92 protein-coding genes, 1 tRNA gene and 2 riboswitches (1 of these 95 running past the window's edge) are annotated in these 115,343 nt (G+C 62.9%); of the genes, 29 read left to right on the top strand and 64 right to left on the bottom strand.

Annotation, left to right across the window (positions count from 1 at the left end; genetic code table 11):
* Positions 1-466 carry the start of a putative bifunctional diguanylate cyclase/phosphodiesterase gene (locus tag AWB65_RS09320; RefSeq protein ID WP_087666893.1) on the bottom strand. Its footprint begins 1,610 nt before the window's first position, so 466 of the gene's 2,076 nt are visible here — the first part of the coding sequence; the start codon lies at positions 464-466; the stop codon falls past the left edge of the window.
* Between the two features lie 162 nt (positions 467-628).
* Between AWB65_RS09320 and AWB65_RS09315 the strand changes: the two genes are divergently transcribed.
* Together AWB65_RS09315 and AWB65_RS09310 are read left to right on the top strand one after the other, a co-directional pair.
* Positions 629-1,564, top strand: coding sequence for a 2-hydroxyacid dehydrogenase (locus AWB65_RS09315; RefSeq protein WP_087666892.1), 936 nt, complete (start codon positions 629-631; stop codon positions 1,562-1,564).
* A 371-nt stretch (positions 1,565-1,935) separates the two neighbouring features.
* Positions 1,936-3,300: an MFS transporter gene (locus AWB65_RS09310; RefSeq protein ID WP_087666985.1), complete on the top strand. Its 1,365-nt coding sequence runs from the start codon at positions 1,936-1,938 to the stop codon at positions 3,298-3,300.
* 3 nt (positions 3,301-3,303) lie between these two features.
* On the opposite strand, the gene AWB65_RS09305 is transcribed toward AWB65_RS09310, so the two are convergent.
* The 3 genes from AWB65_RS09305 to AWB65_RS09295 form a co-directional block, all read right to left on the bottom strand.
* A complete protein-coding gene (locus AWB65_RS09305; protein ID WP_087666891.1) occupies positions 3,304-5,055 on the bottom strand; it encodes a tetratricopeptide repeat protein in 1,752 nt (583 codons plus the stop codon).
* 104 nt (positions 5,056-5,159) lie between these two features.
* Positions 5,160-6,542 carry an ATP-dependent RNA helicase DbpA gene (dbpA, locus tag AWB65_RS09300; RefSeq protein ID WP_087666890.1) on the bottom strand — a complete coding sequence of 461 codons (1,383 nt, stop codon included), beginning with the start codon at positions 6,540-6,542 and terminating at the stop codon, positions 5,160-5,162.
* Positions 6,543-6,556: 14 nt separating this feature from the next.
* Positions 6,557-6,751, bottom strand: a complete 195-nt coding sequence (locus AWB65_RS09295) for a hypothetical protein (RefSeq protein ID WP_087666889.1) — start codon at positions 6,749-6,751, stop codon at positions 6,557-6,559.
* 173 nt (positions 6,752-6,924) lie between these two features.
* On the opposite strand from AWB65_RS09295, the gene AWB65_RS09290 reads away from it, so the two are divergent.
* A complete protein-coding gene (locus AWB65_RS09290) occupies positions 6,925-7,809 on the top strand; it encodes an AraC family transcriptional regulator (protein ID WP_087666888.1) in 885 nt (294 codons plus the stop codon).
* Between the two features lie 368 nt (positions 7,810-8,177).
* Positions 8,178-9,119: a LysR substrate-binding domain-containing protein gene (locus tag AWB65_RS09285; RefSeq protein WP_087666984.1), complete on the top strand. Its 942-nt coding sequence runs from the start codon at positions 8,178-8,180 to the stop codon at positions 9,117-9,119.
* 8 nt (positions 9,120-9,127) lie between these two features.
* On the opposite strand, the gene AWB65_RS09280 is transcribed toward AWB65_RS09285, so the two are convergent.
* The 4 genes from AWB65_RS09280 to aldA form a co-directional block, all read right to left on the bottom strand.
* On the bottom strand, positions 9,128-10,783 hold the full coding sequence (locus tag AWB65_RS09280) for a GMC family oxidoreductase (RefSeq protein ID WP_087666887.1): 1,656 nt from the start codon (positions 10,781-10,783) through the stop codon (positions 9,128-9,130).
* Between the two features lie 22 nt (positions 10,784-10,805).
* Positions 10,806-12,023 carry a mandelate racemase/muconate lactonizing enzyme family protein gene (locus AWB65_RS09275; RefSeq protein WP_087666886.1) on the bottom strand — a complete coding sequence of 406 codons (1,218 nt, stop codon included), beginning with the start codon at positions 12,021-12,023 and terminating at the stop codon, positions 10,806-10,808.
* A complete protein-coding gene (locus AWB65_RS09270) occupies positions 12,020-13,348 on the bottom strand; it encodes an MFS transporter (protein WP_087666885.1) in 1,329 nt (442 codons plus the stop codon). Before AWB65_RS09270 ends, AWB65_RS09275 begins: the two co-directional genes overlap by 4 nt.
* A gap of 92 nt (positions 13,349-13,440) precedes the next feature.
* A complete protein-coding gene (aldA, locus tag AWB65_RS09265; protein ID WP_087666983.1) occupies positions 13,441-14,865 on the bottom strand; it encodes an aldehyde dehydrogenase in 1,425 nt (474 codons plus the stop codon).
* A 257-nt stretch (positions 14,866-15,122) separates the two neighbouring features.
* On the opposite strand from aldA, the gene AWB65_RS09260 reads away from it, so the two are divergent.
* Complete coding sequence (locus AWB65_RS09260; protein ID WP_087666884.1) at positions 15,123-16,268, top strand: porin; 1,146 nt, start codon at positions 15,123-15,125, stop codon at positions 16,266-16,268.
* Between the two features lie 78 nt (positions 16,269-16,346).
* Here the strand turns inward: AWB65_RS09260 and gyrB are convergent, their stop codons facing one another.
* From gyrB to dnaA, 3 genes are all read right to left on the bottom strand, one after another.
* On the bottom strand, positions 16,347-18,818 hold the full coding sequence (gene gyrB, locus AWB65_RS09255; RefSeq protein WP_087666883.1) for a DNA topoisomerase (ATP-hydrolyzing) subunit B: 2,472 nt from the start codon (positions 18,816-18,818) through the stop codon (positions 16,347-16,349).
* A gap of 112 nt (positions 18,819-18,930) precedes the next feature.
* Entirely contained in the window at positions 18,931-20,034 is a 1,104-nt protein-coding gene (gene dnaN, locus AWB65_RS09250) for a DNA polymerase III subunit beta (protein ID WP_087666882.1), read from the bottom strand.
* Between the two features lie 258 nt (positions 20,035-20,292).
* The gene (dnaA, locus tag AWB65_RS09245) at positions 20,293-21,858 is read right to left on the bottom strand and encodes a chromosomal replication initiator protein DnaA (protein ID WP_087666881.1); all 1,566 of its coding nucleotides are present in this window, start codon (positions 21,856-21,858) and stop codon (positions 20,293-20,295) included.
* A 395-nt stretch (positions 21,859-22,253) separates the two neighbouring features.
* Between dnaA and rpmH the strand changes: the two genes are divergently transcribed.
* From rpmH to yidC, 4 genes are read left to right on the top strand one after another with little or no spacing between them, the layout of a single operon-like run.
* Positions 22,254-22,388 (top strand): 50S ribosomal protein L34, encoded by a 135-nt coding sequence (gene rpmH, locus AWB65_RS09240; protein WP_006998755.1) that lies wholly within the window; start codon positions 22,254-22,256, stop codon positions 22,386-22,388.
* A gap of 54 nt (positions 22,389-22,442) precedes the next feature.
* Positions 22,443-22,949, top strand: a complete 507-nt coding sequence (rnpA, locus tag AWB65_RS09235) for a ribonuclease P protein component (RefSeq protein ID WP_087666880.1) — start codon at positions 22,443-22,445, stop codon at positions 22,947-22,949.
* A 59-nt stretch (positions 22,950-23,008) separates the two neighbouring features.
* The gene (gene yidD / locus AWB65_RS09230) at positions 23,009-23,305 is read left to right on the top strand and encodes a membrane protein insertion efficiency factor YidD (protein ID WP_087666879.1); all 297 of its coding nucleotides are present in this window, start codon (positions 23,009-23,011) and stop codon (positions 23,303-23,305) included.
* A gap of 29 nt (positions 23,306-23,334) precedes the next feature.
* A complete protein-coding gene (gene yidC, locus AWB65_RS09225) occupies positions 23,335-25,008 on the top strand; it encodes a membrane protein insertase YidC (protein ID WP_087666878.1) in 1,674 nt (557 codons plus the stop codon).
* Positions 25,009-25,044: 36 nt separating this feature from the next.
* On the opposite strand, the gene AWB65_RS35515 is transcribed toward yidC, so the two are convergent.
* Positions 25,045-25,527, bottom strand: a complete 483-nt coding sequence (locus AWB65_RS35515; RefSeq protein WP_125474100.1) for a hypothetical protein — start codon at positions 25,525-25,527, stop codon at positions 25,045-25,047.
* A 190-nt stretch (positions 25,528-25,717) separates the two neighbouring features.
* Positions 25,718-26,134 carry a transcriptional regulator gene (locus AWB65_RS09215; RefSeq protein WP_087657689.1) on the bottom strand — a complete coding sequence of 139 codons (417 nt, stop codon included), beginning with the start codon at positions 26,132-26,134 and terminating at the stop codon, positions 25,718-25,720.
* 310 nt (positions 26,135-26,444) lie between these two features.
* On the opposite strand from AWB65_RS09215, the gene mnmE reads away from it, so the two are divergent.
* Entirely contained in the window at positions 26,445-27,836 is a 1,392-nt protein-coding gene (gene mnmE / locus AWB65_RS09210; RefSeq protein WP_087666876.1) for a tRNA uridine-5-carboxymethylaminomethyl(34) synthesis GTPase MnmE, read from the top strand.
* A gap of 21 nt (positions 27,837-27,857) precedes the next feature.
* Here mnmE and AWB65_RS09205 read toward each other — a convergent pair whose 3' ends face one another.
* Both AWB65_RS09205 and AWB65_RS09200 read right to left on the bottom strand, forming a co-directional pair.
* A complete protein-coding gene (locus AWB65_RS09205) occupies positions 27,858-28,328 on the bottom strand; it encodes an SgcJ/EcaC family oxidoreductase (protein ID WP_087666875.1) in 471 nt (156 codons plus the stop codon).
* Positions 28,325-28,954 carry a LysE family translocator gene (locus AWB65_RS09200; RefSeq protein ID WP_087666874.1) on the bottom strand — a complete coding sequence of 210 codons (630 nt, stop codon included), beginning with the start codon at positions 28,952-28,954 and terminating at the stop codon, positions 28,325-28,327. The genes AWB65_RS09205 and AWB65_RS09200 overlap by 4 nt, the downstream gene beginning before the upstream one ends.
* A gap of 394 nt (positions 28,955-29,348) precedes the next feature.
* Here AWB65_RS09200 and sap1 point away from each other — a divergent pair, with 394 nt between their 5' ends.
* Entirely contained in the window at positions 29,349-29,690 is a 342-nt protein-coding gene (gene sap1, locus AWB65_RS36885) for a surface attachment protein Sap1 (RefSeq protein WP_087666873.1), read from the top strand.
* Positions 29,691-29,772: 82 nt separating this feature from the next.
* On the opposite strand, the gene AWB65_RS09190 is transcribed toward sap1, so the two are convergent.
* Together AWB65_RS09190 and AWB65_RS09185 are read right to left on the bottom strand one after the other, a co-directional pair.
* Positions 29,773-31,500, bottom strand: a complete 1,728-nt coding sequence (locus tag AWB65_RS09190; protein ID WP_087666872.1) for an IlvD/Edd family dehydratase — start codon at positions 31,498-31,500, stop codon at positions 29,773-29,775.
* A gap of 98 nt (positions 31,501-31,598) precedes the next feature.
* Complete coding sequence (locus tag AWB65_RS09185) at positions 31,599-33,053, bottom strand: aldehyde dehydrogenase family protein (RefSeq protein ID WP_087666871.1); 1,455 nt, start codon at positions 33,051-33,053, stop codon at positions 31,599-31,601.
* A 142-nt stretch (positions 33,054-33,195) separates the two neighbouring features.
* Between AWB65_RS09185 and AWB65_RS09180 the strand changes: the two genes are divergently transcribed.
* A complete protein-coding gene (locus tag AWB65_RS09180) occupies positions 33,196-34,170 on the top strand; it encodes a LysR family transcriptional regulator (protein ID WP_087666870.1) in 975 nt (324 codons plus the stop codon).
* 45 nt (positions 34,171-34,215) lie between these two features.
* Positions 34,216-34,767, top strand: a complete 552-nt coding sequence (locus AWB65_RS09175; RefSeq protein WP_087666869.1) for a YaeQ family protein — start codon at positions 34,216-34,218, stop codon at positions 34,765-34,767.
* A gap of 11 nt (positions 34,768-34,778) precedes the next feature.
* Here the strand turns inward: AWB65_RS09175 and AWB65_RS09170 are convergent, their stop codons facing one another.
* Positions 34,779-35,186, bottom strand: a complete 408-nt coding sequence (locus AWB65_RS09170; protein ID WP_087666868.1) for a VOC family protein — start codon at positions 35,184-35,186, stop codon at positions 34,779-34,781.
* 328 nt (positions 35,187-35,514) lie between these two features.
* Between AWB65_RS09170 and ada the strand changes: the two genes are divergently transcribed.
* The 4 genes from ada to AWB65_RS09150 all read left to right on the top strand — a co-directional run bounded on the left by ada (position 35,515) and on the right by AWB65_RS09150 (position 40,265).
* Entirely contained in the window at positions 35,515-36,624 is a 1,110-nt protein-coding gene (ada, locus tag AWB65_RS09165) for a bifunctional DNA-binding transcriptional regulator/O6-methylguanine-DNA methyltransferase Ada (protein WP_087666867.1), read from the top strand.
* Between the two features lie 248 nt (positions 36,625-36,872).
* Positions 36,873-37,781 carry a DNA-3-methyladenine glycosylase family protein gene (locus AWB65_RS09160; protein ID WP_200821697.1) on the top strand — a complete coding sequence of 303 codons (909 nt, stop codon included), beginning with the start codon at positions 36,873-36,875 and terminating at the stop codon, positions 37,779-37,781.
* A gap of 180 nt (positions 37,782-37,961) precedes the next feature.
* Positions 37,962-39,581: a glutamate--cysteine ligase gene (gene gshA / locus AWB65_RS09155; RefSeq protein WP_087666865.1), complete on the top strand. Its 1,620-nt coding sequence runs from the start codon at positions 37,962-37,964 to the stop codon at positions 39,579-39,581.
* 144 nt (positions 39,582-39,725) lie between these two features.
* Positions 39,726-40,265 carry a hypothetical protein gene (locus AWB65_RS09150; protein WP_087666864.1) on the top strand — a complete coding sequence of 180 codons (540 nt, stop codon included), beginning with the start codon at positions 39,726-39,728 and terminating at the stop codon, positions 40,263-40,265.
* A 30-nt stretch (positions 40,266-40,295) separates the two neighbouring features.
* Here AWB65_RS09150 and AWB65_RS09145 read toward each other — a convergent pair whose 3' ends face one another.
* Together AWB65_RS09145 and AWB65_RS09140 are read right to left on the bottom strand one after the other, a co-directional pair.
* Complete coding sequence (locus AWB65_RS09145) at positions 40,296-41,852, bottom strand: DHA2 family efflux MFS transporter permease subunit (protein WP_087666863.1); 1,557 nt, start codon at positions 41,850-41,852, stop codon at positions 40,296-40,298.
* Between the two features lie 72 nt (positions 41,853-41,924).
* Entirely contained in the window at positions 41,925-42,419 is a 495-nt protein-coding gene (locus tag AWB65_RS09140) for a MarR family winged helix-turn-helix transcriptional regulator (protein ID WP_087666862.1), read from the bottom strand.
* 239 nt (positions 42,420-42,658) lie between these two features.
* Between AWB65_RS09140 and AWB65_RS09135 the strand changes: the two genes are divergently transcribed.
* The 4 genes from AWB65_RS09135 to flhA all read left to right on the top strand — a co-directional run bounded on the left by AWB65_RS09135 (position 42,659) and on the right by flhA (position 48,183).
* A complete protein-coding gene (locus tag AWB65_RS09135; protein ID WP_087658036.1) occupies positions 42,659-42,931 on the top strand; it encodes a hypothetical protein in 273 nt (90 codons plus the stop codon).
* A 181-nt stretch (positions 42,932-43,112) separates the two neighbouring features.
* Positions 43,113-44,618: an efflux transporter outer membrane subunit gene (locus tag AWB65_RS09130; protein ID WP_087666861.1), complete on the top strand. Its 1,506-nt coding sequence runs from the start codon at positions 43,113-43,115 to the stop codon at positions 44,616-44,618.
* Between the two features lie 257 nt (positions 44,619-44,875).
* On the top strand, positions 44,876-46,084 hold the full coding sequence (flhB, locus tag AWB65_RS09125; protein ID WP_087666860.1) for a flagellar biosynthesis protein FlhB: 1,209 nt from the start codon (positions 44,876-44,878) through the stop codon (positions 46,082-46,084).
* Entirely contained in the window at positions 46,081-48,183 is a 2,103-nt protein-coding gene (flhA, locus tag AWB65_RS09120) for a flagellar biosynthesis protein FlhA (protein WP_087666859.1), read from the top strand. Before flhB ends, flhA begins: the two co-directional genes overlap by 4 nt.
* 69 nt (positions 48,184-48,252) lie before the next feature.
* Here the strand turns inward: flhA and AWB65_RS09115 are convergent, their stop codons facing one another.
* From AWB65_RS09115 to AWB65_RS09090, 6 genes are all read right to left on the bottom strand, one after another.
* Entirely contained in the window at positions 48,253-49,641 is a 1,389-nt protein-coding gene (locus AWB65_RS09115) for an L-serine ammonia-lyase (RefSeq protein WP_087666858.1), read from the bottom strand.
* Positions 49,642-49,665: 24 nt separating this feature from the next.
* Positions 49,666-50,751, bottom strand: coding sequence for an alginate lyase family protein (locus AWB65_RS09110; protein WP_087666982.1), 1,086 nt, complete (start codon positions 50,749-50,751; stop codon positions 49,666-49,668).
* Positions 50,752-50,901: 150 nt separating this feature from the next.
* The gene (gene gcvP / locus AWB65_RS09105; RefSeq protein ID WP_087666857.1) at positions 50,902-53,829 is read right to left on the bottom strand and encodes an aminomethyl-transferring glycine dehydrogenase; all 2,928 of its coding nucleotides are present in this window, start codon (positions 53,827-53,829) and stop codon (positions 50,902-50,904) included.
* Between the two features lie 64 nt (positions 53,830-53,893).
* Positions 53,894-54,274, bottom strand: a complete 381-nt coding sequence (gcvH, locus tag AWB65_RS09100) for a glycine cleavage system protein GcvH (protein ID WP_087658043.1) — start codon at positions 54,272-54,274, stop codon at positions 53,894-53,896.
* 64 nt (positions 54,275-54,338) lie between these two features.
* Entirely contained in the window at positions 54,339-55,460 is a 1,122-nt protein-coding gene (gene gcvT / locus AWB65_RS09095) for a glycine cleavage system aminomethyltransferase GcvT (RefSeq protein ID WP_087666856.1), read from the bottom strand.
* A 125-nt stretch (positions 55,461-55,585) separates the two neighbouring features.
* A riboswitch (glycine riboswitch) is annotated at positions 55,586-55,719 on the bottom strand.
* Between the two features lie 23 nt (positions 55,720-55,742).
* A riboswitch (glycine riboswitch) is annotated at positions 55,743-55,843 on the bottom strand.
* Between the two features lie 63 nt (positions 55,844-55,906).
* Positions 55,907-56,953, bottom strand: coding sequence for an oxidoreductase (locus AWB65_RS09090; protein ID WP_087666855.1), 1,047 nt, complete (start codon positions 56,951-56,953; stop codon positions 55,907-55,909).
* A 370-nt stretch (positions 56,954-57,323) separates the two neighbouring features.
* Here AWB65_RS09090 and AWB65_RS09085 point away from each other — a divergent pair, with 370 nt between their 5' ends.
* The gene (locus AWB65_RS09085) at positions 57,324-59,408 is read left to right on the top strand and encodes a UvrD-helicase domain-containing protein (protein WP_087666854.1); all 2,085 of its coding nucleotides are present in this window, start codon (positions 57,324-57,326) and stop codon (positions 59,406-59,408) included.
* A gap of 70 nt (positions 59,409-59,478) precedes the next feature.
* Here AWB65_RS09085 and AWB65_RS09080 read toward each other — a convergent pair whose 3' ends face one another.
* Positions 59,479-60,369 carry a c-type cytochrome gene (locus tag AWB65_RS09080; protein ID WP_087666853.1) on the bottom strand — a complete coding sequence of 297 codons (891 nt, stop codon included), beginning with the start codon at positions 60,367-60,369 and terminating at the stop codon, positions 59,479-59,481.
* A 293-nt stretch (positions 60,370-60,662) separates the two neighbouring features.
* Here AWB65_RS09080 and AWB65_RS09075 point away from each other — a divergent pair.
* A tRNA-Arg gene (locus AWB65_RS09075) sits at positions 60,663-60,738 on the top strand.
* Positions 60,739-61,201: 463 nt separating this feature from the next.
* On the opposite strand, the gene AWB65_RS09070 is transcribed toward AWB65_RS09075, so the two are convergent.
* The 3 genes from AWB65_RS09070 to AWB65_RS09060 form a co-directional block, all read right to left on the bottom strand.
* Positions 61,202-63,676 carry an SIR2 family protein gene (locus AWB65_RS09070; protein ID WP_159907584.1) on the bottom strand — a complete coding sequence of 825 codons (2,475 nt, stop codon included), beginning with the start codon at positions 63,674-63,676 and terminating at the stop codon, positions 61,202-61,204.
* 441 nt (positions 63,677-64,117) lie between these two features.
* Entirely contained in the window at positions 64,118-64,759 is a 642-nt protein-coding gene (locus AWB65_RS09065) for an HK97 family phage prohead protease (RefSeq protein ID WP_125474098.1), read from the bottom strand.
* 148 nt (positions 64,760-64,907) lie between these two features.
* Entirely contained in the window at positions 64,908-65,897 is a 990-nt protein-coding gene (locus AWB65_RS09060; protein WP_087666850.1) for an aromatic ring-hydroxylating dioxygenase subunit alpha, read from the bottom strand.
* A 201-nt stretch (positions 65,898-66,098) separates the two neighbouring features.
* On the opposite strand from AWB65_RS09060, the gene AWB65_RS09055 reads away from it, so the two are divergent.
* Positions 66,099-67,193, top strand: a complete 1,095-nt coding sequence (locus AWB65_RS09055; RefSeq protein ID WP_087666849.1) for a GGDEF domain-containing protein — start codon at positions 66,099-66,101, stop codon at positions 67,191-67,193.
* Positions 67,194-67,335: 142 nt separating this feature from the next.
* Here the strand turns inward: AWB65_RS09055 and AWB65_RS09050 are convergent, their stop codons facing one another.
* The 3 genes from AWB65_RS09050 to flhF are packed head-to-tail and all read right to left on the bottom strand — an operon-like array spanning position 67,336 to position 70,742.
* Positions 67,336-68,067: an RNA polymerase sigma factor FliA gene (locus tag AWB65_RS09050; RefSeq protein WP_087666848.1), complete on the bottom strand. Its 732-nt coding sequence runs from the start codon at positions 68,065-68,067 to the stop codon at positions 67,336-67,338.
* Between the two features lie 19 nt (positions 68,068-68,086).
* A complete protein-coding gene (locus tag AWB65_RS09045; protein ID WP_235007564.1) occupies positions 68,087-69,013 on the bottom strand; it encodes a MinD/ParA family ATP-binding protein in 927 nt (308 codons plus the stop codon).
* Entirely contained in the window at positions 69,006-70,742 is a 1,737-nt protein-coding gene (gene flhF, locus AWB65_RS09040) for a flagellar biosynthesis GTPase FlhF (protein WP_087666847.1), read from the bottom strand. Before flhF ends, AWB65_RS09045 begins: the two co-directional genes overlap by 8 nt.
* A gap of 473 nt (positions 70,743-71,215) precedes the next feature.
* Here flhF and AWB65_RS09035 point away from each other — a divergent pair, with 473 nt between their 5' ends.
* The 3 genes from AWB65_RS09035 (at position 71,216) to AWB65_RS09025 (ending at position 73,829) form a co-directional block, all read left to right on the top strand.
* Positions 71,216-72,916 carry a thiamine pyrophosphate-binding protein gene (locus AWB65_RS09035; RefSeq protein ID WP_087666846.1) on the top strand — a complete coding sequence of 567 codons (1,701 nt, stop codon included), beginning with the start codon at positions 71,216-71,218 and terminating at the stop codon, positions 72,914-72,916.
* 78 nt (positions 72,917-72,994) lie between these two features.
* A complete protein-coding gene (locus tag AWB65_RS09030; protein ID WP_087666845.1) occupies positions 72,995-73,258 on the top strand; it encodes a PepSY domain-containing protein in 264 nt (87 codons plus the stop codon).
* Between the two features lie 13 nt (positions 73,259-73,271).
* Positions 73,272-73,829, top strand: a complete 558-nt coding sequence (locus tag AWB65_RS09025; protein ID WP_087666844.1) for a cytochrome b/b6 domain-containing protein — start codon at positions 73,272-73,274, stop codon at positions 73,827-73,829.
* 18 nt (positions 73,830-73,847) lie between these two features.
* Here the strand turns inward: AWB65_RS09025 and AWB65_RS09020 are convergent, their stop codons facing one another.
* Positions 73,848-74,996 (bottom strand): branched-chain amino acid ABC transporter substrate-binding protein, encoded by a 1,149-nt coding sequence (locus AWB65_RS09020; protein ID WP_087666843.1) that lies wholly within the window; start codon positions 74,994-74,996, stop codon positions 73,848-73,850.
* A gap of 89 nt (positions 74,997-75,085) precedes the next feature.
* A complete protein-coding gene (gene putA / locus AWB65_RS09015) occupies positions 75,086-79,021 on the bottom strand; it encodes a trifunctional transcriptional regulator/proline dehydrogenase/L-glutamate gamma-semialdehyde dehydrogenase (protein WP_087666842.1) in 3,936 nt (1,311 codons plus the stop codon).
* 295 nt (positions 79,022-79,316) lie between these two features.
* On the opposite strand from putA, the gene AWB65_RS36300 reads away from it, so the two are divergent.
* Positions 79,317-79,484, top strand: a complete 168-nt coding sequence (locus AWB65_RS36300; protein ID WP_159907581.1) for a hypothetical protein — start codon at positions 79,317-79,319, stop codon at positions 79,482-79,484.
* Positions 79,485-79,496: 12 nt separating this feature from the next.
* On the opposite strand, the gene AWB65_RS09010 is transcribed toward AWB65_RS36300, so the two are convergent.
* Both AWB65_RS09010 and hemE read right to left on the bottom strand, forming a co-directional pair.
* Positions 79,497-81,734 (bottom strand): primosomal protein N', encoded by a 2,238-nt coding sequence (locus AWB65_RS09010; RefSeq protein ID WP_087666841.1) that lies wholly within the window; start codon positions 81,732-81,734, stop codon positions 79,497-79,499.
* Between the two features lie 453 nt (positions 81,735-82,187).
* A complete protein-coding gene (gene hemE, locus AWB65_RS09005) occupies positions 82,188-83,282 on the bottom strand; it encodes a uroporphyrinogen decarboxylase (RefSeq protein ID WP_327357648.1) in 1,095 nt (364 codons plus the stop codon).
* Between the two features lie 196 nt (positions 83,283-83,478).
* Here hemE and AWB65_RS09000 point away from each other — a divergent pair, with 196 nt between their 5' ends.
* On the top strand, positions 83,479-84,291 hold the full coding sequence (locus tag AWB65_RS09000) for a transporter substrate-binding domain-containing protein (RefSeq protein WP_087666839.1): 813 nt from the start codon (positions 83,479-83,481) through the stop codon (positions 84,289-84,291).
* 7 nt (positions 84,292-84,298) lie between these two features.
* On the opposite strand, the gene AWB65_RS08995 is transcribed toward AWB65_RS09000, so the two are convergent.
* The 27 genes from AWB65_RS08995 to AWB65_RS08865 all read right to left on the bottom strand — a co-directional run bounded on the left by AWB65_RS08995 (position 84,299) and on the right by AWB65_RS08865 (position 115,232).
* On the bottom strand, positions 84,299-85,237 hold the full coding sequence (locus tag AWB65_RS08995) for an alpha/beta hydrolase (RefSeq protein WP_087666838.1): 939 nt from the start codon (positions 85,235-85,237) through the stop codon (positions 84,299-84,301).
* Positions 85,238-85,869: 632 nt separating this feature from the next.
* Positions 85,870-87,600 (bottom strand): AMP-binding protein, encoded by a 1,731-nt coding sequence (locus AWB65_RS08990; RefSeq protein WP_087666981.1) that lies wholly within the window; start codon positions 87,598-87,600, stop codon positions 85,870-85,872.
* 247 nt (positions 87,601-87,847) lie between these two features.
* Positions 87,848-88,273: a F0F1 ATP synthase subunit epsilon gene (locus AWB65_RS08985; protein WP_087658060.1), complete on the bottom strand. Its 426-nt coding sequence runs from the start codon at positions 88,271-88,273 to the stop codon at positions 87,848-87,850.
* A gap of 137 nt (positions 88,274-88,410) precedes the next feature.
* A complete protein-coding gene (gene atpD, locus AWB65_RS08980; RefSeq protein ID WP_087666837.1) occupies positions 88,411-89,805 on the bottom strand; it encodes a F0F1 ATP synthase subunit beta in 1,395 nt (464 codons plus the stop codon).
* Between the two features lie 42 nt (positions 89,806-89,847).
* Positions 89,848-90,741, bottom strand: a complete 894-nt coding sequence (atpG, locus tag AWB65_RS08975) for a F0F1 ATP synthase subunit gamma (RefSeq protein WP_087666836.1) — start codon at positions 90,739-90,741, stop codon at positions 89,848-89,850.
* Positions 90,742-90,837: 96 nt separating this feature from the next.
* Positions 90,838-92,379, bottom strand: a complete 1,542-nt coding sequence (gene atpA, locus AWB65_RS08970; RefSeq protein ID WP_087666835.1) for a F0F1 ATP synthase subunit alpha — start codon at positions 92,377-92,379, stop codon at positions 90,838-90,840.
* Positions 92,380-92,425: 46 nt separating this feature from the next.
* Entirely contained in the window at positions 92,426-92,965 is a 540-nt protein-coding gene (locus tag AWB65_RS08965; protein ID WP_087666834.1) for a F0F1 ATP synthase subunit delta, read from the bottom strand.
* A gap of 2 nt (positions 92,966-92,967) precedes the next feature.
* Positions 92,968-93,438 (bottom strand): F0F1 ATP synthase subunit B, encoded by a 471-nt coding sequence (locus tag AWB65_RS08960; protein ID WP_087658065.1) that lies wholly within the window; start codon positions 93,436-93,438, stop codon positions 92,968-92,970.
* A 139-nt stretch (positions 93,439-93,577) separates the two neighbouring features.
* Positions 93,578-93,847: a F0F1 ATP synthase subunit C gene (gene atpE, locus AWB65_RS08955; RefSeq protein WP_007180033.1), complete on the bottom strand. Its 270-nt coding sequence runs from the start codon at positions 93,845-93,847 to the stop codon at positions 93,578-93,580.
* Between the two features lie 90 nt (positions 93,848-93,937).
* Positions 93,938-94,789 carry a F0F1 ATP synthase subunit A gene (atpB, locus tag AWB65_RS08950; protein WP_087666833.1) on the bottom strand — a complete coding sequence of 284 codons (852 nt, stop codon included), beginning with the start codon at positions 94,787-94,789 and terminating at the stop codon, positions 93,938-93,940.
* Positions 94,790-94,967: 178 nt separating this feature from the next.
* Positions 94,968-95,522 (bottom strand): ATP synthase subunit I, encoded by a 555-nt coding sequence (locus AWB65_RS08945; RefSeq protein ID WP_087666832.1) that lies wholly within the window; start codon positions 95,520-95,522, stop codon positions 94,968-94,970.
* A 245-nt stretch (positions 95,523-95,767) separates the two neighbouring features.
* Positions 95,768-96,907: an SLC13 family permease gene (locus AWB65_RS08940; protein WP_087666831.1), complete on the bottom strand. Its 1,140-nt coding sequence runs from the start codon at positions 96,905-96,907 to the stop codon at positions 95,768-95,770.
* 5 nt (positions 96,908-96,912) lie between these two features.
* Entirely contained in the window at positions 96,913-97,809 is an 897-nt protein-coding gene (locus tag AWB65_RS08935; protein ID WP_087666830.1) for a ParB/RepB/Spo0J family partition protein, read from the bottom strand.
* Positions 97,810-97,854: 45 nt separating this feature from the next.
* A complete protein-coding gene (locus AWB65_RS08930; RefSeq protein ID WP_087666829.1) occupies positions 97,855-98,625 on the bottom strand; it encodes a ParA family protein in 771 nt (256 codons plus the stop codon).
* 87 nt (positions 98,626-98,712) lie between these two features.
* Positions 98,713-99,396, bottom strand: a complete 684-nt coding sequence (gene rsmG, locus AWB65_RS08925; protein ID WP_087666828.1) for a 16S rRNA (guanine(527)-N(7))-methyltransferase RsmG — start codon at positions 99,394-99,396, stop codon at positions 98,713-98,715.
* Complete coding sequence (gene mnmG / locus AWB65_RS08920; protein ID WP_087666827.1) at positions 99,393-101,354, bottom strand: tRNA uridine-5-carboxymethylaminomethyl(34) synthesis enzyme MnmG; 1,962 nt, start codon at positions 101,352-101,354, stop codon at positions 99,393-99,395. The genes rsmG and mnmG overlap by 4 nt, the downstream gene beginning before the upstream one ends.
* Before the next feature lie 154 nt (positions 101,355-101,508).
* A complete protein-coding gene (locus AWB65_RS08915) occupies positions 101,509-102,273 on the bottom strand; it encodes an ABC transporter ATP-binding protein (protein ID WP_087666826.1) in 765 nt (254 codons plus the stop codon).
* 1 nt (position 102,274) lies between these two features.
* Positions 102,275-104,059, bottom strand: coding sequence for a branched-chain amino acid ABC transporter ATP-binding protein/permease (locus AWB65_RS08910; protein WP_087666825.1), 1,785 nt, complete (start codon positions 104,057-104,059; stop codon positions 102,275-102,277).
* A gap of 4 nt (positions 104,060-104,063) precedes the next feature.
* Positions 104,064-105,119, bottom strand: coding sequence for a branched-chain amino acid ABC transporter permease (locus AWB65_RS08905; RefSeq protein WP_087666824.1), 1,056 nt, complete (start codon positions 105,117-105,119; stop codon positions 104,064-104,066).
* A gap of 131 nt (positions 105,120-105,250) precedes the next feature.
* The gene (locus AWB65_RS08900) at positions 105,251-106,423 is read right to left on the bottom strand and encodes an ABC transporter substrate-binding protein (RefSeq protein ID WP_087666823.1); all 1,173 of its coding nucleotides are present in this window, start codon (positions 106,421-106,423) and stop codon (positions 105,251-105,253) included.
* Positions 106,424-106,683: 260 nt separating this feature from the next.
* The gene (locus AWB65_RS08895; protein ID WP_087666822.1) at positions 106,684-107,838 is read right to left on the bottom strand and encodes an ABC transporter substrate-binding protein; all 1,155 of its coding nucleotides are present in this window, start codon (positions 107,836-107,838) and stop codon (positions 106,684-106,686) included.
* Positions 107,839-108,331: 493 nt separating this feature from the next.
* Positions 108,332-109,303: a branched-chain amino acid ABC transporter permease gene (locus tag AWB65_RS08890; protein ID WP_200821695.1), complete on the bottom strand. Its 972-nt coding sequence runs from the start codon at positions 109,301-109,303 to the stop codon at positions 108,332-108,334.
* Positions 109,303-110,187 carry a branched-chain amino acid ABC transporter permease gene (locus tag AWB65_RS08885; RefSeq protein WP_087666820.1) on the bottom strand — a complete coding sequence of 295 codons (885 nt, stop codon included), beginning with the start codon at positions 110,185-110,187 and terminating at the stop codon, positions 109,303-109,305. Before AWB65_RS08885 ends, AWB65_RS08890 begins: the two co-directional genes overlap by 1 nt.
* A gap of 141 nt (positions 110,188-110,328) precedes the next feature.
* Entirely contained in the window at positions 110,329-111,549 is a 1,221-nt protein-coding gene (locus AWB65_RS08880) for an ABC transporter substrate-binding protein (RefSeq protein WP_087666819.1), read from the bottom strand.
* A gap of 89 nt (positions 111,550-111,638) precedes the next feature.
* Positions 111,639-112,400, bottom strand: a complete 762-nt coding sequence (locus AWB65_RS08875; protein ID WP_087666818.1) for an ABC transporter ATP-binding protein — start codon at positions 112,398-112,400, stop codon at positions 111,639-111,641.
* A complete protein-coding gene (locus AWB65_RS08870; RefSeq protein WP_087666817.1) occupies positions 112,397-113,176 on the bottom strand; it encodes an ABC transporter ATP-binding protein in 780 nt (259 codons plus the stop codon). The genes AWB65_RS08875 and AWB65_RS08870 overlap by 4 nt, the downstream gene beginning before the upstream one ends.
* A 379-nt stretch (positions 113,177-113,555) precedes the next feature.
* On the bottom strand, positions 113,556-115,232 hold the full coding sequence (locus tag AWB65_RS08865; RefSeq protein ID WP_087666816.1) for a GMC family oxidoreductase: 1,677 nt from the start codon (positions 115,230-115,232) through the stop codon (positions 113,556-113,558).
* Between the last annotated feature and the right edge of the window lie 111 nt (positions 115,233-115,343).

The raw sequence follows: 115,343 nt of genomic DNA, 5'->3' as shown, positions 1-115,343 counted from the left end.
CCGCGCCGCCCGCGACCACCGCGATCACCACCGACGCGCCCACGATCCTCAAGTCGTAGACGATGCCCGGCGTCATCTTCATCGCGGCCATGCCGGTGTAGTGCATCGCCGCGATGCCGCCGCCCAGCAACAACGCGCCCGCCGCGAGCCGCCTCAAGGGCAGTTCGGGCCGGCTGCCGAGCCAGAGCGCGAACGTCGAGCAGGCGATCGCGATCAGGAGCGACGCGGCTGTCAGCGCGACGTCGTAACCGAGGGCGATCGGCAGGTCGAACGCGAGCATGCCGATGAAATGCATCGACCAGACGCCGAGCCCGAGCGCCAGCGCGCCGCCGCCGAGCCACCAGCGCGCGGGAACCCGTCGCGCGGCGCTGATGCGGCCGACGAGGTCGAGCGCGGTATAGGACGCGAGCACCGCGACCAAAAAAGAAAACAGCACCAGTAGACTGTTGTAACTCCCGACCAGCATTTGTAGGCCCTCCAGAACCGCGCGCTTCTCGCCGAGCAAAAAGGCGCTCGCGTATTCGCTTATCGTCGCGAGGCTTACGAATCTGAAGGGCTGGACCGCTTTATTTGCACGATTTCCTGGATTTTCTTCACTGTCTGGTTAACGTCCAACACTTTTCGAACCATGCCCACGCCCACTCTTCTCGTTCTGATTCCCCTCACCAGCGAAAACCGCGCGTTGATCGGCGCATTTTTCGGCATCGTTGATGCCTCGGATTCGTCCTCGCGCGACGAAGCTATCGCCGCGCACGGCGAAAACGTTCGCGCGGTGCTGACGAACGGCACGATCGGTATTTCCGCCACCGATATCGGCCGCCTGCCGCATCTGGAGCTGATCGGCGCGCTCGGTGCGGGTTACGAGAACATCGCGCGCGACGCGGCGAAGGCGCGCGGCATCGTCGTGGTGAACGGCGCGGGCACGAACGACGATTGCGTCGCCGATCACGCCTTCGCGCTGCTGCTCGCGGCCGTGCGCGCCATTCCCAATCTCGACGGAGCATGCCGCGCGGGCCGCTGGCGCGACGATTTGCCGATGCAGCCGAACTTCTCGGGCAAGCGGCTGGGCGTCGTGGGGCTGGGGACCATCGGACGCAAGGTGGCGCGGCGCGCGCTCGGCTTCGATCTCGAAATCGGCTATCACAACCGGCGTGAGCAGCCGGAAACGCCCTACGCGTACTTCGATTCGCTGATGGCGCTCGCGGGCTGGGCCGACTATCTCGTCGTCACGACGCCGGGCGGCGCGGCGACGCATCATCTGATCGGCGCGGACGTGCTCGAAGCGCTCGGGCCGCGTGGGTATCTGGTGAACGTGTCGCGGGGCAGTGTCGTCGACACGGCCGCGCTCGCCGATGCCCTCGCGCACGGTGCGATCGCGGGCGCGGGGCTCGATGTGTACGAGGGCGAGCCCGCGCCGCCCGCGCTGTTAACCGGCTCGGAGCGCGTCGTGCTGACGCCGCACGTCGGCGGGCGGTCGCCGGAGGCGCTGGCGGCATCGGCGGCGCTTTTCGTCGAAAACGCGACGCGGTATTTTGCAGGGCAGGCGGTGTTGACGCCGGTTTGACATCGAGTCGACGTCGATTCGATGCGAGTTCGCCAACGAATTGTGGCCAAAAGAACGAAAGTTTGATGCAGGCGGGCGTCGGGCCGCCGGTTCGACGTCGGTTGCACGAGCTAGTGCTCGCCGGTTGAACCGGTCGGCGGTTCCGCGGCTTCGCTTCTTGGCCGTTTGGCGCAGAATCGACGCCATTTGGCCACTGTTACCCCCGACCCGACAACCATTTGAAAGCCTGTGCAGCCTGCCCCTGCGCGATTCCGCGTGATCCCGTATCGTGACGGACTCAACAGCCGCTTAACGTCAGCAAATCCCTCACAATCGTGACCACCGAGAAAAACAACGCCTTCAAGACCCCGCCGCGCGATCCCGACGCGCCGATGACGCCGCTCGAGCGCCGCGGCATGGCGGCCATCCTGCTGGCCGTCGCGCTCGCCACGCTCGACACCGCCATCGCCAACACGGCGCTCCCCGCAATCGGCGCCGATCTGCACGCGACGCCCGCCGCGTCGATCTGGATCATCAATGCCTATCAGCTCGCGATGGTCGCGACGCTCCTGCCTTTCGCTGCGCTCGGCGGGATCGTCGGGCAGCGGCGCATCTACATCGGCGGGCTGGTGGTGTTCACGGTGGCGTCGGCGGTGTGCGCGCTGTCTTGGTCGCTGCCCACGCTCGTCGCGGCCCGCCTGCTACAGGGGCTCGGCGCGAGCGCGATCATGAGCGTCAACACGGCGCTGATCAGCGCGATCTTTCCGCCGCACCGGCTCGGGCGCGGCGTGGGGCTGAACGCGCTCGTCGTCGGCGTGGCGTTCGCCGTCGGGCCGACGGTCGCGTCGATCGTGCTCTCGCTCGGGACGTGGCCGTGGCTGTTCGCGGTGAACCTGCCGGTCGGGGCGCTTGCGCTTTTCATCGCGTGGCCCGCGCTCCCGCAGACGCCGAAGAGCACGCACGGCTTCGATCGCGTCGCGGCGGCGCTGAACGTCGTCACGTTCGCTACGCTGATTTTCGCGCTCGGCGAGGCGGCGCAGCGCTCGCCGTCGCACGTCGTGCTGACGGCGCTGGCGATTGCGTTCGTCGCGGGCGCCTTGCTGTTGCGGCGCGAGCGCGGCCATCCGGCACCGATGCTCCCGGTCGATCTCTTCAAGCGCCCGATGTTCGCCCTCTCGACGATGACCGCCGTCTGCTCGTTCGCCGCGCAAGGGCTGGCGTTCGTGTCGCTGCCGTTTTATTTCGAGGGCGTGCTCGGGCGCACGCAGGTGGAGACGGGCTTCCTGATGACGCCGTGGTCAGTACTCGTTGCGTTGATGGCGCCGATCGCCGGGCGTCTCTCCGACCGGTATCCGCCGGGGCTTTTGGGTGGCGTCGGGCTCGCGATCATGTGCGGCGGCATGATCTCCCTCGCGATGCTTCCCGCTGATCCGCATGCGTTCGAAATCTGCATCCGGATGGCGATCTGCGGTGCGGGCTTTGGATTTTTCCAGTCGCCGAACCTGAAGGCGTTCATGGCGAGCGCGCCGCGCGAACGCAGCAGCGGCGCTAGCGGCGTCGTGGCGACGGCGCGCCTGCTCGGCCAGGCGACGGGCGCAGCGCTCGTCGCGTTGTGCTTCGGGATTGCTGGGAAGCACGGGCCGGCGCTCGCGCTGTCGCTCGGGGCGGCGTTCGCGGGCGCGGCGAGTATCGCGAGCGGGTTGCGGTTGATTACGCGGGATGTGGGGGCGCCGGCTGGGCAGACAGCGAAGGAGTGAGGATCAGGCGCCGCCGAATATCAACGCCTTCCGCACCGCCTCCGTCACGTTTGTCCAATCTCCGAGCGTCGTCTGCTTGAAGAGGCGCATGGTCGGATACCACGGGCTGTCGTCGCGGTCGAGCATCCAGCGCCAGTCGTAATTCTTCGACAGCATCACCCACACCGGCTTCCCCAGCGCGCCCGCCAGATGCGCGACCGACGTATCCACCGTAATCACCAGGTCGAGCTGATCGATGAGCGCGGCGGTATCGGCGAAATCGTGAACTTGCCCGGTCAGGTCGTACAGGTTCAGCGCCGCGCCTTCCAGTTGCGCGCGCGCCGGCCCCTTCTGCAGCGAAAACCATGCGATCCCCGGCGCGTCGGCGAGCGGCGCCAGCGCGGCGAGCGGCATCGAGCGGAATCGATCGTTGGCGAACGTCGGACTGCCCGCCCACACGACGCCTACGCGCCGCCGCCCGCCAGCCAGGTCGGCAACGCGCTGCGGCCAGTCGCCGATCCGCACGCCGCTCACGCGCAGATACGGCACGTCGGCCGGCACGCCCGGCCCGACGCCCGCGACGTGATGCGGCACGCTCATCATCGGCGTCCAGAAGTCGTAGCCCTCTTGCGGCTTTTCGAGCAAGACGCGCCGCACGCCGCGCACGCCGCCGACCAGTTCCGCGATATTCGACGGCACCAGCACGTCGACGGCCGCGCCCGTCCTTTCAAGCACGGCCGCGTAACGCACGAACTGCAGCTGATCGCCGTGTCCCTGCTCGCCGACGAGCAGCAACGTGCGCCCCGCGAGCGGCTCGCCAGCCCATTCGGCGATGCCGGGAAGCTCGATCGGCGTGTACTTGCTCGCACGCCAGCGCGTTTCATAGAGCGTCCAGCCCTGCTCGAATTCGCCGCGCCGCAGGTGCAGCAACGCAAGGTTGTGCTGCGCGTCGGCGTGATTGACGTCGAGCGTGAGCGCGTGCCGATAGTGCGGCTCCTCCTCGCTGAAGCGCCCTTGCGCGCCGATCGACGCGCCGACGCACACGTGAATCTGCGGATCGTCGCGCAGTTTCAGCGCGTGGCGATACTGCGCCTCGGCTTCGACGAAACGTCCGCGCAAGCCGAGCGTCGTGCCGAGATTCACGCGAGATTCGAAGTGCGCGGGCGCCAGTTCGACGGCGCGTTGCAGACTGCGGATAGCGTCATCGAGACGGCCGAGTTCGCGCAGCGCGTTGCCTTCGCCGAAATGCGCGGTGGAATTTTGGGGATCGTAACGGAGGGCGTCGCGATAGGCGGCGAGCGCGTCTTCGTGACGCTTGAGTTTGAAAAGAGCCGAGCCGAAGTTCGTGTACGCATCGATGAAATCGGGCTGCTGGGCGAGTGCTTTCTGATAAGCGTCGACGGCTTCATCGTCGCGGCCGGTCTTTTGCAGCGCGACGCCGAGATTGTTGTACGCGTTCGCAAACGACGGATCGACGGCGAGCGCCCGCCGCTGGCACGCGACGGCAAATTCCGCATCGCCGAGCGCCGCGGCGACGAGTCCGCGATTGCTCCAGCACGCCGCGTATTCCGGCGACAGCACGAGCGCGCGATCGAGAAACGGCGCCGCTTGCGCAGATACGCCGCGCTGGTGCAACAGCACGCCGAGGTAATGCAGCGCCTCGACGTGAGCGGGATTGTCTTCGATGATGCTGCGGTAGCCCGCCTCGGCGGAGGTCAGACGCTCGGCTTGATGGTGGTCGAGCGCGAGATAGAGCGGCGTAAGCGTGTCGGGCATGGGAATCGATCGGCGGATGGGAACCGGTCGATGCTAGTGGAGACGCCCTCGGCAAACTATCGGAATCGTCCGATCAACGGGGCGCCTTTCCTGCATTAGGCGTTTCAGATCCGCCGCACTTTCACCTTCTTGCCCTTCACCTTGCCAGCGCCGAGCTTGCGCACCGCGTCATCGGCGATGCCGCGTTCGACGGCCACGTAGGTGAACATATCGGTCACGTTGATCTTGCCGATCTGCGCGCCCGTGAAGCCCGCTTCGCCCGTCAGCGCGCCGAGCACGTCGCCGGGGCGGATCTTTTCCTTGCGGCCGCCGAGGATCTGCAGCGTCGCCATCGGCGGCTTCAGGTGGCCGGGCGTCGCCGACGTCAGTTCGCCAAGCGGATGCCATTCCACTTCCTTGCCCTGCGCCTGCTCGATGCTGCCGACGCGTCCCATCTCGTCCATGCTCGCGAGCGTGAGCGCCCAGCCCTCCTCGTCCGCGCGACCCGTGCGGCCGATGCGGTGCACGTGGACCTCGGGATCGGGCGTTACGTCGACGTTGATCACCGCCTCCAGTTGCGTGATGTCGAGGCCGCGCGCGGCGACGTCGGTCGCGACGAGCACCGAGCAACTGCGGTTCGCGAACTGCACGAGCACCTGGTCGCGCTCACGCTGCTCCAGCTCGCCGTGCAGCGCCAGCGCCTCGAAACCCTGCGCGCGCAGCACGTCGAGCAGGTCGCGGCACTGCTGCTTCGTGTTGCAGAACGCGAGCGTGCTGACCGGCCGATAGTGATCGAGCAGCAGGCCGACGGCATGCAGGCGCTCGTTGTCGTCGACTTCGTAGAAGCGTTGCTTGATCTTCGAATTCGTGTGCTGCTCGGTGAGCTTGATCTCCTTCGGCTTGCGCAAGAACTGCTGGCTCAGTTTCGCGATGCCTTCCGGATACGTCGCGGAAAAAAGCAGGGTCTGGCGCTCCTTCGGACATTGCCGCGCGACCGACGCAATATCGTCGAAAAAGCCCATGTCGAGCATGCGGTCGGCTTCGTCGAGGACGAGCGTTCGCAGCGCGTCGAGCGTCAGCGTGCCGCGCTCGAGGTGATCCATGATGCGGCCCGGCGTGCCGACCGCGATATGCGCGCCGTGCTCCAGACTCGCGATTTGCGGACGCATCGGCGTGCCGCCGCAAAGCGTCAGAATCTTGATGTTGTCCTCCGCGCGCGCGAGGCGGCGGATTTCCTGCGTGACCTGATCGGCGAGTTCGCGCGTCGGGCAGAGCACGAGCGCCTGCACGGAGAAGAGCCGCGGATCGAGCTTCGCGAGCAGCGGCAGCGCGAAGGCGGCGGTCTTGCCACTGCCGGTTTTCGCCTGCGCGATCAGGTCGTGGCCGTCGAGCGCGACCGGCAGGCTCGCAGCCTGGATCGGCGTCATCGTGAGGTAGCCGAGTTGCTGCAAATTCGCCTGCATCGCGGGCGTGAGCGGCAGGCTGCCGAAGGAGGTGTCGGTGGTCATGGCGTGATTGGCGCTTATTGGGCGCTCTTCGGCGGGATCGAGTTGTCTTGCTCGTAGGTGACGGTGCCATCGGGGGCGTCATGGCGGATCACCTTGTTGCGCGCGCCGCACATCGGGCAGCGGAAGAGCAGGCCCTGGCCCTCGTTCTTGATGACGACGTCGGAGAGTTCCCACTGCGCGCCGCAGGGCTGGTTTCGACAGGTAAACATGATGTTTTCGGGTATTCGATGCGCGCGGGCGGCAGGGCCGGCGCGCTGTGTTTGCGGGTGTGATGCCGAAGTGTACGCGTGTGGGGCGGTGCCGCCGATTTTGGCAAGTCAGCAAGATTTGCTAAACGCGTGCGTGCTAACGTTGTTTCAACGCATTCGAACCGGGGCCGACGATGTCCGACACTTCGAAACAACGATTGTACGAAACGCGCCTGAGCCGTGTGATCGACTACATCCACGATCATCTCGACGACGATCTCGATCTCAACCGGCTCGCGGATATCGCGTGTGTCTCGCCGTATCACTGGCACCGGATCTATCACGCGTTTTATGGCGAGACGGCGGCCGCGACCGTGCGGCGATTGCGGCTTCATCGCGCGGCGAATGAACTCGTGCGCGGCTCGATGCCGATCGATTCCATCGCCCAACGCGCGGGTTATAGCAGCGTGCAGGCGTTTTCGCGCGCGTTTCAGGCGAGCTATCGCATGCCGCCGGCGCAATTTCGAAACGTCGGCGGGGCGGCGCAATGGCGTCCGCTGCCGTCCGACTCGACACTTGAGAGAGGTGATTCCATGCATCCCGTCGACATTCGCACGCACGAAGCGTTCACCGTTGCAGCCGTCGATCACACAGGTCCGTACATGAATATCGGGCAGGCATTCGAGACGGTCGCCCGCTGGCTCGGGTCGCGTGATCTGCTGGAAAAGGAAGCGCGCTGGCTCGGCATCTATTTCGACGACCCCGACGCCACGCCCGAGAGCGAGTTGCAATCGCAGGCGTGCATCGAGATCGCGCGGCCGGACGGGGTGGAGTTCGCGGCGCCGGTTGAGCGCGTCGATATCGCGCGGGGCGAGTTTGCAGTGCTGACGCATGTTGGACCGTATGCGCAGCTTTGCTTCGCTTATCGGTGGCTGTATGGGGAGTGGCTGCCGCAGTCGGGCCGCGAAACGGGTGAGACGCCGGTTCACGAGGTTTATCTCAATGACCCGCGCGAGACGCCGCCGACGGAGCTGGTTACGGAGATTTGGTTGCCGCTTAGACCGAACGGCGAAGGTTGACCGCGTCCTGGCCGCCGGGGCCTCAAATCCACGTACGAGCGGGTGCAGAAAACGTAGCGCATGCCGATGCGCATCAGACAGAGCGCGTGGTCCGACAGCACCTTCAGATGCCCCGGGACGATGCGCAACGCCTCCTCGCTGCGGGCTTTCGCAGGGGCGGGCTTTTTCATGACTGAGTGTCGGCTGAGGTTGGAATCGGTCGAAACACTAAGGTCTTGCGCGGCGTCGTCCGATGCAATCGTTGCGTTATTTGACGATTCGACGCGCGATTCGGACGGCGGAGGAAGTCATCGCAAATCCTGCGTCATTGCAGACGTAAAATCACCGTCTCCCCGACGCGCTTCTCCGAGACGCCCTTGAAACGCAAAATGCCCGCGCTCAACGCGCTGAAAGCCTTCGAAGTGGCCGGCCGCACCGGCAGCTTCACGCGCGCCGCCGAGCTGCTGAACGTCACGCAAAGTGCCGTCAGCCGGCAGGTCCGGCAGCTTGAAATCCAGCTCGGCGAGGCGCTTTTGCAGCGCCAGCATCATCACCTCGAACTTTCCCCCTCCGGGCGCCTGCTGCTGCGCGCGCTCCAGCAATCGTTCGACAGGATCGAGCTCACCGTGCGCAGCATCCAGGAAAAAACGCACCTGAACCGCTTGCGCCTGAACGCGCCGCCTACCTTCACGAGCCGCTGGCTGATGCCGCGTCTCGGCCGTCTTCGCGCTGCGCAGCCGCAACTCGAACTGAGCCTCTGGACCCGCCTCGACGACAACCTCGCCGAATCCGGCGCGCTCGACTGCGCGATCCGCTTCGGCAACGGCGAGTGGGAAGGCTTCGACAATCTGCTGCTCATGCAGGAGCAGCACATCGCCGTCTGCGCGCCCGCGCTGCTTGCACGGCAGGCGGGCAGCGCGACGATCGACCTGAACCAGTTCACGCTGCTGCACGTGCTCGCGGGCGACGATCAGCGCTATCTCACCTGGCAGCACTGGCTGAAGGCGGCCGGCATCGAAAACGTCGATACCGGCGGCGGCTACGAATTCGACCTGCTGGATCACGCGATCCGCGCCGCGATCGACGGGCTCGGCGTGACCATCGCCGATCGGCACATGATCACGCGCGAACTCGCCGAAGGAAAGCTCGTGCAGGTGCTCAACGTGCATGTGGATGGCCACCAGTCGTACTGGCTCGTCACGCGCGTCGAACAGGACGATCTGCCGCAGGTCGCCGTCTTTCGCGACTGGCTGAAGCAGGAAATCTGGCTGTCGGAGCGGGCGCTGGACTCGTCGATGTCGACTGCGACGCCGCTGACCGACGGCCTGTAGCAACCGCCTCAGGCTGCGGCGGGCATCCGCATCACCGGTTCGACGCTCGCCGCGCGCGCATCCTCGATGATCATCTCCGCGCCCTTCTCCGCGACCATCATCGTCGGCGCGTTGATGTTGCCGGACGTGATGTTCGGAAAGATCGACGCATCGACGATCCGCAAGCCGTCGATACCATGCACGCGCAGACGTTCATCGACGACCGACGAGCGCGGGTCCGGCCCCATCGCGCACGATCCGCAGAGGTGGTAGATCGAGCCCGACTGCTCGCGGAAATACTGCAGAAAGGCTTCACGCGACCGCACCTGCGGCCCGGGCGTTACCTCTTCGATCGTGATGTCGGCCAATGCCGGCGAAGCCATCACCTTGCGCACCAGCTCGCAACCCTGGATCACCTCGTCGATGTCCTTCTCGGTCGTCAGCGCGTTGATGCGGATTTTCGCGGCATCCTCCACCTGATTCGACGCGATTTCGATCGACCCGCGGCTCGTCGGGCGGCACGGATTGAACGCCAGAAGGAAGCCCGAATACGGCTCGGGTTGGAGGCTCGCCTTGCTGCTCTTCGGAATCCGGTACGACAGCGGATTGAAGTAGAGCTGCAGGTTCGGCAGCGTCTCGTCCGCATTGCCCTTGAAAAAACCGCCCGACTGATTGACGCTCATCGCGAGCGGTCCACGGCGCGTGAAGAGATACTGCAAGCCGAGCTTGAGCTTGCCGAGGAGCGGACGCATTTCGTCGTTGAGCGTCTTCACGCTCGACCGGTAGTAGAAGCTCACGCACAGGTGATCCTGCAGGTTCCGCCCGACCGCCGGCGACTCATGGACCAGCGCGATCCCGTGCTTCGCGAGCAGCGCCTTGTCGCCGACGCCGGAGAGTTGCAGGAGCTTCGGGGTATCGACGGCACCCGCCGACAGAATCACCTCGCGCGTCGCCATGAATTCCCGCGCGCGCCCGTCCTGCGTCACCGCCACGCCGGTCGCACGCTTGTTCGCGTCGAACAGCACGCGGCTCGCGAGGACGTTGTGCTCGACGTGCAGGTTCGCGCGCGACATCGCCGGATGCAGAAACTCGAAGCTGCTCGACGACCGCTGACCGTTGCGCGTGTTCACGTCGTAGATGCCGGCGCCTTCGAACTGCGCACCGTTGAAGTCGTCGGTGCGCTTGTAGCCCGCCTGCGCGCAGCCCTTCAGGAAGACGTGGCAGATCGGATGCGCGGCGTCCTTCATCGGCGAGATGCTGATCGGGCCGCTGGCGCCGTGGTACTGCGTATCGCCGAGCGGGTGCGTTTCCAGTCGCCGGAAGTACGGCAGCACGTCGCGGAATGCCCAGCCGCGGTTGCCGGCTTGCGCCCAGTCGTCGAAATCGCGCGGCTGGCCGCGCACGTAGATCATCGCGTTGATCGATCCCGAGCCGCCCTGCACCTTGCCGCGCGGACAATACAGCGACCGGTTGCCGAGTTCGGCTTCCGGCTCGCTGTAGTACATCCAGTTGTAGGTTTCGTTGTAGTACGTCTTCGTGAAACCGACCGGAATGCGAAACCAGAACGAGTCGTCGCGACCGCCGGCTTCGAGCAGCAAGACCGAATGCTCGCCGGACGCCGAGAGACGATTCGCCAGGATGCAACCCGCCGAACCCGCCCCGACGATGATGTAGTCATAGTTCATGCTATCTGCCACCCTTTATCTGTCATCCCTTCGCCGGGGCGAGGTCCTTGACGTCGACGGGCCTCGCGGCCATCTGCAGATGCAGCCGCTCGCCGGTGTAGGGCGTATGCGCGCGCACGACGTCCATGTTCAGCTCGACGCCGAGACCCGGCTCGCGCGACGGAATGATGTAGCCGTCCTCCCAGCGGATCGGGCTCTTCAGCACCTGCGCGTGAAAACCGTCCCACGTGCCGATGCTTTCCTGAATCAGGAAATTCGGCGTGCACGTCGCGAGCTGGATGCTCGCCGCCGCGCCGACCGGTCCGTTATAAAGATGCGGCGCGATCTGCGCGTAATACACCTCGGCGAGACTCGCGACTTTCTTCGCTTCGAGCAGCCCGCCCACGCGCGCCACATTCAATTGCAAGATCGACGCCCCGCGCGCTTCGAGCAGCTTGAAGAACTCGTACTTGGTGGTGAGCCGCTCGCCTGCCGCGATCGGAATGCTCGTGTGCGCGGCAACTTGAGCCATCGCGCCTTCCTGACCCGGCGGCACCGGCTCTTCGAACCAGAGCGGATCGTATTTTTCGAGACGCTTGGCGAGCCGGATCGCGGACGAAGGCACCATCTGCCCATGCGTGCCGAACAGCAGATCGGCCTTGCTGCCGACCGCCTCGCGGACTCTTCGGCAGAACGTCTCGCAGCGGTCGAGCACTTCCATCGAGAGTTGATGTCCCGAGTACGCCGTGTAAGGCCCCGCCGGATCGAACTTCACCGCCGTGAACCCGCGCGCGACGTTCTGCGCCGCGCATTCGGCGGCGAGATCGGGATCGTCGTAGTCGTATTCGCCGTCGCGATTCTTCGGATAGAGGTACGTGTACGAGCGCAGCCGTTCATGCACGCGGCCGCCCAGTAACTCGTAGACCGGCTTGCCCGCCGCCTTGCCGATGATGTCCCAGCACGCCATTTCGAGACCGCTGACGACGCCCATCATCGTGAGATCGGGGCGTTGCGTGAAGCCGCTCGAATACGCTTCGCGCCAGAAGCGTTCGACGTGATGCGGATCGTGCTCCAGCAGATAGCGGCCGAAGACATCGTCGATGATGTGCGTCATCGCGCTCGGGTGGAACGTCGCCGAGTAGATTTCGCCGACGCCTTCGATCCCGCAATCGGTCCGCAGCGTAACGAAGATCCAGTACATCCCGCCGATATGCGGCGGCGGCACGGCGACGATATGCGATTCCATCGAGACGATTTTCATTTGCGCACTTCCTCCCTGTTGATCCTGTTGAGCCGGTTTCGCAGCACGAGGCCTGCGCAGCCGCCGATCGCGGCCACCGCGGCCACGTAGCCGAAGTAGAGCTGATAGCCGAAGACGCCCGGGAACGTCTCCGTGAGATAGCCGTTGATGAGCGGCAGAAACACGTCGGGCGAATAGCCGAGCACTGAGATCAGCCCGATCGCGAGGCCGGTCGATTCGACGGGTACGTTGCAGCGATCGAGCAGCGACCAGTAGAGGCCGCGAATCGCGTACGTCAGGATGCCGATGAACAGCACGAGCGCGACGAGCAGCGCGTGACTCGCGATGCGCGGCGCGGCGATCAGCCCGACGAGCGACAGCGCCGCGAGAAAAAGCGCGATCACGAGTACCGAGACCTTCGAAAAACGGTCGCCGAGATAACCCCCGCCGATGCCGCCGATCGGCCGCATCCAGAGCTTGAGCGTCGTGATCGTGCCGGCCATCACGACCGACAAGCCGATCCCGCCTTCGTGCAGATAAGCCGAGAAGCTGTAGGTCGCCCAGAACACCTGGTAGCCGCAGAACACGATCGCCGCAATCAACCACAACTCGGGGATCGCCGCGAGCGTCTTGAGATCGGTGAGCACGTTGTTGCGCTTTTTCACGACTCGGTCAACCTGCGCCACCGACCGGGGATCGCGCACGAGCGCGAGCAGCACGCCGAGCCCGATGCACAGGCACGCGTACATGTAGATCACGAGCCGGAAGCCCGCTGCCGGCGTCTCCCCGCGCGTGTGCGTCATCCAGGCGAAGAGCGTGATCGCGACGGTCGCGAGGAGCGCTTCGATCAGGCCGCGGCCGCCATCGAGGAAGCCGAAGAAGCGGCCCTGTTCGTCGCTGCCGGCGATCATCGTCACGCGCTTGATGACGGCGGCCCAGAACGTGAGGCCGGTGGTCAGGCCCCATCCCGCGAAGATCATGACGAGGATCGGAAACGACGGCGCGGTCGCATAGACGAGCCCGAGCGCGCCCGTTGCAATCAGCGAAAAGCAGATCAGGAAGCGCGGCGCGATGCGATCGGCGAGCCAGCCGCTCGGCAGATAGCTCAGCAGGAAGATAAGGCCCAGCGACGAATAGAGGTAGCCGAGCTGGCTATCGGTGATGTGGAAGACTTCCAGCATCGTCGGCTGATAGACCTGCCGCAGATACAGGATCGGATAGATGGCGCCGGCGGCCAGCACGAGCAACGCGAGTTGCAGATAACGGCCGGCTTTATCGGATTGCGCGACGGCGGCGCCCGTCTCCGGGGCGAGGCCGGCAGGCGATTGAGCGGGTTGAGATGACACAGTGAGTCTCCTGACGGCACGCCGTGCGTGCGTCTTCGATTTGCTTTTATGTTGGAAAAAGCGACGGCCTCCGCACCGTCGCCGATGGCGCTTCAGTACTTCATGACGACGAGCCGCGTCTGCGTGAATTCGAGCATGCCGTGCTTGCCGTCGTCGCCGCCCAGGCCGGAGCGTTTCCAGCCGGCGTGAAAGCCCTGATAGGGATCGGCGGGCGTGCGGTTCACGTAAAGCTCGCCCGCCTCGATGCGGTTGGCGACCTTCATCGCGGTGCGATAGTTCTCGGTGTAAAGAACCGACGAGAGGCCGAACTGGTGATCGTTCGCCATCGCGAGCGCTTCATCGAGCGTCCGATATTCGACGACGGGCATGATCGGCCCGAACGTCTCCTCGCGGATGATCTCCATATCCTGGCGACAGTTCGTGAGAAGCGTCGGCGGATAGAAGAAGCCGCGGCTTTCGGGCAGCTTGCCGCCGGTTTCGAGCGTCGCGCCCTCGGCGAGCGCACGCTGCACCATCGCGTGGATCGACTGGCGCGAGGCGTCGTTGACGAGCGGCCCCATCCACGCGGGATTCACGCCGCGATCGCCGGTTTCGACGGCGCTCATGTGGCGCTTGAGCAGGGCGACGAAGCGCTCGCGCACGCTCTCGTGCACGTAGACCCGCTCGATCGCCGTGCAAAGCTGGCCGCAATGCGTCGTCTTCGATGCGACGAGATCGCGCGCGGCTTTTTCCAGATCGGCATCCGGCTCGATAATCGCGGGCGTCTTGCCGCCGAGTTCCAGCGAAGGCTTCGCGATATTCGTTTTGCAGTAGTCGAGCACCTTGCGGCCCGCGCCGACGCTACCCGTCAGCGTGATCATGCCGACTGCCGGATGCGTGCAGACCGCTTCGGCGGTCGCGTGGCTCATCGCGAGGATGTTTACGACGCCCGCTGGCAGACCCGAACGCTCGACCGCCTTCGCGATCTCGAACGCGGACATCGGTGTGTTGTTGCTCGGACGCACGATGACCGTATTGCCGGTGATCAGCGCGGGCGCGACCTTGCGCATCAGCGTGTAGACCGGGTAGTTGAACGGGATCAGGCATGCGACCACACCAATCGGCTCGCGGAACAGCAGGAGGTTTTCGTCGGGCGTATCGCTCGGAATCACTTCGCCTTCGATACGGCGCGCCCACTCGGCGTGATAGCGCGTGATCTGGCCGGCGTAGACCGCTTCGTTGGTGGCGTCGTCGACGCTCTTGCCCGACTCCAGCGCGAGCGCGGCGCCGATGGCGGGGGCGGCTTCAGTGAGCGCGTCGGCGAGTTTGTGTAGATGGACGGCGCGCTGGGCGGACGGCAACGCGCGCCAAGTTTCCTGCGCGTGCGCGGCGGCTTCGACGGCAGCGATCGCCTCGGCCGGCGATGCGCCCGAGACGTGACCAACGAGCGCTTCCGTCGCAGGGTTGTGGACGGCGATAAGTTCGTCGGTCGCAGGTTCGATAAAGCGGCCGTTGGCAAAATTCCGATCGAGTCGCATGGTTCCCTGACGGTTGGTAATGTTCGAAAAACGCATGTCCGACGACACTCAAAAGGTTGCCGACTGCGCATGAAGAGCATTCTTCTCCTCCTCCCGGTGGGCCGGCAAGCGACGATTTCGATGAACAAACATTCATAAAACGCATGTTCATCCCGAAATCAAATCCTTTGGCGATTGCGCTTCGAGCCAGCAAAATGCGTCGCGCTGAGGTCGGACATCGCCGGCCCGCGACTCGATAGAAAAACCCTGGAGACTCGATGAAACATCAAGCCATTGCGCTGACGGCGCTCGTCCTCGCTTCACCTGCATTTGCCCAGAGCAGCGTCACGCTGTACGGCGTGATCGACGAAGGACTCGACTACACGAACAACGTGGGCAGCGGCCACGTCTACGAACTTTCGAGCGGCTACGCGCAGGGAAGCCGCTGGGGCCTGCGCGGGGTCGAAGACCTGGGCGGGGGAACGAAGGCGATCCTGCAACTGGAAAACGGCTTCGATGTGAACTCGGGCCGCGCGGCCCAGGGTGGGCGCATGTTCGGACGGCAGGCTTACGTGGGAATCGAACGCGAGCGCTTCGGCACCGTGACGCTCGGTCGTCAGTACGACTCCGTGGTCGACTATCTCGCGCCGACCACGGCCAATGGCAACTGGGCGGGCTACCTGTTCGCGCACCCATACGACAACGACAACACCGACAACTCGTTCCGCGTCAGCAATGCGGTGAAATATGCGAGTCCGCAAATGGCGGGGTTCCGGTTCGGCGGCGCGTACGGTTTCAGCAACGACGCGAATTTCGCCAATAACCGGCAGTACAGCGTGGGTGGCTCGTATGCCAACGGCGGGTTGTTGATCGGCGCCGCGTACCTGCAAGCCGATGGCACGGGCACGAATGCGACCGGCGCGATCGCCGCGAACGATGCCAGCTTCATCGCGGAACGCATGCGCGTGTTCGGCGCGGGGATCAACTACACGATCGGGCTGGCGACAGTGGGCTTCGCTTATACCAATACGGCATATCGGAATCCCAGCGGCAACGGCTATATCGGCGGCGTGCCGCTCGCTGCGCCCGGCGTGGCTTTGAATGCGCTGAAGTATCAGAACTTCGAGGTCAACGGGAAGTATCAGTTCACGCCGGGCTTCTTCGTCGGCGCGCAATATGTCTACACGATGGAAACGTACGACGCGTCGACGGGGAGCGTGAAGCCCAGGATTCACTCCGTCGGTCTGATGGCGGACTACTTCCTGTCGAAACGTACTGACGTCTACGTGCAGGGCGCATACCAGAAAGTCACCGGCGATTCGACGAACTCGATCCTCGACCAGGCGTTCATTCCCGGCACGCAGGCGCCGTCATCGACGGGGAATCAGCTTGTGATGCGCGTCGCGCTGCGGCACGCGTTCTGATGAGTGCTTCGCCGGAATGAAAACGAGGCCCCAGTGGGGCCTCGTGAAGGGGGGGCACGCGGGTGAGTCTAGCTCCCCTCAAACATCGATATTACCCGCCCGCAACGCATTCGACTCAATAAACGCGCGCCGTGGCTCCACGTCGTCGCCCATGAGCGTCGTGAAGATCCCATCCGCGGCAATCGCGTCCTCGATCTGCACGCGCAGCAAGCGCCGCACGCTCGGGTCCATCGTCGTCTCCCACAACTGCGACGGGTTCATCTCGCCCAGGCCTTTATACCGCTGCTTGGTCACGTTCCGTTCTGCATCGGCAATCAGCCACTTCATCGCGCTCTTGAAGTCGTTCACCGCCATCGACCGTTCCCCGCGCTTGATCAGCGCACCCGCCCCGATCAGCCCCTTGAACGTATCCGCCGTGGAAACAAGCTGCTTGTAGTCAGCCGTAAGCTGGAAATCCTCATCGATGACAGAAACCTTTACGTTCCCGTGATGCCGCCGCTTGATATGAAGCGACCGCACTTCGCGCACCGGATCGTACGCCGGCTCGACCGTCACCTCAGGCTTGATAGGATCGGCGCGCAGCCTGGTTTCCAGTTCCTTCGCCGATGCCGCCGTCGCCTCTTCCGACGACAGATCCAGCACGATGCCATCCATCACCGCTTCGAGCGCGCTCACGTCATAAAAGCGACTGACGCGATCGACCACCGCTTGCGCCAGCAAATAAGCCCGCGCGAGTTCACCGAGCGCATCGCCTGAAATCGGCGCGGCGCCTTCGATCGGCGTCAGCTCGGAGCCTTGCAGCGCGAGCTTCAGCATGTGCTGATTGAGCTCGTGCGTGTCCTTCAGATAGCGCTCGTCCTTGCCCGCCTTCAGCTTGTAGAGCGGCGGTTGCGCGATGTAGATATACCCGCGCTCGACGATCTCCGGCATCTGCCGATAGAAGAACGTCAGCAGCAGCGTGCGGATGTGTGCGCCGTCGACGTCCGCGTCGGTCATGATGATGATGCGGTGATAGCGCAGCTTCTCGATGTTGTAATCGTCCTTGCCGAAACCGGTGCCGAGCGCCGTGATCAGCGTCACGATCTGCTCCGACGAAATCAGCTTGTCGAAGCGCGCGCGCTCCACGTTCAGCACCTTGCCGCGCAGCGGCAGGATGGCCTGGAACTTCCGGTCGCGCCCCTGTTTCGCCGACCCGCCCGCCGAGTCACCCTCGACGATATAAATCTCCGACTTCGCCGGGTCCTTCTCCTGGCAATCCGCGAGCTTGCCCGGCAAGCCGCCGCCATCGAGAATGCCCTTGCGGCGCGTCATCTCGCGCGCCTTGCGCGCGGCGTCGCGAGCGCGCGCGGCGTCGATGATCTTGCCGGTGATGATCTTCGCGTCGTTCGGTGTTTCCTGCAGATAATCCTCGAGCGCCTTCGCGACCACCTCTTCCACCGGTGCACGCACTTCCGACGACACCAGCTTGTCCTTCGTCTGCGAGCTGAATTTCGGCTCCGGCACCTTCACCGAAAGCACGCACGACAAGCCTTCGCGCATGTCGTCGCCGGTCGTCTCGATTTTCGCCTTCTTCGCGATCTCGTGATCGGTGATGTACTTGTTCATCACCCGCGTCATGGCCGCGCGCAGGCCGGTCAGGTGCGTGCCGCCGTCGCGTTGCGGAATGTTGTTCGTGAAGCACAGCACGTTTTCGTTGTAGCTGTCGTTCCACTGCATCGCCACTTCGACGGTCACGTTGTCCTTCTCGCCGACCGCGTGGAACACGGTCGGGTGCAGGACCTGCTTCGTCTTGTTGATGTAGTCGACGAAGCCCTTTACGCCGCCGATGAACGCGAAATCGTCTTCCTTGCCGGTGCGCTGGTCGGTCAGGCGAATCCTCACGCCGTTATTCAGGAACGACAATTCGCGCATGCGCTTCGCGAGAATGTCGTAGTGGAATTCGACATTGCCGAAAATCGTCACGTCGGCCATGAAATGCACTTCGGTGCCGCGATTTTCCGTATCGCCGGTGACGGGCATCGGCGAATACAGCACGCCGTTTTCCTCGACGATCTCGCGGTTCTGCACCACACCGCGACGGAATTCCATGAAGTGCTTCTTGCCATCGCGGCGCACGGTCAGGCGCAACCATTCGGAAAGCCCGTTCACGCACGACACGCCCACGCCGTGCAGCCCACCCGACACCTTGTAGCTGTTCTGGTCGAACTTGCCGCCCGCGTGCAACTCCGTCATGACGATTTCGGCGGCGCTGCGCTTCGGGTCGTGCTTGTCGTCGCGTTTGAGGCCCGTAGGCACGCCGCGGCCGTTGTCGGTGACGGAGATGGAGTTGTCGGCGTGGATCGTGACGTGGATGTCGTCGCAATAGCCCGCGAGCGCTTCGTCGATGGAGTTGTCCAGCACTTCGAAAACGAGGTGATGCAAACCGGTGCCATCCGACGTATCGCCGATATACATGCCCGGGCGCTTGCGCACGGCCTCCAGACCTTCAAGAATCTGGATGGACGATGCGCCATAGCTGTTGTCGGGTTGCGAATTGATGTTTTCAGTCATGAATTTTTCCGGTTCTGCGTCACTGCTGAGTTGCCGCTCGAGACTTTTCGAATCACCTTAAAAACGCCAAAGGGGCGCGCCGCCCCTTGGAATGTTTTTGGTATGGAACGCGTCAGATGCGCATCGGCATCACCACGTACTTGAATTCCTCGTTCTCGGGAATCGTGATCAGCGCGCTGGAATTAGCGTCGCCGAGGCTGACTTGAAGGTTGTCGATCTTCAGGTTCGCGAGCACGTCGAGCAGATACGTGACGTTGAACCCGATATCGACGCTGTCGCCCTGATAGGCGATTTCCAGTTCTTCCTGTGCTTCTTCCTGGTCGGCATTGGTCGACATGATCTTCAGCTGACCCGGTTCGACGAGGCAGCGCACGCCCTTGAACTTGTCGGACGTGAGAATCGCCGCGCGTTGCAGCGAGCGCTGCAGTTCCTCGCGACCGATCAGGAACGTGTTCTTGTGCGACTTCGGAATCACGCGCTGGAAGTCGGGGAACTTGCCTTCCACGAGCTTCGACACCAGTTCGACCTGGCCGAAGGTGAACTTCACCTGCGTCGGGGCGATGTCGATTTTCAGGTTGTCGTCGATGTCTTCCAGCAGGCGCTGCAATTCCAGGATCGTCTTGCGCGGAATGATCACTTCCTGGCGAGGAAACGCGCCCTCGATCTTCATCGACGAGAACGCGAGACGGTGGCCGTCCGTTGCGACCGCCATCAGCTGATCGCCGTCGACGACGAGCAGCATGCCGTTCAGGTAGTAACGGATGTCCTGCTGCGCCATCGCGAAATGGACCATGCCGAGCAATTGCCGGAAGGTCTTTTGCGGCACCGACAGGCTCGCGCCGAAGTCGGTAGACTGGTTGACGGTCGGGAATTCGTCGGCGGCGAGCGTTTGCAGCGCGAAGCGGCTCTTGCCGGAACGCACGGTGAGACGCTTGTCGGAGAGATCGAGCGCGACTTCGCCCGGCGGCATGGCGCGCAGGATGTCGAGCAGCTTGCGCGCGGCAACGGTGGTGGCGACCTGATCGCTGCCTACGCCGAAATCGGCATGCGTGGTGATCTGAAGCTCGAGATCGGTCGAGAGGAACGACACGTCGGCGCCATTCTTGGTAATCAGCAAATTGGCGAGGATCGGCAACGTATGACGGCGTTCGACGATACCGCTGACGGTTTGCAGCGGCCTTAGAAGATTATCTCGTTCGGTCTTGACCAGTTGCATAGAGTTCCTTCGTTGATGTGACGGCCTGCCCGACGGTCGTGCCACCGTTTTTGCCTTCGGACAGCCTCGTAACACGCGTTGCCGGCCCCCCGCCGGATTCGCGCGAAAGCATTGCGCCAGAATGCCGCCCAAGGCCCGCGGGCGGTCAAACCCGTATTGTGCCTGAAAACGAAACCGCTTCCTGAAAATGGGGGCATTTTCGTCAATAAACAGAGGCCTGACGGCGCGTTTTCGAGGCGCGTTTTCTTTATTCGGCCATCAGCCCTTGAGCGTCTGTTCGAGGACGTGCAACTCGTGGTTCAACTGCGCATCCGTGCCACGTTCGGCGGAAATCTTGCGCACCGCGTGCAGCACGGTCGTGTGGTCGCGTCCGCCGAAGAGTTCGCCGATTTCCGGCAGGCTTTTCTGCGTGAGCTCCTTCGCCAGGTACATCGCGATCTGCCGCGGCCGCGCGATATTCGCCGGACGCTTCTTCGAATACATGTCGGCAACCTTGATGTTGTAGAAGTCGGCGACCGTTTTCTGGATGTTTTCCACCGAAATCTGGCGGTTCTGCACCGTCAGCAGGTCTTTCAGCGCTTCTTTCGTCAGCTCGATCGAAATCTCGCGGCCGTGGAATTTCGAATACGCAAGGATCTTGCGCAGCGCGCCTTCGAGTTCTCGCACGTTCGAGCGAAGATGCTTCGCGACGAAAAAAGCGACATCTTCCGAGAGACTCACGCCTTCCGACTGCGCCTTGCGCATCAGGATCGCGACGCGCATTTCCAGTTCGGGCGGCTCGATCGCGACCGTGAGACCGGAGTCGAAGCGCGAGATCAGACGGTCGTCGATACCCGAGATTTCCTTTGGATACGTGTCGCTCGTGATGATCACCTGCGCCTTGTTCGCGACCAGCGCCTCGAACGCGTAGAAGAACTCTTCCTGCGTGCGCGACTTGCCGGAGAAGAACTGGATATCGTCGATCAGCAGCAGGTCGAGCGAGTGGTAGTAGCGCTTGAAGTCGTCGAACGCTTTGCGCTGGTACGCCTTCACCACGTCCGACACGTACTGCTCCGCGTGGATGTAGCGGATGCGCGCGCCGGCCTTGTCCATCAGCAACTGATTGCCGATCGCATGGATCAAATGCGTCTTGCCCAGCCCGACGCCGCCGTACAGAAAGAGCGGGTTGTACGAGATGCCGGGGTTGTCGGCGACCTGGATCGCCGCCGCGCGCGCGAGCTGGTTCGCCTTGCCGGTCACGAAGTTGTCGAACGTGAGGACGGGGTTGAGCTTCGAGCGCTCGTAGGCGGAATCGTTTTCACCCGAGGCCGCCGCATTGCCCCCCGGACGCCACGTCCGGCGCGCGACGGCGGCTTCGTTGGCGTCGAGGCTCGGGAGATCGAGGTCGGCGTGATCGTCGTGCGTGGCTTGCGCGTGCTGCGCGGCCTCGGCGGCGAGCGCGTTGATGTGCGCGCTCGCGTTCGCGTGGTTCATCGGCGCGCCGTTCGGCATGCCCGGGCGCGGTTGCTGCGCTTGTTGCTGGGCCGCGCGCGGCATCGAAGACGCCGACGATGCACCCAACGCATTGCGCGCGGTCGCTTTAGGATCGAGGACGAACTGGACGTCGACGGGCGCGTGCCAGAATTCGCGCGCCAGGTCGGCGATGCGGCCTGAAAACTGGCTCTTCACCCAGTCGAGCTTGAAGCGGTTGGGCGCGGCGATGCGCAAGGTGCTCGCATCGGCATCGAAGTCGACCGGGGCCAACGGTTTGATCCACGTGACGTACTGCTGCGGCGTGAGTTCGCGCTCCAGCAATGCGGAACAGTGTTGCCAGAAATCGTTCATCGGGTGCAGTCGTTATGGTTGCGCCGCAGCCTGACACCGTCCCTGTCACAATTTCGCAACAAGGTCCGGCACGGCCAAGCAGTTATGCTCCGGAGGCTTACGCCGCAAGGGTTTGCGGGCGGAATGCGGGCCGAAGCAGCGGGCAGATTCTTGGGATTAAGGCGAGATTCTAACGCCAAACCCGGACGGCGCGCGAGTTATCCACAGGGTCAAATCAACGCGATGATGGCCCGTAAAATGCTCGCGCGAACCCCTGGCACGCCTTGTAAGCTATTGACGGTCAAGAGGAAAAAGGTTTAAATAGCGGGTTCCGCGAAGACCGAATTCCTGAACCTCCGGCCATTGCGCTTTCTGCGGATGCCCGCGCGGTCGATTAACACCCAAGTGAGAGCACCATGAAACGTACTTACCAACCTTCCGTGACGCGCCGCAAGCGCACCCATGGCTTCCGCGTCCGTATGAAGACGGCTGGCGGCCGCAAAGTGATCAACGCACGTCGCGCGAAGGGCCGCAAGCGCCTGGCAGTTTAAGGCCGCTTGTTGACGGCACGCTCAGGCACACGCCCGCATGCGTGCGAACCCGATATGCGCAGCATCGAAGGCTCCTCACAGGACACCATTCAGTTGCGAGCGCAGGCCGCGTTCCCCAAGGCCGCAAGGCTACTGAAAACGGATGAATACTCATCCGTTTTTCGTTTGCGCCCCTGGCGACGCTCCCCGCACTTCGTCCTGTACGGCAAGCCGACCGGCAACGACGCGCGTCTCGGACTCGTCATCGGCAAGAAGCAGGCGCCGCGCGCAGTCACGCGTAATCTGATCAAGCGGCTCGCACGCGAGGCGTTCCGGTTGCGTCGCGCGGAGCTCGGCGGGTGGGATATCCTGCTCAGGCTGCACGCAAAGATCGACCGCAAGGCGATGCCGAGCGCGAAATCGCCGCCGCTCAGAACGCTGTGCCGCGACGAAATCGATATGCTGCTCGACCGGGCGGTGCGCGAAGCGGCGCGCCGCGTGGCGGCAGAGGTGGCACCGGCGGAAGCGGCAAGCGCTGCTCCGCCGAACGCAGACGATTCACCCAGGCCCTCCGGGCCATGATGCGCATGCGGTATCCGGTTCGTCCCTGTGGACCGGATCGAGACCAGGGCGCAAAGCTTATGCAAACGGCACTGATCGCTTTGTTGCGCTTTTACAAGCTTGCTGTGAGCCCCCTGCTCGGCAACCGCTGCCGCTTTTTCCCTTCCTGTTCCGACTACGCGCGCGAAGCAATCCAGTATCATGGCGCCGCGCACGGCACGTATCTCGCAGCGAAACGTCTGTGCCGCTGTCATCCGTTTTCGGCTGGCGGCATCGACCTGGTCCCGCCGTCGCCTGCTTCACGACACGATTCCGAGCCGGTCTCCCGGCCTGCTCACGAATCCGTTCCAGAAGAATTCACTACCAAACGGCGTTAAAGCGCCTTTCGATCGACACTGAGACACGCATGGATATCAAACGTACCGTCCTATGGGTCATCTTCTTCATGTCGGCTGTCATGTTGTTCGACAACTGGCAACGTGACCACGGGCGCCCGTCGATGTTCTTCCCGAACGCCGTCCCGACCAAGACGGCCGGCACTGCCGCCCCGGGAAGTTCGACGCCGGGCACGCAACCCGCCGATTTGCCCGCCGCCACCAGCGGCGCCACGGCGGCCGTCGCGCCCGGCACGGCAACGCCGCCAGCCACTGCGGCCGCGCAACTGGTCAAGTTCTCGACGGACGTCTACGCCGGCGAAATCGATACGCGCGGCGGCACGCTGTCGAAGCTCTCGCTCGTGAAGGAAGGCGACGGCAAGCAGCCCGACCTGTACATCACGCTGTTCGATCACACTCCGACGCACACGTATCTCGCGCGCACGGGCCTGCTCGGCGGCGATTTCCCGAACCACAACGACGTGTTCACGCCGGTTCCCGGCCAGACATCGCTTTCGGGCGATGCCAAGACGCTGTCGATCGCGTTCGAGTCGCCGGTGAAGGGCGGCGTGAAGGTCGTGAAGACCTACACGTTCACGCGCGGCAGCTACGTGATCAACGTCGATACGAAGATCGAGAACGTCGGCTCGGCGCCGGTCACGCCGAAGCTCTATATGGAACTCGTGCGCGACAACACGCCGGTGGAAACGCCGCGCTTCTCGCACACGTTCATCGGGCCGGCTGTCTACACCGATCAGAAACACTTCCAGAAGATCGATTTCAGCGATATCGACAAGAACAAGGCGACCTTCGAGCCGTCCGCCGACAACGGCTGGATCGCGATGGTGCAGCATTACTTCGCGTCGGCGTGGATTCCGCAGCAGGGCGCGAAGCGCGATATCTATGTACAGAAGATCGATCCGCTGCTGTATCGCGTCGGCGTGCAGCAGCCGGTGCAAACGATCGCGCCCGGACAGAGCGTCGACGTCAAGGCACGTCTTTTTGCCGGTCCCGAGGAAGAGCGCATGCTCGAAGGCGTCGCGCCGGGGCTCGAGCTCGTGAAGGACTACGGCATGGTGACGATCATCGCCAAGCCGCTTTTCTGGCTGCTCGAGAAGATTCATAGCTATGTCGGCAATTGGGGCTGGTCGATTGTTTTGCTGACGCTGTTGATCAAAGCGGTATTTTTCCCGCTGTCGGCGGCGAGCTATAAATCGATGGCGCGCATGAAGGCAATCACGCCGCGCATGCAGCAATTGCGCGAACGCTTCAAGAGCGATCCGCAAAAAATGAATGCGGCGTTGATGGAGCTTTATAAAACCGAGAAGGTGAATCCGTTTGGCGGGTGTCTGCCGGTCGTGGTTCAGATTCCAGTGTTTATTTCGCTTTATTGGGTGCTGCTGTCGTCGGTGGAAATGCGCGGCGCGCCGTGGATCGGCTGGATTCATGACTTGTCGCAGCAAGATCCGTATTTTATTCTGCCAGTGCTGATGGCTGTATCGATGTTCCTGCAGACGAAACTGAATCCGACGCCGCCGGATCCGGTTCAGGCGAAGATGATGATGTTCATGCCGCTCGCGTTCTCGGTCATGTTCTTCTTCTTCCCGTCAGGGCTCGTGCTGTATTACGTGGTGAATAACGTTCTGTCGATTGCGCAGCAGTATTACATCACCAGGATGATGGGGGCCAAAAAGAAGGCTGCTTGATAGGCGCTTCTTTGATGCTCTGACAAACGCCTGGATTTATTCCGGGCGTTTTTTGTTTACCAGGCCATCGATCAATTTATTGATTTCACGCACGATGCCCTTGATCGGCTCCTTCTCTTCTACAGGGAGCATTTCAAGCGAGGGATCGATTCGCAGCGATGTTGGTAGCTCGATGTAATTAAGCTCCGGTTGCCTGGCCTCCGTATGCGGCGATGCTGTTTTTCCCGGCTTCACCCCATGCTCCAGAAAATACCAGCGCTCGTGAAGCAACCACGCCAAATGCGCGCGATATGGCTCCGAAGGAAGATGATTTCCTTTGAGCCAATTACCTGCGGTTCGCTGTGAGAGTGGATCGCCTTTAAAGCCCTCATTGAAACAAATTATAAAATGCGCTGGCGACTCCAGATTCAGGCTCGATTTGCGCGCTTGAGCACGCGTGGCATTTATGCTCGGTGCGCGCGCTCTGATCGCGTCGATCAAGCGGCGTTTAAATCCGGGATATTTGTTTTCTGAAGTCATGCTGCGAATTCTGGATCGAAAGGCCGAGCGAATGAGGAAGCAGCGTTGGTCAAACTACTTCACCCATTTCTACTGAATCTCGAAAAAGTGCCGGAAGTACATGACTCGCGACCGAGCGCTAGAAGCGCTATCTCGTTTAAGAGAAAATTGTCCTAATCACTATCTAAGCGATTGCCGCAGAAACGACAAATCACCGCTTTCCGGTCCCATAAAACTGTTCGATCAACTGCTCGACAAGATACCGATGATGTGGCGATAACGCCTCGATCTTCGAAGCGAGTTCGATCATTTCCTCCGAAGCCGGATATTGCTCATCCCTGGCAAGCGGCTTCGGCACGGCCTGCGGATTGCCGCTCGGCGGCGGCCCGTAGTGCAACCAATGCTGATCGACCTTGAACCATTCGGCCAGGGTCTGCAATTTATCGACGGTTGGAATCGAACGCGCGGTGAGCCACTTGTGCGTCGTCTGTGGCGACACGGGCTCGCCGTGATAGCGAAGATTGAAGTGCAACGCGAGATCAGTCGCGCCCCGCATCTTCTCGGGAGCGCGGGTCATGGAGAATTTCAGGCGATCCGAGAAATCGGCCTTTTCTTGAACGGTTGGCATGGTCGCGATTGTGCGAGGCAAACGTTGACGGCTAGTCAACCATCTACGATAGATTTGGCGGCGGCCGTGTTTAATTTATCGCGCATAAGAAATTTATTAGACAATTGATGGATTTAGGCCATGTACTCCGGACGCCGCACGCATTGTTGCGCTAGCCGTCTGATTGCCTCTCAATGGATCTGAATCGGCAACTTATAGCCTATCTCAAATAAGATAAACCAAGAATAGTCCCGAATCATCTGCCGTCCGAGCCCCCAAATGCCCCGCGCTACAATGCGGGCACCTCGAACCCATCCCGAAAAGCCGCTCCATGTCGAACCACGATACCGATCCGATCGTCGCCATTGCCACTGCACCGGGGCGCGGCGGGATCGGCGTAGTGCGGCTGTCGTTCGGGCGGGCGGGCGAGGCGGCGGCCGCCCACGCGATGCACGCGCTTTGCGGTCAGCTCCTCAAGCCGCGCCACGCGAGCTATGTCCCCTTTATCGCAGCAAACGGCGACGCGCTCGATCGCGGCATCGCGCTCCATTTCCCGGCGCCGTACTCGTACACCGGTGAGTACGTGCTCGAACTGCAGGGCCACGGCGGGCCGATCGTCCTGCAGCTCGTGTTGCAGCGGGCGATCGAAATCGGCCGCGAATTCGGCTTGCGGCTCGCCGAGCCTGGCGAATTCACGCGCCGCGCGTTTCTCAACGACAAGCTCGATCTCGCGCAAGCCGAGGCCGTCGCCGATTTGATCGAGGCGAGCACGGAAGCGGCCGCGCGCTCGGCGGGCCGCTCGCTCGACGGCGCGTTTTCGCGCGAAATCCACGCGCTCGTCGAGGACGTGATCACGCTCCGGATGCTGGTCGAGGCGACGCTCGATTTTCCCGAGGAGGAGATCGACTTCCTTGAAGCGGCCGATGCCCGCGGCAAGCTCGCGCGCATCCGCGAACGCCTCGCGATGGTGCTCGCCGACGCGCGACAGGGCGCGCTGTTGCGCGAGGGGCTGTCGGTGGTGCTGGCGGGACAGCCGAACGTCGGGAAGTCGTCGTTGCTGAATGCGCTCGCGGGGGCGGAACTCGCGATCGTCACGCCGATCGCCGGCACAACCCGCGACAAGGTGACTCAGACGATTCAGATCGAAGGCATTCCGCTGCACGTGATCGATACCGCGGGCTTGCGCGAGACGGAGGACGAGGTCGAGCGGATCGGCATCGAGCGGACGTGGGGCGAGATCGAGCGCGCGGATGTCGTGCTGCATCTGCTCGACGCGCGCGTCGGCGTGACGCCCGAGGATGTGTCGATCGCGGCGCGCTTTCCGGCGGGCGTGCCGGTCGTGCGCGTGTCGAACAAAGCGGATTTGGCGGGCGTCGAGGCGTCGGTGACGCAGGCTGATGCTGGCGGCGCGCGCGAGGTGCGGCTGTCCGCGAAGACGGGGGATGGGATCGCGCTGTTGCGCGATGAATTGCTGAAAATCGCTGGGTGGCAGGCGGGTGCGGAGAGCGTGTACCTGGCGCGCGAAAGGCATCTGATCGCGTTGCGAATGGCGGCGGAACATCTCGCCGCCGCCGCCGATCACGCGGAGCAGAACTCGCAGGCGCTCGATCTTTTCGCCGAAGAACTGCGGCTCGCACAGGACTCGCTGAATTCGATCACCGGTGAATTCACGTCGGATGATCTGCTGGGGGTGATTTTCAGCCGGTTTTGTATTGGAAAGTGAAAAGCGCGCCGTTGATCGCCCTCACGCCGCCACCGGCCTCCCCACCCTCCTCAACTCCGCCGTCAACCTCTCCCCCTCCTCCGCACGCCCATGCAACGCCGCGGGGGTGTTCTGAAACATCTCGATCCGATACACCCCATCGCACAGCGAAACCACCATCGTCTGCACGGCATTGAGTTCCGGATTCAAATCCTCCGCCCCGCGCGGCCACATCCCCGCGACGCCGCGTAGCAGCAGCACCTGCCCGCCCGCCATTCGCCGCACCTCGCGTACCTTCGCCACAAAAAGCGGCGTCGGATGCTGCTCGAAAATCGGCGCGAGATGCGCTTCGATCGCCGTTCTTCCGTCGATGGCGCTTCCATCGAAGCCCACCATGCTGCCGCGCTCCGCGAAACGCGAGGCCATCGCGCGCGCGTCCTGCCGGTTCCAGTCGTCGAGCAGCGCGAAATACACGTTTCGCGCCGCCGAGGTCCAATCGTCGAGTCCGTTCATGTCGCCTTCTTCCATGCCGCCGCAAAAATACCCGCGCCCATCAAGAGCGCGCCGCCGGTGCGGTTGACGGCCCGCTGCACCGACGTCCTCCGGATCGCCCGCCTCGCTCCCGAAGCCAGCAGCGCATAAGCCAGCGAATTGGCCGCCGCGATGCCGACGAACGTCGCCTCGAAAATCGCAATCTGCGAGACGCTCGCCACATGCGGATCGATGAACTGCGGCACGAAGGCGACAAAGAAGATCATGCTCTTCGGATTGAGCGTCGTCACGGCGTACGCGTGCGCAAGAATCCGGCTGGTGCGCAGCTCGGCCGGCGGCTTCATCTCACCAGCATCGATCACGACCGGCGCGCGCCACAGCCTGACGCCCAGATACACGAGATACGCCGCGCCCGCCCACTTGAGCACCGTGAACAACTCCGCCGATGCCGCGAGCAGCACGCCCAGGCCCAGCATCGACGCGGTCATCGCGGTGAGGTCGCCGAGCGCCACGCCGACAGTCGTCGCGAGGGCATATTTGCGGCCGTGGCCGAGCGCATAGGACACGACGAGCAACACGGTCGGTCCGGGAATCGCGACGAGGATCGCGGAAGCAATCGCGAAGGGCAGCCATTGAGCGAGGGTCATCGTTGTCTCCAAGGTTTATCAGCCGATTTGTCCACGAAGACGCGACGCGTGCAAGCCCTTGGCATGTTTTCTGACGCTCGTCTGCGCGGAGCGGAACATCCACGCGGCACGTCTGCTGTATTAGAAATGCGCCATTTCGGTCGTTTTCAAACAAGCTTGGTTGCGTCGCGTCATTTTCTCTGTACAGCGTTCATAAATTCCAAAAGCTTATAGATAAAGCCCGTCCTTTTTCTCGCAAACTATTTAAAAGAGGCCTGCGACAATCTGTCGTGTTGCGAGCGCACACAAGATGTGCTTGTAACTTGCAATATCTGGTCTAGGATAAACGCTGCGGATTAGCCCTATTAAACATATAGCTAATTTCCCGAGACAAAATCCGCTTGGAGGCAAATAAATGAAGAAGCGCGCCAGTGCTGTTATTGCGATGGTCGGTTTGTTCGCCGCGATTTCGGCGGCTCACGCGGATAGCGTGGTCCAGCCCCAGCAGACATTCAAGTTCAGACCCAATTCCTACGGCTGCCTCTCCAAGAATACGTTCGATTCCGCCGATCAGCACGCGCAAGCGGGCGAGCAGCAGAAGATGCAGCAGTTCTTCGAAGGCTTCGAGTGTATTTCGACTCCGGTCGATTCGCATTTCCGGGTATTGCGCGTAGTCGGCCACGATGTCGAATTCGTGAACGCCTCAAATAGCGACACGAAGGGCATGTGGACGACAGATCGTTTTATCGATCAATAACGCGCGTCTCAACGCCGCGTTAAAAAAAACCGATGCGGTTTTTAATCGCATCGGTTAAACGCCTTCGCTCAGAAACTCCGTTTCAATGCGAATCCCGCGGCACTGGCGCGCCGCTCGATCCCACCAGAAAATCCAGGTCCGCGCCCTGATCGGCCTGTAATACGTGTTCGACATAAAGCTTGTAATAGCCGCGCTTCGGGCTTTCCGGCTTTTGCCACAGCTTGCGCCGCCGCTCCAGCTCGTCGTCCGATACCTCGAGATGCAGCCGCCGCGCCTCCACATCGAGTTCGATCATGTCGCCGGTCTGCACGAACGCGAGCGGTCCACCCGCCGCCGCTTCCGGCGAGACGTGCAGCACGACCGCGCCGTAAGCCGTGCCGCTCATGCGGCCATCTGAAATGCGGACCATGTCGGTGATGCCCTTTTGCAGCACCTTTTTCGGCAGCGGCATGTTGCCGACTTCCGCAAAGCCCGGATAACCCTTCGGCCCCGCGCCCTTGAGCACCATCACGCAGTTTTCGTCGATATCGAGCGTTTCGTCATCGACCTTCTCGTGCAGTTCCTCGATCGTCTCGAATACGACTGCGCGTCCGCGATGCTTCAGGAGGCTCGCGGTCGCCGCCGACGGCTTGATCACCGCGCCGTTCGGCGCGAGATTGCCTCTTAACACGGCGATGCCCGCCTTTGGCTTGAACGGCGCTTCGAACGTCGTGATGACCTTTTCGTCATAGTTCGGCGCATTGCTGACGTTGTCCCAGATCGTCTTGCCGTTGACCGTCAGCGCGTCCTTATGCAGCAGCCCCTGATCGCCCATCAGCTTCAAGACCGCCGGCAACCCGCCTGCGTAGTAAAAATCCTCCATCAAAAACTCACCGGACGGCTGCAAGTTCACCAGACACGGCACGTCCGAGCCCAACTCCCAGTCGTCGAGATTCAGTTCGACGCCGATCCGCTTCGCCAGCGCGATCAGATGCAGCACCGCATTCGTCGATCCGCCGATCGCCGCATTCGTGCGGATCGCGTTCTCGAAGGCCTCGCGCGTGAGGATCTTGTCCATCGTGAGATCCTCGCGAACCATGTCGACGATGCGCCGCCCCGCCATGTGCGCGAGCACCTGACGACGCGCATCGACGGCCGGAATCGCCGCGTTGTGCGGCAGACCCATGCCGAGCGATTCGACCATCGACGCCATCGTCGAAGCCGTGCCCATCGTCATGCAGTGTCCGCGCGAGCGGTTCATGCACGATTCGGCCTCGGTGAATTCTTCCTGCGTCATCGTCCCGGCGCGCACTTCCTCCGACATCTGCCACACGCCCGTGCCCGAGCCGATGTTCTTGCCACGGAACTTGCCGTTCAGCATCGGACCGCCGGAGACCGCCAGCGCCGGCAGATTGCACGACGCGGCGCCCATCAACAGCGCGGGCGTCGTCTTGTCGCAACCGACGAGCAGGATCACGCCGTCCATCGGATTGCCGCGAATCGATTCCTCGACGTCCATCGAAGCCAGATTGCGAAACAGCATCGCAGTCGGCCGCAGGTTCGTCTCGCCGAGCGACATCACCGGAAATTCGAGCGGCAAGCCGCCCGCCTCACGCACGCCGCGCTTTACGTACTCGGCGAGTTCGCGAAAGTGCGCGTTGCACGGCGTCAATTCGGACCACGTGTTGCAGATGCCGATCACCGGCCGGCCGTCGAAATTGTCGTGCGGAATGCCCTGGTTCTTCATCCACGAACGGTGCAAAAACCCGTCGCGGTCCTGCAAACCGAACCACGCCTGACTGCGCAGCGGCTTCTTGTTCGAATCAGCCATCGTTGCTCCTCCAGTTGTCTTGTCGTCCGGCTTCAGACCATGCGCTTGCTGCGGCGGAACGGGTCGAACAGCACCGCGAGCAGCGTTGCTGCCAGGTTCTAGCCCGCTACATACGCGGTCTTGATCGTCGTGTAGAAATCGGCCGCGTACGCGCCTTGCTCGCGCGCGCCGTAGCTCGACGCCTTCGTGCCGCCGAACGGAACGTGAAAATCGACGCCCGCCGTCGACAGGTTCACCATCACCATGCCGCTCTGGCTGTGGCGCTTGAAATGGCGCGCGTACTTGAGCGACTGTGTGCAGATGCCCGCGCACAGACCGAACGGCGTGTCGTTCGCGAGATGCAGCGCGTGGGCGTAGTCGTCGGCGGGGATCACCACGGCGACCGGCCCGAAAATCTCTTCCCGCGCGATGCGCATGTCCGGCGTGCCGGTGAAAAGCGCCGGCTCCATGAAATAGCCGCGCGTCGCGCGTTCCAGCACGCGGCCGCCGTGCAGCAACTGCGCGCCTTCCTTCTCGCCGATCGCGATGTAATCGAGGTTTTGCTGCAATTGACGCTCGTCGGCGACCGGACCGATGTCGGCGCCCTTTTTCAGCGCGTGATCCACGTTCAACGCAGCGAGGCGCGCGAGCATCGCATGGACGAAACGCTCGTGGATGCCCGCTTCCACTATTAGCCGCGACGAAGCCGTGCAGCGCTGTCCGGTGGAGAAATAGGCGCCGTTGATGGCGGCATCAACGGCGGTAGCAAGATCGGCGTCGTTCAATACGACGAGCGGATTCTTGCCCCCCATCTCCAGTTGAACGCGAGCGTTGCGCGCGGCGGCAGCCTGCAAAACGGCGCTACCGGTCGCCATCGATCCGGTGAAACTCACGCCCTGCACCAGTGGATTCCCGACGATGCGCGCGCCCGCCTGCCGCCCGCTGCCGAGCACGAGGTTGAACACGCCGGCGGGCAGCCCCGCGCGACTGATGATGTCGGCGAGCGCCCACGCGCAGGCGGGCACGAGTTCGGCCGGCTTGAACACCACGCAGTTGCCGTAGGCGAGCGCGGGCGCGATCTTCCACGCGGGAATCGCGAGCGGAAAATTCCACGGCGTCACGATGCCGATCACGCCGACCGGCTCGCGCGTGACATCGATATCGATATTCGAGCGCACCGAACTGCGATGCTCGCCGGGAATGCGCAACGCCTCGCCTGCGAAAAACTTGAAGATATGCCCGGCGCGCGCCGCTTCCGCGACCGCCTCGGGCAGCGTCTTGCCTTCTTCGCGCGCCAGAAGCCGTCCAAGCTCCGTCTTGCGCGCGAGAATCTCGCTGCCGATTGCATCAAGCGCTTCGGCGCGCCGCGCAACGTTCGACTGCGACCATTCGCGAAACGCGGCGCTGGCGGCGTCGATGGCGGCGTCGGCCTGACGTGCATCGGCGCGCACGTATTCACCGACCGGCTCGTCCAGGTCCGACGGATTCTGCGACAGCCCGACGGTTGCGCTCGTCTCCCAGCCACCGTTCAGGTAGTGCTTGAAAAGCGGCGGGACGTGCGATTCGCGTTTCATCGGCGTTGAAGTGGACGAGCGATACATGAGTAAGTGCTCGCAGCGTACCCAGTCGGGCGATGACTTTCCAATCAGTTTTCAGCCCGTAGCCATATCAAAGTCGGTATGTCATCATCGGGCATCTCAAAATCGAGCCGACGTCATGCCGCAGAGTTATTCGAACTGGTTCGTGCGCGCGCGGCTGAAGACGCGCCAGTTGCTGCTGCTCGCCGCGATGGAGGAAGAAGGCAATGTGCGCCGCGCCGCCGACGTCCTCGGGATGACGCAGCCGGCGGCATCGCGGCTATTGAAGGAACTGGAGGACGTGCTCGACGTGCGCCTCTTCGACCGCACGCCGCACGGGATGCACGCGACGCTCTACGGCGAAGTGATGATCCGCCACGCGCGCATGGTGCTGTCGAACCTGAGCCAGGCGCACGACGAAATCTCGGCGTTGCGCGCGGGGCTCGCCGGACAGGTGCAGATCGGGTCGATCGCGACCGCCGCCGCGACGATGGTGCCGATTGCCCTGTCGCGCGTGAAGGCGCGCTATCCGCAACTGGAAATCTGGCTGCAGGTGGAGACCTCGGACGTGATGCTGCCGCGCGTCGCGCAGGGCGAACTCGACATCATGATCGGCCGCGTACTTGAGCGGCAGGGCCAGCTCAAGGACGCCGTGCGCTACGAGCCGCTTGCCGACGAGCCGCTGTGCGTGGTCGCGCGCCCCGGCCATCCGCTGGAGAATGCGACCGGCCTCACCCTGCGGGCGATTGTGAACGCGAGCTGGGTGCTGCATCCACCGGGGAGCGTGCTGCGGCATCGCTTTGATTTGACGTTTTCGCAAATCGGGCTCAATCCGCCGCAAAATGTCGTCAATACGAACAATTTTCTGGCAATTTCGAGCCTGCTTCTGCAGAGCGACATGCTGGCGGTCGTGCCCGAGGAAGTCGCACGCCAGTACGAGCAGTTCGGCGTGCTGAAGCGCCTTGCAATCGATTTGCCTTGCCGGATGGACGCTTTCGGTATCATCACGCGGCAAACGCAACTGCTGTCACCGGCGGCGACCGTCGTGCTCAACGCGTTGCGCGACGCGGCCATCGAGGTGTACGGCACGTCTCTTGAGCCCTCGTCCGCTTGAAACTTCTTACTCAGCCTGCCCGCAGGGGCGGCTTTTCGGTGTTGCATGGCTCTCAAATCGACGATTTACAAAGCGGAACTCCAGATTGCCGACATGGATCGGCACTACTACGGCGATCATTCGCTGACGATTGCGCGCCATCCGTCGGAAACCGACGAGCGGATGATGGTGCGCGTCGCCGCGTTCGGCATGTTCGCGAGCGAGCGGCTCGAATTCTGCAAGGGCCTGTCCGACACGGACGAGCCCGACCTGTGGCAGAAGGACCTGAGGGGGCAAATCGAGACGTGGATCGACGTCGGCCAGCCGGACGAGCGGCGCATCGCGAAGGCGAGTGGGCGCGCGGACCGCGTAATCGTGATCGCGTACGCGGGACGCACCGCTGATATCTGGTGGCAGGGCGTCAGGGCCAAGGTTGAGCGGATGCAAAACGTGACGGTGTGGTCGCTTGCAGATAGCGTCGCGGAACGGCTGGGCGCGCTGGCTGAACGCACGATGCGCCTGCAAATGACCGTGCAGGACGGCGAGGTATCGCTAGGAAGCGCGACGGTCGATCCGGTGGCGATTTCTTGGAACGTATTGAAGGCGCCGGGAAAATAAGGCGCTTGCATTCAGGCTTCGGGCGGCCCTTTCAATTCGATCATATTGCCTTCCGGATCGAAGAAATAGAGCGACGGACCAAAGCCTTCCGCGCCGTATCGACGCGCTTCTTCGCCGATTCGTGCGCCATTTTCGGTTAAATGATCGCGCAACGCGACTGGATCAAACGGTTCGACGCGCAGGCACAAGTGATCCATGTTGCGTCCCACGCCGGCCGGGCCGCTCTCCGGCCGGTCGATCTTCGCGCCAATTTGCAGCAAATCGATCAGCGCGCGGCCTGCACGTAATTGCACAAGGCCCAGGTCGCGCTGCTCTTTCTCCACTGGACATCCAAGCGCGGCACCGTAAAAGCGCACCATGTTGTCGAGATCGCCGCAGCGGATCACGATGTGATCGATTTCGCGGATGGTCAACGGCATCGTCGCTCCTTGTTTCTGTGGCAACGAAACGAGTGTACCGCGCCCCGTGGAACGGCCTGTTGCAAAAGGTACAGGCGAAAAAAAGCCCGCTCGTTGCGGAGCGGGCTGAATCCATATCAGGAGGAGACATGGAGGAGACAGTTCCAATAATACATAGCGACTTGGTGCGACGCAATAGTTTTTTTAGTGCAAACCCCTATGGCGCCAATTTGTCGCATCTGAGACACACTTGCGCGTCTCGATTGGCAAATGACAGCGCAAGAACCGGCGCGTACGCTCGAAGGCGACGCTCTACAGTGGTCGCGTACCCAGAGCCATGAGGTTTGTCATGAACACCGCTTTCGAGATCCCGTCCGATACCGCTTTTTCCTCCGATGAAACCCGCTGGCAAGCCGTCGTGGAACGCGACGCCCACGCCGACGGCGCCTTCTTCTTCGCCGTCCGCACGACCGGCGTGTTCTGCCGGCCTTCGTGCGCTTCGCGGGCGCCGCGACGGGAAAACGTCGAGTTCTTTCCCACGACGAACGCCGCCGAAAATGCCGGTTATCGAGCGTGCAAGCGCTGCCAGCCGACAAGCCTGCCGCGAGAACTGGCAATCGTCGAGCGCGCGTGCAAGGCGCTCGACGCCGATCCGCAGCAGCGTCTGACGCTCGCGCAGTTGAGCGACGCTGTCCACGTCAGTCCGTTTCATTTGCAGCGGCTGTTTTCGCGGGTGGTCGGCGTGTCGCCGCGGCAGTATCAGGCCGCGCGCCGCGCCGAGGCATTGCGCGACGGCCTCCAGCGCGGTCAGAACGTCACGCGCGCGAGTCACGACGCGGGCTTCGGCTCGCCGTCGCGGATGTATGAAGCGGCGCCCGCCGAGCTCGGGATGACGCCGTCGGTCTACCGCAGGAAGGGCGCCGGGCTCACGGTGCGCTTCGCCACCGACGCGACGCCGCTTGGCACCGTGCTCGTCGCCGCGACGGACAAGGGCATCTGCAAGATCGCTTTCGGCGACGATCCGCGCGCGCTGGAGGGGGAGTTGGCGGCGGAATTGTCGGAAGCGGCGCGCGTCGAGGATCGCGAGCGGCTGGCGCCGTTTGTCGCGCAGATTCGCGCATATCTGGACGGCACGCGCGAACGCTTCGACCTGCCGCTCGACATCGGCGCGACTGCTTTCCAGCAGCGCGTCTGGGATGCGCTGCGGCGTATTCCATATGGCGAGACGCGCAGTTATACCGATATCGCCGATGCGCTTGGGTCGCCGCGTGCTGTAAGGGCGGTGGCGAACGCGTGTGCGTCGAATCCGGTGGCGCTGGCGATTCCTTGCCATCGAGTGGTGCAGAAGAGTGGCGGGCTGGCGGGGTATCGGTGGGGCGCGCCGCGCAAGTCCGCGTTGTTGAAGGCGGAGCGGTCGAGGGGCGTGGCTGGTGGCGGCGATAAGGATGAGGTCGCGTGAGCGGGGGCCGCGTTCCACGGCGCAATTCGAGCGCTGCGGCGGCGGAGACGTCCGCTGCCCGCGCGGCTGGTGCGTCTTGTACGGCTCATGCAATTGAGCCAGCGGGTGCATCTGGTGCATCTGGTGCATCTGGTGCATCTGGTGCTGCCGGCGCGGCCGGTGTGCTAGCCGCAGCGCAAGCGCCGCCCGCACCGACCAGTGGCACCGGTAGAAATGGCGCAAAAGCCGCCCCCGCATCCACCGCGACGATAAACCTTCCCTTCATCGAACCCTACGACTGGCCGCGCGTCCTGCGTTTTTTCGCCGGACGCGCGACACGCGGCGTCGAAACGATCGAGGCCGGCGCGTACCGCCGCGCGATCGAATGGCCCGATGCCCACGATTACGCCCTTGCCGCCGGCACCCTCAGCGTCACCCGTCATCCCAAAAAAGCATGTCTCGTCGCAACGCTCGATGGAGACGTCGCTCGCCACGCGAACGCAATCGGCAAGCATCTCACCCGCATGTTCGACCTGCGCGCAGACGCCCCCGCGATCGGCGCGCACCTCGCCCGCGACCCCTGGTTCGCGCCGCTCGTCGACGCCGCTCCCGGGCTGCGCGTGCCCGGCGCGTGGTCGGGCTTCGAGCTCGTCGTGCGGGCGATCGTCGGGCAGCAGGTCAGCGTAAAGGCGGCATCGACGATCATCGGGCGGATCGTCCAGCGCGCTGGCACGCAACTCGCCGATCACCCGCACGCCGACACCGCCTGGCGCTTCCCGACGCCCGCCGCGCTCGCCGCCGCCGACATGGACAAAATCGGTATGCCGGGCAAGCGCGTCGCGGCGTTGCAGGGCTTCGCGCGCGAGGTGGCGTCGGGCGCGCTGCCGCTCGACGACCCGCGCGCCGACCGCGACGAACTGCGCGCCGCCCTCCTCGCGATGCCCGGCATCGGGCCGTGGACCGTGGAGTACGTCGCGATGCGCGCGCTGCGTGACCCCGACGCGTGGCCCGGCACCGATCTGATCCTGATGCAATCGCTGGCGGCGCGCGATCCGTCGATGGCGAAGGCGAAGGAATTGCGCGCGCGGGCCGACGCATGGCGGCCGTATCGCGCATATGCCGCGCTGCATGTGTGGAACGAGATCGCGGATAAGGCGGGCGGTGCGAAGGGGGGTTGAGGCAGACGCGAAAGCCCCGCAATGACCGCCCGAACCCACCCGAACTGCCCGCCCCAAAACCCCGCAAACCCTTATCAGCATTGGCTTCAAGCACGCTCAACACCGAGATGTTAAAGTGCCCGCTATTCAAAAATCGAATCGGGCGAATCCTATTGCGCCCGGTCGCACGCGCCGCTCTAGATGCCAAACACGAATTCCGCCCACCTCGCCACCGACGCCTTCCGGCACCGCCTCTCGGCGCTCTCCGCGGGCCCGCGCGCAGCCGCGCTGCGTCAGGGTCTGCGCGGCATCGAGCGGGAGAGCCTGCGTGTCACGCCTGACGGCAAGCTCGCGATGACGCCGCATCCACGCGCGCTCGGCTCCCCGCTGACACATCCGCTCATCACGACGGACTACTCCGAAGCGCTCATCGAGCTCATCACCGACGCGAAGACCGACTCCGCCGCCACGCTCGATGATCTGGACAAGCTGCATCGCTACGTCTACGCGAAGCTTGGCGACGAGCTGCTCTGGAACGATTCGATGCCCTGCGTATTGCCGCCCGACAACGAAATCCCGATCGGCTGGTACGGCACGTCGAACATCGGCATGCTGAAGCACGTCTACCGGCGCGGCCTCGCGCTGCGTTACGGCCGCACGATGCAGTGCATCGCCGGCATCCACTACAACTATTCGCTGCACGAAGACGTCTGGCGCGCGTGGCATGCGCTCGACAAGGGCAACACGCTGTCCGAAGTCGATTTCCAGTCGGAGCGCTATTTCGCGCTGATCCGCAATTTTCGCCGCACGAGCTGGCTGCTGATGTATCTGTTCGGGGCATCGCCTGCGCTGGATGCGGGTTTCGTGCGCGGCAAGCGCCACACGCTCGACGCCTTCGATGCCGACACCTTCTATCTCCCGCACGCCACGAGCCTGCGCATGAGCGATCTCGGCTACACGAACAATCCGGCGCAATCCGCGCTGCTGCCGAGCTACGACAACCTCGACGCCTATCTCGACGTGCTCGGCAAGGCCGTCAGCCAGCCGTATCCGCCGTATGAGGCGATCGGCACGCAGCGCGACGGCGAGTGGGTCCAGATCAACACGAATGTGCTGCAGATCGAGAACGAGTTCTACTCGACGATCCGTCCGAAACGCATCACGCAGCCGGGCGAGCGGCCGTTGCACGCGCTGTCGGCGCGCGGCGTGCAGTACATCGAAGTGCGCTGTCTCGATATCGATCCGTTCGAACCGGCCGGGATTTCACTGCAAACTTCACGCTTTCTGGACGCATATCTGCTCTTCTGCGCACTCGACGACAGCCCGCTCCTGCCGCAGGACGCGAGCGCGGAAGCCAACGACAACTTCAGCCGCGTCGCGAAGGAGGGGCGCAAGCCAGGGCTCACGCTGTCGCGCAATGGTCGCGAAGTGCCGATGACCACGTGGGGCGCTGAGTTGCTCGACCGCATCGAGCCGGCGGCGCAGGCACTGGATGCGCTCGGCGGTGGCGACGAACACATGCGCGCGCTCGACATGCAACGGGCGCGGCTTTCGGATGTGTCGCTGACACCGTCGGCACGGGTGCTCGAAACAATGCGCAGCAAGCAGCAGAGCTTCGGCGATTTCGCGCTCGATATCAGCCAGCAACACGCGGAATTCTTCCGCAATCGCCCGCTTCCCGAGCAGGACATACGGGAATTCGAGGAGTCGGCCGCGAAGTCGCTCACGCAACAGACCGCCATTGAACGGGGCGAAGCGGGTTCTTTCGACGCCTTCGTCGCCGCTTATCGCGCCTACACGCTTAATCGCGTGAGTGTCTGACGTCGTTTTTTCTTGCCGCTACGGTAAAAAAGCGGCAACGCTTACCCCTTTTGCAACAGAGCGCAACCCGCCGAAACGAGCGGGTCGCAAACGTGTCGAAAATTAGTGTCTTATCGACCAATACAACTGTTGCGAGGGGAAATCATGAAAATGACGATGCTAGGGGCATCGACGCTGGCCGCGGCCGTGTCGATCGCGCTTTTTGCCGGCTGTTCGACGCAGGGCCAGGTCAGTGCCGAGACGATGGAGCAGGCCACCGCGCCGCTCACCTGCATGGACCGAGCCGAATGCGAAGCGTGGTGGGGCCGAGCGCAAGTCTGGGTCACGAATCACTCCGAATACAAGCTGCAAACCGTGACGGATTCGATCATCCAGACGGCGGGACCGTCGGGCGGCAAACGCGCGCTCGCCTATCAAATCACCAAGACGCCAAGTAACGAAGGCACCGCGACGATAGGCTTTGCGGCCCATTGCGACAATATGCTCGGCTGCGAGCCGAATCCGTGGAAGGCCGGCGCGGACTTCAAGCAATTCGTGCGCGGTCCGGCGGCATCGCAGGCGGGGGCGGCGGCTACATTGCCGCCCGTCGCGCCCGCGCCAGCGCCGAAGGTGCAGTCGAATCCGCCCGTCAGGCCGATGCCGCCTGTGCTTGAAAGTCAGCCCGGACAGTGGGGCGCGCGCTAACGCCAGAGTAAGAAACCGACGCAGGGTCGATCAATGCCCCATCGACGGCCCCGCTCCCTTCCTCGGCTTCGTCAGCCAAACCAGCACGGCCAGCCCCAGAAATCCATAGAACGAGATCCGGAAGAAATCGTTCGTCGACATCATGTACGCCTGCGCGGTCACCACCCGATCGAGCTGCGCCGTCAGCGCCTGTCCCGCCAGCCCCAAGTCCGACAACGCCCCTGTGTAAGCGCTCGTATTCGCCGAATACGCGCTCACCGATTCGGTCAGCACCGCGTGGTGGCGAATCATGTCGTTCTCCCAATACGTCGTGCTGACCGCCGTCCCGATCGCGCCCGAGAGCGTCCGAAGAAAGTTCGACAGCCCCGCCGCGCCGGCTAGCCGGTCATCGGGGACACTGGAGAGCGTGATCGTGGTCATCGGCACGAAGAAGCACGCGACGCCAATGCCCTGGATCAGCCGCGGCACCACGATCTGGCTGAACGGCGTATCGAGCGTGAACGTTGAATTCCAGTGCGACACGAACGCGAACACGAGAAACGCGAAACTCGCCACCACACGCAGATCGAGCCGATGCATGTTGCGCCCGAGGAGCGGCGAAATGACGAGCGCGAGAATGCCGACCGGCGCCGTCGCGAGGCCCGCCAGCCCCGGCGTGTAGCCCATCACCGTCTGCAACCACAGCGGCAACACGACGACCGAGCCGAAAAAAGCGAGAAACCCGAGCGACGTGATCAGCACGCCCATCGCGAAATTGCGGTCGCGAAAGAGCGACAGATCGATGACCGGCTCTTTCTCCGTGATTTCCCACGCGAACATGAACGCCAGCGCGACCGCCGCAACGATCGCGAGCGCGACGATGAAGCTCGAATTGAACCAGTCGTGATCCTTGCCGAGGTCGAGCATCATTTGCAGGCTCGACACGCCGATCACGAGCAGCGCGAGACCGACCGCGTCGATACGCTGCCTGGTCGTTTTCGTCTCGTGGCCGCGCAGCAGAAAATACGCGATCAGGGCCGAAAAGAGGCCGATCGGCACGTTAATGTAGAAGATCCACGGCCAACTGAAATTGTCGGTGATGTATCCGCCCATGACGGGGCCGAAGATCGGCGCGACGATCACAGTCATCGCCCACAGGCCGAGCGCGAGGCCGCGCTTTTCTGGCGGATAGCTTCTCATCAGAATCGTCTGCGAAAGCGGCACCATCGGGCCGGACACGAGGCCTTGCAAGAGCCGGAACGCGATCAGCGACTCGAAGTTGTGCGCGAGTCCGCATAGCGCCGAAGCGATCGAAAACAGCACGACGGAAATCGTGAACAGTTTGACCTCGCCGACGCGCCGCGCGAGCCAGCCCGTCAACGGCACCGCGATCGCCGATGCCACGGAATACGACGAAATCACCCACGTGCCCTCGCTCGTCGCGACGCCGAGGCTGCCGGAGATCGTCGGCACGGCGACGTTCGCGATCGACGTGTCGAGGACTTCCATGAACGTGCCGAGCGCGAGGCCCATTGTGAGCAGCGCGAGCAGGCCGCCGGTGATCGGCGCGGGCTTCTTTTCGTCGGGAGGCGCGGCGGTTGCGGCCATAGTGAAAGTCTCCGTTATTTTCGATGCAGCGGCATTGTCTGCCCAGACAGTTATCAGGGCGCGAAATTTGTCTCAGCGTCCAGCCTCAGGCAAATCGTCCTCGACAAAACCGCACAATGGCGCGTTCTCGATCAACCGCCCTAGCAGGCTCGTCAGCGTATCGAGTTCCGCGCGACTGAAGCCCGCCAGTTGCTCGTTCAGCACCGCCGCGCCAAGTATCGGCAGGCGTGTGGCGGCGTCGGCGCCGCGTTCGGTGAGCTTCAGTTCGACCACCCGCCGGTCCGCATCGCTGCGTCCGCGCGTGACGAATCCCTTCTTCTCCAGCCGGTCGAGCATGCGCGTCATCGATCCGCTGTCGTACGACATCTCCCGCGACAGCTCGAGCGGCGTACGTGCGCGCCCCGACGCCAGCATCATGATCACGCCGATTTGCTGCGACGTCAGATCGAGCGGCTTCAACGCCTGATCCGTACGCGCGATCAGCACGTTGCGGGCCTTCGCCAGGTAGTAGCCGAGGCTCGTTTCCAACTGGATCGTAGCCGGGTCGTAAAGGGGTTCGCTGCTCATCGATTGCTCGGTTGGTAGGACAAGACGTCGCGGGCGACGCATTTTAATGCGCGCGCCTTACCCAGCGCGTGCGTCTAAAACAACGGTCTTAAAAATGTGCTGAGGAGTATCTTGAAAATTACTTGCACAGTCAATATTATTTGAGACACCGAGTTACGCGCGTTTCGCGCCGCCCGACACCATGTTTTGACGCCGTTTCACGCAAGACGCATCGCCGCGACGATGCCCGAAGGATTCCCATGACCCGCTTTGCACGCACCGCCCGCCGACGTTTCGGCACTGTCAGCAGCACGATCGCCAGCGCCTCCCGACACGTGGTTCCGCCGAACCTGAAGTCGTGGAAACTCGCGCTGTATGTGATCGTGTTCCTGCTGCCGGGCGGTTCGTTCGCGGTGCTGGGTCTCGGCTGGTTCGAAAACCGGCAGCGTCGGCGGCGCGCGCCAAAACCTGCCCCGGCTCGCGTGCCAAAGCTGCTTCCCGGTCCGACGCCCTGCTCGCACGGCAAGTGCTGAGCGCGCGTCGCCGTAACCCTCCGTAACCGATTCGCGCCTGCGGGTAACACAACGTCCACGGCCAGCCGGTACCCTAACGTCTGCCTGACGCCCGCTTTGCGCGGGCGTTCCGTTACCATTTCGGATCGCCGGGATTCTTGTCGATGAATCTATCCGGCTCCGACAGGAATCCTGGAAGCAGATGCCGTTCAGCCCCATTCAGTCCGTCACGCCCCGTTTCACCGCTCTCGCGCTCGCGGCGGCGTTCGTCTTGCTCGTCGCCGGCTGCGCGGTCGGCCCCGACTATCAGCGGCCGTCGGCGGCGATTCCCGCGTCCTACAAGGAAGCGCCCGAGGGCTGGAAGGTCGCGCAACCCGCCGATCAGGCCGATCGCGGCAACTGGTGGGCGATCTACTCCGATCCGCAGCTCGACGATCTCGAAACGCGGCTGAACGCGTCGAACCAGAGCATCGCGCAGTTCGCGGCGGCTTACCGGCAGGCGCGGGCGCTCGTCGGCGAGGCGCGCGCGGCTTACTTTCCGATCATCGGCGCGAGTGCGTCGGGGTCGCGCTCGGGATACGGCAGCGGCGCGCGCTCGACCAGCAATAGCTCGACGTCGATCGGCAACAGCTACAGTCTCGCGCTCGACGCCACCTGGGAACCCGACCTGTGGGGCAGCGTCAGCCGCTCCGTCAACGCGCAGAAGGCGGGCGAGCAAAGCGCCGCCGCCGATCTCGCGAACGCGCGCCTCTCCGCCCAGGCGACGCTCGCGCAGACCTACTTCCAGCTGCGCGCGCTCGACTTGCAGCAGCAGTTGCTCGATGACACCGTCGTCGCCTATCAGCGCTCGTTGCAACTCACGCAGAATCAGTACGCGCAGGGGATCGTCGCGCGCTCGGACGTCATTCAGGCGCAGACGCAGTTGCAGTCGGCGCAGGCGTCGGCGATCGATAACGGCGTCGCGCGCGCGCAGTACGAGCACGCGATCGCGGTGCTCGTCGGCGAGCCGGCGTCGGCGTTTTCGTTGCCTGCGTCGCCGCTCGACGCAACGCCGCCGGCCGTGCCTGCGCAGATGCCGTCGGCGATTCTGGAGCGTCGGCCGGACGTCGCTTCCGCCGAGCGCAAGGCGGCGGCGGCGAACGAGCAGATCGGCGTCGCGATCGCGGCGTTCTTTCCGACGCTGACGCTTTCGGCGTCGGGCGGATTCCAGAGCACGGTCTTGTCGCAATTGCTGCGCGCCCCGTCGCGCTTCTGGACGCTCGGGCCCGACCTCGCGGCCACTATCTTCGATGGCGGCTTGCGCCGCGCGCAGACCGACGCGGCGCGCGCCGTCTACGATCAGAACGTCGCGACTTACCGGCAGACGGTGCTGACGGCGTTTCAGGACGTGGAAGACAATCTGGCGTCGCTGCGGATTCTCGAAAACGAAATCGTGATTCAGCAGCAGGCGGTGGAATCGGCGCAGCAGGCGCTGGCTATTGTTAACAACCAGTACAAGGCGGGGACGGTGGCTTTCGTCAGCGTTTTGACCGCGCAGACGACGGCTTTCACCGCGCAGCAGAAGCTCGCAAGCATCGCGGGGCAGCGCATGGTGTCGTCGGTTGGGCTGGTGAAGGCGCTCGGCGGCGGGTGGGACGTCGGGCAGATTGATCGGGAAACGGGGACGGTGGAGGCGCCGGGAAAACATGCCGATCACAAACCAACGTGATCGCGACGACGAATACGTCTAGAGACTGCGCGTGCCTCGCTACGCGCCGGCCTTGGCCGCCCGAACGACGAGATCGAAGCAGAATTCGCTGCTCGCCGCGCGCGGATAAAAGCGCAAAGCACCCCGAACTCGCACCCCCATCACCCGAATAACCCCTCTTTCCCTCCCCTTCTCCCCCGATAGTCGCCCTGCGCTTTTCGCAATAATCACCGTCAACCCAATCCGGCATGTCGCCGGGGAGCACGGAGCGAAGCGCAGTGTCAGACGATAGCGATCTGGAAAAGACCGAGTCAGCGACCCCCAAACGCCTGGAAAAGGCGCGCGAGGAAGGGCAGATCGTGCGCTCGCGGGATTTCGCCTCGTTCGCGCTCCTCGCCGCCGGTTTCGCCGCCGTCTGGGTCTTTTCCGGTCCGATGAGCCTGCACATGCAGTCCATCCTGCGCGGCGCGTTCACGTTCGACCACGCCACCGTCTTCGATACGCACCAGATGATGATCGGCGCCGGCAACGCCAGCAAGGAAGGCTTCATGATCCTGCTGCCCGTGTTCGCGCTGACCGGCCTCGCCGCCCTCACCGCACCGATGGCGATCGGCGGCCTGCTGCTCACCACCAAAACCCTCGCGCCGAACTTCGGACGCCTCAATCCGGTCAGCGGTCTCAAAAAGATTTTCTCGATCGACGGCCCGATCCAGCTCGGCATGTCGCTGATGAAGACGGTCGTCGTCGGCGGGATGGCCGGCTGGACGATGTGGGGCCGCAAGGCAGAAGTGCTCGGCCTCTCCACCAAGCCGCTCGACATCGCGCTCGCCGAGACGATGCATCTGATCGTCGTCTGCTGCGGGACGGCGATCGCCGGTCTCTTCGTGATCGCCGCGCTCGACGTGCCCTGGCAGATGTACTCGCACGCGAAAAAGCTGCGCATGAGCAAGGAAGAAGTGAAGCGCGAGCACAAGGACGCTGAAGGCGATCCGCACATCAAGGGCCGCATCCGCTCGCAGCAGCGCGCCGCTGCCCGCCGCCGCATGATCGCCGCGATCCCGACCGCCGACGTCATCGTGACGAACCCGACGCACTTCGCCGTCGCGCTCAAGTACGCCGACGGTCAGATGCGCGCGCCGAAGGTCGTCGCGAAAGGCGTGAATCTCGTGGCCGCGCGCATCCGCGAAATCGGCCGCGAGCACAACGTGCCGCTGCTCGAAGCGCCGCCGCTCGCGCGGGCGCTGTATCACAACGTCGAAATCAATCGCGAGATTCCGGGCGCGCTGTACGGCGCCGTGGCGCAGGTGCTGGCGTGGGTCTACCAGTTGAAGCGCTTCAAGGAAGACGGCGGCGACAAGCCTGACGAGCCGACCGAACTCGACGTGCCGAAGGAACTTGACAAGGGCGCCGTCTCCGACGCCGAAGCAGAACAGGAAGCCGCCGACGCGCTTTCTGCCGACAACCCAACCGATGGAGCCGCAGCATGAACGCGCGCGCTGGATTCTTCTCGAAACGCCCCGACGCGCTCGGCACTCAGAACATTCGGGCGCTCGCCGGCCCGATTCTGATCTGCATGATCCTCGGCATGATGATCTTGCCGTTGCCGGCGTTCCTGCTCGATTTGCTGTTCACCTTCAACATCGCGCTTTCCGTGATGGTGCTGCTCGTCAGCATGTACACGCAAAAGCCGCTCGATTTCGCCGCCTTCCCAAGCGTGCTGCTCTTTTCGACGCTGCTGCGGCTGTCGCTGAACGTCGCATCGACGCGGATCGTGCTGCTCGAAGGCCACTCCGGCCCCGATGCCGCCGGCCAGGTGATCGAAGCGTTCGGCCACTTTCTCGTCGGCGGGAACTTCGCGGTCGGTATCGTCGTATTCGTGATTCTGATGATCATCAACTTCATGGTGATCACGAAGGGCGCGGGGCGGATCGCCGAAGTGGGCGCGCGCTTCACGCTCGACGCGATGCCCGGCAAGCAGATGGCGATCGACGCCGACCTGAACGCCGGCCTCATCAACGAGCAGCAAGCGAAGAAGCGCCGTCTCGAAGTCGCGCAGGAGGCCGAGTTCTACGGCTCGATGGACGGCGCGAGCAAGTTCGTGCGCGGCGACGCGATCGCGGGCTTGCTGATCATGGTGATCAACATCGTCGGCGGGTTGATCGTCGGGATGCTCCAGCACGACATGGACTTCGCCCACGCGGCCACGAACTACACGCTGCTCACGATCGGTGACGGCCTTGTCGCGCAGATTCCGTCGCTCATCATCTCGACCGCGGCCGGTGTGATCGTGTCGCGCGTCGCGACCGAGGAAGACATCGGCACGCAGTTGACCGGCCAGTTGTTCAACAACCCGCGCGTCCTGATGATCACGGGCGTGATCATCGGCGTGATGGGCCTGATTCCGGGCATGCCGCACTTCGCCTTCATGACGCTCGGCGGCGGGCTCATCTACGCCGCGCGCTCGATGAACAAGCGCGCCGCCGAGAAGCGGAAGACGGGTTCGATCGCCGAAATCGCGCCGGCCGCGGCCGCGCCGGTCGAGAACGCGGAAGCGAGCTGGGACGACGTCGCGTTGATCGATCCGCTCGGCCTGGAAGTTGGCTATCGGCTGATTCCGCTCGTCGACCGCAATACCGACGGCGAATTGCTCAAGCGCATCAAGGGCATCCGCAAGAAGTTCGCGCAGGAAATCGGCTTCCTGCCGCCGGTGATCCATATCCGCGACAACCTCGAACTTCGGCCGAACGGCTACCGGATTGCGCTGAAGGGCGTGGAAGTGGGCGTCGGCGAGGCGTATCCGGGACAGTGGCTCGCGATCAATCCGGGGCAGGTGTCGGCGGCGCTGCCCGGCACGCAGACGCAGGACCCGGCGTTCGGCCTGCCGGCGGTGTGGATCGATACGAACATGCGCGAGCAGGCGCAGGTCTATGGCTATACGGTGGTGGATGCGAGCACGGTCGTCGCGACGCACTTGAATCATCTCGTCGTGACGCACGCGGCCGAATTGCTCGGGCGCCAGGAAGTGCAGGCGCTGCTGGAGCGCATCGGCAAGGACACGCCGTCGCTTACCGACGATCTCGTGCCGAAGACCATCGCGCTCACGACCTTGCAGAAGATTCTGCAGAACCTGCTGGACGAAGGCGTGCCGATCCGCGACATGCGCACGATCCTTGATTCGGTGCAGGAACACGCGCCGCGCATCGCCGATGCCTACGATCTCACAGCGGCCGTGCGTCTCGCGCTGGGCCGCGCGATCACGCAGCAGTGGTATCCGGGCAATGGCGACTTGCAGGTGATGGGGCTTGATCCGATGCTGGAGCGTGTGTTGTCGCAGGCGCTGTCGACGGGGGCGAATCCAGGACTGGAGCCGGGGCTCGCGCAGACTTTGCTCAACTCGACGCAGAACGCGATCATGCGGCAGCAGAATCTGGGGTTGCCGCCGGTGTTGCTGGTGCAGCATTCGCTGCGCGCGATGCTTGCGCGCTTCCTGCGACGGAGTTTGCCGCAGTTGAAGGTGTTGTCGTATGCCGAAGTGCCGGATACGCGGAATGTGAAGGTGGTGAATCTGATTGGGGCGCAGGGCTGATACGACCGGCTCTTCGAACGGGGCAGTGGCCCCGTTCACCCCTGAGCCGAGTCGGGCGCAACGGTCGCCTCAACACTCCACGATATTCACCGCCAGTCCACCTCGCGACGTCTCCTTGTACTTCGTCTTCATATCGGCGCCGGTTTCCCGCATCGTCTTGATCACCGAATCCAGCGATACATAATGCGACCCGTCCCCGCGCATCGCCATGCGCGCGGCGTTGACGGCCTTCACCGATCCCATCGCATTCCGCTCGATGCACGGAATCTGCACCATCCCGCCGACGGGATCGCACGTTAGTCCGAGGTTGTGTTCCATGCCGATCTCGGCGGCGTTCTCGACTTGCGCCGGCGTCCCGCCCATCACGGCCGCAAGAGCGCCCGCCGCCATCGAGCACGCGACGCCCACTTCGCCCTGGCACCCGACTTCCGCGCCCGAAATCGACGCATTCATCTTGTACAGGATGCCAATCGCGGCGGCCGTCAGCAGAAAATCCACCACGCCCTGCGAGTTCGATCCCGGCAAGAACCGGTCGTAGTAATGCAGCACAGCGGGAATGATCCCGGCGGCGCCATTGGTCGGCGCCGTCACGACGCGCCCGCCGACGGCGTTCTCCTCGTTCACGGCGATGGCGTAAAGATTGATCCAGTCGATCATCGAGAGCGGATCGCGCAGCGCCTGTTCCGGCTTGCCCGCCAGCGCGCGATACAACAGCGGCGCGCGGCGCTTGACCTGAAACGGCCCGGGCAGATTGCCATCGGCTTCCGGGTTATCGATGCCGCAGCCGCGCGCGACGCATGCCTGCATCACGTCCCAGATGCGCAACAAGCCCGAGCGGATCTCGTCCTCGCTGCGCCAGACGCGCTCGTTCGCCCACATCAGTTGCGCGATCGACTTGCCCGATTCGTTGCACATCTTCAATAACTCGTCGCCGGTCAAAAACGGATACGGCAAGTGTTCATGTGCTGTCAGCACCGCCGTATTCGCCGCGCCCGCCGTGACGACGAAACCGCCGCCCACCGACAAATAAGTCGCCTCGCGCAATAGCGCGTCGCTCGCATCGAAGGCGTGCAGCTTCATGCCGTTCGGATGCTCGGCGAGCGCCTGCCGATAAAACCCGATGTGCTCCTTCTGCACGAACGGAATCTCATGCTTGCCCAAGAGCAAAATCTTCTTCGACACGCGCACGGCTTCGAGCCGCGGACTGATCGTCTGGGCATCGACGGTATCGGGGGCGTCGCCCATCAGGCCGAGCATCACGCCGCGATCCGTGCCGTGGCCCTTGCCGGTCGCGCCGAGCGAGCCGTACAGCTCGCACTTCACCGAGGCCACCGCGTCGAGCAGTCCGTCGCGATCGAGCCCTTGCACGAACATCAGTGCCGCGCGCATCGGCCCGACCGTATGCGAACTCGACGGACCGATGCCGATTTTGAAAAGGTCGAAAACGCTGACTGCCATGACTACTCCTGCTTCGATTACAAATTACGGATTGGATGCGCGCGCCGCGAGCGGCAGGCAGACCGCCAGCCACGCGGGCGGCGTCGGGGCGAGTCGCAACGCGACCGGCGCGTAGCGGCCGTCGAGACGCGCCGCCAGATGAAACAATTCAGCCGAGTTTTTCGGGTCCCACTGGCCCGAAAAACCGGGCAGACCGGCTTCGCGCCGCTTGGCATCGAAGGGAACGGACGAGTGCACGAATTCATCGTGCGTCCGCGTGCCGAGCGCGTAAGGCGTGAGCCAGTTGAGCGCGCTCGCGAGCGTCGCGCTTGTCGGTGCGCGCTCGGCGATCCAGTTGCGGTTGTGTCGGCGCGCGGCGAGCGCCGCCGTCACGAGCGGCTGGAGATCGTAGGTGACGTAGCGCAGCGCGTCGCGTTCGGCGAAATCGACGGTCGAGCCGTCCGGCGCGATGTTGTCGCCGACATGCTCGACGAACAGACGCTGCGCCGCGTTGATCAGCTTGCGGTCGTCGATGGTGAACGCGCCCATCGAAATGAGCTTGATCCGATGGCTCTGCCAGTTGTTGCGATAAGTGCCCGTGAGCGGCCGTTTCTGCTCGTCGATATCGGCGATGTAGCCCGTCACCATCTTCGTGATAAACGCGTTCGCCGGGTTGCGCGTGCGCACGGGCAGCGCGCTCGCGGTGAGATCGTAGGCGAGGATCAGCGACTCGAAATTCGTTTCGTCGATCGGATTGAAGCTCGGCTGATACGTCGTGACCCACGCGAGCATGAAGCGGTCGACGAGCCGCAAATAACGCTCGTCGCCCGTTGCGCGCCACGCGAGCGCCGCATCGCGCATGAGGCCCAAGTCCTTCTCCGCTTCGACGCTTTCGTCGTAGATGCCTTCGTGCGGCAGCGTACCTTCGGTGTGCAGCTTCGCGCGCGCCTTCGGCTGATCGTTGACGTGCGACTGCACCATCGCAACCAGCGCCTTCACGCCCGGATCGGCGTTCGTGCGCTCGCTCGACTGCATCGCGGGCGCGGCGCAAAAATTCATCGCGGCGTGCGCGGCCGTGCTTCCGATCGCGCTCGCGGCCAGCAAGGCGAACGTCGCCTGAATCGCCTGCATTCCCCGTCGACGGCCCGCTTCATTCCCCTCTCGCACCTTGAGCGCCATGCGAACTCCTTGATTGGCTTTGGTTCGGGGAGAGATGTTAGCCGGGTTTGGCCGTGTGGAGCAAAACCGCCCGGTCGGTCCGGGCGGCTTCCGTGAACAGGCTCAATCGTTGTATTCCGATACCGGCACGCACGAGCACATCAGGTTGCGGTCGCCGTAGGCGTTGTCCGCGCGGCCGACCGGCGGCCAGTACTTGCGCTCGACCAGCGACTTCAGCGGATACGCCGCTTCCTCGCGCGAGTACTTGTGCGTCCATTCATCGGCGGTCACGACGGCCGCCGTATGCGGCGCGTGCTTCAGCGGATTGTCCTCGCGATCGGCGCGGCCTTCTTCCACCGCGCGGATTTCCTCGCGAATCCCGATCATCGCGTCGATGAAGCGGTCGAGCTCTTCCTTCGATTCCGATTCCGTCGGCTCGACCATCAGCGTGCCGGGCACCGGGAAGCTCATCGTCGGGGCATGGAAGCCGAAGTCGATCAGCCGCTTGGCAACGTCTTCCACCGAAATGCCGCTCGATTCCTTGATCTGGCGCACGTCGAGAATGCATTCGTGCGCGACCAGGCCGCCCGCGCCGCTGTACAGCACCGGGTAGTGCGGCGCGAGGCGCTTCGCGACGTAGTTCGCCGCGAGAATCGCCGTCTCGGTCGCGGCGGTGAGGCCCTTCGCGCCCATCATCGCGATGTACATCCACGAGATCGGCAGGATCGCGGCCGAGCCGTAGGGCGCCGCCGATACCGCGCCGATGCCGTTCTCGTCGCGCTGATAGCCGGTCGAATGCTGATTCGGCAGGAACTTCGCAAGATGCGCGCCGACCGCGACCGGACCGACACCCGGTCCGCCGCCGCCGTGCGGAATGCAGAACGTCTTGTGCAGGTTCAGGTGCGAGACGTCGCCGCCGAACTGGCCGGGCGCGGTGAGGCCGACCATCGCGTTCATGTTCGCGCCGTCGACATACACCTGGCCGCCGTGGCCGTGCACGATCTCGCAGATTTCGCGGACGTTGCGCTCGAACACGCCGTGCGTCGACGGATACGTGATCATGATCGCCGCGAGATTCGTCGAATGCTTTTCGGCCTTCGCCTTCAGGTCGTCGATATCGACGTTGCCGTTCGCATCGCACGCGACCACGACCACCTGCATGCCCGCCATCTGAGCGGACGCCGGATTCGTGCCGTGCGCGGATGCCGGAATCAGGCAGACGTTGCGATGCCCTTCGCCGCGCGACGCGTGATACGCATGGATGATCAGCAAGCCCGCGTACTCGCCCTGCGAACCGGCATTCGGCTGGAGCGAAACGGCAGCGTAACCCGTGCACGCGACGAGCATCTGTTCGAGCTGGTCGATCATCGTCCGGTAGCCGACGGTCTGCTCGGCGGGCGCGAACGGATGGATCTGCGCGAACTCGGGCCACGTGACCGGCAGCATTTCAGACGTAGCGTTGAGCTTCATCGTGCAGGAGCCGAGCGGGATCATCGTGCGGTCGAGTGCGAGGTCCTTGTCGGCGAGGCTGCGCAGGTAGCGCAGCATTTCGTGCTCGGAATGATGGCGGTTGAAGACCGGGTGCGTCAGGAACTCGCTCTTGCGATGCAATTCGGCCGGCAGCGATTCGGCGAGCGCGCCATCGAGGGCGTCGATGTCGAAGGTCTCCGTCTTGCCCGCGACTTCCGCGAACAGCGCGAAGAGCTTCGTGAGGTCGTCGCGCGTGGTCGTTTCATCCACCGAAACGCCGACGCGGTTTGCATCGATGTGACGCAGGTTGATGTGCAAGCCCGACGCCGCCTGATGCAGCGCCGTCGTGTTCGGGCCGCTTTCGATCGTGACGGTGTCGAAGAACGTGTCGTTCGCGAGTGCGTAGCCGAGCTTTTGCACGCCCGCAGCGAAGATCGACGCGACGCGGTTCACGCGCAGCGCGATGGTCTTCAGGCCGTGCGGGCCGTGGTAGACCGCGTACATGCTGGCCATGATCGCGAGCAGAGCCTGCGCCGTGCACACGTTCGACGTCGCCTTCTCGCGGCGGATGTGCTGTTCGCGCGTTTGCAGCGCGAGACGCAGCGCAGACTTGCCTTGCGCATCGACGGTCACGCCGACGAGGCGCCCCGGCATTTGGCGCTTGAATTCGTCGCGCACGGCCATGTAGGCCGCGTGCGGCCCGCCGAAGCCGACCGGCACGCCGAAGCGCTGAGTGTTGCCGATCGCAACGTCCGCGCCCCATTCTCCCGGCGGCGTGAGGAGCGTAAGCGCGAGCAGATCGGCGGCGACGACCACGTGGCCGCCCGCCGCGTGGATCGCGTCGGTAAGCGCGCGGTAGTCGCGCACATCGCCGTTCGCGCCCGGATATTGCAGCAGCACGCCGAACGCGTTCGACGTGGCGGCATCGGCGGCAGGCCCGACCTTCACCTCGACGCCAACCGGCTTCGCGCGCGTGCGGACGACTTCGATGGTTTGCGGCAGCACGTCGTCGGCAACGTAGAACACGTTCGACTTCGGTTTGCCGACGCGTTGCAGGAGCGTCATCGCTTCGGCGGCGGCGGTGGCTTCGTCGAGCAGCGACGCGTTCGAGATCGCGAGGCCGGTCAAGTCGATGATCATCTGCTGGAAGTTCAGCAGCGCTTCGAGGCGTCCTTGCGAAATTTCCGGCTGATACGGCGTATAGGCCGTGTACCACGCCGGGTTCTCCAGAACGTTGCGCAGGATCACGGCCGGCGTGTGCGTGCCGTAATAGCCCTGACCGATGTAGGTCCGGAACACCAGGTTCTGGTCCGCCAGCTTCCTGAGCGACGCGAGCGCTTCCGCCTCGCTCTTCGGCTGTGTGAACGCGCCGAGCGGCAGCGTCTCATGGCGACGGATCGATTCCGGGATCACCGCGTCGATAAACGCCGCACGCGTGGCGAAGCCGAGCGCGTCGAGCATCGCGCGCTGGTCGGCTGAATCGGGGCCGATGTGCCGCTCGGCGAATGCATCGTGGCATTCGAGCGCGGCGAGTGACAGGGATGAGCGGTTCATCAGACGATCCGGGTGTTCGAGCTTCATGTGAATTCCTGCGGGTGCGGTTTCGGCGGCTTCCGCCATGGAAACCGCACCGTCGATTAAAGAGTTATTCGCCGATCGAGTTGCCGTAGGCGGCGGCGTCGAGCAGCTTGTCGGTACTGGCGTCGGCGGCGGGCTTGATCTTGAAGAGCCAGCTTTCGTACGGCGCGCCGTTGATCTGGTCGGGCGCGCCCGTCAGGCCGTCGTTGGCCGCGACGATTTCGCCCGCCACCGGTGCATAAATGTCGGACGCAGCCTTCACCGATTCGATGACCGCGATCGCATCGCCCGCCGCGACGGTCTTGCCCGCTGCCGGCAGTTCGACGAACACGATGTCGCCAAGTGCTTCCTGCGCGTGATCGGTGATGCCGATGGCGAGCGTGCCGTCGGCCTCGGTGCGGACCCATTCGTGCGATTCGGTGTATTTCAGTTCGGCCGGGATGCTCATTGGATGCTCCTGTGCGTGGTTCTTCGATGGATCGGGACGTGCGTTCGAGGTGCGATGCGCCTGGTTAAAGGCTCGCGAGCACCTTGCCGTTGCGCACGAAGGGCAGTTTTACCACGCTGGCGGGAAGTTGCTTGTCGCGGATCACGACCTGCACGATGTCGCCCGGATTCACGCTCGCGGGCACACGCGCGAACGCGATCGATTCCTGCATCGACGGGGAAAACGTGCCGCTCGTGATCTCGCCCTCGCCCGCCGGCGTGACGACTTTCTGGTGAGCACGAAGCACGCCACCGGCACGGCCGTTTTCCTTGTGCAGGATCAATCCGACGAAGTTCGACTTCTGGCCGTCCGCCTCCAGCGCCGTGCGCCCGATGAAGTCGCGCGACGATTTCATGTCGACGGTCCAGGCAAGACCCGCGTCGAGCGGAGAGACCGTTTCGTCCATGTCCTGGCCGTACAGGTTCATGCCGGCTTCCAGGCGCAGCGTGTCGCGCGCGCCCAGGCCGGCGGGCTTCACGCCGGCGTCCTTCAACGCGTTCCAGAACGCCTCGACGTGCTCGGCCGGCACGACGATCTCGAAACCGTCCTCGCCGGTGTAGCCGGTGCGCGCGAGCATGACTTCGCCGAACGGCGTCGACGGGAACTGCACGGCGTTGAAAGGCTTGATGGATTCGGTGGCGGCGCGGGTTTCCGGCAGCACTTGCCAGACTTTCTCGCGCGCGTTCGGGCCCTGTACGGCCACGATCGCCAGATCGCGGCGGGGCGTGATCGTGAGGCCGAATTCGGCTTCGGCATTCAACTGACCGAACCACGCAATGTCCTTCTCGGCGGTGCCCGCGTTCACGACGACGCGAAAGTGGTCGTCAGCGAAGTAATAGACGATGAGGTCGTCGATCACGCCGCCCTTGCTGTTGAGCAGGCACGAGTAGAGCGCCTTGCCGGGCGTGGTGAGCTTGTCGACGTTGTTCGCGATGGCGAGCTTGAAGAAGTTGCGCGCGGCGTCGCCGTTGAAATCGACGACGCGCATGTGCGACACATCGAACATGCCGGCGTCGGTGCGCACGGCCTTGTGTTCGTCGATCTGCGAACCGTAATTGACGGGCATGTCCCAGCCGCCGAAGTCCACCATGCGGGCGTTGAGCGCGAGGTGGGCGGCGTGCAAAGGTGTGTGTTGAAGTTCGGTCATGGGGGCCTCGGTTCGCAAAAACAAAAAAGGCCATGCGGCGACTGCGCCCGTGGTTTCGGCTTTTCAGGCTGCGGCGACGTGCGCCGATGCAGCATGCAAAGCTCAAACCGCGTGGCGGATCGAAGCATGACCCCTCTGTCCTCGGTACCTGAGAGATTGCGCGGACCGTCGTTGAAACGATCCGTCGCGCGCCCCTTCGGTGGGCACTGGCCGACTTGTTCACGAAGTCGAGGCCGTGCCGCTCTCCAGAGTGCGAAGAAATGGCTCATAACGAGCAATTTCTTCGACGCGGCCGGTCCTTTTGCCTGAGAGTTTGTGGGTGTGCCCCTTCGGCGGCGCGGCACGCGAAAACCAGCGGCCACGCGCTCTCCCGACGCGTGCGGCCGAATTTACGCGACCGAATTGGCGTTGTCAAACCAATTTGGGAGTCGGCTGAGTGACACCGCTCACCCGATCCGCGCGAAGTCCACGCGCCGCCCTTCGGCGTCGCTTTGCATCGCGAGCTCGATGATCGTCATCACGTCGACGGCGTCCTGCGCAGATACCGGGAACGGCTTTTTATCGACGATCGATGCCGCGAGCGACCGGTAGTAATCAGTGTAGGCGCCGTCGCGCGTGGCGAATTCGTGCCGCAGGTCGTGATCGCCGTCGACTTCGCGCAGGAGGCCCGGCGGATTCTTGCCGAAGGCGGCATCGCCCGGACGCAGACCAGCCTTTAGTTGATCCTCTTGCGTGTCGAGGCCGGTTTTCACGTAGCTGCCGCGCGTGCCGTGCACTGAAAAGCGCGGGGGTTCCAATGCAGCGAGCGCCGTCGCGTGGAGCACGACTTCCTTGTCGCCGTAACCAAGCAGCAGATGCACGTAATCCGGCGCGTGCGCGTGGTCGCGGTGCTGGCGCACCGTCGCGAAAACCGTCTTCGGCGCGCCGAACAGCACGAGCGCCTGATCGATCAGATGTGGCCCGAGATCGAACAGCAGGCCGCCTCCGCGCGCGCTCTCCTCGCGCCAGCGCTGCGGCACCTTCGGACGAAAACGGTCGAAATGTGACTCGAAATGCGTCACCCGCCCGAGCCGCCCGCTTTCGATCAGCCCGCGCAGTGTCATGAAATCGCCGTCCCAGCGACGGTTGTGGAACGGCGCGAAAAGCAGGCCGCGCGAGGCGGCGAGATCGGCGAGCGTGCGGGCATCGCGCGCGGAGAGTGTCACCGGCTTGTCGACGACTACATGCTTGCCGGCCTCCAGCGCGCGGCGCGCGAGGTCGAAGTGCGTATCGTTGGGCGTCGCGATCACAACGCATTCGATGTCGCCGAGCGCGAGCAGCGCGTCGAAATCGGGGACGATCGTGGCTTTCGGGAAATCTGCTTGCGCGCGCTCGGTCTGGCTCGTCGCGATGGCGGCGACCGTCGCGCGGCCGCAGTGCTCGATGACAGGCGCGTGAAACGTCGCACCGGCGAGGCCGTAGCCCATCACGCCAACTTTCAGTAGTGAACTCATGCGGGCATCCTTCGTTTTAGCGATCTCAATATTGTGGCACGGCGCGCGTGGACGACTGCAGTTTTTACCGGCGCACACGCGGGCCGAGGCACAGCGCGCGTCGGAGAAACAGTGACCTTATCTTTCTTGAAAGAGCGGAGATTGGCGCGCCCTACCACGGGGCATTTCGCGGGCCACGACACGCAAAAAAGAATCAATGGGACACGCAACCGCAGTCCTCCGAAGCCCGATCGAGCCCCATCAAGCGCCCGATTTATCCGTGTTAACATCGCGCTTCTCGAAATTGAGCGCGCTTTTGAAACGCCAGTTTCGCTGTCCATCCGGCGGCCGCCGTTGCCTTCCGCCCAACGCCTCTCAAAGTCCACACACGATGTCCGCAGGTCTCAACGCCGCGCAAAACGAAGCGGTGCGCTATCTCGATGGTCCCTGTCTCGTCCTCGCCGGGGCGGGCAGCGGCAAGACGCGCGTGATCACGCAGAAGATCGCGCATTTGATCGAACGCAAGGGTTTCGAGCCAAAGCACATCGCCGCGCTTACCTTTACGAACAAGGCCGCGCTAGAGATGCGCGAACGCACGGCGAAGCTCCTCGACGGCAAGACGCTCACGACGCCCGGCAAGGAAGGCCGCAAGGTGCCCGTCAATCAGTTGACGATCTGCACCTTTCACTCGCTCGGCGTGCAGATCATGCGGCAGGAAGCGGCGCACGTCGGCCTGAAGCCGCAGTTCTCGATCATGGATTCCGACGATTGCTTCGGCATGGTGCAGGAACAGCTCGGCACCACCGACAAGGGCCTGATCCGCAAGATCCAGTCGATTATTTCGCTGTGGAAGAACGCGATGGTGTCGCCGGATCAGGCGGCGGTGCTGGCGGCGAGCGAGGACGGGCATCAGGCGGCGATCGTCTACCGCAGCTACGCCGCGACGCTGCACGCGTATCAGGCGCTCGATTTCGACGATCTGATCCTGCGCCCCGCGCAGCTTTTCGCGGAGAACGAGCAGGTGCGCGACAAATGGCAGAACCGCTTGCGCTATCTGCTCATCGACGAATATCAGGATACCAACGCCTGCCAGTACGAATTGCTGAAGCTGCTGGCCGGTCCGCGCGCGGCGTTCACGGCGGTCGGCGACGACGATCAGGCCATCTACGGCTGGCGCGGCGCCACGCTGGAAAATCTCGCGCAGCTCGGCAACGATTTCCCGAAGCTGCACGTCGTGAAGCTGGAGCAGAACTACCGCTCGACGGTGCGCATTCTGACCGCCGCGAACAACGTGATCGCGAACAATCCGAAGCTCTTCGAGAAGAAACTCTGGTCCGAGCACGGCATGGGCGACACGATAAGCGTCACCGGCTGCAACGACGAGGAGCACGAGGCGGAATCGGTCGTGTTCCGTCTCTCGGCGCATAAGTTCGAGCGGCGCGCGGCGTTCCGCGACTACGCCATCCTGTATCGCGGGAATTTTCAGGCGCGCATCTTCGAGCAGGTGCTGCGGCGCGAGCGGATTCCGTACGTGCTCTCGGGCGGCCAGTCGTTCTTCGACAAAGCCGAGATCAAGGACATCATCGCGTACCTGCGTCTGATCGCGAATCCCGACGACGATCCCGCGTTTATCCGCGCGATCACGACGCCGCGCCGTGGTGTCGGCAACACGACGCTCGAAGCGCTCGGATCGTTTGCGGGCGCGGCGAAGGTGTCGCTGTTCGAGGCGGTGTTCATGGGCGGCATCGAGGCGCGGCTGTCGGCGCGGCAGGTCGAGCCGCTGCGCACATTCTGCGACTGGATGCAGCGCCTTTCCGACCGCGCCGCGCGCGACCCGGCGACGACCGTCCTCGACGACATGATGGAAGCGATCCACTACGAGGCGTATCTCTACGATGCCCACGACGAGCGGCAAGCACAGTCGAAGTGGCAGAACGTGCTGGAGTTCTGCGAGTGGCTGAAAAGGAAGGGCACGAAGCCGGAGCGGGCGGACGACGCCGAGCAGACTGGCTACGACAACGCCGACGGTTTCGGCGACGAGGGCAAGAACCTGCTGGGGCTGATCCAGACGGTCGCGTTGATGTCGATGCTCGAAGGCAAGGACGAAGACCCCGACGCGGTGCGGCTCTCGACGGTGCATGCGTCGAAGGGGCTCGAATATCCGCACGTGTTTCTGGTGGGGGTCGAGGAAGGGATCATGCCGCATCGGGGCGGCTCGGACGATGGCCCCGTCGACGAGGGGCGGATCGAGGAGGAGCGGCGGCTAATGTATGTCGCGATCACGCGGGCGCAGCGCAGCTTGCACCTGAACTGGTGCAAGAAAAGGAAGCGCGCGCGGGAGACGGTGGTGTGCGAACCGTCGCGGTTCATCCCGGAGATGCTGCTCGACGATGCGCCGCCGCCGACGGAAGAGGAAGCGCCGATGACGCCGAAAGACCGGATGGCGATGTTGAAGGCGATGTTGCAGAAGGGGTGAAGCTGTCTTATTCAAAAAGGCCCTGCGAATGCTGCCATTCGCAGGGCCTTTGCATTGGCCGTCGATCCGATTACTTCGCCGCGCTGACCATATAGTCGACTGCGGCTTTCACATCGGCGTCGGATGCATTCGATCCGCCCTTCGGCGGCATCGCGCCCTTGCCTTTAAGCGCGTAGCCATAGACGGTGTCCATCGGTTCCTTCAGGCGTTCGGCCCAGGCGGCCTTGTCGCCGAACTTCGGCGCGTTCAGCACGCCCGCCGCGTGGCATGCCTGACACACCTGCGTGTAGAGCGCCTTGCCCGCCTGCGAAGCATCCGCGCTCTGCGCGCCGGCCGCCGGTGCCGCGGCCGTCTGCGGTACGGAAGCCAGTGCGGCGACGGCGGCCGCGGCTTGCGAATCGCCCTGCGCACCTGAAGCGGGCGCTGCAGGAGCCGCCGCCGTAGCCGCCGCTCCCGGCGCCGGTTGCTTCGGCTCTTCCAGCTTGCCGCCGCTGCCGTTCGCCATATAGACGATCGCCCGGCCGATTTCGAAGTCGCTGTAATCGTCGGGGCTCGTGCCGCCGCGCGCCGGCATCGCGCCCTTGCCGTTCAGCGCGTTGTGCAGCAGCGTGTCGTAGCCTTCAGCGACGCGCGGCGCCCAGCTCCCGGCATCGCCGAATTTCGGGGCGCCTGCCGTGCCCGCCGCGTGGCAGGTCGAGCAGACGGCCTTGTAGACCTGCTCGCCCGTCTTGAATACGCGCGGCGCGTTGGCATCGCGGATATCGACCTGCGCGACGGGCGCGATGCGCGCCGCGACGGAGGCATCGGAGAACATGTCGGTGCCCGCGCCGGTGCGTGGCGTGTTGTTCACGTACACCGCGAGCAGAATGATGATGACGATGGGAACGGCAAACCCGGCGATGACCGCTGCGATGAGCTGGCCGGGCGTTTTGATCAGGGCTCCGTGGGGTGCTTCACTCATGCTTGTCTCGTCTCCCGTTTTATGTGTGAGTCGTTCAGCGACAGCGTGACAGCAACGGCAACTTCCGTACAGCACGGACGATTATAGACGGAACGCTTAACGGACGGCGCGCGCCGCCCAGTGCGGGTGAGGCGCGTTTACCCGCATCGCGACGGGTTGTTCGAGGGCGTCGGAAAGGGCTGTCCAGCCCCGTCCGATGGACGGATCGAGCGAAAACAGGTATCCTCTCGGACTCGCATCGGCGCTGCTCCAGGCTTGTTTCACGCTGGTTTGGCGGTGCCTTCGCTTCAAATGCGCCCGTAGCTCAATGGATAGAGTACTGCCCTCCGAAGGCAGGGGTTGCTGGTTCGATCCCAGCCGGGCGCACCAATTCTCACAAGGATCTCAGCGATTCTCGCAACCCTCCTCATCTGGCCGTACGGAAACTGACGGAAATTCTCGGCTAACTTTTCCGATGGTGCCGCGCTTTGAGGCTCTATGCCGCTGTCGGATATTGCGTCCTCCTGAAGGGTCACGGTAGACCGCGAATGACTGTTACGAACCGGCACGGACGATAACGGGGTCCGTCCGTCCCGCGACCTTGGTCCCTACTTGCATCATCTGTTAGGCCGTGCGCGCCGTCACAATACTTGGAGCCCCAACCAGCACTGGAAGGGGCTTTGTCGTTTGCGCGTCGCGAAAAGCCTTGGAGCGATGGAGGAGCGCCGCGAATCTCACGCTAGAGGAAGCCATGCATTCTTGGGAAGACTCACCGCCTCGTTCGGATTCACGGGCCGCCGTGTCGCTCACTCGGGAGAACCGGACACGTGAAACAAGGTTCGCGTTTCATGCTTCAAGCCATAGTTTCGATCTTTTTCAAGCCACCGCTTATTATGTTTTCAAGCTTAGCCCTAGCGTCGGATAATCTCCGCTCAGCACCGGAGGAACCGCCGTCACGAGCAATAAAAGCGTCCATTTCTCGGGCGAATTTTTCGCAGGATTTGACGAATTCTATTTTCTGGCCATGGCTGAAATTTTCGAATCTTGCCGAGAAAATCGGGGCTACATTGTCAAGGTACTTAAATTTTGTGACATCATCAGGAACCCTTCTCAAGAACTCGACCCCTTTTTTAAAGCAATTGAAGCTTTGAGTTGCGTCAATCTCTTTAGCCGACATCTTCATGTACAAACGGCTTTGTTGCATATCAATGTGCATAGTATGGTAATTATTCTTTTTTTCTGCCCACTCATATGCTTGGGTTAGCATTCGCTGGCTTTTTGAATATTCGTCATGTGCAAGCAAAGCCATTCCAAATTGAAGCCAGTAGTGAGGATCCTGTTTAAGCCAAGTAACACGCCTCTTAACTTCCTCATAATACCTAACAAGGTTATTAATTCTTTGACGCTCCGGGAAAAGACGCTCAACCCCAGAAAATCGAAGTAAGGCTTTTAAAACCTCGCTTTGCGGATTACTCGCTCCATGTTCATCCATCCTCTTGGCAATAGCTAGTAGCTGATCAACTATGTATGTTGAAACGAAATGATTTCGAATTAGTGACAAGCAAAATACGCTTGACCTTGCAAAGACCGAGCCGTGTTCAATTCTGGCGAGACTTTTGAAATCTTCATTGTTTCGCAATGCGGAGGTGTAAATCTCGTCATTGCCAGCCACCTCTGAAATAAGGCTGGGCTTGAGAGGAAAATCTAATGCACCAAGAACACTAATTGCAAAAACGGTGTCCTTGTAAGTGTTCTTGGTGAATATGGATTTAACGATTTCAGCAACTCGCGTTACCATCTGAGGCGCTTGCAAAATGGTTAGTAACGTCTGCTGAAATTGACCACGGTGCTTTATCTTTATCAAATTTGCTTTGCTGTCCGCGCCGAGCGTTACAAGATCCGCCCATAACCCAACGTTATCAACTATATCAACAAATTTTTCTACCTCTTTATTATCAAGCTCGTCGATGACGAACTCCCGCACGTTAATCTTTAATCTGTTTAAAGTATCTTGCATTCGCTCATGTTTAGTGGTGCGAGCTGCGATCAGCAACGAGACGTTTGCGGGCGATAAGTCAGAAAAATGCTGAAAAAAATCCGCATGCTGATCGTAGCTGTCAATTACCAAGAGCGCGCGCTTGCCCGATTTCGCTAGGATCTCGAGATCTTCCCTGTTGTAGTCATCAGGATTATCCACGATGTAAATATCGTTGCCCTTCTGCGCCATCAAAATTGTTAGGCAGCGCAAGAAAACGGATTTTCCATTACCGAAGTCAGATATAACAGCTATATGGAATCCTTTTGTTGCCGCGTCTGCTGCAATATTCACATCTGTCCGACGAACCGCTAGAGGTGCACCTTCCCCAACGAGAAGGCTTGTCTCCAACAATGCGTCACCGACGTCTCCGATCATCAAGAAGCGTTCAGCGTCAGCGTCCCTAGGCGCTTTTTTATCTTCGCAAAGTTCATACTTTTTGAAGCTAGTCAATACGTCTGCGCTGCGCTCAGTTAATGACTTCGGCAGAAGGAGGGTTATGTGCTCGGCAAAGCTCTCTGCACCAATTGTGAGGCAATTTCCAAAGGGGGCGAGAGTGAAACGCTCCCGTTCGGAAACGGTCGGTGATGTTACGAAAAATGTCTTTTGTGCAAAATCGGGATTTTCATAAAGTATTTTTTGAATCTCGATGTCATATAAGGAGTACCCGACAAATACCAATGCCGTGCACATCTCCAAATCCCGCTTGAATGGGAAATGCCAGGCAGAATTGGTGAAAGTTTCTGCAGAAAGATAAGATGATGACGTCAGCTTAAAGCGATTATTCAAATCTTCTGCTCGCAGATTGCGAATAGACCCATTCAAATGAACGCAGGTGGATTTTTTTGCCAGATAATCTTTAGGAGAGTCGCTTAAATCAGCAGGCTCGATCCTTAATCCAGTACTTTTTGCAGCCTCCTCTATAACTAAATCATAGTTTGTCGTGTAGATTCGTCGCCAAGGAGCGGTTGCGATAATTTTTTGATGTGGAAGTACCTCTTTCACAGTGAACGCATCCAAAAGCATCGTAACAAGCTGGTCGCCTGAATTCATGCGTAGGTATTTTTCAGATGCATAACGGAGATCGTTGTCCGAGTCAAATCCACCGAGTGTCCCGATATCACGGGCCAGCACCTCTGCAGTTGGAAACTTCGTACCGTCCAACGCGATGGCATTCCTCGCAAACCCTGACCCAACAAAAAGAACAGCCCTGCCGCCTGAAATAGTCTCGACGAGCGAGGGAATGTCTACGTCCATTGCTTTAAATTGCTGAGGATTGAGTTTTTCGATCATTTGTACCCCGGTGTAGACAGGCCGTTGCTTTTCACGCGCGCGGCAGAGTTTTTTTGATGGTTTCGAATTGCAACACAAAATGGAGCATATAGGCAAAACATGTTGTATTCGTCCACGTCCCCGACGCCGCAGAAGAAGGATATCCGGATGCCAACTCTGGGTCGAGTCCATACGACAGCGGATGCTGAAAGCGGCGTTCCAAAGAGGCGGTGCCCCTTTAGTACCCGTTATATTGGCCTGACAGCGACTCGGAGAGGGAAAAGCGACACCGAAAACCGAGTACCCTTGCGCTTTCAAGGCCTCGGCTGATAAGCGTCGTCCTCCGGAAGTCTCCGAAAGTCGAAAGCAATCCACGCACGGCGGCTGACGCGATGCCGCTAAAACCTTTCATCCTCGGAACAAGTACCAGCGCGCGGTATCACGCGCTCCCGACGCGTAGTCCTATTCATGGCCGCGCGCCGAAACGCTGTACAGATCTGCAAGGCGCACGACGATAGCTGGCCCGCGCTTCACGACCAGGCGAAGCACCCTTTCTCCCGCAAGGATGCGTTCAACTTCCGCTTCGGCAGGCGTCATGGCGCGGGCGTCGGTAATCACGGCGTCCGGGTACGCGGGGATGCTGACCAGACTCAATTCCAACCACTCCCATCTCGTAAAGCGCAAGCCGCCGCCTTGAATCGGCGTGGATTCGAGCGGACGAAAACCGATGCTGACCGTTCGCAGCAGGCCCAACTTTACTGCGGCCCCTGCGTCGTCACAAAGCGTGTTCAGCGGCCCCGGCTGTTCGATTCGGGCAATCACAGCCTTGAACGCAATGCCGGTTTTCGAGGCCGCACCTAACACCACGGAACCGACGCCTTTCGTATGGTCGTGTGCGACCAGCAACGGAAGCGGCGTCGCGAATTTCACGCCGAGCGGGTCAACGACATCGGCGTAACGGTCTGGCGTCGGCGTCGACGCGATGCCCGAAATCTCGCGCACGTCTTCCTGTGCGCTTCTGATCATCAGTAGTGTGGTTCGATCCCAGCCGGGCTCACCAAGAATACGCCTTTTGATCTGTCGGCTAGCCGTAATCGTCGTCAATCATTTACACCGAAAAGTCGCTCTGTCTGTCTGCCCATAAGCCGATCGACGAGCGTCTTGTCAACCACGCCTCAATGTCGCTTCGCCTTTCAAGCCGCCCTCACCACCATCGCCCTCAACGGCAACGAATTCTCGCAAGACTGAAGCCTCAAACCCCCAGCGAAGTCCCATACGCAAACCCCAGCCCCGCCAGCCACCTCCGATACGCCACCGACATCCGATCGCACCGCTGATGCAGTTCCGCCGCCGGATCGAGCGGCAAATACTTCGGATATTGCGACTCCACGATTGGGGTGTCCTGCATCAATATCTCCATATTGAAGTCGTAAAGCTCCTGATCCGCGTGCTCAGTCTCATCCTCGTGAACCGACACGAGCCAGGCACGCGTCTCTTCACCGCTTACCGGCGACGCCGCCAGCATGATATGCAGCGCGCCCTGCCCACTCGCCGCCATCTTGGTGAGACTCGCAATCAACGGCCGCTTCACCCGATACACATACTCGATCAACGCGCCGCCGCCCTGCCCCGGCAAACCCGCCGGCTGCCAGAACCGGCATTGTCGCGCGACGAGCCCGTCGTTCGTCTCCGATACCTCGTAGTCCGGCACTTCCGCGAACGCGTGCTCGCCGAGAATTCCCGTGTGCACGAACGGAAAATGCGCCATATCGAGAAAATTCTCCACGACACGCGGCGCCGACGACCGCACGTCCTGCGGCGCGAGATTGATCGTGCGCGCGCCGGCCGTCGCGTATTCGGGGAAGAAATCGAGCGCATAGGCCGGCTCGCCGAGACATACCCACACCACACCGTACTTCTCCTCCGCGAGATAGGTCTTCGTGCAAGCGCGCTTCGACGGCCGGATCGACGGATTCGACGGAATATGCAGGCACTGCCCTTCGATGTCGTAACGCCATCCGTGGTACGGACACGTGATCTGGTCGCCCGTCACCGTTCCGAGCGATAGTTGCGCGCCCCGGTGCGGACAGTAGTCACGCCAAACGTGAGCCGTGCCCGCCGTATCGCGCCATACGACGACCCGCTCATCCGCGACGACGAACGCATGCGCCTGATCGGCGAGCACGTCGGCGCTGTTGCAGACGGGGAGCCATTCGCTGAAAAGCTGGGAGTCGTTTCGCATTGAACGCCTGAAGAGCCTGTAAAGAACCTCGCACGTTACGTCCCGAAAGCTTCAGCGTGCAAGCTTCCGGCCGTCACAGCAAACACAGTACCGTCTCAAAAAAATGCAGAATATCGCCTCGTCCGATGGGCGCCTTGATCGCCATTGAACAACCATCGACATCAAAACAAAAGGCCAAGACCCAGACCAAGGGGAGCCAGTATGGAGCAGGTGCAAGAACCCGCGCGCCAGGGATATGCGTTCGCATGGTCTGCGCATCGGAATCCCGAGCACGAGCAAGCGATGCTGCGCGTCTGGATGGGTGCGGCGGTGCTAGTCGCGTACTTGGCGTACGCGTGGTTTCATCCGACGCACGATGCGGCGGAAATGGTGATCTTCGTCGCCGTGTATGTCGTCTACGGGGCCGCGAGCCTGATCGCCGTGCGGACGATGGCCGGCCCGTCGCGCGTGCGGCTCGTGATCACGACCATCGCGGATCAGGCGCTCGTCGCGATCGGCATCGCGATCGGCGGGCCGCTCGGCCTGCCGCTATTGTGGGTCGTGTTCTGGTTTCTGATCGGCTCGGGATGCCGTTACGGCAAGACGACGCTCGCCGTATCCTGCGCGACGGCGCTCGTCGCGATCGCCGCGCTCGCAGCCTGGCAGCCGTGGTGGCAGGCGAATCGCCCGGCGGCGCTCGGCGTGGCGCTGTCGGTGCTGGGGGCGTCGGTGTATTTGAGTGTGCTCGTCGACCGGCTCGGCAACGCGAACCGCGATCTCGCGCGCCAGGCATCGACCGATCCGCTCACTGGCCTGTCGAACCGTTACGCGCTGGAACAGACCATCGGCCGGGCGATGTCGGCGATTTCCACCGACGCAGCCGACATGTCCGCGCTACTCCTGATCGATCTCGACGGCTTCAAGGAAGTGAACGATACCTACGGCCACGCGACCGGCGACCTGCTGCTGCAAGGCTTCGCCGCGCTTCTCACACGCCGCATGCGCAAGACGGACACGGTCGCGCGCCTGGGCGGCGACGAATTCGTCGTGCTCGCGCGTCACGTGCCGGACCGCGCCGCCGTGCTGGCGGTGGCCGACAGCATCCACGCGATGCTCGCCACGCTGACGTCGGTCGAGGACCGCACGGTGCGCGTGTCGGCGAGTGTCGGCGCGTGCATGATCTACGGCGGCGTCGGCGCGCAGTTTCGCGACATCGCGACGCTCATGCGCGCCGCCGACCGCGCGATGTACCGCGCGAAGACGCTCGGCCAGGGGCAAACCGTCTTCGCCGATGGCAGCGACTTCGAAACAAACTAGATCAGACTTGAGCGCGCTCAGGCTTCCACGCTCGACCATGACTGCTCGCAAGGCTTCGATCAAAGACGCTCGGCCAGGGGCAGACCGTCTTCGCCGATGGCGGCGACTTCGAAACAGGCTGAAACAAACTAAACGCGCTGTCTCAAGCTTCCACGCTCGACCACGACTGCTCGCGCAGCTTCGCGCGCAGGCGTGCAACAGCCTGACTGTGCAACTGGCAGACCCGCGATTCGCTCACTTCCATCACCGCGCCGATTTCGCGCAGGTTCAGGCCGCGTTCGTAATAAAGGCCCATCAACAGCTTTTCGCGCTCCGGCAGCTTGTCGATGGCTTCGACCAGTGCCGATCGCAGGCTGCCGTCGAGCAGCGCCGAGAGCGGGTCCGAGCGGTCGACGCAATAGCGGTCGAGGAACGGCTCGTCGTCGGCGGAGCGGTCGAAGTCTTCGTAATAGATGAGCTGGCTGCCGTGCAGGTCCTGCAGCATCGTCTGGTATTCGTCGAGCGGCATCTTCAGGTGATCGGCGACTTCCTGCTCGCTCGCCGACCGCCCGAGGTTCTGCTCGACCTTGTGCACCGCCGATTCCACCTCGCGCGACGTCTTGCGCATGCTGCGCGGGAGCCAGTCGTTGGCGCGCAGCTCGTCGAGCATCGCGCCGCGAATCCGCTGGCTCGCGTAGGTTTCGAACTGCGCGCCCTGATCTTCCTTGTAACGGTTCGCGGCGTCCATCAGGCCGATCATGCCGGCCTGGATCAAGTCGTCGAGATCGACGCTCGCCGGCATCTTGGCGACGAGCTGAAGGCCGAGCCGGCGCACGAGCGGCGCATACCGCGTGAGCACTTCGGATTGCGAGAGCTTGCCTTGGGCGTTGTACATCGTGTTCACCTTTCCTATGTCACATCGACGCCGAGCTGCTCAATTCATGAGCAGCCGGAGCCCCGGCGCGGCGTGCGGCGGTCGATCCGCCGGTCGCGCCCGTCATTGCTTGCAACGCTGCCGATCCGTCCGTCAGCTCTCTTGAATTCGCGCGTGAAACCTGTGCCGGCCGCATCGGCCAGTGCAGCAATTCGGCAGCGATCTGCCGGTAGTCGCGCGAGGCCGCCGTCGCCGGAAACGCTTCGACCGCGCAGCGCGCCAGTTCCCGCGCCCGGCCGACTCGCGCATCCTCCGCGACGCAGCCCGCCTGCGTGAGCGACACAGCGAGATACCGGCTCGCGACGCCCGACAAATTCTCGAACGCGACAGCGGCATCGGCTGCGTTCTGCACGTGGTTCACCAGAACGCGAAACTGTCCGATGGCGTGCGCATAGTGCAGGCGCTTGGTGCAGGCGTAAGCCTCGGTGATCGCTGCGGCAGCCGCCCGCGTGACGATCAGGAAATCGTGCGCCTGCGCCGCGAGCGACGACAGCGCACCGTTGCGATCGAGCTGTGCATCGATCAGGACGATGTCCGCCGGGCCGTCGAGCAGCGCGCGGCACTGCGCGGCGTCCTGGCTGATGCGCTCGTCGCGGGGCGCTGCGAGCAGCGAAAAACCGAGCGAAGTGCGCGTCACCGCGTCCTGCAGAAAGCGCTTGCCGGAGATGACCGAGGCAAGCGCGCCGGCGTCGTCGTGGCCGAGCATCCTGCTGATCGAGCCGCCGTTCTGCCGCTCGTCGATCACGAGTACGTCCTTCCCCTGAATCGCCAGCGCCGCGCCGAGGTTCGCTACCGCCGACGTGCAGCCTATGCCGGCGGGCGCCCCCGTCACCGCGACCACGCGCGAACCGGCGCGAGTCAGGAGCCGTCTCAGGCCTTCCGCCTGATCGAGCACGAACTTATCCAAAGTGAACCTCATGCAGTTCGGTGGAAGCACGCGCGGAAAGCGCGGAGAGCAGTGCCGGCACTTCTTCGTCCTGCGGCACGAACGGCGATCCGTCGCGCGGAATGCAGAACGCGCTCTTGATCAGGAAACGCTTGGTGGCGACGTACAGGTTTTCCGGCACCTTCTGACCCGTCGAGACGTAATGCACGGGCAGCTTGTAGCGGATCACGGTGTCGAGCACGCCGCCGAGATTGGTGGCTTCGTCGAGCTTCGTCAGGATGCAGCCCGCGAGCGGCGGCTGGTCAGGCGTGCTCTGGTACGCCTGCACGACTTCGTTCAGCGTGTCGCCGTGGCTCGTCGCGTTCAGCAGCAACAGGCGCTGAACCGGATGACCGGCGCCGCAGAGCATCGCGATCTGGTCGGAGACCATGCGGTCGCGCTGGCTCATGCCGATCGTGTCGATCAAAACAATATGTTTGTTGCGCAATTCGGAGAGCGCGAGTTGCAGGTCGGCGCCGTCTTTCACCGCGTGCACCGAGACGCCAAGGATCTTCCCGAAGATGCGCAGTTGTTCGTGCGCGCCGATCCGGTAGCTGTCGGTCGTGAGGAGCGCCACCTTGCTCGCGCCGAAGCGCATCACGCAGCGCGCGGCGAGCTTCGCGGTGGTCGTCGTCTTGCCGACGCCCGTCGGGCCCATCAGCGCGAACACGCCGCCGCGTTCCATCAGTGCTTCTTCGCTGTCCATCACCGGAAGATTCGATTCGAGCACTTGCTGAACCCATTCCAGCGCGGCTTCGACGTGCTCCATCTCCGGCATGTTGTCGATCACCATGCGCACCAGTTGTGCCGAGAATCCGGCGGCGAAGAGGCGCTTAGTCAGCGCGGCGTTGGTCGGGCTGCGGCGCTGGCGGTCGCCCCACAGGAGGCCGGCGAAGTGCTCTTCCATCATCCCGCGCATCGACGAGAGTTCGTTCATCACCGTGTCGTTGACGACCTGCTCCATGCGGGCGCGGATCGCTTCCGTGACGGCGGCCGCCGCGCTGGCCGGCAGGCCGGCGAAGGCGCCTTCGGGCGTCGCTGCGGGTTGCGGCTGCGCTTGGTGCATCGGCGCGGGGGCGATTTTCTGCGCGGCGCGGCGTGCGGCGAGTTGCGCGGCTTCGCGTGCCCAGTCGGGTGTGTCGATCTTCGGTTGCTGCGGATATTGCGGTTTTTGCGCTTCGGCTTGTTCTGTCCTTTCCACCGGCTGCACGGTGACCGGTGCGCCAAGACCGCGTGCGATCGCGGCGGCGGGGGTCAGGATGCGGTTGGCCGAGGCCGAGGCCGGTGCCGGCGCGGAGGCTTGTTGAGCCACGCGGCGCGCATGCTCGATCAACCACGGATTCGATTCAGCCATCGTGCGCGGCGCCTCTTCGACTGCCGCGCGACGCTTCGGCGCGGGTTCGGGCTGCGCTTCGGGAAAGTCTTCGTCGTCCGCTTCCGGGTTCGAGCCGAACACCGACGAGAAGACATCGCCGCTGGCGTAGGGGTTCATCGGCGTGGCGCTGGCTTTTGCTTGCGGTGCCAGCGGCGCGCTGCTTTCTTCAGTGGCAGGCGAGATGCTTGCCAGATCGCTGTCGGCGACGCTGACGATTTCCACCGTGCCGTCTTCCAGCGTGCGGTTCGACAGGACGACCGCATCGGGGCCAAGGGCTTCACGGACCTGACGCAGCGCGTCGCGGCTTGTGGCGCCTACGAATTTACGAATGTTCAAGCTTGCCCCCGATGAGGTTTGATTACTTCAATCTTTGCGTTTGAGCCGCTCGTCTGATGCCGCAGCCCGTTTTCCATTGAAGCCATTATTCCGAATCTCACCGGGTGACTATCTGGCGATAAGGGGCGAGAAAGAGGGGTAATTCGGGTGATGGGGTCGGCGGGGCTTTCCGGCGCGGGGGCGGAGGGCGTTCGGTTTGAAATGGGGCTGGAGGTTGCCTCGGCGGTCGGAGGCCGCGGCGCTTGAGCGGGTTGCCCTGGCGGCCACGGGGCGGTTTCGCTTCAGGCGGCGTTCGAGATGTTTCGGCTGGCGCACGGCCGTCGTCTTCCTTCTCAGCCGCACCGGCGTTCGCCCGGTTCAGGCCCCGCCGCTGACACGCCCGCCTCTGGCTCCGCACCGCCCGGACAGCGTAAGCTGTCGGCTCCCGTCCTAAAAATCGCCCCCGCGCGAACCATTCACGGAGACTTCACCGCATGGCGTCCGCTGTCGTTTCTTCAGATTCCCCGCAAACCACCGGCGCGCGACTCGTCGTCGATGCGCTCATCACGCACGGCGTCGAGCGCGTCTTTTGCGTGCCCGGCGAGAGCTTTCTCGCCGTCCTCGATTCGCTGCACGACGAAACCAGCCAGATCCAGACGATCGTCTGCCGCCACGAGGCGGCCGCCGCCAACATGGCCGAAGCGGTCGGCAAGCTGACGGGCCGCCCGGGCATCGCGATCGTTACGCGCGGGCCGGGCGCGACGCACGCATCGATCGGCGTGCACACCGCCTTCCAGGACTCGACGCCGATGATCCTGCTGATCGGCCAGTGCGCGCGCGAGCACATGGATCGCGAGGCGTTCCAGGAGATCGACTATCGGCGGATGTTCGGGCAGATGGCGAAGTGGGTTGCGCAAATCGATGATCCGCGCCGCGTGCCGGAATACCTGAGCCACGCGTTTCACGTCGCGACCTCGGGACGGCCCGGGCCGGTCGTGCTCGCGCTGCCCGAGGACATGCTGAGCGAGACCTGCGCCGCGGTGCCGGGCGCGCCGCGCTATCAGCGCGTGGCGGCGGCGCCGGCGCCGGCGCAGATCGAGCGGCTCCGGACGATGCTAGCCGTTGCGCAACGGCCGTTCGTGATCGCGGGCGGGAGCGGCTGGACCGAAGCCGCGACGCAGGATTTCGCGCGTTTCGTCGAGCAATGGCACGTGCCGGTCGGCTGCGCGTTTCGCTTTCAGGACACGCTGAACAACGAGCATCCGAACTACGCGGGCGACGTCGGCCTGGGGATCAATCCGGCGCTCGCCGCGCGCATCCGCGACGCCGATTTGCTGCTCGTGATCGGTCCGCGCCTCGGCGAATCGACGACGGGCGGCTACGCGCTCCTCGATATCCCGAAGACGAAGCAGACGCTGATCCACATTCATCAGGGCGCGGAAGAGTTGGGCCGCGTCTATTCCGCCGATCTGCCGATCGTTTCGGGGATGCCGGAAATCGCGTCGGCGCTCGCCGCGCTCCCGCCGCCATCGACGATCAACTGGTCAGGCGCCGCTGCCACCGCGCACGAGGCGTATGTCGAATGGCGCAAGCCGAAACCCATGCTCGGCGACGTGCAACTGGGCGAAATCATGCGTCAGTTGAGCGAGCGCCTGCCGCCCGATTCGATCATCACGAACGGCGCGGGCAACTACGCGACCTGGCTGCATCGCCACTATTCGTACCGGCATTTCCGCTCGCAGGTCGCCCCGACGAGCGGCGCGATGGGTTACGGCGTGCCTGCGGCGATCGCGGCGAAATCGCTGCATCCGGAGCGCACGGTCGTGGCGTTCGCGGGCGACGGCTGCTTCATGATGTCGAGCCAGGAACTCGCGACGGCCATGCAATATGCGTTGCCGGTGATTTTCATCGTCGTGAACAACGCGCAGTACGGCACGATCCGCATGCATCAGGAGCGGCATTACCCGAACCGCGTGCACGGCACCGGACTCACGAATCCTGACTTCGTCGCGTTCGCGCGCGCGTTCGGCGCGCACGGCGAGCTCGTCGCGACGACCGACGCGTTTCTGCCCGCGTTCGAGCGAGCGGTGGAATCAGGCTTGCCCGCCGTGATCGAGATCAGGATTCCGCAGAACCAGAGCACGCCCGGCGCGACGCTCGATCAGATTCGCGAGCAAGGCCGGAAGCAGGGCTGATCTGAGCTTACGATCCGCTTGCGAACGATTCTCATCGGCAGTAGAGTGTCCGCTCGACAAATACCGAGGAGATGGCCGATGTTCAAGTTCGTGGCGTTGATGGTAGCGGTTGGTTTCTCGGGCGCGGCTTTCGCGAAGGCCGATTGCGCGGCGCATCCGAAGAGCGAGTGGATCAAGGAATCGGATGCGCGCGCGCAACTCGAGGCGCAGGGCTACAAGATCAAGAAGTTCAAGGTCGATGGCAACTGTTATGAGATCTACGGCCACAACAAGGAAGGCAAGAAGGTCGAAATCTATTACGACACCAAGACGCTCGCCGTCGTGAAGTCGGAAATCGATTAATGGCCGTAAGTCGATGCCCGAAGGCCGCGTGAAAACCTGGGACCTCTGGGTGCGGCTCACGCACTGGACGGTCGCGGGCATCGTCGCGTGGAACCTGTTCGGCCCGACCGATGCTACGCATCGCGTGCTCGGCTATATCGCGGCGGGGCTCGTCGGGCTGCGCATCGTGTGGGGTTTCGTCGGCACGCAGTACGCGCGCTTTTCGGCGTGGTGGCCGACGCCCGCGCATCTTATCGCCTACGTGCGCTCGCTCGCGCGCGGCAGGCCGATGCATCATCTGTCGCACAATCCGCTCGGCGGCTCGATGGCGATCGCGCTGTGGCTGCTGATTCTCGCGCTCGGCGCGAGCGGCTGGCTGATGCGCCTCGACGCCTTCTGGGGCGAAGACTGGCCGCAGGAGCTGCATACGGTTCTGTCGATCGCGCTGGAAGTTTGCATCTGCGTGCATATCGCGGCGGCGATCGTGATGAGCGTCTGGACGCGCGAAAACCTGATCGGCGCAATGCTGACCGGTTTCAAGCGGAGCGGCCCTGAAAACGAAAAGGCCCCGCGGAAACGGAGCCCTTCGTAAAACACCCGCAGCAAAAATTTACTTGCCGCCCACGCTTTGCAGCGTCGTCCACTTGCCGCCGACGACCTTGTACAGCGTGATGCCGCCGTTCTTCAGGTCGCCCTTCGCGTCGTACGCCAGCTTCGACGTCGTCACGCCCGGCATTTCGGTCTTCGCGAGGAACGGCAGGTACTTGGCCGGATCGGTCGAGTTCGCCTTCTTCATCGCGTCGAACATCGCCATCGCGCCGTCGTAGGCGTACGGCGAGTACGTTTGCACGTCTTCGTTGAAGCGCTTCTTGTACTTCGCCGCGTAGGCCGCGCCGCCCGGCATCTGGTCCATCGGCAGGCCCGCGAGCGACGCGACGGTGCCGTCGGCTGCGTCGCCGGCGATCTTCACGAACGTGTCGGTCTTGACCATTTCGCCCGCCATCAACGGCGCGCGGAAGCCGAGCGTCTTCATCTGGCGAACCATCGGCGCGGCTTGCGAATCGGCGCCGCCGTAGTACACGAGGTCCGGATTCGACGACTTGATCTTGGTCAGAATCGCCTTGAAGTCGACGGCCTTGTCGTTCGTGAATTCACGCATGACGATCGTGCCGCCCGACGCCTTCGCCGCCTTCTCGAACTGGTCGGCGAGACCCTGGCCGTAGGCCGTGCGGTCATCGACGATCGCGATCTTCTTGACCTTCAGGTTCTTCACCGCGAATTCGCCCGCGACCGACCCCTGCTGCGTGTCCGACGTCATCATGCGAAACGTCGTCTTGTAGCCTTGCGTGGTGTACTCGGGCGCCGTCGCCATCGCGATCTCGGGGATGCCGGCGTTCGCGTAGATGCGCGAAGCGGGGATCGTCGTGCCCGAGTTGAAGTGGCCGAGCATGCCCTTGATGCCGTCGTCGACGAGCTTCTGCGCGACGGTCGTGCCCGTGCGCGGGTCGGCCTGGTCGTCGGCTGCGTTCAGCACGATGCGAACCGGCTTGCCGCCGATCACCGGCTTCGTCGCGTTGAAATCCTCGACGGCGAGCGTGATGCCGTTCTCGAAGTCCTTGCCGTAGTGGGCCTGGGCGCCCGTCATCGGCGCGGCGAAACCCACCTTCACGTCCTCGACCTGCTGTGCGAATGCGGTCCCCGCGAGCGACAGGCCTGCAACCGCCAGGGCCGCTGCCAGCTTGTTCATCTTGTACGTCATAGCCTTCTCCTAGTACCAGTGTGGATGGCAGCTTGTGCCGGGATCGCCGTGCCTGCTGCCGTTTGTTTGAACCGAGCGCCGAGTATTGCTCAACCGATCGTCATCAAATTCGCATTGCCGCCCGCGGCCGCCGTGTTCACGCTCACCGAGCGTTCCGTCAGCAGCCGTTCGAGCGCGTAGTCCTCGCCGTCGTGACCGCCGTCGGCGAACGCCCCCGCCGCAACGCCCTGCACCGATACGATCGGCCCCGGGCGCTTCGCGACTTCCTTCACCAGCGACAGCAGTTCATCGCTGTCGCCTTCGAACAGCACGGCATCGAATGTCGATGCCGTGTCGCCGGTCTTGCGTGCGCTCGCGTGCGCCTTGAGCGATGCCGGCAGCGACGCCACCAGTTGCTCGCCCGCCGCGCCCGAGAACAACGCCTTGTTGCCGGTGGCGAGCACCGCCGCGAGCTGGGCGCGCGCACCGCTCGCCGTCGACGCCACGCACAGCACCGTGCCGCGCGCGCCGAGCGTGTACGTGTTGCGCTCGCCGGTCGGGCCGGGCAACACGGCGGTGGCGCCGGCCAAAACGAGTTGCAGATAGCCGTCGCAACGTGCCGCCGTCTGCGGATCGCGCTCGGCGATCGACCAGTCGCGCAGCGCGGTCAACGCCGCCGACGGCGTATTCGTCGATGCCGCCTGATCGACGATCAGCGCGTTCGTCAGCGACTTCGGCAAGCCGGTCGGACGCTTCGCCAGCAGACGTTGCAAATAAAGCGCGCCGCCCGCCTTCGGTCCCGTGCCCGACAAGCCTTCGCCGCCGAACGGCTGCACGCCGACCACCGCGCCGATCACGTTCCGGTTCACGTAGATGTTGCCCACGTGCGCGCGATCGATCACGTGCGCGATGGTTTCATCGATCCGCGTATGGATGCCGAGCGTGAGCCCGTAACCCGTGGTTTTGATTTGGTCGAGGAGTTTATCAAGAGACGCGCGGCGATAGCGCACCACGTGCAGCACCGGTCCGAACACCTCGCGCTTGAGTTCGTCGATGGAATCGAGTTCGATCAAGGTCGGCGGCACGAACGTGCCTTGCGCGCAGCCATCCGGCAGCGGCAGTTGCACGACCTTGCGGCCCTTCTCGCGCATCGACGCGACGTGCGCATCGATGCCGCGCTTGGCGTCGGCGTCGATCACGGGGCCCACGTCCGTCGACAGCCGGTCCGGATTGCCCACCGCGAGCTGCTTCATCGCGCCGGTGAGCATTTCGAGCGTGCGATCGGCGACGTCGTCCTGCAGGCAGAGCACGCGCAGCGCCGAGCAGCGCTGACCGGCGGAATCGAACGACGACTGCAACACGTCCGCGACCACTTGCTCCGCGAGCGCCGACGAATCGACGATCATCGCGTTCTGCCCGCCCGTTTCCGCGATCAGCGGAATCGGCCGGCCGTCCGGATCGAGACGTTCCGAGAGCGTCTTGTTGATGAGGCGCGCCACTTCCGTCGAGCCGGTGAACATCACGGCACGGGTGCGCGGATCGGCGACCAGCGCGGCGCCGACCGTCTCGCCGTTGCCCGGCAGCAATTGCACCGCGCCCGACGGCACGCCGGCTTCGCGCAGAATGCGCACGGCTTGCGCGGCGATCAGCGGCGTCTGTTCGGCGGGCTTCGCGAGCACCGGATTGCCGGCGGCGAGCGCTGCGGCGACCTGACCCATGAAAATCGCCAGCGGGAAATTCCACGGGCTGATGCAGACCACGGGCCCAAGCGGACGATGCGTGTCGTTCGAAAACTCGCCGCGAATCTGCGCGGAGTAATAACGCAGGAAGTCGATCGCCTCGCGAATCTCGGAGACCGCGTTCGCCAGCGACTTGCCCGCTTCACGCACGACCAGGCCCATCAGCGTATGCATTTGCGCTTCGAGCAGATCGGCAGCGCGGGCGAGACAGTCGGCGCGATCTTCGACGGGCGTCGCCTGCCAGATCGGTGCGGCGGCCACCGCGTGCGCGATCGCCGCGCTCACCTGTTCCGGCGAAGCCTCGACCACCGTGCCCACCACGTCGCGCAGATCCGCCGGGTTGCGCACGTCGCGCGGCGTGCCGTTGCCCGGATCGTCGCCTTCGAGCATCGGGACCGCGCGCCACGGATTGTTCGCGCTCGCGAGCAACGCCGACGACAGCGACGCCAGCCGATGCTCATTCGACAAATCGAAGCCCATCGAATTGGAGCGCTCGTTGCCGTATAACTGGCGCGGCAGCGGAATTTTGGCGTGCGGCGCGCCGAGCGGCGCAAGCCGCGACGCTTCCTCGATCGGATCGACGACGAGTTCGCTGACCGGAATCGTTTCATCGGCGATGCGGTTCACGAACGACGTGTTCGCGCCGTTTTCGAGCAGACGCCGCACGAGATACGCGAGCAGCGTTTCGTGCGTACCGACCGGCGCATACACGCGACACGGCCGGTTCAGCTTGTCGCGCCCGGTGACTTCCTCGTACAGCGGCTCGCCCATGCCGTGCAGGCACTGGAACTCGTACTGGCCGGGATAGTAATTGTGGCCCGCGAGGTGATAGATCGCCGACAGCGTGTACGCGTTGTGCGTCGCGAACTGCGGATAGACCGCATCCGGCGCGCCGAGCAGCTTCTTCGCGCAGGCGACGTAGGAAATATCCGTATAAATCTTGCGCGTGTAGACCGGATAGCCTTCGAGGCCATCGACTTGTGCGCGCTTGATTTCGGAATCCCAGTAAGCGCCCTTCACGAGCCGGATCATCAGACGATGACGGCTGCGGCGCGCGAGGTCGATCAGGTAGTCGATCACGAACGGACAGCGCTTCTGATAAGCCTGCACCACGAAACCGATGCCGTTCCAGCCCGCCAGTTCCGGATCGAAACAGAGCGCTTCGAGCAAATCGAGCGAGATTTCGAGACGATCGGCTTCTTCGGCGTCAATGTTCAGGCCGATGTCGTAGCGGCGCGCGAGTTGCGCGAGCGAGCGCACGCGCGGCAGCAGTTCGTTCATCGTGCGTTCCTGTTGCGAACGCGAATAACGCGGATGCAGCGCGGAAAGCTTGATCGAGATGCCCGGGCCTTCGTAGATGCCGCGTCCGCCCGCCGCCTTGCCGATCGCGTGGATCGCCTGCTCGTAGGAGGCGTAGTAGCGTTGCGCGTCTTCTTCGGTCGTCGCGGCTTCGCCGAGCATGTCGTAGGAATAACGGAAACCGCGCGCTTCGAACTTGCGACTATTCGCAAGCGCTTCCGAAATCGTCTCGCCGGTGACGAACTGCTCGCCCATCAGGCGCATCGCCATATCGACGCCCTTGCGGATCAACGGCTCGCCGCCGCGTCCGATCAGGCGCGTCAGCGCCGACGACAATCCCGTCTCGCTGTTCGTCGTCACCAGCTTGCCGGTGATCATCAGACCCCACGTCGCCGCGTTCACGAACAGCGACGGCGCCTGGCCCATGTGCGAACGCCAGTCGCCCTTGCTGATCTTGTCGCGGATCAGCGCGTCGCGGGTCGCGCGATCGGGAATGCGCAGCAGCGCTTCCGCGAGACACATCAGCGCGACGCCTTCCTGGCTGGAGAGCGAAAACTCGTGGATCAGCCCCTCGACACCGCCGCCCGTGTGCTTCGCGCGCAAGGCTTCGACGAGTGTCGTCGCGAGCGCCTGCGTCTCGGTGGCAATGGTCGCCGGCAGACGTGCCTGCCCGACGAGGAACGGCACGCACTCCGGCTCCGGCCGGCGGTACGCCGCCGTGATCGCCGCGCGCAGCACCGACTGCGGCTGCACGTTCTGCGCGAAATCGAGGAAAGGATGGGCGGCGCTGTCATCGTCGCCTTCGACGGGCACCGTCTCGCCCAGCTCCGCCACGCCATTCACGCCCGACAGCTCCGGCGGCAACTGGCCGTGCTCGATGCGTTCGAGATACGCGAAGATCGCCTGCTTGATAAGCCAGTGGGGGGTGCGCTCGAGACGCGTCGCGGCATCTTTCAGCCGTGAGCGCAGGAGATCGTCGACTTTGACGCCAAGGGTAGTGCTCGCCATATTTCCTTCGTTTGGCCGCGATACAACCGGCCGATGACTAAAAAGTTGGCGAATCGTACTCCGCCGCAAAAAAAGGTGCAACCTACTTTTTGCGATGGGTTGCACCCCTTTGGGGCCCTTGCCCAGCAAGGCTTTGACGGATGCGGGCGGGCGCGGGGGATGGCGTCAAACGCCTAGTATTTTCCCTAGTCTCAATATTGTCGGAGTTGCCCTACTCAAAACCTCTTTTCCCGCCGATATACCTCCCATGCGCGCCGACCAATGGGCGCCAACAAGTCGTTTCGGGGAGAAGGATATGAGCACGTGGATGGTAATCGTCGGGATATGGGCGATGTTTGCAGTGTGTGTCGTGCTGTTTATTCGCGGCGCTACGTCGCGGGTCGCGCACGCGGGCGAAAAGGCCAGCGAGATACCCGACACGCCGCACCCGGCGGGCGACAAGGTGACGCCCGGCGGCGTCTGAAGCGCCTGCCGCTTAAATATCGAGCGGATCGACTTCGACGGCCCAGCGCAATACGCCCTTCAGACTGCGCAATTCGGGTTGCCACGCGCGCAAAGCCGTCTGCAGCGCGGCGCGCGACGCGCATTCCAGCAGCAATTGCGCGCGGTGCACATTGAAGACCTTGACGATCGTGAGCGGCACGGCGTCGTAGACCGTCACGCGGTCCGCGCCCGGTAGCGGCGCGAACGCGGTGGCCGCTTGCTGCAAGAATCCAAGCGCCGCCTCCAGCGTGCGCCCCTCGGCGCGTAGCAGCGCCTGATAGACGAACGGCGGCAAATGCGCGTCACGCCGCTCGGTGAGCGTCGAATTCGCGAAACCGACGTAGTCGTGCCGCGCCAGCGCGTGATACAGCGCATGTCGCGGATAGCGCGTCTGGATCACCACCTCGCCGGGCAAACCTGAACGCCCCGCCCGGCCGCTTACCTGCATCAATTGCGCGAAAAGGCGCTCGCTCGCGCGGAAATCGTGGGAAAAGAGCGCCGTATCGGCATTCAGAACGCCGACGAGCGTCACGCGCTGAAAATCGTGCCCCTTCGCGATCATCTGCGTGCCGACCAAAATATCGACCTCGCCTGCGTGCACGTCCGAGAACAACGCCTGCGCGCTGCCCTTCCGGCGCGTGCTGTCCGCATCGATGCGCAGCACGCGTGCGCCCGGCACCGCGCTCGCGAGCGTTTCCTCGACGCGCTGCGTGCCGCGTCCCATCGGCGCGATATCGACGTTGCCGCAATCCGGACACGACTTCGGAATCCGCGCTTCCCAGCCGCAATGGTGACAGCGCAGATTCCGCTCGGGCTTGTGCAGCACGACATACGCGCTGCAACGCGGACAGCCGGCGACCCAGCCGCAGGCATCGCATGACAGGATCGGCGCGTAGCCACGGCGGTTCAGAAACACGAGACTTTGCTCGCCGCGTTCCAGCCGGCTTTTCAGCGCGGCGACGAGCGGGCCCGACAACCCTTCGATCGACGCCCGCCCGCGCCTGCGCTCCTCTTCGAGGTCGACAAGCCGCACGCTCGGCAGCACGGCTTCCGCGACGGCGCGACGCGACAGCGTGAGCCGCGTGTAGCGGCCCTGCTCGGCCTGCCACCAGCTTTCGAGCGACGGCGTCGCCGAGCCGAGCACGACCGGGATCTCGCGCTGCTTTGCACGGTAGATCGCGAGATCGCGGGCGGAATAGCGCAAGCCTTCCTGCTGCTTGTATGCGGGATCGTGCTCCTCGTCGACGACGATCAGCGCCAGTCCGGGCATCGACGCCAGAATCGCGAGCCGCGTCCCCAGGACGATCCGCGCGCGTCCGGTGTGCGCGGCGAGCCAGTTGCGCACGCGCTCGCCCTCGGCCAGGCCGCTGTGCATCGTGACGATCGCGCCTTCGGGCAGCGCGGCGAAACGCGCGCGGAACGCGGCCTCGAACTGCGGCGTCAGATTGATTTCGGGGACGAGGACGAGCGCCTGCGCGTCCGGCCGCGCGTGGAGCAAGCCCGCGAGCGCGTGCAGATAAACCTCGGTCTTGCCGCTGCCCGTCACGCCGTGCAAGAGGAACGGAGCGAAGCTGCGCGCGGCGGTGATCGCGTCGACGGCTTCCTGCTGTTCCTGCGTGAGACGCGGGAGCAAGGCGTCATTGGTGAGTTCATCGGGCAACTCGGGGGCGTCGTCTTTTTCTTCGCGCACGACCCAGCCCTTCGATTGCCACTCGGCCAGCGTCGTGCTCGCCTTCGGATGCAGCGCGCGAGCATCGGCGGCGGCGAGCGCCGGTTGCGCCGCGAGCGCTTCGGCAAGACGCCGCAGCGCGTGTGCGCGCGCCGGTAGCGCATCGGGCAACACGGCGCGCCCCGCCGGCAGCAGCTGGTAGCGCTCCGCGGGCGCAAACAGCCGCGCCCAGCGCGACGCATCGCGCAACGCCTGCGGCAACGCAGGCAACGCGACTTCGCCCAGACCGCGCTGGTAGTACTCCGCGGCGAACGCGGCGAGCGCGCGCCATTCGCCGGAGAGCGGCGCGCAGGCATCGCAGATGGCTTCGACGGCACGCAACTTGTCGGCGGGGACATCGCTTTGTGTCGTCACTTCGCAGATCAGACCGACGACGTCGCGCCGCCCGAACGGCACGCGCACCAGCAGGCCCGCCTCGGGCCGAGGCGCGAGGTCGTATCGATAGTCGAAGAGCGTGGGCAGCGGATGATCCAGCGCCACGCGGACGAACACCGCGCTCATTCGCTGCACCGCCGCCAAGCGCCAGCACCGCCGCGCGCCGACGACAGCACAAGGCTTTGCCCGGCGCACTTAAAGTGAAACATCACAATCGGCGCTAAGTTCAGGATTATTTTTGAGAAAGTGAGGCTTTCCACAGGCCTGTGGATAACTTTGTTGAGAACTTTAGTTGACAGTTCACAAAAACCGCGTGTGGAGTCGCTTTGTGCGCTTGCCCACATTGCGGATCGACTAAGATATTTCTCTTTTAAATCATAATGTTGACTCGCACATAGAACGGCTTTATCGGCGTTTTGCGGCCATACGTATGATGGCGCGCCGCAGCGTAAAAAATGTGCATAAGTCAACTCTTGACAATCGGGAGACCGCCGAAGGGGCGCCGTTCGGGGCACGCGCGCCGCTGCCAATCGCACGACTGTTTCGAGCCCCGTCTGCTGCATCGCAACAAGCAATGCCTCAGGCGTTGCCCTTCTGACGGATCGCGCGGCTATGGGTATGCACCTCGTCGACGAGTTCGGCGACGTGTTCGGGCGGCGTGAATTGCGAGATGCCGTGGCCCAGATTGAAGACGTGGCCCGGGAAGTTACCGAAGCTGTCGAGTACGGCGCGCGCTTCCGAGCGGATCGCGGCGGGCGGCGCGAACAGCACGCTCGGATCGATATTGCCTTGCAGTGCCACGCGATCGCCGACCTTGGCCCGCGCCGCGCCGAGGTTGACGGTCCAGTCGAGCCCAACGGCGTCCACGCCGATCGACGCGATTTCGTCCAGCCACAACCCGCCGCCCTTGGTGAACGTGATGACCGGCACGCGCGCGCCGTCGTGCTCGCGCTTCAGGCCCGCGACGACCTTCCTGATGTAATCGAGCGAAAATCGCTGGTACGCGCCATCGGCGAGTGCGCCGCCCCAGGTGTCGAAGATCATCACGGCCTGCGCGCCTGCATCGATCTGCGCGTTCAGGTACGCGATCACGGACTGTGCGTTGACGTCGAGAATGCGGTGCATCAGGTCAGGCCGCGCGTACGCCATCGACTTGACCGTGCGATGGTCGTCCGAGCCGCCACCTTCGACCATGTAGCACGCGAGCGTCCACGGGCTGCCCGAAAAGCCGATCAGCGGTATTTTCTGACGGCCTTCGGCATCGGTGAGCGCGCGGCGGATCTGGCTAACGGCATCGGTCACGTAGCGCAGTGTCACGTCGATGTCCGGCACGGCGAGACGCGCGACATCCGCTTCCGTGCGCACCGTGCGCTCGAAGCGCGGACCTTCCCCCTGCACGAAGTTCAGGCCGAGGCCCATGGCGTCGGGGATCGTCAGGATGTCGGAGAAAAGGATCGCGGCGTCGAGCGGATAGCGTTCGAGCGGCTGGAGCGTGACTTCAGTCGCGTAATCGGGATTCTTCGCGAGGCCCAAGAAGCTTCCGGCGCGCGCACGCGTCGCGTTGTACTCGGGCAGATAGCGCCCCGCCTGGCGCATCAACCAGATCGGCGTGTAGTCGGTCGGCTGACGCAGCAGCGCGCGCAGGAAAGTATCGTTGAGAAGGGTATGGGCCACGGCGCTCGGTGCTGAAAGGCAAAGGAGCATTCTACCGGAGCGGCCCCGCGTTTTTGCGATGCACGGACGCCGCGTGAAGCCCGCGTGATCGCCCGCAAGCGCGATTTCGCGATGGCGTCTCGGGGAACTCGCGCATTGTTGAAGGCACGCATCGTTGACTATGATCGACGTTCGCCACTATTAAATAAGAAGACCCATGAGACACCTTGTCGCTATCGCCGCCGCAGCGTTGGCCTTCAACAGCGCGCAGGCGCAGACGGTGCAGGCCGGCACGATCTCCGGCGCGACGCCCGCCGCCGCTACAACGACGTCGCGTCTGGACGACGTGCTCTCCCGCCACACGCTGCGCGTGTGCACGACCGGCGACTACAAGCCGTACACGTTCCTGAAGCCTGACGGCCAGTTCGAAGGCATCGACATCGATCTCGCCGACAGCCTCGCCAAGTCGCTTGGCGTAAAGGCCGACTACGTGAAGACGTCGTGGTCGAGCCTGATGAACGACTTCATCGCGAAATGCGACATCGCGGTGGGCGGCGTCTCGACGACGCTCGATCGGCAGAAGCGCGCGTTCTTCACGCAGGCGTACATGGTGGACGGGAAAACAGCGATCGTGCGTTGCGACGATGTGGAGAAATATCAGACTGTCGCGCAGATCGACCAGCCGGGCGTGCGGACGATCGTCAATCCGGGTGGCACGAACGAGCGCTTCGCGAAGCAATTTTTTACGCATTCGCAACTGATCGAGTATCCGGACAACGTGACGATCTTCAAGCAGATCCTCGACGGCCGCGCCGACGTGATGGTCACCGACGCCTCCGAAACTTTGCTCCAGCAAAAGCTGAACCCCGGCCTGTGCTCCGTGCATCCCGACAAACCGTTCCAGTTCGGCGAAAAAGCCTATCTCGTACCACGCGGCGACGTGGCGTTTCAGCAGTACGTCGACCAGTGGCTGCACCTCGCGCGATCGACTGGTGAATTTCAGTCGGTCGTCGATAAATGGCTGAAGTGACGGCCCTTTAGCGCAGCATCGTCCCGACGCGCTCGGCGGCGCGCTTCATCCACGCGGCGGCCGCCGGCGAATGCTGCTGAATGCGGCCGAAGCCGTGCGTCATGTCGTGCGCGTCGATCAACTCGACGCGGCCGCCGTTGCTCTCCAGAAAACGCGCAAGTTCGAACGCGTCGTCGTAGAGCGGATCGTGCGCCGCGGCGACGATCAGCGCCGGCGCGGGCGTCCGCTCGAACGGCTCGGCGAGCGGGAAGGCTCGGACGTCGTCGGCGGCGGGCGCGGCGCCGGACAGAAATTGCTGCCAGTACCACTTCATTTCGTCGTTCGTGAGGCCGGGGCCGTTCGAGTTCGCGATGCAGCTCGCGCTCTCGAACTGACGCCGCACCGCCGGATACAGCAGCAACTGCGCGCCAACAAGCCCCGCCACGCGGTCATTCGCCCCGCGCGCCGCAACGACCGCGAGGTGCGCGCCCGCGCTGTCGCCGCCGACGGCAAGCCGGTCCGTCGCGAAACCCAGCCGCGAGCGATGCTCAGCGAACCAGATGAGGGCGTCGAGCGCGTCGTCGCACGGCGCGGGGAACGGATGCTCGGGCGCGACACGGTAATCGACGCTCGCGACGGCGCAATGCGCGTCGATCGCGAGCCGCTCAACGAGCGCATCGTGCGTATCCAGATCACCGACGACCCAGCCGCCGCCGTGAAAGTACACGAGGAGCGGCAGCGTTTCAGCCGCCGCAACCGGCCGATATACCCGCGCGTTCAACTCGCGACCTTGCAGCGGCACCGTCAGTTCGCTTACGGCAATGTCCGCGCCGCGCGGGCGAGCGAAAGTTCGCGCGACGTCCTGAAAACGCTGGCGGATGGCGCGAGCGTCGGCATCGGCGGGAAGGGGCGGAAACGCCTCCGCCGACGCGCGGTAATAGGCGAGCATGTCGCTGTCGATCGTCATATATATCTCCGGAATTTTTGTCATGTAGCCGATTTATTCCCCGTTCGTCGAAAATGCTTTTCGATTTCATGAGGATCGCTCGTTCGATTTTCGCGGAAAATTAGAGTCTCCGCACTAGGCGTTAAAGCAGCGATCGACGATTAATTGCCAATCAGCCGCTCACAAAGCGCGTGATGCGGGCAATTAATTTTCCAAAACGGCTTGAATGGCGGTCGAATATTTCCGGCGAAGCTCATGCGACCCGGGTTACAAACTGAAACACTTTGTTACGGCCGCCCGAGATCAATTCGCCCACAATCTGTTCAAACGGTTTCAACACGGATGTGTTGGGTGCGGTGTGTTTTTAATGACCACGTGCCCTGCTTTTCGGCCTTGCCGAAACCCTCTCCTGGGACATCTTTGCTGGGGTCGTTCTTCGGTCCAAACGCGGTATCGAAGTTGTTCCCACCTTTGGTCTCCTCGCGCTAACCCCGTAGCGTGTGGTTTTTAGCGGGCTCCAGGCCCGCTTTTTTTTCGTCCGGACAAACGTTTGCGCGCATTTCAAAATGAATCGCGTGATAGTTGCTCCGTCAGAAACTGAAAGGAGAACGCCTTCACGTTCTTGCGTTCTCCTTTCAGGCCAGTGATTAAACTCACGCCGTTTTAGCTTCTGCGATTTTCAATTCTTCGATCATCCGCGCGCGCATGATGAATTTTTGCGCCTTGCCGGTCACCGTCATCGGCAATTCGTCGACAAAGCGGATATAACGCGGAATCTTGTAGTGTGCGATCTGGCCTTGGCAAAACTCGCGGATATCCTCGGCCGTCGCTTGTTCGCCCGGCCGCAGCACGATCCACGCGCAGACCTCTTCGCCGTACTTCTGATCCGGCACGCCGAACACCTGTACCGTCTGCACCTTCGGATGCCGGAACAAAAACTCCTCGATTTCGCGTGGATACACGTTCTCGCCGCCGCGAATCAGCATGTCCTTCAGGCGCCCGACGATGTTGCAATAGCCGTCAGCATCAATCGTCGCGAGGTCGCCGGTGTGCATCCAGCCGTCGACGATCGCCTCGCGCGTCTTTGTCTCGTCGTCCCAGTAGCCTTTCATCACGGAATAGCCGCGCGTGCACAGCTCGCCCGTCTCGCCGACTTGCACGACGTTGCCTACCGGATCGATGATTTTGACTTCCAGGTGCGGCTGAATGCGTCCGACGGTCGTCGTGCGCTTGTCGAGCGGATCGGTCGTCGAACTCTGGAAGGACACTGGGCTCGTCTCCGTCATCCCGTAGGCGATGGTGATTTCGCGCAGGTTCATCGTCGAAACAACGCGCTTCATCGTTTCGATCGGACACGGCGAACCCGCCATGATGCCGGTGCGCAGACGGCTGAAGTCGTACTTCGCGAAGTCCGGATGATCCAGTTCGGCGATGAACATCGTCGGCACGCCGTGCAGCGCGGTGCAACGCTCCTCGTGGACGGCTGCGAGCGTCGCGGCGGGATCGAAGGCTTCGCCGGGGAAGACCATCGCGCAACCCGTTGATACACACGCGAGGACCGCCAGGACCATCCCGAAGCAGTGATACAGCGGCACCGGAATGCAGAGCGAGTCGTTCTCCGTGAGACGCATCGCGATCGCGATGTAGCGCGCGTTGTTCACGACGTTATGGTGCGTGAGCGTCGCGCCCTTCGGATTACCGGTCGTGCCGCTCGTGAACTGGACGTTGATCGGATCGTGCGCGTCGAGCTTCGCTTCCAGCGTTTCGAGCCGCGCGGTGTCAAGTTGCTCACGGCCGCGCGCCATCACGTCGCCGAAGTTGAGCATGCCGGGCGTCTTCGCGTCGCCCAAGCGGATCACGGTGCGCAATTCGGGCAGCTTCGCCGCTTGCAGCGCGTTCGGCTCGGCATCGGCGAGTTCGGGTGCGAGCGTCTGAAGCATGTCGAGATACTTCGACGTCTTGAACTGCTCGGCCGCAATCAGCGCCTTGCAGCCGACCTTGTTCAGCGCGTATTCGAGTTCGGCCAGCCGATACGCCGGGTTGATGTTGACGAGCACCGCGCCGATCCGCGCCGTCGCGAACTGCGTGAGCAGCCATTCCGCGCGATTCGGCGACCAGATACCGACGCGATCGCCCGCTTCCACGCCAAGTGCGAGCAGTCCGCTCGCGAGGACATCGACTTCATCGGCGAACTGGCGCCACGTCCAGCGGATGTTTTGCTCGCGGAAGGTGACGCCGGGACGATTTGGAAATCGCGCGACGGTGTCGAGCAGGAATCGCGAGACGGTGGCGTCGCTTAAGGGAATGTCGGTTGCGCCGCGGACTTGAGATAGGCCGTCGCGTGGTTCGATCTGCGCGTCGGCCTGCGTCGGTTGAATTGCCATCGATGTCTCCGCAATGAATTCGACCTGCTTTTTGCAGGCCATTTGGAAGACTATTCTGCACGGTAAAAGTAACCGGCGGCATTCAGTGTTACCCGGAACGGTTATCGGCTTTCGATGGCGTAGTTGCGTGAAATCAGTGGCTTACGCGTAAAGCGGGAGCGTCGCACATCGGACATGCAGAAACGCGCGGTAGAAATAAAAAAGCAGCCCGAAGGCTGCTTTCTCAATCACATGCTGACGCCAGCGCTCAATGCTGTCCGCGCAGTTTCCGCAGACGCTGGATCGCGGCCAACTGCGCCGTCGCGTACGCGAGTTCCGCTTGCGCGGTCGCGTATTCGAGATTCGAATCCGTGTTCTGCAGCGCTTCTTCCGCGCGCTTCTTCGCCTGCTCGGCTTTCGCTTCGTCGAGGTCCGCGCCGCGGATCGCCGTATCGGCGAGCACGGTCACGACGCCCGGCTGAATCTCGAGGATCCCGCCCGCAACGAACACGAACTCTTCCGAGCCGTCTTCCGCCTCGATGCGCACCGCGCCCGGACGAATGCGCGTGATGAGCGGCGTGTGGCCCGGCAAAATACCGAGTTCACCCGCTTCGCCCGGCAGCGCGACGAACTTCGCCTGGCCCGAGAAGATCTGCTCTTCCGCGCTGACGACGTCTACTTTGATGGTTGCCATATCGACTCGACTCCTGGGGTCTATCTCCGCGCTCGCAGAGGAATCCGCCAAGCGCTATCGCTGGAACACCGCGCCATGAGACGCGATGCGCGAACGCTGCCTCGTCGGGCCAGCGTCCGCTTCGATACACCCGACCTTTACTGGATCTTCTTGGCCTTTTCGAAGGCTTCGTCGATCGTGCCGACCATGTAGAACGCCTGCTCCGGCAGATGATCGCACTCGCCTTCGACGATCATCTTGAAGCCGCGGATCGTTTCCTTCAGCGGCACGTACTTGCCCGGCGAACCCGTGAACACTTCCGCGACGTGGAACGGCTGCGACAGGAAACGCTGGATCTTCCGCGCGCGCGCCACGGCGAGCTTGTCTTCCGGCGCGAGTTCGTCCATGCCCAGAATCGCGATAATGTCGCGCAATTCCTTGTAGCGCTGCAGCGTTTGCTGCACGCCGCGCGTGATCGTGTAGTGCTCTTCGCCGATCACGTTCGGGTCGATCTGACGCGAGGTCGAATCGAGCGGGTCCACGGCCGGGTAGATACCCAGCGAAGCGATGTCACGCGACAGCACGACCGTTGCGTCCAAGTGGCCGAACGTCGTAGCCGGCGACGGGTCGGTCAAGTCATCTGCCGGGACGTACACGGCCTGCACCGACGTAATCGAACCCGTCTTCGTCGACGTGATGCGCTCTTGCAGTTTGCCCATTTCTTCAGCCAGCGTCGGCTGATAGCCCACTGCCGACGGCATACGGCCGAGCAGTGCCGACACTTCCGTTCCCGCCAGCGTGAAACGGTAGATGTTGTCGACGAAGAACAGCACGTCGAGGCCTTCGTCGCGGAAGTGCTCGGCCATCGTCAGGCCGGTCAGCGCCACGCGCAGACGGTTGCCCGGCGGCTCGTTCATCTGGCCGTACACGAGCGCCACTTTGTCGAGAACGTTCGAGTCCTTCATTTCATGATAGAAGTCGTTCCCTTCGCGGGTACGCTCGCCAACGCCGGCGAACACGGAATAACCGCCGTGCTCCTTCGCGATGTTGTTGATCAGTTCCATCATGTTCACGGTCTTGCCCACGCCGGCGCCGCCGAACAGGCCAACCTTGCCGCCCTTCGCGAACGGGCAGATCAGGTCGATAACCTTGATGCCGGTTTCCAGCAGTTCCGTCGACGGCGACAGATCTTCGAACTTCGGAGCCTTCTGGTGAATGCCGCGCGTCACGTCCGAGTTGATCGGACCGGCTTCGTCGATCGGACGGCCGAGCACGTCCATGATCCGTCCGAGCGTCGGCTTGCCGACCGGCACGCTGATCGGCTTGCCCGTGTTCTTCACGACCGTGCCGCGACGCAGCCCGTCCGAGGCACCCAGACAAATCGTGCGGACCACGCCGTCGCCCAACTGTTGCTGCACTTCTAGCGTCAGCTCGGAGCCTTCCAAAACGAGCGCGTCGTAAATCTTCGGCATGTCCGAACGGGGGAATTCCACGTCGATCACCGCGCCGATGCACTGTACGATCTTGCCTTCTACCAAAGCAGTGGTACTCATCGCATTTCCTTTAGATACTGTTTGATTCAGCTCACGCGATCATCAGACCGCAGCGGCGCCGCCGACGATTTCCGAGAGTTCCTTCGTAATCGCGGCCTGCCGGCTCTTGTTGTACACGAGCTGCAATTCGCCGATCACGGTCTTCGCATTGTCCGACGCGGCCTTCATCGCCACCATCCGGGCCGATTGCTCCGAGGCCATGTTCTCCGCGACCGCCTGATAGACGAGCGCCTCGACATAACGCACGAGCAGTTCATCGACGACGGTTTGCGCGTCCGGCTCGTAGATGTAGTCCCACGACGTCTTCGGCGTGACGGATTCACCGTCGGCGCTGTCGCGACGCTTGAAGTCTTCGGTCGAGAGCGGCAACAGTTGCTCGATCACCGCTTCCTGCTTCATCGTGTTGACGAAGCGCGTGTACGCCAGGTACACCGCGTTGATCTTGCCTTCCGAGTACAGGTCGAGCTGCACCTTCACCGCGCCGATCAGCTTTTCGAGATGCGGCGTGTCGCCGAGGTGCGTGACTTGCGACACGACCTTCGCGCGCAGGCGATTCAGAAAACCGAGACCTTTCCCGCCGATCGCCGATGCCTCGAAGGAGACGCCGCTCTGCTCGAGTTCCTTGAACTTCTGAACCGACGCACGCAGGATGTTCGTGTTCATGCCGCCGCACAGACCCTTGTCGGTCGTGACGAGGATGATGCCGGCCACTTTCGCGCCTTCGTTCTTCACCATGAACGGGTGGCGGTACTCGGGGTTGGCTTCGCTCATGTGCGCCGCGATCTCGCGAACCTTGTCGGCGTACGGACGAGCGGCGCGCATGCGCTCCTGAGCGCGGCGCATCTTCGACGCGGCCACCATCTCCATCGCTTTCGTGATCTTGCGCGTGTTCTGCACGCTCTTGATCTTGCCGCGAATTTCCTTCATTCCAGCCATTTGCTTACTCCCTGATCGAAGTGGCGCGGGTTTTGGCTTCGGCTTTCTTCGCCCGAAGCGGCCCGCGCCGCTCCAAAGTTTCGATCAATGTTGAGATCAGTAAGCGCCCGACTTCTTGAAGTCCTTCAGCGCGGTATGCAATGCGCCTTCGTCGTCCTTCGACAAGTCTTTGTTGTCTTCGATGCGCTTGACCATGTCGGCGTGCTTCGTCTTCAGGTATTCGCGCAGACCCTTTTCGAACGGCAGCACCTGGCTGACTTCGAGGTCATCGAGATAACCGTTGTTCGCCGCGAACAGCGACACCGCCAGCTCCCACACTTGCAGCGGCTGATATTGCGGCTGCTTCAGCAGTTCCGTCACGCGGCGGCCGCGTTCGAGCTGCTTGCGGGTGGCTTCGTCGAGGTCGGACGCGAACTGCGCGAACGCAGCCAGTTCACGATACTGCGCCAGGTCGGTACGAATACCGCCCGAGAGCTTCTTCACGACCTTGGTCTGAGCCGCACCACCGACGCGCGACACCGACACGCCCGCGTTGATGGCAGGGCGGATACCGGCGTTGAACAGGTCGGTTTCCAGGAAGATCTGGCCGTCGGTAATCGAAATCACGTTCGTCGGAACGAACGCGGTCACGTCGCCGGCTTGCGTTTCGATGACCGGCAGCGCCGTCAGCGAACCGCTCTTGCCCTTCACTTCACCGTTGGTGAACTTCTCGACGTAGTCTTCCGACACACGAGCCGCACGTTCCAGAAGACGCGAGTGCAGATAGAACACGTCGCCCGGGTACGCTTCACGGCCCGGCGGACGGCGCAGCAGCAGCGAAATCTGACGATACGCCCACGCTTGCTTGGTCAAGTCGTCGTACACGATCAGCGCGTCTTGCCCGCGATCGCGGAAGTACTCGCCCATCGAGCAGCCGGCGTACGGCGCGAGGTATTGCATCGCAGCCGATTCCGAAGCCGAAGCCGCGACGACGATCGTGTATTCCATCGCGCCGGTTTCTTCGAGCTTGCGCACCACGTTCATGATCGACGAAGCCTTCTGACCGATCGCGACGTAGATACAGAAGAGGTTCTTGCCCTTCTGGTTGATGATCGCGTCGATCGCGACTGCGGTCTTGCCGCACTGGCGGTCGCCAATGATCAGCTCACGCTGGCCACGGCCGACGGGAACCATCGCGTCGATCGACTTCAGCCCGGTTTGCACCGGCTCCGACACCGACTTACGCCAGATCACGCCCGGTGCAATCTTTTCGACCGCGTCGGTCATCTTCGCGTTGATCGGACCCTTGCCGTCGATCGGGTTGCCGAGCGCATCGACCACACGGCCGAGCAGTTCCGGACCCACCGGCACTTCGAGAATGCGGCCCGTCGTCTTGACGATGTCGCCTTCCGAGATGTGTTCGTATTCACCCAGAATCACGGCGCCGACCGAATCGCGCTCGAGGTTCAGCGCGAGACCGAACGTGTTGCCCGGGAATTCGAGCATTTCGCCCTGCATCACGTCCGACAGGCCGTGGATACGCACGATACCGTCGGTCACGGAGATCACGGTGCCCTGGTTGCGAACGTCTGCGCTCGCTTCAAGGCCCTGGATCCGGCTCTTGATCAGCTCACTGATCTCAGAGGGATTGAGTTGCATTATTCGCTCCTGATAGTCAATTCTGTTGCGTGCCAGCTTTTAAGCGTCAGGCAGTCAGAGCCGTCTGCATGCTGGCGAGGCGCGCGCGGACCGAGGTATCGAGCACTTCGTCGCCCACCGTCACGCGCACGCCGCCGATCAGCGACGGGTCGATTTCGACGGTAGGTTTCAGCTTGCGTTGGAACTTGCGTTCGAGACTCGCGACGAGGTCGTTCAACTGTTCGCCTTCGAGCGGGAACGCGCTCACGATCAGCGCGTCGGCCGCGCCTTCACGGGCGTTTTTCAGCTCGTCGAACTGCACGGCGACTTCGTTCATCAGCGGCAGACGATGATTGTCCACCAGCATCTGCACGAAGTTCTTCGCTTGCGGGCTGTCCTTCAACGGCGATTGCACCGCCGACAGGAGCAGATCGCTGACCTGATCGCGGCTGACCTTCGGGCTCGTGGCGACCGACAGCAGTTCGGGCAGACGCGCAACCTGAGCCAGCTCCTCGACGAAGTTGGACCAGGCCGCGAGATCACCGGCTTCGGCCACGCGGAACAGCGCTTCTGCGTAGGGACGGGCGATGGTTGCAAGTTCGGCCATGATCAGAGCTCGGTTTTGAGTTGATTCAGCAGATCGGCGTGCGCCTTCTGGTCGACTTCGCGCTTCAGGATTTGCTCGGCGCCCTTCACGGCCAGCGCCGCGACTTCGGCGCGCAATGCTTCGCGTGCCTTCACGACTTGCTGGTCCGCATCGGCCTTCGCTTGCGCAATGATGCGCGCTGCTTCGGCCTGGGCGTTAGCCTTGATTTCGTCGGCGACGGAGACGGCACGCTTTTCAGCGTCGGCGATACGTTGCTGACCGTCGTTGCGGGCTTGCGCGAGTTCCTGGTCGACGCGCTTGTGCGCGGCTTCGAGCTCCGACTTGCCCTTTTCGGCGGCTGCGAGGCCGTCGGCGATTTTCTTCGCGCGCTCGTCGAGGGCGTTGATCAACGGCGGCCACACGAACTTCATCGTGAACCACGCGAGGATCAGAAACACGACCATTTGCGCAAACAGGGTTGCGTTGAGATTCACGGTGTTTCCTTAAACGTTGCTTTTTCGGGAGAGTGAAACGGTAAGGCGCTCATCGACGGGATGCATCGATTAAGCGCCCTCACCCGTTCCGTCCTGCGTCGTCGTCACGTTGCGGCTAGACGCACACTTCCGAGGAACCTCAGCCTGCGAGCTTCGAGAGCAGCGGGTTCGCGAACGCAAACAGCATTGCCACACCAACGCCAATCAGGAACGCCGCGTCGATCAGACCAGCCAAGAGGAACATCTTGGTTTGCAGCGGGTTCATCAGTTCCGGCTGGCGGGCACACGCTTCGATGTACTTGCCGCCCATCAGGCCGATACCGATACAGGCGCCGATTGCACCCAGGCCGATGATGATGCCGATACCGATGGCGGTCAGACCCTGGATGTTGGCGATGAAAGCTTGCATGATCACTCCTTTGATTAAAGACTTTGGAACTGGATTTATAAAAGACGAAACCGTGAAACCTGAGGCGATTCTGGAACTACTTAAAGCGTATTAATGGGTGTCATGCGCCTGGCCGATGTACACCAGCGTCAGCATCATGAAAATGAACGCTTGCAGCAGAACGATCAGAATGTGGAAGATCGCCCAGACCGTACCCGCGACCACATGGCCGAGAAAGCCAAGTACAGAGGCGTCCGCGCCGAAATGCCACATGCTGCCGAGCAGTGCGATCAGCAGGAAGAGCAGTTCGCCTGCGTACATGTTGCCGAACAGCCGCATGCCGAGCGAAACCGTCTTGGCGACGAACTCGATGATGTTCAGTGCAAGGTTCGGGATCCACAGGAGCGGATGCGCGCCGAACGGAGCCGACAGCAGTTCGTGCACGAAGCCGCCGGCGCCCTTGATCTTGAGGTTGTAATAGATCATCAGCGCGAAGACGCCGAGCGCGATGCCGAGCGTGCCGTTCAGATCGGCGGTCGGCACGATGCGATGATGCGGAATGGCTTCCGACAGGCCCAGCCAGCCGATCACGCGGCCCGGCAGGTCGACGGGGATGAAGTCGAGCGCGTTCATCAGGGCGACCCAGACGAACACGGTCAGCGCGAGCGGCGCGATGAAGCGGCGGTTGCCGTGGATCATCGATTTCGACTGGTCCTCGACCATCTCGACCAGCATCTCGATTGCGCTCTGGAAGCGCCCCGGAACGCCGGACGTCGCCTTGCGGGCGGCGAGGCCGAGAATCGCGATGGTTGCCAGGCCGCACAGAATCGACCAGAACAGCGTATCGAGATTCCAGACGTGGATATCGAAAATCGCCGTCTGATGGTGATTGGAAAGATTCTGCAAGTGGTGCGCAATGTACTCGGACGGATCCAGAGCGCGCGTTCCTTCGCTAGCTGCCATATCGTTAAAGCCACCCAAATTGTCAAAAATCTTCCGCCGCCTGCTTGTCCCCCGAGTCGCCGCGTTGGCGTTGCGTCTCCGGGGGCCGAGGCCCGCGTGCAGGATATGGAATCCGCACGTATTTATTTGCTCTGTTACTGTTGCTCTACCGCTGCTGCCTGGCTTCGCTGCCTCGCGTTCATCGCCAGACCATTGCAATCCAGTACGTCTTCAGCGCGATCAGGTACGTGACCAGAAGCGGCACCCACAGCGCGCCTTTGTACCAGACCGCGATCGCGACGAACATAGCAATCGTCGCACCCATCTTGATGGCTTCGCCGATCATCCAGCTCGCGATGGTCTCGGCGCCGCTCTTCGCTTTCAGGCGTGCCGCGAACAATGCGCTCGGCCCCCAGCAGATCGCTCCTCCCAGGAAGGCGGACAGCGCGGCATCACGCGGCGGGCTGTAGAACAGCCACCACAGCAGCGTTGCACCCAGGGACAAAACCATTTGCGCCGCCACGACCTTGTATGGCGTGACCCGCGATGGACGACTCACTCCGGGACCAAACAGCGTTTCTGCCTGTGCCCGCGTAAGCGGAACGATATTGTTATCTTGCGCTTCGGCGTCCCACGAATCGTCAAACGAACCGTGCGGCTGACTTCCTGAACCATTCGCTTCGTCAGCTTCGGATTGCGAGCGGCGCCCGTCTTGCCCGCCTTTCGGCGCTCGATTCTGCTCTCGCACCGTCATCACACTGCCTGCTCAAAGTCCCGTTGTCATCCGCCCGTGGCCGCCGCACAACCACCGCGTTTACGCTGCGCTTTCGGGGTCACCAAGCTGATAAATCCGGGGGATTGTAAGCGATTGTTGTCACGGATTCAATAGTTTAGGTGCGTCAAAAAGCAAGCAGACACCGCCTAAAAAGCGACGTTTTATCTAAGAATTGTCTTGCTTTCGCGATCAGTTCGTGTGGGGCTGTAAGGGGTGCTGCGCACTCATACGAGAAGCGCACCAATCGCCGTTGCCACGATCCAGAACGGGATCGATACGATGTGAAACGGCGTCCACATGTCCTTCTCGCCCGAGAGGCGCACGGCGATCAGATTCGCGAGCGAACCGATCGCGATACCGAAGCCGCCGACGCTCACGCCGAACGCGAGCGCGCGCCAGTCCTTCGAGAATTCGGCAAGCATGATCGCGGCCGGCACGTTGCTAATGCCTTGCGAAAGCACGGCGCCTGCTGCATACGCGCGTAACGGCGCATTCAGTCCGATGTTCGCGATGGCGTCGTGAACGAGGGGTAACGCCGCGGCGCTGCGCAATACGATGAACATCAGCACGAAAATGAGCAGCAGCAACCAGTCGATTTTCAGGACGACTTGCCTGCGCCACAGCAAGAAGCCGATCGCGACCGCAGCGAGTGCCGGACCGGCGTGATGCGCATCGGCGAGCGCAACGAAGGCGATGAAGGCGAACGCCGCCACCACGCACAGCGTCCGATCGACGCGGTGCTCCTCCACGTCGCCCGACAGATCGAGCGGCTCGGCGCGGAACATGAACGCGGTCAGCACGTACAGCATCGCCATCAGCACCGCACAGAGCGGTGCGAGCGCCCACACGAACGCGCCGAACGACACGCCGCTCGTCTGCCAGAGGAACAGATTCTGAGGATTCCCGAGCGGAGTCAGCACGGACCCCGCGTTCACCGCTAACGCGATGAAGATGACGAGGCGCTTGATCGGAAGCGGCGCGAGCTTGTGCAACGAGAGCGCGAGCGGCACAACGGCGAATAGCGCGACGTCGTTGGTCAGGAGCGTCGAGAGCGCCGCAGCCAGGCCGATCAGCAGAAACGCGAGCGCCCGCTCACTATGAATTCGATGCACGACACGATGCGCCATCCACATCAGGAATCCTGATAGTTCGACGGCTTTCGTCAGCATCAGCAGACCGGCGAGCGTCAGCACCGTCTGCCAGTCGATGAGCGCGGGGAGCGCCGTCCACGGTCTCGGATGCAGAATTTGCAGGCCGAGCAGCGCGACGACGAGAATCGCGAGCACCGGCTCCCTGCTGACGAGCGCCCACAGACGCGCAAGCGTGCTCGTCGATCCGACGGGTTTTGCCTTCGTGCTCGACAAAACGATTAAGCGCGCGTCGCGTCGGCGGTGCCGCGCAACCTGCTCAGGATGCCTTCGAGCGAGTCGAGGTCGCCGAAATCTATCGTCACCTTGCCGCGCCCTCGCCCGCCGAGCTTGATCTTCACGTTCGCTGACAGCAGGTCCGACAACTCCTCTTCGAGCCTGCGCGTGTCGCGTCCGCCGTCATTCGCGATGCGCGCTTTCGTCGCGGGCACTTCCTTTGTCGTCGACGAAACCAGCTTTTCGGTTTCGCGCACCGACATGCGCTTGTTCACCACCTGGTTGGCCAACTGAATCTGCGTCGCGGCATCGACGGCGAGCAACGCGCGGGCGTGGCCCATGTCGAGATCGCCGGCGAGAAGCATCGTCTGGACGGGCGTCGCGAGATTCAGCAGACGCAGAAGATTCGAGACGGCACTGCGCGAGCGCCCCACCGATTCAGCAGCTTGTTCGTGCGTGAAATCGAATTCATCGAGCAGACGCTGGATGCCTTGGGCTTCTTCGAGCGGATTCAAATCCTCACGCTGGATGTTCTCGATCAGGGCCATTGCAGCAGCGGCCTGATCCGGCACGTTTTTCACGAGTACCGGAACCTCATCGAGGCCGGCGATTCGGGCAGCGCGAAACCGCCGCTCGCCCGCGATGATTTCGTAATGGTCTTCGCCGATCGAGCGCACGAGAATCGGCTGCATCAGACCTTGTGCACGAATGCTCGCTGCGAGTTCCTGCAGGCCACCCTCATCCATTCGCGTGCGCGGTTGGTACTTACCCGCCTGCATCTTCGACAGCGGCAGCACGGTCGGCACGCCTTCGCTGCGCACGGCTTCCGTGATATCGACGCTTCCGCCCAGCAACGCATCGAGCCCGCGGCCCAAGCCCTTCTTCTTCATTACAGCGCTCATCTTGGTTCCTCCGGCAGCCGCTTGAGCCGCGTCGATTGGGTTGGGTTACAGCGCGCGCACGCGCTCCATCATTTCCGTGCCGAACTGGATATACGCCTGCGCGCCACGCGACGACTTGTCGAACACCACTCCAGGCAATCCGTAACTCGGCGCTTCGGCAAGGCGCACGTTGCGCGGGATGACCACGTCGAACAATTTGTCGCCGAAATGTTCTTTCAACTGGTCGGAAACCTGCTGCTGCAAGGTGATCCGCGGATCGAACATCACGCGTAACAGGCCAATCACCTTCAAGTCGCGATTGAGGTTGGCGTGGACCTGCTTGATGGTATTGACAAGATCCGACAGACCCTCAAGCGCGAAATACTCGCATTGCATCGGGATCACGACGCCGTGCGCGGCGCAGAGGCCATTGAGGGTCAGAAGCGACAAAGCCGGCGGGCAATCGATCAGCACGAAGTCGTAATCTTCAACGACTTCAGCGATTGCACCACGCAGCACGTGCTCGCGATTCGCAATGGTGACCAGTTCGACTTCGGCGCCGGCCAGCTCGCGATTCGCCGGCAGCACATCGTAGTTCACGGCTTCGGGACGCTTGCGCGCGTCGCGCAGCGTGACGCCGTCCACCAGCACCTCGTACACCGTGTTCTCGCAGGCCGCCTTGTCGATACCGCTGCCCATCGTGGCGTTGCCCTGCGGATCCAAATCGATCAGCAGAACCCGCTGGTCGAGCGCCGCAAGGCTCGCTGCGAGGTTGACTGCCGTCGTCGTCTTTCCAACGCCGCCCTTCTGATTCGCGACGCAGAAGATTTTTGCCATCGTTTAATGTCCTCGTTTCTTCGCTGCCAGAAGATCAGCGGTGGTTCAGGCGTGCGTGAAATGCTTCAATACGCTTGCGGCGTTTATTTAATCCGGCGTCACGGCAATTTCGATCAGGTGGCGCTCGGCATCGAGCATCGGCACGGTCAGCCGCTCGATGCCCTGCACCGACGCGCCCGCTGGAAGGCGCGCGATTTCGCCGTCCGGGCGCACGCCTTTCATCGCGAAGATGCGTCCGTTGTCGGCGACCAGATGACGCGCAAGTGTAACGAAATCGGAGAGCTCTGCGAACGCGCGCGACACAATCACATCGAATTTTGCCGGCACTTCGACGCCCGGCTTCAGATTTTCTACACGCCCCGTCACTACCGAGAGATTCGTCAGGCCAAGCTGCACCTTCGCCTGCGACTGGAAGGCCGTCTTCTTGTGAACGATATCGTTCAGCGTGACCTGCCAGTCCGGCAGTACGATCGCCATGACGATGCCGGGCAAGCCGCCACCCGAGCCGACGTCGAGCGCCGACGATGCGCCGCGCCTCGCAAGCGCAGGGATGATCGCAAGGGAATCAAGGATGTGCTGGATCAGCATCTGGCGCGGGTCGCGGATCGCCGTCAGGTTGTAGACGGCGTTCCACTTGCCGAGCAACGCCACGTAGTCGAGCAGTTTTGAGCGCGTGGCATCGGACAGCGTCAGACCCAGTTCAGCGGCGCCATCGCGTAGCAATGAAGCGAGATCATCCAGGCCGGGCGCGCCGGCTGAAGCGCCGGTCACTGGATCGCCGGCGCGTTGCCGCTGCCGGTGTCGTCATTGGCGGTCGTGGCGCGACGGCCGAGGCCGCGCTTCAGGTGCACCATCAACAAGGAGATCGCGGCAGGTGTGATGCCTGAAATACGCGAAGCTTGCCCGATCGTCTCAGGGCGGTGCTGTGTGAGCTTCTGGCGCGCTTCGAACGACAGCCCTCTCACCTCGGCGTAGTCGATTGCTTCCGGCAAGCGCGTGTTCTCCTGCGACCCGTTCCGCTCAATCTCACCGGCCTGCCGATCGATATAGCCTTGGTACTTCACACCGATTTCAATCTGCTCCTTGATCTGCGCGAGCAAAACAGGATCGTCGGCGAGTGGAGCTTCAGGTCCACATGCGCCCTCCCGCAGCGCACAGATTCCCTCATACGAAACTCCTGGACGGCGCAGCAAATCAGCAAGGCTGTATTCATGATCGATCGGCTTGCCAAGTAATGCCGCTGCATCGGCGGCGGGTAGGGTTTTCGGATTGACCCAAGTCGTGCGGAGGCGTTCTGTTTCACGTGAAACAGCGTCGCGCTTCCGGCTGAAAGCATCCCAACGAATGTCATCGACTAAGCCTAGTTCTCGGCCGATTTCGGTCAGACGCATATCGGCATTGTCTTCGCGGAGAGAAAGGCGATACTCTGCGCGGCTGGTGAACATTCGATACGGCTCGGAGACGCCACGGGTCACCAAATCGTCCACAAGAACGCCGAGGTAGGCCTCATCGCGGCGTGGAGTCCACGCTTCTTTGCCTTGAGCTTGTAATCCGGCGTTGATGCCCGCCAGCAAGCCCTGCGCGGCAGCTTCTTCGTATCCCGTGGTGCCGTTAATCTGCCCTGCAAAGAAAAGACCGCCAATCGCCTTCGTTTCCAGCGACGCCTTCAATGCCCGCGGGTCGAAGTAGTCGTATTCGATTGCATAGCCTGGCCGCAGGATATGCGCATGCTCAAGGCCGACCATTGAGCGCACCAATTCAAGTTGTACGTCGAACGGCAGGCTGGTCGAGATTCCGTTGGGATAGAACTCGTTTGTAGTAAGCCCTTCTGGCTCCAGAAAGATCTGATGGGCGTCTTTAGAGGCGAAACGGTGAATCTTGTCCTCGATAGACGGGCAGTATCGCGGTCCAACTCCCTCGATCACGCCTGTGTACATCGGCGACCGATCGAGCCCGGAGCGGATGATGTCGTGCGTTCGGGTGTTCGTATGTGTCACCCAGCACGGCATTTGACGGGGATGCTGCTCGACGCGACCCAAGAAAGAGAACACCGGAATCGGATCGAAGTCGCCTGGCTGCTCTTCGAGCTTCGAATAATCTATCGTCCGGCCGTCGATGCGCGGGGGAGTACCCGTCTTCAAACGTCCCTGCGGCAGCTTCAGTTCTTTGAGCCGCGCAGAAAGCGACACTGCGGCGGGGTCTCCCGCTCGTCCGCCGGTGTAATTGTTCAGTCCGACGTGAATTTTCCCGTCGAGGAACGTCCCTGCGGTCAGCACGACTGCGCGCGCCCGAAACCGCACGCCTACCTGCGTCACGGCGCCCACCACTCGGTCGCCTTCAACCATCAGATCGTCGACCGCTTGCTGGAACAGCCACAAATTCGGCTGATTTTCGAGCCGATGCCGAATGGCTTGCTTGTACAACAAGCGATCCGCCTGCGCGCGCGTAGCCCGCACCGCTGGCCCCTTCGACGAATTCAGTATTCGGAACTGGATCCCCGACTCATCGGTCGCAGCCGCCATCGCGCCGCCCAACGCATCCACCTCTTTGACCAAATGGCCTTTGCCAATCCCGCCGATCGACGGATTGCAGCTCATTTGACCGAGCGTCTCGATATTGTGGGTCAGCAGCAGCGTCTTGGAGCCCATGCGAGCCGAGGCCAGCGCCGCTTCAGTGCCAGCGTGACCGCCGCCAACGACGATCACATCAAATTCTGTCGGAAAAAGCATCGGAAATTTCGCGTGCGAGCGACGCGAGCCTTGAGAGAGATATCGCAGAATTATATAGCTTTACCTTTCGACCCGATTCGGCCGAACGGCTAACGATAAAAAAACGGCGTGTTTCACGTGAAACACGCCGTTCAGAAACCTGCTTCGAAGCAAATTAAGCGACTTTCTTCGCCAACCCAAGATACGTTTCAATCACCCGCGGATTGTGCGCCAATTCGCCCGCCGCCCCTTCCAGCACGAATTCGCCCGTTTCCAGGACGTAACCATAGTCAGAGATCTGTAGCGCCGCGCGCGCATTCTGCTCGATCAACAGCGTCGCAACGCCAGTCTCCCGCAGCGCACTAATGATATGGAAGATCTCCTTCACGATCAGCGGCGCCAAGCCAAGGCTCGGCTCATCAAGCATCAACAACTGCGGCTTGCCCATCAAAGCGCGCCCGACGGCCAGCATCTGGCGCTCTCCTCCCGACAACGTGCCCGCCGCCTGCTTCCTACGCTCTTTCAGCCGCGGGAATAATTCAAAGACGTGCGGCAGTTGATCGAGATAGTTTCGCTCTCCGGCACGCTTGCGCCGGTAAGCGCCCAGCACCAGGTTGTCCTCAACCGTCATGCTGGCGAACAACTCACGTTTTTCAGGCACAAGACACATGCCACGTGAAACACGCTTCTCGATCGCTAATGAAGAAATATCGTCTCCTAGATAGCGCACAGCGCCTTTGGCGAACCCGGTCGACGGCAGCGCGCCCATGATCGCGTTCAACAGAGTGGACTTCCCCGCCCCGTTCGGTCCAATGACTGAGACTATCTGCCCTGCACCGACCGTCAGCTTGCCGCCGTGCAGTGCCTCGACCTTCCCGTATCGCACGGACAACTCGCTAACCTGGAGAATCGGATCGACTGCGTTAACTAGTTGATTCATTTCACTCCACCCCACCCAAGTACGCTTCGAGAACCGCCGGATCCTTTTGCACCTCTTCCGGCAACCCTTCCGCGATCCGCGTCCCAAACTCCATGACTACCAGCCGATCGGTGAGATTCATCACGAAATCCATATCGTGTTCGACCAGAAGAACGCTCATCCCTTCGGCCTTCAGCTTCCGCAGCAAATCAGCGAGTTGCAGCTTCTCCTGGTACCGCAGTCCCGCCGCCGGCTCATCGAGCAGCAACAGCGTCGGATCGCAGCACAGCGCACGCGCAATCTCGAGAATCCGCTGTTGTCCTAGCGCGAGGCTTCCTGCTTCGTCGTAGAGATGCTTTTCTAGCCCGACGCGCGTAATCTGACGCGCCGCCTCGGACATCAACCGCGCCTCTTCAGCCGCGTTCAGCTTCGCGATGCTCCGCCACACGCCCGAATTGCCGCGAAGATGCGCGCCGATCGCCACGTTCTCCAGCACCGTCATGCCCGGCAGCAGCTTGACGTGCTGAAACGTCCGCCCAATGCCGCGCTTCACGATTTCACGTGATGTCAGCGCATCGATTCGCTCGCCGTGGAAGGTGATGGAGCCACTGGTCGCTTGCAGGACGCCAGTCACGAGATTGAACGTCGTTGACTTGCCAGCCCCGTTCGGCCCGATCAAGCCGATGATCTCGCCCGCTCTCACCTCGAAGCTGACGTCGTTGACCGCGACGAGCCCGCCGAACTCCTTGCGCGCCTTGTCCACGATCAACAGACGCTCGCCCGTCGCTGGCTTGCTGCGCTGCGGCAAAGACTCGGCGCGATCCGGCACGTGGGCACGCGGCCCGGCCGGAAAGATCCGCGAGACGAACGGCCACACGCCCTGACGCGCATACTGGAGCAGCAAAACCATCAAAACGCCGAACACGATGATCTCGAAGTTGCCATTCGCTCCGAGCAACTTCGGCAGCAGCGTCTGCAGATAATCCTGCAAGACGGTGAGAATCGTCGCGCCGAGAACCGCGCCCCAGACGTGCGACACCCCGCCGACCACCGCCATGAACAGAAACTCGATGCCGTGATTCAGCCCGAACGGTGTCGGATTCACGGCGCGCTGCAAATGCGCATAGAGAAATCCAGAAATCGCGGCGAGCACCGCTGCATAAACGAAGATCACGACGCGCATCCACGCGGTATTGACGCCCATCGCCTCGGCCATCGTGCCGCCGCCGCGCAGCGCGCGAATGGCACGCCCAGGCCGGCTATTAAGCAAATTCTGAACAGACACGACCGCCAACAAGACGACGACCCAAATCAGGTAGTAAATGCTGCGCCCCGATTCCAGGTGCCAGCCGAACAGGTTCAGCACCGGGATCCCGTTGATCCCGTCGTACTTCCCGAGCATTTCGAGGTTGCCGAACAGAAAGAACAGCGATAGCCCCCACGCGATCGTTCCGAGCGGCAGGAAGTGCCCCGAGAGCCGCATCGTCACCATGCCGAGCAGCAGCGCCACGAGCCCCGTCAGCACGATACCGACGATCAGCGCGAGCCAAGGCGACACGCCGAACTGCGTCGTCAGATAGGCCGTCGTATACGCCCCGACGCCGACGAAAGCCGCTTGCCCGAAGCTCGTCATCCCGCCGATGCCTGTCAACAGCACCAGACCGATCGCGACGATCGAATACAAGCCGATGTAGTTCAGCAGCGTCACCCAGTACTCCGGCACGCGGATCGGCTGCGGCAGAACCGGCAGCGCGAAGACCACCAGCAGGAACACCCAGAAAAATTTGTTTTGGATCAGGAATTTCATCGCTTCACTCCTCTTCTTCATCCGAATGCGGGCTCGCGAGACTCCGCCACAGCAGCACCGGAATGATCAGCGTGAAAACGATCACCTCCTTGTAAGCACTTGCCCAGAACGACGAATACGACTCCAGCAGCCCGACGAGCAGCGACCCCGCCGCCGCCAGCGGATAACTCACCAGCCCGCCGACGATCGCGCCTACGAAGCCTTTCAGGCCGATCAGGAAGCCCGAGTCGTAATAGATCGTCGTGATCGGCGCGACCAGGACGCCGCACAGCGCGCCGAGCCCCGCCGCAAGCGTGAACGCGAGGCGCCCCGCTTGCGTCGTGCCGATGCCGACGAGTCGCGCACCCAGTCGGTTCACCGACGTCGCGCGCAACGCCTTGCCGGAAATCGTGCGATCGAAGTAGACGTAGAGAGCCACGATCAGCACGGCCGCCGTGCCGACGACCCACAAGCTCTGCCCCGAGATCGAGACATCGCCGAGCGAGAACGTCGCGTCGGAGAACGCGGTCGTGCGCGAGCCTTCCGCGCCGAACATCACGAGGCCCAGGCCGACCATCGCGAAGTGCACTGCGACCGCGACGATCAGCAGCAAGAGCGTGCTTGCCTCGGCGATCGGCTCGTAGGCCAGCCGATATACGAACGGACCCATTGGCACGACGATCAGCAGCGTCAGCGCGATCTGCGCAAACATCGGCAGGGTCTGCATGAAGACGCTCTGAGTCAGCGCGTACACGGCGATCGGAAACAGCAGATACTTGCCGGCCAGCGCGACCAGCGTGCGCGCAACTTGTCGATATCGCGATGGATGCCGCACGATGCCGACCAGTTCGGCGACGAAGCAGCCGGCGCCCATCGCGATCAGCAGATAGCACGTCGCGGGAAACCTCTGGGTCTGCAAAGCGGCGAGCGTGAGCGCGCCATACGCCACGAACTCGCCCTGCGGAATGAAAATGACGCGCGTCACGGAGAACACGAGCACCAGCGCGAGCGCGAGCAACGCGTAGATGGCGCCCGTGGTGATCCCGTCCTGCGCGAGAATCGCCGCAATCGATAAGTCCATACTTCCTCTTCGAAATCAGCCGGACGGAGAATCGGCCCGGCAAAACAAGGTAAAACGGCGCGCTGATTCCCCCGGCGCGCCGCTTTGCACATCGAAGCGCACCCTTTGACGAGCGCGCGTCGAGAAACGCGTCAGTCGTTCAGCAGCTTCCACTTGCCGTCGACGATCTGCACCATCACGCGGGCGCGGTCGTCGAAGCCGTTGTGATCCGTCGGCGTCATGTTCATGATGCCGTGCGCGACCGGCAGGTCCTTAAGGTTCTCCAGCGCCGCGCGCAGCGCTTCGCGGAACTCCGGCGTGCCCGGCTGGCCCTTCTTCAGCGCCTCGGGAATCGCGCGCTGGAGCATCTGTCCGGCGTCCCATGCGTGACCGCCGAACGTCGAGAGCGAACCCGCGCCGTACGCCTTCTCATACGCGTTCTTGTACGCCGCCGACGACTTCTTCACCGGATTGCTCTCCGGCAACTGATCGGTGACGAGCACCGGACCCGCGGGCAGCAACTCGCCTTCGCAATCCTTGCCGCACACGCGCAGGAAGTCGTTGTTCGCCACGCCATGCGTCTGATAGACCTTGCCCTTGTAGCCGCGCTCCTTCAGCACCTTCGCCGGCAGCGCCGAAGGCGTGCCCGCGCCCGCGATCAGCACCGCGTCCGGGTTCGCGCCCATCGTCTTCAGCACCTGGCCGGTCACGGACGTGTCCGTGCGGTTGTAACGCTCGTTCGTCACGATCTTCAGCTTGTGAGCGGTAGCTGCCTTGTCGAAGACGTTGTACCAGCCGTCGCCGTAGGCATCCGCGAAGCCGATGAAACCGACCGTCTTCACGCCGCGCTTTTCCATGTAGCTCGCGATGGCGTCGGCCATCAGCGCGTCGTTCTGCGGCGTCTTGAAGACCCACGCCTTCTTCGCGTCCATCGGCGAGATGATCGCCGCCGATGCCGCCATCGAGATCATCGGCGTCTTGGCCGACGAAGCCGCATCGATCATGGCGAGCGAGTTCGGCGTGACGGTCGAGCCGACGATCGCATCGACGTGATCCTCGTCGATCAGCTTGCGCGTGTTCTGCACGGCGCGGCTCGTGTCGGAGCCGTCATCGAGCACGATGTATTCGACCGATTTCCCGCCGATTTCCTTCGGCAAGAGCGCGATCGTATTTTTCTCCGGAATCCCAAGCGATGCCGCCGGCCCTGTCGCCGACAATGTGACCCCGATCTTTACCTGCGCGAACGCGGCGCTCGTGCCGCAGAGCGCGCTGCCCGCGATCGCCAGGGCGATGCCTGTGCGTACCCATTGCTTTGTGGTTTTCATGTCGTGTCTCCAAACGCGAAATGCTGTCGCGCACCCGGACGGTGCGCTGCTGCGAGTAGTTATCAATTCGACTGCTGCGACAATCTATGTAGCGCGGTACAGCATGCCTAGCATCGTTTTCCCTGACCGTGCGCGCGCTGACTGATTGCCCTCTTCTCTCATTGCGTCCCGCATGTTTGCGGGCTTCTTTGTGCGCAAAAAAAGGCGCGTATGAAGCAACGCGCCCTGCCTTCTCGTTCAATTCATCGTGGTTCTCGATGTCAGTTGGAAACGAGCTTCCACTTCCCACCCACGATCTCGACCATCACGCGCGCGCGCTGGTCGAGGCCGGAGTGATCGTTCGCGCTCATGTTGACGATGCCGTGCGAAACGGGAAGATCCTTCGTGCCTTCGATGGCCGCACGCAACGCCTCGCGAAACGCGGGCGTGCCGGGCTGGCCCTTCTTCAGCGCGATCGGAATCGCGCGTCGCAGGATGAGGCCCGCGTCCCACGCGTGACCGCCGAACGTCGAGACGGAGCCCGCGCCATACGCACCTTCATAAGCCTTTTTGTAGGTCAGCGCCGCGCTCTTCACCGGGTTCGAATCGGGCAACTGCTCGGCGACGAGCAGCGGCCCGGCCGGCAGGAACGTGCCTTCGCAATCCTTGCCGCACACGCGCAGGAAGTCGTTGTTCGCGACACCGTGCGTCTGATAGATCGTGCCCTTGTAGCCGCGCTCCTTGAGCGTCTTCTGCGGCAACGCGGCAGGCGTGCCCGCTCCAGCGATCAGCACCGCGTCCGGATTCTGCGACATCGCCTTCAACACCTGCCCCGTCACCGAGGCATCGTTGCGTGCAAAGCGCTCGTTCGCGACGACCTTGATCTTCTTGATGTCGGCGGCCTTGCTGAACTCCTTGAACCAGCTCTCGCCGTAGGCATCGCTGAAGCCGATGAAGGCCACCGTCTTCACGTTGCGGTTCGACATGTGCTGCGCTATCGCCGTGGCCATGAGAATGTCGTTCTGCGGCGTCTTGAAGACCCACGCGCGCTTCGCATCCATCGGTTCGACGATCGTGGCGGCGGCGGCCATGGAGATCATCGGCGTGGAAGCTTCGGCGGCGATATCGATCATCGCGAGCGAGTTCGGCACGACCGTGGAGCCGATCAGCGCATCGACCTTGTCTTCGCTCGTCAGCTTGCGGGCGTTCTTCACGGCCTGAGTGGAATCGGTGGCATCGTCGAGGACGATGTATTGCATCTTTTGCCCCGCGATCTCCTTCGGCAACAACCCAATCGTGTTCTTCTCCGGAATACCGAGCGAAGCGGCCGGTCCGGTCGCGGAAACGGTAACGCCCACTTTCACATCTGCCAGAACCTGCGTACTCGCCAATGCGGCGATTAATGCCGCCGCGCTCAAGCGCAATGCCAACGTCATGCCTTATTACCTCGTGAATTCGTTCGTATGATTTAAGCGAGGATTTACCGTTTTCAATTACCGACCATCCGGTCGGTGAATGGCGAGTGTAGCGGAGGCAACCCGCGTGGTGCAAGCGTTTTGAAGGGAGTTGTGCGGCTTTTAACCGCTACGAAAATCGCCGGAAAATCCGGTGAAAATGATAAGGGAAAACGAGTATGAGGCAGTCACGATTTCTGCCGACAATATAAATACGAAAATGCAAAAACAAATAAAAAAGCGCTGTTGGAATCATCCAACAGCGCTTTCGGTCGGGCACTTAGTGCCTCGTTGTCTCCTCGTTCTCCACCTCAAAAATTCGGTGCAACAGAACTAGGACGCATATTAAATTGTGAAACGACTCGTCGCAACCTAGCATTTACCCTAGTGGTGCATAAACCGCACCTTAAATGGGCGGCATTTTAACGTTAATCAACTAAACGCCTCCCCATTCGTTCGAAGCCCAAGCGTCGTATTAACCCTGCAATGGCCGTACGCGCGCGATGATTTCTCCGACGATGCCGCGCCGGAACGCAAGCACGCAAGCGATGAAGATCAGCCCCGTTACGATCGTTACCGATTCGCCCAGCGAATTGAACCAGTCGACGCCCGTGATCCGCGCGATACCCGTGCCGATATCGCCGAGCCGGTTTTCCAGCGCGATGATGATCGCAGCGCCCAGCAGCGGCCCGAACATCGTGCTCATGCCGCCGACGAGCGTCATCAGCACGACGAGACCGGACATCGTCCAGTAGGCGTCGCCGAGCGTCTCGAAGCCGAGCACGACCACCTTCAACGATCCCGCCAGCCCCGCGAGCCCCGCCGACAGCACGAACGCCAGCAGCTTGAAGCGCGCCGTGTCATAGCCGAGCGAGATCGCGCGCGGCTCGTTTTCCTTGATCGCGATCAGCACCTGCCCGAACGGCGAATGCACGATTCGCACGATCAGCGCAAAAGCCAGCACCATCACCACGAGCACGACGTAATAGAGCGTCAGGTCCGAGCCGAGATCGACGATGCCGAACAGCTTGCCGCGCGGCACGCCTTGCAGGCCGTCCTCGCCATGCGTGAAGGGCGCCTGCAGGAAGATGAAGTAGACCATCTGCGCGAGCGCGAGCGTGACCATCGCGAAGTAGATTCCCTGGCGGCGGATCGCGAAGAGCCCGACCACGAGTCCGAGCGCGGTCGCCACCGCCGTGCCCGCGATTACGCCGACTTCCGGCGTGAAGCCGAGCGTCTGGATCACGTAGCCCGTGGTATAGCCGGCGCTCGCAAGAAACATCGCGTGGCCGAACGACAGCAGGCCCGTATAGCCGATCAGCAGGTTGAACGCTGCCGCGAAGAGCGCGAAGCACAGCACCTTCATCATGAACACCGGATACACGCCGACGAACGGCGCCGCGATCAGGCCGATCAGCAACAGCACGTAAAGCGCTTTTCTCTGCATCATTTTTCCTTGCCGAAGAGTCCCGCCGGGCGCACCAGCAAGACGAGCGCCATGATCACGAACACGACCGTCGCGGACGCTTCCGGATAAAACACGCGCGTAAGCCCTTCGATGATTCCTAGCAGGAGCCCCGTGAGGATCGACCCCATGATCGACCCCATCCCGCCGATCACGACGACCGCGAACACGGTGATGATCATCGACTGTCCCATCAGCGGCGACACCTGAATCACCGGCGCCGCGAGCACGCCCGCGAACGCGGCGAGCGCGACGCCGAAGCCGTACGTCAGCGTGACCATCAGCGGCACGTTGATGCCGAACGCCTCGACGAGCTTCGGATTCTCCGTGCCGGCTCGCAGATAGGCGCCGAGGCGCGTCTTTTCGATCACGAACCACGTCGCGAAGCACACGCTCAGCGAGGCCACGACGACCCAGGCGCGGTAGTTCGGCAGGAACATGAAGCCGACGTTGGTCGCGCCGGAGAGCATCGCGGGGACGTCGTAGGGCTGTCCGGACGAGCCGTAGATCGAGCGGAACACGCCTTCGATCACGAGCGTGATGCCGAAGGTCAGCAAAAGGCCGTAGAGGTGATCGAGCTTGTAGAGCCAGCGCAACATCGTGCGTTCGATCACCACGCCGAACAGGCCGACGATCAGCGGCGCGAGCAGGAGCATCGCCCAGTAGGGGATATTGAGGTACGAGAAGCCCATCCACGCGAGCATCGCGCCCAGCATGAACAACGCGCCGTGCGCGAAGTTGATCACGTTGAGCAAGCCGAAGATCACGGCGAGCCCGAGACTCAGGATCGCGTAGAACGAGCCGTTGACGAGCCCGAGCAGCAGTTGGCTCATCATTGCGGCGAGCGGAATGCCGAAAATTTCCATCGATTCTGCCGTCAGTGTGGTGTTGGCGCAGAAACGGCGGCACGCCGCCCTTGAGCCGCCTGCCGCCTTGCCTGCTGTCGTGCTACTTGACTCTGTCGATCAGAGTTAGCGCCTGCTCTGATCCCATGCAGCGCACGCCACTTACTTCCACAGCTTGCAGCGCGATTCCGCCTTCGTGCCGAACGCCTGGTCGCCCGGAATGGTCGCGGTGATCTTGTAGTAGTCCCACGGCTCCTTCGATTCCGACGGCTTCTTCACTTCCATCAGGTACATGTCGTGGATCATGCTGCCGTCTTCGCGGATGTAACCCTTCGCGTAGAAGTCGTTGATCTTCACCTTGCGAAGCTGCTCCATGACCTTGTCGCTATCGGTCGAGTTGGCTGCCTGCACCGCCTTAAGGTAGGTCGTCACGGCCGAGTAGTCGGCGGCCTGCAGGCTCGACGGCATCTTCTTCATCTTGCCGAAGTAGCGCTGCGACCACTTGCGAGTCGTGTCGTCCTTGTTCCAGTACCAGCTGTCCGTCGCGACGAGACCTTGCGTCGTTTCAAGTCCCAGGCTGTGGATATCGTTGATGAAGATGAGAAGCGCCGCGATCTTCATCGTCTTGCTGACGCCGAATTCCTTCGCCGCCTTGATCGAGTTGATCGTGTCGCCGCCCGCGTTCGCCAGGCCGAGCACCTGCGCCTTCGACCCTTGAGCCTGCAACAGGAACGACGAGAAGTCCGACGCCGACAGCGGATGACGCACTTGTCCGAGCACCTGTCCGCCGTTCGCCTTCACGACGTCCGACGTGTTCTTCTCCAGCGCCTTGCCGAACGCGTAGTCGGCGGTGAGGAAGTACCACGACTTGCCGCCCTGCTTCGTCACGGCCGAACCCGTGCCCTTCGCGAGCGCCATCGTGTCGTACGCGTAGTGGACCGTGTACGGCGAGCACTGCTCGTTCGTCAGGTTGTCCGCGCCCGCGCCGATGTTGATGTACGGCGTCTTCTTCTCGGCCGCGACTTGCGCCGTCGAAAGCGCGGTCGCCGAATTCGTTCCGCCGATGATCACGTTCACGCCGTCGCGGTCGATCCACTCGCGCGCGCGCGATGCCGCGATGTCCGCCTTGTTCTGATGGTCCGCGTAGACGAGTTCGATCGGCTTGCCGTTCACCTTGCCGCCGAAGTCGGCGATCGCCATACGGATCGCTTCGAGGCCGCCGGGGCCGTCGATGTCGGCATAGAGGCCCGACAAGTCGGTGACGTAACCGATCTTCACCGTGTTGCCGTCGGCAGCTTGGGCGCTGCCGGAGCTCAACGCGACGCCCGCCGCCGCAGCCGCAAAGCAAAAGGACGAGAGGCGCGCGAGGGTCTTCTTTTTCATTCCAGTCTCCAAGGGTTTATGGTTGTTGCTTGTGTGCTGGCGCGCATGATCAGGCAGGCGCTTGCCGCGTCGCGACGAACGTTGAACGATCACACCCCGAGCAGTTCGTGCAGCACCGGCATCTTCGCTTCGAGTTCCCCTGCGTTGAAGTGCTCGACGATATTCCCGTGCTCCATCACATAGAAGCGATCGGCGAGCGGCGCCGCAAAGCGAAAATTCTGTTCCACCATCACAATCGTGTAGCCGCGCGACTTGAGCATCAGGATCATGCGCGCGAGTGTCTGCACGATGACGGGCGCAAGCCCTTCCGAAATTTCATCGAGCAGCAGCAGGTTCGCCCCGGTCCGCAGGATGCGTGCAACCGCGAGCATCTGCTGCTCGCCGCCCGAAAGACGCGTGCCCTGGCTGTTGCGGCGCTCCTTCAGGTTCGGGAACATCGAATAGATTTCATCGAGCGACATCGCCTCTTTCGCGCTGCCGACGAGCGGCGGCAACATGAGGTTTTCCTCGCACGAGAGGCTCGAAAAGATGCCGCGTTCTTCCGGGCAATAGCCGACGCCGCAATGCGCGATCTTGTGCGTGGACATGCTGATGGTTTCGCGCCCACCCACGCGGATCGATCCGGTGCGGCGTCCGGTGAGGCCCATGATCGCGCGCAGCGTCGTGGTGCGCCCGGCGCCGTTGCGCCCGAGCAGCGTGACGACTTCACCGCGATTCACCTTCAGGTCGACGCCGTGAAGAATGTGCGATTCGCCGTACCACGCCTTCAGTCCGCTGAGTTCGAGCGCGGCTGCGTTGCCCGCGGCGCCCGATGTATCGAGGGGACGTTGTTCTTCCACCGTCGTGCTCATGCGTGCGCTCCCGCCAGCGCGGCATCGGCGCTGCCCATGTAGGCTTCCATCACGAGCGGATTCTTCGACACTTCCGCATAGCTGCCTTCGGCCAGCACCTCGCCGCGCTGAAGCACGGTAATGGTGTCGGAGATGCCCGCGATTACGTTCATGTTGTGCTCGACCATCAGAATCGTGCGGCCGACCGATACCTTTTTGATGAGCGCGGTCACGCGATCGACGTCTTCGTGGCCCATGCCTTGCGTTGGTTCGTCCAGCAGCATCAGTTCGGGCTCCATCGAAAGCGTCGTGGCGATTTCGAGTGCGCGCTTGCGTCCGTACGAGAGCTCGACGGTTTTCGTATCCGCGAAATCGGTCAGCCCGACTTGCGTGAGAAGGTCCATCGCGCGGTCGTTGAGCGTGTCGAGCCAGCGCTCGCTGCGCCAGAAATGAAACGACGTGCCGAGTTGCCGCTGCAAGCCGATGCGCACGTTCTGCAAAACCGTCAGATGCGGAAACACAGCGGAGATCTGGAACGAGCGGATCACGCCGCGCCGCGCGATATGCGCGGGACGCTCGCGCGTGATGTCGACGCCGTTGAAGACGATCTGGCCCGCCGTGGGTTCGAGGAATTTGGTGAGCAGGTTGAAGCAGGTGGTCTTGCCTGCGCCGTTCGGTCCGATCAGCGCGTGGATCGAGCCACGGCGCACGCGCAGGTTCACGCCATTCACGGCGGTGAAGCCTTTGAATTCTTTTGTGAGGCCACGCGTTTCAAGAATCGTGTCGCCGAGAATCATGTCCCCTTCCATGCGAAATGAGCCGCCGGGCGATGCCGCTGCCCACGCGATATTTTTGGTTGCTTCGCGCGCGACAACACGTGCGTTGTTTCAGTTTCCCGGGTGCGTTTCGCCGCGGATTGCGTGCTGCACAAAACCCGGCACGCGATAAACCGATTACTCAAAGGCCAGACGCCATTGTCGCGCCAATGATGCAGCGCAATCATCGGGATTTGCACTTAGTGGTTAAAGGCTGCGCGCGCACGGTTTCGAGGCATCGGCGCCTGCGCTTGCCAGCCTCGGCCACACGGAGCACAGATGTGCGAACGGCCCCATGAGGGGCCGTACTGGAAGGCGCGAAGATTGCTGACGCCATGCGGTCACCAAGCTGTCACGGATGTCATGCGAGCGCGGTCGCGATCGCTTCCTGCACTTCGACATTGCGCCGGTCCGCGCGAATCATTTCGCTGGCCCGTTCGGCGATCATCAGTGTCGGCGAATTCGTGTTGCCCGATGTGATGGTCGGCATGATCGATGCATCGACGATGCGCAGCCCGCGCAGGCCGATCACGCGCAGCCGGCTATCGACGACGGCGCCCGGATCGTTGTCCGTTCCCATGCGGCAGGTGCCGACCGGATGGAAGATCGTCGTGCCGATGTTGCCCGCGGCCTGGGCAAGTTCCTCGTCCGTCTGGAACGCGATGCCCGGCAGGATCTCCTGCGGCGCGTAGCGCGCGAGCGCCGGCGCCGCGGCTATGCGGCGCGTGAGCCGCAGCGCATTGGCTGCGACTTCGCGGTCGCGCTCCGTCGACAGATAATTCGGCGCGATCAGCGGCGCCGCGTGCGCATCGGGCGACGCGATATGCACGCTGCCGCGCGAGGTCGGCCGCAGCGTGCACACCGATGCCGTGAACGCATTGAACGCATGCAGCGGCTCGCCGAAGCGATCTAGCGACAGCGGTTGGACGTGGTATTCGAGATCAGGCCGCGTGATCGATGCATCGTTCGGATTCGACTTCGCGAATGCGCCGAGCTGCGACGGCGCCATCGACATCGGTCCGCCGCGCGTCAGCGCATATTGCAGCCCAATGAAGAGCTTGCCCCACCAGTGCGCGGACAGCGTATTGAGCGTGCGCACGCCGTTCACCTTGTATGCCATGCGCAATTGCAGATGGTCCTGCAGGTTCTCGCCGACGCCGCGCAAGTCGCCCACCACGTCGATGCCGAGCCGTTGCAGTCGCGCCCCATTGCCGATGCCCGACAGTTCGAGGATCTGCGGCGAATTCACCGCGCCCGCGCTCAGGATCACCTCGCAACGCGCCTTCGCGACGTAGTCGATATCGCCGCCGCGATATTCCACGCCGACGCAGCGCTTGCCTTCGAACACGAGCCGCTGCGTGTGCGCGCCGGTGATCGTCGTGAGATTGGGGCGCTTCATCGCGGTGCGCAGGAACGCCTTCGATGCATTCCAGCGGATGCCGCTTTTCTGGTTGACGTCGAAATAGCCGACGCCGCTGTTGTCGCCGCGATTGAAGTCGTCGGTGGCGGGGAGGCCGGTTTGCTGCGCCGCCTGCGAGAACGTCTCGAGGATCTTCCACTTGAGACGCTGCTTCTCGACGCGCCATTCGCCGCCCGCGCCGTGGAATTCGCTGGCGCCGCCGTGGTGATCCTCGCTGCGCTTGAAGACGGGGAGCACTGCGTCCCACGACCAGTTCGGGTCGCCGGTGAAGTGCGCCCACTCGTCGTAGTCTTCGCGCTGGCCGCGCATGTAGATCATGCCGTTGATCGACGAGCAGCCGCCGAGCACGCGGCCACGCGGATACGACAGCGCGCGGCCGTTCAGGCCCGGTTCGGCCTGCGTCTTGTAGAGCCAGTCGGTCCGGGGATTGCCGATGCAGTACAGATAGCCGACGGGGACGTGAATCCAGTGATAGTCGTCCTTGCCGCCTGCTTCGAGAAGAAGGACGCTGACGTCGGCGTCTTCGGTGAGGCGGTTGGCAAGCACGCAGCCGGCCGTGCCCGCGCCGACGATGATGTAGTCGAATTCACCTTCGAGTTTTCGGGCGGTTTGTTTCATCGGTGTCTCCCCATGCGGAGCTAGGTCTTATTTTGCTACCGGCATCGTGAATTCCGCGCCTTTCGCGATGCTGTCCGGCCAGCGCTGCATCACGCTCTTGTAACGCGTATA

This window comes from Caballeronia humi (assembly GCF_001544475.1).
Classification (GTDB): domain Bacteria; phylum Pseudomonadota; class Gammaproteobacteria; order Burkholderiales; family Burkholderiaceae; genus Caballeronia; species Caballeronia humi.
Note: the sequence above shows the minus strand (reverse complement) of the source record. Positions and strands in the feature narration are given on the sequence as shown.

Excerpts from the sequence above, each read along its gene's own strand:
- sap1 (WP_087666873.1), top strand. The coding sequence starts at position 29,349 with ATGAAGAAGCGCGCCAGTGCTGTTATTGCGATGGTCGGTTTGTTCGCC.
- mnmE (WP_087666876.1), top strand. The coding sequence starts at position 26,445 with ATGTCGAACCACGATACCGATCCGATCGTCGCCATTGCCACTGCACCG.
- AWB65_RS09010 (WP_087666841.1), bottom strand. The coding sequence starts at position 81,734 with ATGAGCGCGGTGTTCGTCCGCGTGGCGCTGGATCATCCGCTGCCCACG.
- AWB65_RS09055 (WP_087666849.1), top strand. The coding sequence starts at position 66,099 with ATGGAGCAGGTGCAAGAACCCGCGCGCCAGGGATATGCGTTCGCATGG.
- gshA (WP_087666865.1), top strand. The coding sequence starts at position 37,962 with ATGCCAAACACGAATTCCGCCCACCTCGCCACCGACGCCTTCCGGCAC.
- AWB65_RS09150 (WP_087666864.1), top strand. The coding sequence starts at position 39,726 with ATGAAAATGACGATGCTAGGGGCATCGACGCTGGCCGCGGCCGTGTCG.
- AWB65_RS09180 (WP_087666870.1), top strand. The coding sequence starts at position 33,196 with ATGCCGCAGAGTTATTCGAACTGGTTCGTGCGCGCGCGGCTGAAGACG.
- AWB65_RS09280 (WP_087666887.1), bottom strand. The coding sequence starts at position 10,783 with ATGAACTATGACTACATCATCGTCGGGGCGGGTTCGGCGGGTTGCATC.
- AWB65_RS09090 (WP_087666855.1), bottom strand. The coding sequence starts at position 56,953 with ATGAGTTCACTACTGAAAGTTGGCGTGATGGGCTACGGCCTCGCCGGT.
- gcvH (WP_087658043.1), bottom strand. The coding sequence starts at position 54,274 with ATGAGCATCCCGGCCGAACTGAAATACACCGAATCGCACGAATGGGTC.
- AWB65_RS08915 (WP_087666826.1), bottom strand. The coding sequence starts at position 102,273 with ATGAATCAACTAGTTAACGCAGTCGATCCGATTCTCCAGGTTAGCGAG.
- AWB65_RS09190 (WP_087666872.1), bottom strand. The coding sequence starts at position 31,500 with ATGGCTGATTCGAACAAGAAGCCGCTGCGCAGTCAGGCGTGGTTCGGT.
- AWB65_RS08995 (WP_087666838.1), bottom strand. The coding sequence starts at position 85,237 with ATGACGATCGACAGCGACATGCTCGCCTATTACCGCGCGTCGGCGGAG.
- AWB65_RS09130 (WP_087666861.1), top strand. The coding sequence starts at position 43,113 with ATGCCGTTCAGCCCCATTCAGTCCGTCACGCCCCGTTTCACCGCTCTC.
- AWB65_RS09290 (WP_087666888.1), top strand. The coding sequence starts at position 6,925 with ATGTCCGACACTTCGAAACAACGATTGTACGAAACGCGCCTGAGCCGT.
- AWB65_RS08935 (WP_087666830.1), bottom strand. The coding sequence starts at position 97,809 with ATGAGCGCTGTAATGAAGAAGAAGGGCTTGGGCCGCGGGCTCGATGCG.
- AWB65_RS09310 (WP_087666985.1), top strand. The coding sequence starts at position 1,936 with ATGACGCCGCTCGAGCGCCGCGGCATGGCGGCCATCCTGCTGGCCGTC.
- yidC (WP_087666878.1), top strand. The coding sequence starts at position 23,335 with ATGGATATCAAACGTACCGTCCTATGGGTCATCTTCTTCATGTCGGCT.
- gyrB (WP_087666883.1), bottom strand. The coding sequence starts at position 18,818 with ATGACTGAAAACATCAATTCGCAACCCGACAACAGCTATGGCGCATCG.
- AWB65_RS09185 (WP_087666871.1), bottom strand. The coding sequence starts at position 33,053 with ATGAAACGCGAATCGCACGTCCCGCCGCTTTTCAAGCACTACCTGAAC.
- AWB65_RS08905 (WP_087666824.1), bottom strand. The coding sequence starts at position 105,119 with ATGGACTTATCGATTGCGGCGATTCTCGCGCAGGACGGGATCACCACG.
- rpmH (WP_006998755.1), top strand. The coding sequence starts at position 22,254 with ATGAAACGTACTTACCAACCTTCCGTGACGCGCCGCAAGCGCACCCAT.
- AWB65_RS08910 (WP_087666825.1), bottom strand. The coding sequence starts at position 104,059 with ATGAAATTCCTGATCCAAAACAAATTTTTCTGGGTGTTCCTGCTGGTG.
- AWB65_RS08895 (WP_087666822.1), bottom strand. The coding sequence starts at position 107,838 with ATGACGTTGGCATTGCGCTTGAGCGCGGCGGCATTAATCGCCGCATTG.
- AWB65_RS09135 (WP_087658036.1), top strand. The coding sequence starts at position 42,659 with ATGACCCGCTTTGCACGCACCGCCCGCCGACGTTTCGGCACTGTCAGC.
- AWB65_RS09025 (WP_087666844.1), top strand. The coding sequence starts at position 73,272 with ATGCCCGAAGGCCGCGTGAAAACCTGGGACCTCTGGGTGCGGCTCACG.
- AWB65_RS08945 (WP_087666832.1), bottom strand. The coding sequence starts at position 95,522 with ATGACGGTGCGAGAGCAGAATCGAGCGCCGAAAGGCGGGCAAGACGGG.
- atpG (WP_087666836.1), bottom strand. The coding sequence starts at position 90,741 with ATGGCTGGAATGAAGGAAATTCGCGGCAAGATCAAGAGCGTGCAGAAC.
- AWB65_RS09140 (WP_087666862.1), bottom strand. The coding sequence starts at position 42,419 with ATGAGCAGCGAACCCCTTTACGACCCGGCTACGATCCAGTTGGAAACG.
- AWB65_RS09000 (WP_087666839.1), top strand. The coding sequence starts at position 83,479 with ATGAGACACCTTGTCGCTATCGCCGCCGCAGCGTTGGCCTTCAACAGC.
- AWB65_RS09215 (WP_087657689.1), bottom strand. The coding sequence starts at position 26,134 with ATGCCAACCGTTCAAGAAAAGGCCGATTTCTCGGATCGCCTGAAATTC.
- dbpA (WP_087666890.1), bottom strand. The coding sequence starts at position 6,542 with ATGACCACCGACACCTCCTTCGGCAGCCTGCCGCTCACGCCCGCGATG.
- AWB65_RS08900 (WP_087666823.1), bottom strand. The coding sequence starts at position 106,423 with ATGAAAACCACAAAGCAATGGGTACGCACAGGCATCGCCCTGGCGATC.
- AWB65_RS09070 (WP_159907584.1), bottom strand. The coding sequence starts at position 63,676 with ATGATCGAAAAACTCAATCCTCAGCAATTTAAAGCAATGGACGTAGAC.
- AWB65_RS09260 (WP_087666884.1), top strand. The coding sequence starts at position 15,123 with ATGAAACATCAAGCCATTGCGCTGACGGCGCTCGTCCTCGCTTCACCT.
- AWB65_RS09205 (WP_087666875.1), bottom strand. The coding sequence starts at position 28,328 with ATGAACGGACTCGACGATTGGACCTCGGCGGCGCGAAACGTGTATTTC.
- AWB65_RS08890 (WP_200821695.1), bottom strand. The coding sequence starts at position 109,303 with ATGCAGAGAAAAGCGCTTTACGTGCTGTTGCTGATCGGCCTGATCGCG.
- AWB65_RS09060 (WP_087666850.1), bottom strand. The coding sequence starts at position 65,897 with ATGCGAAACGACTCCCAGCTTTTCAGCGAATGGCTCCCCGTCTGCAAC.
- rnpA (WP_087666880.1), top strand. The coding sequence starts at position 22,443 with ATGCGCAGCATCGAAGGCTCCTCACAGGACACCATTCAGTTGCGAGCG.
- AWB65_RS09035 (WP_087666846.1), top strand. The coding sequence starts at position 71,216 with ATGGCGTCCGCTGTCGTTTCTTCAGATTCCCCGCAAACCACCGGCGCG.
- AWB65_RS08875 (WP_087666818.1), bottom strand. The coding sequence starts at position 112,400 with ATGAGCACGACGGTGGAAGAACAACGTCCCCTCGATACATCGGGCGCC.
- atpE (WP_007180033.1), bottom strand. The coding sequence starts at position 93,847 with ATGCAAGCTTTCATCGCCAACATCCAGGGTCTGACCGCCATCGGTATC.
- mnmG (WP_087666827.1), bottom strand. The coding sequence starts at position 101,354 with ATGCTTTTTCCGACAGAATTTGATGTGATCGTCGTTGGCGGCGGTCAC.
- atpA (WP_087666835.1), bottom strand. The coding sequence starts at position 92,379 with ATGCAACTCAATCCCTCTGAGATCAGTGAGCTGATCAAGAGCCGGATC.
- AWB65_RS08885 (WP_087666820.1), bottom strand. The coding sequence starts at position 110,187 with ATGGAAATTTTCGGCATTCCGCTCGCCGCAATGATGAGCCAACTGCTG.
- AWB65_RS08870 (WP_087666817.1), bottom strand. The coding sequence starts at position 113,176 with ATGATTCTCGGCGACACGATTCTTGAAACGCGTGGCCTCACAAAAGAA.
- AWB65_RS35515 (WP_125474100.1), bottom strand. The coding sequence starts at position 25,527 with ATGACTTCAGAAAACAAATATCCCGGATTTAAACGCCGCTTGATCGAC.
- AWB65_RS09170 (WP_087666868.1), bottom strand. The coding sequence starts at position 35,186 with ATGCCGTTGACCATCCGCGAAATCGATCACATCGTGATCCGCTGCGGC.
- AWB65_RS09145 (WP_087666863.1), bottom strand. The coding sequence starts at position 41,852 with ATGGCCGCAACCGCCGCGCCTCCCGACGAAAAGAAGCCCGCGCCGATC.
- dnaN (WP_087666882.1), bottom strand. The coding sequence starts at position 20,034 with ATGCAACTGGTCAAGACCGAACGAGATAATCTTCTAAGGCCGCTGCAA.
- AWB65_RS09175 (WP_087666869.1), top strand. The coding sequence starts at position 34,216 with ATGGCTCTCAAATCGACGATTTACAAAGCGGAACTCCAGATTGCCGAC.
- AWB65_RS09275 (WP_087666886.1), bottom strand. The coding sequence starts at position 12,023 with ATGAAAATCGTCTCGATGGAATCGCATATCGTCGCCGTGCCGCCGCCG.
- AWB65_RS08880 (WP_087666819.1), bottom strand. The coding sequence starts at position 111,549 with ATGAAAAAGAAGACCCTCGCGCGCCTCTCGTCCTTTTGCTTTGCGGCT.
- AWB65_RS08990 (WP_087666981.1), bottom strand. The coding sequence starts at position 87,600 with ATGGCAATTCAACCGACGCAGGCCGACGCGCAGATCGAACCACGCGAC.
- gcvP (WP_087666857.1), bottom strand. The coding sequence starts at position 53,829 with ATGAAGCTCGAACACCCGGATCGTCTGATGAACCGCTCATCCCTGTCA.
- ada (WP_087666867.1), top strand. The coding sequence starts at position 35,515 with ATGAACACCGCTTTCGAGATCCCGTCCGATACCGCTTTTTCCTCCGAT.
- AWB65_RS09200 (WP_087666874.1), bottom strand. The coding sequence starts at position 28,954 with ATGACCCTCGCTCAATGGCTGCCCTTCGCGATTGCTTCCGCGATCCTC.
- gcvT (WP_087666856.1), bottom strand. The coding sequence starts at position 55,460 with ATGACCGAACTTCAACACACACCTTTGCACGCCGCCCACCTCGCGCTC.
- yidD (WP_087666879.1), top strand. The coding sequence starts at position 23,009 with ATGCAAACGGCACTGATCGCTTTGTTGCGCTTTTACAAGCTTGCTGTG.
- AWB65_RS09295 (WP_087666889.1), bottom strand. The coding sequence starts at position 6,751 with ATGTTTACCTGTCGAAACCAGCCCTGCGGCGCGCAGTGGGAACTCTCC.
- AWB65_RS09080 (WP_087666853.1), bottom strand. The coding sequence starts at position 60,369 with ATGAGTGAAGCACCCCACGGAGCCCTGATCAAAACGCCCGGCCAGCTC.
- AWB65_RS08965 (WP_087666834.1), bottom strand. The coding sequence starts at position 92,965 with ATGGCCGAACTTGCAACCATCGCCCGTCCCTACGCAGAAGCGCTGTTC.
- dnaA (WP_087666881.1), bottom strand. The coding sequence starts at position 21,858 with ATGAACGATTTCTGGCAACACTGTTCCGCATTGCTGGAGCGCGAACTC.
- AWB65_RS09115 (WP_087666858.1), bottom strand. The coding sequence starts at position 49,641 with ATGGCAGTCAGCGTTTTCGACCTTTTCAAAATCGGCATCGGTCCGTCG.
- AWB65_RS09110 (WP_087666982.1), bottom strand. The coding sequence starts at position 50,751 with ATGCAGGCGATTCAGGCGACGTTCGCCTTGCTGGCCGCGAGCGCGATC.
- putA (WP_087666842.1), bottom strand. The coding sequence starts at position 79,021 with ATGGCGAGCACTACCCTTGGCGTCAAAGTCGACGATCTCCTGCGCTCA.
- AWB65_RS09020 (WP_087666843.1), bottom strand. The coding sequence starts at position 74,996 with ATGACGTACAAGATGAACAAGCTGGCAGCGGCCCTGGCGGTTGCAGGC.
- AWB65_RS09050 (WP_087666848.1), bottom strand. The coding sequence starts at position 68,067 with ATGTACAACGCCCAAGGCAAGCTCTCGCAATCCGAAGTGCTCACGCGG.
- AWB65_RS36300 (WP_159907581.1), top strand. The coding sequence starts at position 79,317 with ATGAGCACGTGGATGGTAATCGTCGGGATATGGGCGATGTTTGCAGTG.
- flhA (WP_087666859.1), top strand. The coding sequence starts at position 46,081 with ATGAACGCGCGCGCTGGATTCTTCTCGAAACGCCCCGACGCGCTCGGC.
- aldA (WP_087666983.1), bottom strand. The coding sequence starts at position 14,865 with ATGCGACTCGATCGGAATTTTGCCAACGGCCGCTTTATCGAACCTGCG.
- AWB65_RS09305 (WP_087666891.1), bottom strand. The coding sequence starts at position 5,055 with ATGCCCGACACGCTTACGCCGCTCTATCTCGCGCTCGACCACCATCAA.
- AWB65_RS09315 (WP_087666892.1), top strand. The coding sequence starts at position 629 with ATGCCCACGCCCACTCTTCTCGTTCTGATTCCCCTCACCAGCGAAAAC.
- AWB65_RS09285 (WP_087666984.1), top strand. The coding sequence starts at position 8,178 with ATGCCCGCGCTCAACGCGCTGAAAGCCTTCGAAGTGGCCGGCCGCACC.
- AWB65_RS08930 (WP_087666829.1), bottom strand. The coding sequence starts at position 98,625 with ATGGCAAAAATCTTCTGCGTCGCGAATCAGAAGGGCGGCGTTGGAAAG.
- AWB65_RS09085 (WP_087666854.1), top strand. The coding sequence starts at position 57,324 with ATGTCCGCAGGTCTCAACGCCGCGCAAAACGAAGCGGTGCGCTATCTC.
- AWB65_RS08985 (WP_087658060.1), bottom strand. The coding sequence starts at position 88,273 with ATGGCAACCATCAAAGTAGACGTCGTCAGCGCGGAAGAGCAGATCTTC.
- AWB65_RS09030 (WP_087666845.1), top strand. The coding sequence starts at position 72,995 with ATGTTCAAGTTCGTGGCGTTGATGGTAGCGGTTGGTTTCTCGGGCGCG.
- atpD (WP_087666837.1), bottom strand. The coding sequence starts at position 89,805 with ATGAGTACCACTGCTTTGGTAGAAGGCAAGATCGTACAGTGCATCGGC.
- atpB (WP_087666833.1), bottom strand. The coding sequence starts at position 94,789 with ATGGCAGCTAGCGAAGGAACGCGCGCTCTGGATCCGTCCGAGTACATT.
- AWB65_RS08865 (WP_087666816.1), bottom strand. The coding sequence starts at position 115,232 with ATGAAACAAACCGCCCGAAAACTCGAAGGTGAATTCGACTACATCATC.